Annotated in this window: 90 protein-coding genes, 6 tRNA genes, 2 pseudogenes and 1 CRISPR repeat array (2 of these 99 running past the window's edge); of the genes and pseudogenes, 51 read left to right on the plus strand and 47 right to left on the minus strand. The window is 32.6% G+C overall.

Features of this window, described 5'->3' with window-relative positions; translation table 11 throughout:
* A protein-coding gene (locus QM746_RS12580) for a DUF6994 family protein (protein WP_414984547.1) crosses the window boundary here: on the plus strand, positions 1 to 377 show its 3' portion. The gene continues 316 nt to the left of window position 1, outside the view; the window shows 377 of its 693 coding nt (coding positions 317-693); its start codon lies beyond the left edge, outside the window; its stop codon occupies positions 375 to 377.
* Between the two features lie 118 nt (positions 378 to 495).
* Here the strand turns inward: QM746_RS12580 and QM746_RS12585 are convergent, their stop codons facing one another.
* The 3 genes from QM746_RS12585 to QM746_RS12595 form a co-directional block, all read right to left on the minus strand.
* Entirely contained in the window at positions 496 to 921 is a 426-nt protein-coding gene (locus QM746_RS12585) for an SRPBCC family protein (RefSeq protein WP_414984548.1), read from the minus strand.
* A gap of 36 nt (positions 922 to 957) precedes the next feature.
* The gene (locus QM746_RS12590; RefSeq protein WP_414984549.1) at positions 958 to 1,686 is read right to left on the minus strand and encodes a nitroreductase family protein; all 729 of its coding nucleotides are present in this window, start codon (positions 1,684 to 1,686) and stop codon (positions 958 to 960) included.
* Positions 1,687 to 2,238: 552 nt separating this feature from the next.
* Positions 2,239 to 4,254, minus strand: coding sequence for a urocanate hydratase (locus QM746_RS12595; RefSeq protein WP_414984550.1), 2,016 nt, complete (start codon positions 4,252 to 4,254; stop codon positions 2,239 to 2,241).
* 250 nt (positions 4,255 to 4,504) lie between these two features.
* On the opposite strand from QM746_RS12595, the gene QM746_RS12600 reads away from it, so the two are divergent.
* Positions 4,505 to 4,891, plus strand: a complete 387-nt coding sequence (locus QM746_RS12600; RefSeq protein ID WP_374361849.1) for an acyl-CoA thioesterase — start codon at positions 4,505 to 4,507, stop codon at positions 4,889 to 4,891.
* 42 nt (positions 4,892 to 4,933) lie between these two features.
* Here QM746_RS12600 and QM746_RS12605 read toward each other — a convergent pair whose 3' ends face one another.
* Positions 4,934 to 5,215: a hypothetical protein gene (locus QM746_RS12605; protein WP_414984551.1), complete on the minus strand. Its 282-nt coding sequence runs from the start codon at positions 5,213 to 5,215 to the stop codon at positions 4,934 to 4,936.
* A gap of 94 nt (positions 5,216 to 5,309) precedes the next feature.
* On the minus strand, positions 5,310 to 5,960 hold the full coding sequence (locus QM746_RS12610) for a protein-L-isoaspartate(D-aspartate) O-methyltransferase (protein WP_414984552.1): 651 nt from the start codon (positions 5,958 to 5,960) through the stop codon (positions 5,310 to 5,312).
* 136 nt (positions 5,961 to 6,096) lie between these two features.
* On the opposite strand from QM746_RS12610, the gene QM746_RS12615 reads away from it, so the two are divergent.
* From QM746_RS12615 to QM746_RS12650, 8 genes are all read left to right on the plus strand, one after another.
* On the plus strand, positions 6,097 to 7,062 hold the full coding sequence (locus tag QM746_RS12615) for a Gfo/Idh/MocA family protein (protein WP_414984553.1): 966 nt from the start codon (positions 6,097 to 6,099) through the stop codon (positions 7,060 to 7,062).
* Positions 7,063 to 7,374: 312 nt separating this feature from the next.
* Positions 7,375 to 8,286 carry a class A beta-lactamase, subclass A2 gene (gene bla, locus QM746_RS12620; RefSeq protein ID WP_414984554.1) on the plus strand — a complete coding sequence of 304 codons (912 nt, stop codon included), beginning with the start codon at positions 7,375 to 7,377 and terminating at the stop codon, positions 8,284 to 8,286.
* A 43-nt stretch (positions 8,287 to 8,329) separates the two neighbouring features.
* Entirely contained in the window at positions 8,330 to 8,920 is a 591-nt protein-coding gene (locus QM746_RS12625) for a hypothetical protein (RefSeq protein ID WP_414984555.1), read from the plus strand.
* A gap of 85 nt (positions 8,921 to 9,005) precedes the next feature.
* On the plus strand, positions 9,006 to 9,899 hold the full coding sequence (locus tag QM746_RS12630; RefSeq protein ID WP_414984556.1) for a 3-hydroxybutyryl-CoA dehydrogenase: 894 nt from the start codon (positions 9,006 to 9,008) through the stop codon (positions 9,897 to 9,899).
* Between the two features lie 20 nt (positions 9,900 to 9,919).
* Positions 9,920 to 11,062: a hypothetical protein gene (locus QM746_RS12635; RefSeq protein WP_414984557.1), complete on the plus strand. Its 1,143-nt coding sequence runs from the start codon at positions 9,920 to 9,922 to the stop codon at positions 11,060 to 11,062.
* On the plus strand, positions 11,049 to 12,485 hold the full coding sequence (locus QM746_RS12640) for a hypothetical protein (RefSeq protein WP_414984558.1): 1,437 nt from the start codon (positions 11,049 to 11,051) through the stop codon (positions 12,483 to 12,485). The genes QM746_RS12635 and QM746_RS12640 overlap by 14 nt, the downstream gene beginning before the upstream one ends.
* 24 nt (positions 12,486 to 12,509) lie before the next feature.
* A complete protein-coding gene (locus QM746_RS12645) occupies positions 12,510 to 13,445 on the plus strand; it encodes a glycosyltransferase family 2 protein (RefSeq protein WP_414984559.1) in 936 nt (311 codons plus the stop codon).
* A gap of 153 nt (positions 13,446 to 13,598) precedes the next feature.
* Complete coding sequence (locus QM746_RS12650) at positions 13,599 to 13,841, plus strand: hypothetical protein (protein WP_374361862.1); 243 nt, start codon at positions 13,599 to 13,601, stop codon at positions 13,839 to 13,841.
* A 39-nt stretch (positions 13,842 to 13,880) separates the two neighbouring features.
* Here QM746_RS12650 and QM746_RS12655 read toward each other — a convergent pair whose 3' ends face one another.
* The 6 genes from QM746_RS12655 to QM746_RS12680 all read right to left on the minus strand — a co-directional run bounded on the left by QM746_RS12655 (position 13,881) and on the right by QM746_RS12680 (position 21,161).
* Positions 13,881 to 14,273 (minus strand): META domain-containing protein, encoded by a 393-nt coding sequence (locus tag QM746_RS12655; protein ID WP_414984560.1) that lies wholly within the window; start codon positions 14,271 to 14,273, stop codon positions 13,881 to 13,883.
* A 27-nt stretch (positions 14,274 to 14,300) separates the two neighbouring features.
* Positions 14,301 to 16,700 carry a phenylalanine--tRNA ligase subunit beta gene (pheT, locus tag QM746_RS12660; RefSeq protein ID WP_414984561.1) on the minus strand — a complete coding sequence of 800 codons (2,400 nt, stop codon included), beginning with the start codon at positions 16,698 to 16,700 and terminating at the stop codon, positions 14,301 to 14,303.
* A gap of 107 nt (positions 16,701 to 16,807) precedes the next feature.
* Entirely contained in the window at positions 16,808 to 17,263 is a 456-nt protein-coding gene (locus QM746_RS12665; RefSeq protein ID WP_414984562.1) for a hypothetical protein, read from the minus strand.
* A gap of 178 nt (positions 17,264 to 17,441) precedes the next feature.
* Entirely contained in the window at positions 17,442 to 18,572 is a 1,131-nt protein-coding gene (dnaN, locus tag QM746_RS12670) for a DNA polymerase III subunit beta (RefSeq protein ID WP_414984563.1), read from the minus strand.
* A gap of 72 nt (positions 18,573 to 18,644) precedes the next feature.
* Positions 18,645 to 19,256 carry a hypothetical protein gene (locus QM746_RS12675; protein ID WP_414984564.1) on the minus strand — a complete coding sequence of 204 codons (612 nt, stop codon included), beginning with the start codon at positions 19,254 to 19,256 and terminating at the stop codon, positions 18,645 to 18,647.
* Between the two features lie 108 nt (positions 19,257 to 19,364).
* Positions 19,365 to 21,161, minus strand: a complete 1,797-nt coding sequence (locus QM746_RS12680; protein ID WP_414984565.1) for a TonB-dependent receptor plug domain-containing protein — start codon at positions 21,159 to 21,161, stop codon at positions 19,365 to 19,367.
* A 336-nt stretch (positions 21,162 to 21,497) separates the two neighbouring features.
* Here QM746_RS12680 and uvrA point away from each other — a divergent pair, with 336 nt between their 5' ends.
* Together uvrA and QM746_RS12690 are read left to right on the plus strand one after the other, a co-directional pair.
* Positions 21,498 to 24,281: an excinuclease ABC subunit UvrA gene (uvrA, locus tag QM746_RS12685; RefSeq protein ID WP_414984566.1), complete on the plus strand. Its 2,784-nt coding sequence runs from the start codon at positions 21,498 to 21,500 to the stop codon at positions 24,279 to 24,281.
* 368 nt (positions 24,282 to 24,649) lie between these two features.
* A tRNA-Arg gene (locus tag QM746_RS12690) sits at positions 24,650 to 24,721 on the plus strand.
* A gap of 102 nt (positions 24,722 to 24,823) precedes the next feature.
* Here the strand turns inward: QM746_RS12690 and QM746_RS12695 are convergent.
* The 7 genes from QM746_RS12695 to QM746_RS12725 all read right to left on the minus strand — a co-directional run bounded on the left by QM746_RS12695 (position 24,824) and on the right by QM746_RS12725 (position 33,192).
* Complete coding sequence (locus tag QM746_RS12695) at positions 24,824 to 25,837, minus strand: M28 family metallopeptidase (RefSeq protein ID WP_414984567.1); 1,014 nt, start codon at positions 25,835 to 25,837, stop codon at positions 24,824 to 24,826.
* Positions 25,838 to 26,491: 654 nt separating this feature from the next.
* Positions 26,492 to 26,677 carry a DUF2892 domain-containing protein gene (locus QM746_RS12700; protein WP_414984568.1) on the minus strand — a complete coding sequence of 62 codons (186 nt, stop codon included), beginning with the start codon at positions 26,675 to 26,677 and terminating at the stop codon, positions 26,492 to 26,494.
* Positions 26,678 to 26,682: 5 nt separating this feature from the next.
* Positions 26,683 to 26,985: a hypothetical protein gene (locus QM746_RS12705; RefSeq protein ID WP_414984569.1), complete on the minus strand. Its 303-nt coding sequence runs from the start codon at positions 26,983 to 26,985 to the stop codon at positions 26,683 to 26,685.
* A gap of 39 nt (positions 26,986 to 27,024) precedes the next feature.
* Positions 27,025 to 30,279 carry an efflux RND transporter permease subunit gene (locus tag QM746_RS12710; protein WP_414984570.1) on the minus strand — a complete coding sequence of 1,085 codons (3,255 nt, stop codon included), beginning with the start codon at positions 30,277 to 30,279 and terminating at the stop codon, positions 27,025 to 27,027.
* Positions 30,280 to 30,367: 88 nt separating this feature from the next.
* Complete coding sequence (locus tag QM746_RS12715) at positions 30,368 to 31,450, minus strand: efflux RND transporter periplasmic adaptor subunit (protein WP_414984571.1); 1,083 nt, start codon at positions 31,448 to 31,450, stop codon at positions 30,368 to 30,370.
* A gap of 73 nt (positions 31,451 to 31,523) precedes the next feature.
* Positions 31,524 to 32,831, minus strand: coding sequence for a TolC family protein (locus tag QM746_RS12720; protein WP_414984572.1), 1,308 nt, complete (start codon positions 32,829 to 32,831; stop codon positions 31,524 to 31,526).
* A gap of 130 nt (positions 32,832 to 32,961) precedes the next feature.
* A complete protein-coding gene (locus QM746_RS12725; RefSeq protein WP_414984573.1) occupies positions 32,962 to 33,192 on the minus strand; it encodes a hypothetical protein in 231 nt (76 codons plus the stop codon).
* A 207-nt stretch (positions 33,193 to 33,399) separates the two neighbouring features.
* Here QM746_RS12725 and QM746_RS12730 point away from each other — a divergent pair, with 207 nt between their 5' ends.
* Positions 33,400 to 33,921: a GNAT family N-acetyltransferase gene (locus QM746_RS12730; protein WP_414984574.1), complete on the plus strand. Its 522-nt coding sequence runs from the start codon at positions 33,400 to 33,402 to the stop codon at positions 33,919 to 33,921.
* Between the two features lie 6 nt (positions 33,922 to 33,927).
* On the opposite strand, the gene QM746_RS12735 is transcribed toward QM746_RS12730, so the two are convergent.
* Positions 33,928 to 34,785, minus strand: coding sequence for a LysR family transcriptional regulator (locus QM746_RS12735; protein ID WP_414984575.1), 858 nt, complete (start codon positions 34,783 to 34,785; stop codon positions 33,928 to 33,930).
* Positions 34,786 to 34,855: 70 nt separating this feature from the next.
* Between QM746_RS12735 and QM746_RS12740 the strand changes: the two genes are divergently transcribed.
* Positions 34,856 to 35,737, plus strand: coding sequence for a DMT family transporter (locus QM746_RS12740; RefSeq protein WP_414984576.1), 882 nt, complete (start codon positions 34,856 to 34,858; stop codon positions 35,735 to 35,737).
* A gap of 31 nt (positions 35,738 to 35,768) precedes the next feature.
* On the opposite strand, the gene QM746_RS12745 is transcribed toward QM746_RS12740, so the two are convergent.
* On the minus strand, positions 35,769 to 36,749 hold the full coding sequence (locus tag QM746_RS12745; RefSeq protein WP_414984577.1) for an aldo/keto reductase: 981 nt from the start codon (positions 36,747 to 36,749) through the stop codon (positions 35,769 to 35,771).
* Between the two features lie 177 nt (positions 36,750 to 36,926).
* Here QM746_RS12745 and QM746_RS12750 point away from each other — a divergent pair, with 177 nt between their 5' ends.
* The 7 genes from QM746_RS12750 to QM746_RS12780 all read left to right on the plus strand — a co-directional run bounded on the left by QM746_RS12750 (position 36,927) and on the right by QM746_RS12780 (position 44,132).
* Complete coding sequence (locus QM746_RS12750) at positions 36,927 to 37,868, plus strand: helix-turn-helix domain-containing protein (protein WP_414984578.1); 942 nt, start codon at positions 36,927 to 36,929, stop codon at positions 37,866 to 37,868.
* An 84-nt stretch (positions 37,869 to 37,952) separates the two neighbouring features.
* A complete protein-coding gene (locus QM746_RS12755) occupies positions 37,953 to 38,711 on the plus strand; it encodes an SDR family NAD(P)-dependent oxidoreductase (RefSeq protein WP_414984579.1) in 759 nt (252 codons plus the stop codon).
* 241 nt (positions 38,712 to 38,952) lie between these two features.
* Positions 38,953 to 39,864: a helix-turn-helix domain-containing protein gene (locus QM746_RS12760; RefSeq protein ID WP_414984580.1), complete on the plus strand. Its 912-nt coding sequence runs from the start codon at positions 38,953 to 38,955 to the stop codon at positions 39,862 to 39,864.
* Between the two features lie 115 nt (positions 39,865 to 39,979).
* On the plus strand, positions 39,980 to 40,582 hold the full coding sequence (locus QM746_RS12765) for an NAD(P)H-dependent oxidoreductase (RefSeq protein WP_414984581.1): 603 nt from the start codon (positions 39,980 to 39,982) through the stop codon (positions 40,580 to 40,582).
* Positions 40,583 to 40,693: 111 nt separating this feature from the next.
* Positions 40,694 to 41,368, plus strand: a complete 675-nt coding sequence (locus QM746_RS12770) for a type 1 glutamine amidotransferase domain-containing protein (RefSeq protein WP_414984582.1) — start codon at positions 40,694 to 40,696, stop codon at positions 41,366 to 41,368.
* Between the two features lie 41 nt (positions 41,369 to 41,409).
* Positions 41,410 to 41,985 (plus strand): Crp/Fnr family transcriptional regulator, encoded by a 576-nt coding sequence (locus QM746_RS12775; RefSeq protein ID WP_414984583.1) that lies wholly within the window; start codon positions 41,410 to 41,412, stop codon positions 41,983 to 41,985.
* Between the two features lie 68 nt (positions 41,986 to 42,053).
* On the plus strand, positions 42,054 to 44,132 hold the full coding sequence (locus QM746_RS12780; RefSeq protein WP_414984584.1) for a TonB-dependent receptor plug domain-containing protein: 2,079 nt from the start codon (positions 42,054 to 42,056) through the stop codon (positions 44,130 to 44,132).
* A gap of 84 nt (positions 44,133 to 44,216) precedes the next feature.
* Here the strand turns inward: QM746_RS12780 and QM746_RS12785 are convergent, their stop codons facing one another.
* The 7 genes from QM746_RS12785 to QM746_RS12815 form a co-directional block, all read right to left on the minus strand.
* The gene (locus tag QM746_RS12785; RefSeq protein WP_414984585.1) at positions 44,217 to 45,056 is read right to left on the minus strand and encodes a sugar phosphate isomerase/epimerase family protein; all 840 of its coding nucleotides are present in this window, start codon (positions 45,054 to 45,056) and stop codon (positions 44,217 to 44,219) included.
* Positions 45,057 to 45,187: 131 nt separating this feature from the next.
* Positions 45,188 to 46,582, minus strand: coding sequence for a carbohydrate porin (locus QM746_RS12790; protein ID WP_414984586.1), 1,395 nt, complete (start codon positions 46,580 to 46,582; stop codon positions 45,188 to 45,190).
* A gap of 1 nt (position 46,583) precedes the next feature.
* The gene (gene fucP / locus QM746_RS12795; RefSeq protein WP_374360748.1) at positions 46,584 to 47,822 is read right to left on the minus strand and encodes an L-fucose:H+ symporter permease; all 1,239 of its coding nucleotides are present in this window, start codon (positions 47,820 to 47,822) and stop codon (positions 46,584 to 46,586) included.
* A gap of 19 nt (positions 47,823 to 47,841) precedes the next feature.
* A complete protein-coding gene (locus tag QM746_RS12800) occupies positions 47,842 to 48,756 on the minus strand; it encodes a carbohydrate kinase family protein (protein WP_414984587.1) in 915 nt (304 codons plus the stop codon).
* 36 nt (positions 48,757 to 48,792) lie between these two features.
* Positions 48,793 to 49,800 (minus strand): LacI family DNA-binding transcriptional regulator, encoded by a 1,008-nt coding sequence (locus QM746_RS12805; RefSeq protein ID WP_414984588.1) that lies wholly within the window; start codon positions 49,798 to 49,800, stop codon positions 48,793 to 48,795.
* Between the two features lie 358 nt (positions 49,801 to 50,158).
* A complete protein-coding gene (locus QM746_RS12810; RefSeq protein ID WP_414984589.1) occupies positions 50,159 to 50,452 on the minus strand; it encodes a hypothetical protein in 294 nt (97 codons plus the stop codon).
* A gap of 470 nt (positions 50,453 to 50,922) precedes the next feature.
* The gene (locus tag QM746_RS12815; RefSeq protein WP_414985155.1) at positions 50,923 to 51,753 is read right to left on the minus strand and encodes an IS982 family transposase; all 831 of its coding nucleotides are present in this window, start codon (positions 51,751 to 51,753) and stop codon (positions 50,923 to 50,925) included.
* A 591-nt stretch (positions 51,754 to 52,344) separates the two neighbouring features.
* Between QM746_RS12815 and QM746_RS12820 the strand changes: the two genes are divergently transcribed.
* The 13 genes and pseudogenes from QM746_RS12820 (at position 52,345) to QM746_RS12880 (ending at position 63,470) form a co-directional block, all read left to right on the plus strand.
* Entirely contained in the window at positions 52,345 to 53,472 is a 1,128-nt protein-coding gene (locus QM746_RS12820; protein ID WP_414984590.1) for an aldo/keto reductase, read from the plus strand.
* A 63-nt stretch (positions 53,473 to 53,535) separates the two neighbouring features.
* Positions 53,536 to 54,120 (plus strand): flavodoxin family protein, encoded by a 585-nt coding sequence (locus QM746_RS12825; protein WP_414984591.1) that lies wholly within the window; start codon positions 53,536 to 53,538, stop codon positions 54,118 to 54,120.
* A 166-nt stretch (positions 54,121 to 54,286) separates the two neighbouring features.
* Positions 54,287 to 55,120 (plus strand): aldo/keto reductase, encoded by an 834-nt coding sequence (locus QM746_RS12830; RefSeq protein ID WP_414984592.1) that lies wholly within the window; start codon positions 54,287 to 54,289, stop codon positions 55,118 to 55,120.
* A 15-nt stretch (positions 55,121 to 55,135) separates the two neighbouring features.
* Entirely contained in the window at positions 55,136 to 56,263 is a 1,128-nt protein-coding gene (locus QM746_RS12835; protein WP_414984593.1) for an aldo/keto reductase, read from the plus strand.
* Positions 56,264 to 56,282: 19 nt separating this feature from the next.
* Positions 56,283 to 57,128 (plus strand): aldo/keto reductase, encoded by an 846-nt coding sequence (locus QM746_RS12840; protein WP_414984594.1) that lies wholly within the window; start codon positions 56,283 to 56,285, stop codon positions 57,126 to 57,128.
* A gap of 11 nt (positions 57,129 to 57,139) precedes the next feature.
* A complete protein-coding gene (locus QM746_RS12845) occupies positions 57,140 to 57,316 on the plus strand; it encodes a hypothetical protein (protein WP_414984595.1) in 177 nt (58 codons plus the stop codon).
* Between the two features lie 18 nt (positions 57,317 to 57,334).
* Positions 57,335 to 57,664: pseudogene (locus QM746_RS12850) on the plus strand (nuclear transport factor 2 family protein); the annotation flags it as partial.
* Between the two features lie 9 nt (positions 57,665 to 57,673).
* Positions 57,674 to 57,874, plus strand: coding sequence for a hypothetical protein (locus tag QM746_RS12855; RefSeq protein WP_414984596.1), 201 nt, complete (start codon positions 57,674 to 57,676; stop codon positions 57,872 to 57,874).
* A 5-nt stretch (positions 57,875 to 57,879) separates the two neighbouring features.
* Positions 57,880 to 58,734, plus strand: a complete 855-nt coding sequence (locus QM746_RS12860; RefSeq protein WP_414984597.1) for a hypothetical protein — start codon at positions 57,880 to 57,882, stop codon at positions 58,732 to 58,734.
* Between the two features lies 1 nt (position 58,735).
* On the plus strand, positions 58,736 to 59,905 hold the full coding sequence (locus tag QM746_RS12865; RefSeq protein ID WP_414984598.1) for a cupin domain-containing carboxymuconolactone decarboxylase family protein: 1,170 nt from the start codon (positions 58,736 to 58,738) through the stop codon (positions 59,903 to 59,905).
* A gap of 13 nt (positions 59,906 to 59,918) precedes the next feature.
* Positions 59,919 to 60,974: pseudogene (locus QM746_RS12870) on the plus strand (NAD(P)-dependent alcohol dehydrogenase).
* 21 nt (positions 60,975 to 60,995) lie between these two features.
* Entirely contained in the window at positions 60,996 to 61,790 is a 795-nt protein-coding gene (locus tag QM746_RS12875; RefSeq protein WP_414984599.1) for an NAD(P)H-binding protein, read from the plus strand.
* A 552-nt stretch (positions 61,791 to 62,342) separates the two neighbouring features.
* Positions 62,343 to 63,470, plus strand: a complete 1,128-nt coding sequence (locus QM746_RS12880; RefSeq protein WP_414984600.1) for an NAD(P)-dependent alcohol dehydrogenase — start codon at positions 62,343 to 62,345, stop codon at positions 63,468 to 63,470.
* A gap of 1,028 nt (positions 63,471 to 64,498) precedes the next feature.
* Here the strand turns inward: QM746_RS12880 and QM746_RS12885 are convergent.
* From QM746_RS12885 to QM746_RS12950, 14 genes are all read right to left on the minus strand, one after another.
* Positions 64,499 to 65,914 carry an efflux transporter outer membrane subunit gene (locus QM746_RS12885; protein WP_414984601.1) on the minus strand — a complete coding sequence of 472 codons (1,416 nt, stop codon included), beginning with the start codon at positions 65,912 to 65,914 and terminating at the stop codon, positions 64,499 to 64,501.
* Positions 65,915 to 65,932: 18 nt separating this feature from the next.
* Positions 65,933 to 69,076, minus strand: coding sequence for an efflux RND transporter permease subunit (locus tag QM746_RS12890; protein WP_414984602.1), 3,144 nt, complete (start codon positions 69,074 to 69,076; stop codon positions 65,933 to 65,935).
* Positions 69,076 to 70,260, minus strand: a complete 1,185-nt coding sequence (locus QM746_RS12895; RefSeq protein ID WP_414984603.1) for an efflux RND transporter periplasmic adaptor subunit — start codon at positions 70,258 to 70,260, stop codon at positions 69,076 to 69,078. Before QM746_RS12895 ends, QM746_RS12890 begins: the two co-directional genes overlap by 1 nt.
* Positions 70,261 to 70,277: 17 nt before the next feature.
* Complete coding sequence (locus QM746_RS12900; RefSeq protein ID WP_414984604.1) at positions 70,278 to 70,739, minus strand: transcriptional regulator; 462 nt, start codon at positions 70,737 to 70,739, stop codon at positions 70,278 to 70,280.
* A gap of 104 nt (positions 70,740 to 70,843) precedes the next feature.
* Entirely contained in the window at positions 70,844 to 71,350 is a 507-nt protein-coding gene (locus tag QM746_RS12905; protein ID WP_414984605.1) for a GNAT family N-acetyltransferase, read from the minus strand.
* Positions 71,351 to 71,535: 185 nt separating this feature from the next.
* Positions 71,536 to 72,282 (minus strand): glycerophosphodiester phosphodiesterase family protein, encoded by a 747-nt coding sequence (locus tag QM746_RS12910; protein ID WP_414984606.1) that lies wholly within the window; start codon positions 72,280 to 72,282, stop codon positions 71,536 to 71,538.
* Positions 72,283 to 72,499: 217 nt separating this feature from the next.
* Complete coding sequence (locus QM746_RS12915) at positions 72,500 to 75,607, minus strand: carboxypeptidase regulatory-like domain-containing protein (protein WP_414984607.1); 3,108 nt, start codon at positions 75,605 to 75,607, stop codon at positions 72,500 to 72,502.
* Positions 75,608 to 75,931: 324 nt separating this feature from the next.
* Positions 75,932 to 84,524: a CRISPR direct-repeat array (repeat unit 47 nt; unit sequence GTTGTGAATTGCTTTCATTTTTCAGTATCTTTGGGATACACAACAAC).
* 146 nt (positions 84,525 to 84,670) lie between these two features.
* Positions 84,671 to 85,009 carry a CRISPR-associated endonuclease Cas2 gene (gene cas2, locus QM746_RS12920; protein WP_414984608.1) on the minus strand — a complete coding sequence of 113 codons (339 nt, stop codon included), beginning with the start codon at positions 85,007 to 85,009 and terminating at the stop codon, positions 84,671 to 84,673.
* 51 nt (positions 85,010 to 85,060) lie between these two features.
* Entirely contained in the window at positions 85,061 to 85,954 is an 894-nt protein-coding gene (gene cas1, locus QM746_RS12925) for a type II CRISPR-associated endonuclease Cas1 (RefSeq protein WP_414984609.1), read from the minus strand.
* Between the two features lie 7 nt (positions 85,955 to 85,961).
* A complete protein-coding gene (cas9, locus tag QM746_RS12930; protein ID WP_414984610.1) occupies positions 85,962 to 90,338 on the minus strand; it encodes a type II CRISPR RNA-guided endonuclease Cas9 in 4,377 nt (1,458 codons plus the stop codon).
* Positions 90,339 to 91,042: 704 nt separating this feature from the next.
* Complete coding sequence (locus tag QM746_RS12935; protein WP_414984611.1) at positions 91,043 to 91,726, minus strand: DUF6266 family protein; 684 nt, start codon at positions 91,724 to 91,726, stop codon at positions 91,043 to 91,045.
* A 437-nt stretch (positions 91,727 to 92,163) separates the two neighbouring features.
* Positions 92,164 to 92,373 carry a helix-turn-helix domain-containing protein gene (locus QM746_RS12940; protein WP_414984612.1) on the minus strand — a complete coding sequence of 70 codons (210 nt, stop codon included), beginning with the start codon at positions 92,371 to 92,373 and terminating at the stop codon, positions 92,164 to 92,166.
* A 403-nt stretch (positions 92,374 to 92,776) separates the two neighbouring features.
* Positions 92,777 to 93,844 carry a T9SS type A sorting domain-containing protein gene (locus QM746_RS12945; RefSeq protein WP_414984613.1) on the minus strand — a complete coding sequence of 356 codons (1,068 nt, stop codon included), beginning with the start codon at positions 93,842 to 93,844 and terminating at the stop codon, positions 92,777 to 92,779.
* A 583-nt stretch (positions 93,845 to 94,427) separates the two neighbouring features.
* The gene (locus QM746_RS12950) at positions 94,428 to 94,733 is read right to left on the minus strand and encodes a GIY-YIG nuclease family protein (protein WP_414984614.1); all 306 of its coding nucleotides are present in this window, start codon (positions 94,731 to 94,733) and stop codon (positions 94,428 to 94,430) included.
* A 143-nt stretch (positions 94,734 to 94,876) separates the two neighbouring features.
* Here QM746_RS12950 and ligA point away from each other — a divergent pair, with 143 nt between their 5' ends.
* The 5 genes from ligA to QM746_RS12975 all read left to right on the plus strand — a co-directional run bounded on the left by ligA (position 94,877) and on the right by QM746_RS12975 (position 99,709).
* The gene (gene ligA / locus QM746_RS12955; RefSeq protein ID WP_414984615.1) at positions 94,877 to 96,886 is read left to right on the plus strand and encodes an NAD-dependent DNA ligase LigA; all 2,010 of its coding nucleotides are present in this window, start codon (positions 94,877 to 94,879) and stop codon (positions 96,884 to 96,886) included.
* Between the two features lie 18 nt (positions 96,887 to 96,904).
* Complete coding sequence (locus QM746_RS12960; RefSeq protein WP_414984616.1) at positions 96,905 to 98,095, plus strand: hypothetical protein; 1,191 nt, start codon at positions 96,905 to 96,907, stop codon at positions 98,093 to 98,095.
* A 17-nt stretch (positions 98,096 to 98,112) separates the two neighbouring features.
* Positions 98,113 to 98,535, plus strand: a complete 423-nt coding sequence (locus tag QM746_RS12965; protein WP_414984617.1) for a Fur family transcriptional regulator — start codon at positions 98,113 to 98,115, stop codon at positions 98,533 to 98,535.
* 42 nt (positions 98,536 to 98,577) lie between these two features.
* Positions 98,578 to 99,174, plus strand: coding sequence for a methyltransferase family protein (locus QM746_RS12970; RefSeq protein WP_414984618.1), 597 nt, complete (start codon positions 98,578 to 98,580; stop codon positions 99,172 to 99,174).
* A 76-nt stretch (positions 99,175 to 99,250) separates the two neighbouring features.
* Positions 99,251 to 99,709 (plus strand): ester cyclase, encoded by a 459-nt coding sequence (locus QM746_RS12975; protein WP_414984619.1) that lies wholly within the window; start codon positions 99,251 to 99,253, stop codon positions 99,707 to 99,709.
* Positions 99,710 to 99,817: 108 nt separating this feature from the next.
* Here the strand turns inward: QM746_RS12975 and QM746_RS12980 are convergent, their stop codons facing one another.
* Together QM746_RS12980 and QM746_RS12985 are read right to left on the minus strand one after the other, a co-directional pair.
* Positions 99,818 to 100,468, minus strand: coding sequence for a DUF1349 domain-containing protein (locus QM746_RS12980; protein WP_414984620.1), 651 nt, complete (start codon positions 100,466 to 100,468; stop codon positions 99,818 to 99,820).
* Positions 100,469 to 100,495: 27 nt separating this feature from the next.
* Positions 100,496 to 101,056: a sugar O-acetyltransferase gene (locus QM746_RS12985; RefSeq protein ID WP_414984621.1), complete on the minus strand. Its 561-nt coding sequence runs from the start codon at positions 101,054 to 101,056 to the stop codon at positions 100,496 to 100,498.
* 78 nt (positions 101,057 to 101,134) lie between these two features.
* Between QM746_RS12985 and QM746_RS12990 the strand changes: the two genes are divergently transcribed.
* Positions 101,135 to 101,890: a response regulator transcription factor gene (locus QM746_RS12990; RefSeq protein WP_414984622.1), complete on the plus strand. Its 756-nt coding sequence runs from the start codon at positions 101,135 to 101,137 to the stop codon at positions 101,888 to 101,890.
* 47 nt (positions 101,891 to 101,937) lie between these two features.
* On the opposite strand, the gene QM746_RS12995 is transcribed toward QM746_RS12990, so the two are convergent.
* Complete coding sequence (locus tag QM746_RS12995; protein ID WP_414984623.1) at positions 101,938 to 102,360, minus strand: hypothetical protein; 423 nt, start codon at positions 102,358 to 102,360, stop codon at positions 101,938 to 101,940.
* Positions 102,361 to 102,566: 206 nt separating this feature from the next.
* On the opposite strand from QM746_RS12995, the gene QM746_RS13000 reads away from it, so the two are divergent.
* On the plus strand, positions 102,567 to 104,090 hold the full coding sequence (locus QM746_RS13000; protein ID WP_414984624.1) for a SulP family inorganic anion transporter: 1,524 nt from the start codon (positions 102,567 to 102,569) through the stop codon (positions 104,088 to 104,090).
* A 74-nt stretch (positions 104,091 to 104,164) separates the two neighbouring features.
* Here QM746_RS13000 and QM746_RS13005 read toward each other — a convergent pair whose 3' ends face one another.
* Positions 104,165 to 104,632, minus strand: a complete 468-nt coding sequence (locus tag QM746_RS13005) for a hypothetical protein (RefSeq protein ID WP_414984625.1) — start codon at positions 104,630 to 104,632, stop codon at positions 104,165 to 104,167.
* A gap of 152 nt (positions 104,633 to 104,784) precedes the next feature.
* On the opposite strand from QM746_RS13005, the gene QM746_RS13010 reads away from it, so the two are divergent.
* The gene (locus QM746_RS13010) at positions 104,785 to 106,923 is read left to right on the plus strand and encodes a S46 family peptidase (protein WP_414984626.1); all 2,139 of its coding nucleotides are present in this window, start codon (positions 104,785 to 104,787) and stop codon (positions 106,921 to 106,923) included.
* 674 nt (positions 106,924 to 107,597) lie between these two features.
* Here the strand turns inward: QM746_RS13010 and QM746_RS13015 are convergent.
* The gene (locus tag QM746_RS13015) at positions 107,598 to 110,474 is read right to left on the minus strand and encodes a M16 family metallopeptidase (RefSeq protein WP_414984627.1); all 2,877 of its coding nucleotides are present in this window, start codon (positions 110,472 to 110,474) and stop codon (positions 107,598 to 107,600) included.
* Between the two features lie 77 nt (positions 110,475 to 110,551).
* On the minus strand, positions 110,552 to 111,559 hold the full coding sequence (locus tag QM746_RS13020) for an N-acetylmuramoyl-L-alanine amidase (RefSeq protein WP_414984628.1): 1,008 nt from the start codon (positions 111,557 to 111,559) through the stop codon (positions 110,552 to 110,554).
* A 132-nt stretch (positions 111,560 to 111,691) separates the two neighbouring features.
* Here QM746_RS13020 and QM746_RS13025 point away from each other — a divergent pair.
* The 9 genes from QM746_RS13025 to QM746_RS13065 form a co-directional block, all read left to right on the plus strand.
* Positions 111,692 to 111,776, plus strand: a tRNA-Ser gene (locus QM746_RS13025).
* 10 nt (positions 111,777 to 111,786) lie between these two features.
* Positions 111,787 to 111,861, plus strand: a tRNA-Pro gene (locus tag QM746_RS13030).
* Between the two features lie 21 nt (positions 111,862 to 111,882).
* A tRNA-Arg gene (locus QM746_RS13035) sits at positions 111,883 to 111,956 on the plus strand.
* Positions 111,957 to 112,035: 79 nt separating this feature from the next.
* Positions 112,036 to 112,110, plus strand: a tRNA-Pro gene (locus tag QM746_RS13040).
* A gap of 40 nt (positions 112,111 to 112,150) precedes the next feature.
* Positions 112,151 to 112,224, plus strand: a tRNA-Arg gene (locus tag QM746_RS13045).
* Between the two features lie 47 nt (positions 112,225 to 112,271).
* Positions 112,272 to 112,526, plus strand: coding sequence for a GIY-YIG nuclease family protein (locus QM746_RS13050; RefSeq protein ID WP_414984629.1), 255 nt, complete (start codon positions 112,272 to 112,274; stop codon positions 112,524 to 112,526).
* Positions 112,527 to 112,650: 124 nt separating this feature from the next.
* Complete coding sequence (locus tag QM746_RS13055; RefSeq protein WP_414984630.1) at positions 112,651 to 113,871, plus strand: glycosyltransferase; 1,221 nt, start codon at positions 112,651 to 112,653, stop codon at positions 113,869 to 113,871.
* Between the two features lie 73 nt (positions 113,872 to 113,944).
* Complete coding sequence (locus tag QM746_RS13060; protein ID WP_414984631.1) at positions 113,945 to 115,105, plus strand: THUMP domain-containing class I SAM-dependent RNA methyltransferase; 1,161 nt, start codon at positions 113,945 to 113,947, stop codon at positions 115,103 to 115,105.
* A gap of 113 nt (positions 115,106 to 115,218) precedes the next feature.
* Positions 115,219 to 115,343: the 5' portion of a DUF1599 domain-containing protein gene (locus tag QM746_RS13065; RefSeq protein ID WP_414984632.1), read on the plus strand. Its footprint extends 421 nt past the window's final position; 125 of the gene's 546 nt are visible here — the first part of the coding sequence; it begins with the start codon at positions 115,219 to 115,221; its stop codon lies off the right edge, out of view.

Below are 115,343 nucleotides of genomic sequence, written 5' to 3' on the forward strand. Positions count from 1 at the left end.
TTCTCTTCCCTGCTCATAAGAAAAATGGATTCACAATTAATCAAGCAAGAGAAATTTGCGATAGATTTGACTTAACTTTAGAATGCATTCGCAGGTTTTATCTTAATGAAACAAGTCCGCTCTATGATACACTTTTAAATTATGAGGATTTTTTTAAACTTTTTGTAGATTTTAAAAATTATATAGATTTTTTTATACTACAAGACTTTGTAAACGAAAAATATGAAATTCAATTTTCAATTCCATTTGACAATTTTGTCCGTTCACCTCTACCACAAAATATTAACGAATATAAACAATACAAAAATCACACAATTGAATTAATGAATAAAAGAAACAAAAGAATTGCGGAATATTACAAAATGTACTGCACATAATAACTAAGTTTTCGTCTTATCCAAAGGGCATGAGCAAGATGCTTGCGCCAGCATAGAACAATATAGCTTTTAATCATTTATCTCAAAAAAAACTTCTCACTTTTAAGAAGTTTAACATCTATTTTTCGGAAATTTCTTTTACTTTTTCTAAAGCTTTTGGGAAAGTATTCACAAAATAGCTCATGTATTCTTCTGGAGCATTTAAAGTTACTGAGAGTTCTGTTTTCCCGTCTTTTTCGGCTAAATCATATTGTTCTATTGCATTTTCGCCAAATGTTCCTTCTTGCTTTTCGCCGTTTAGAATTTCTCCTTGATGCAGAAAATACATTTTCTCAAAAAGAACCATTTTCTGTATTACGGCAAACATTCCGCTCTTTTCTGGTCCTAGAAAAAGTATTTCGCTACCTTCAGCCAAATCGGATTCATAATAAGAACCTTCATGAAAAACCGAAGTCCAATTTCTATAATTTTCATCTATCCAAAGTGCATCCCAAACGTTTTCTTTAGAAGCATTAATCTCGATGGTAAATTCTAATTTTTTCATATTTTTATAAGCTATTAGAATTCCAAATGTAAACAATTAAATTCTTTTATAAACTTCCTCAAAAGGAACTCTATAACGGTCGCCCCAAATACCTTCGTTGCCTTTTCTTTTTCCGCAAGAAATCACCATATTAATTTCTGCACCACTCGGCAAATTCAAAATATTTTTCACTCTTTTGCTGTCAAATCCTTCCATAGGACAAGTGTCGTATTCTTCGTTTGCCATTGCAACCATAAAGGTTTGAGCAGCCAAACCGCAACTTTTGTGCGCCACAATTCTGGCATCATTTTCAGAAACTTGCAATACCATGGGTCTGAAAAAACTCACCGGAACAGCAATTAATTTTCTTACAAAACCTAAAACTCCAAAAAATCTGGCATACAAAAACGGAATAATCTTTCCGTAATACATTTCGCGGTCTTTGATGCGTTTTTCTTGTCTTTCTGCAGGGCTATTTCTGCGTATATTTTCTCTTTCGAAACTTAGAACTTCTTGAGAACGTTTTTTGTACAAATCTTGTCTCACCACAAAAACCACCAATTCCTGAGCTGTAGAAGCTGCCGTTTGGTCTAGACAAGCCACCGAAAGTTTTTTCAACGTTTCGGGATTTGTAATATGGTAAAATTCGTAGAGTTGCATATTAGACGAACTAGGCGCTAAAGTAGAAAGTGCCAAGCATTTTTTCACCACTTCTGTATCTATTTTCTGAGCCTCGTCATACACTCTTACCGAACGACGAAATTCTAAAACTTCTTGTAAATTCATAGGTTTATTTTTTCTAAAGACGAATGAGTGGGAGTTTTACTTTAAAGGTTTTTTAAATATTAATATCATCAAATTTAAAGACAAGAAACAGAAAAGAAAGTCTTGAATGAAATTTAAATATTTAAATTCTTGAATAAAAAATTCAACACAAATTGGTTCTCCAAAAGGTTTTTTTGTTAAATAAAAATATCTTGGAAAACCATAAGTTTTTACAATCCAATCATTTGAATGAGATAATTCAGAATAAAATAATCCCAAAAAAGTAAAAATAAAAGCCAATAAAATCAATTTCCAATTGAACAATTCTCTCCAACTTCTTTTTTTGAATTTAAAAATCAACAGATTCACAACCAAAAGAATGACTGTAAAAACAATAAAATAATTAAAGCTAAATTGGTTATGAATATTCATTTTCACGTTGCATTCCTACGGAACGCCTATTTTTTATGGTTATATTATTCTACACACCTATCGTTCCTACGGAACGAAAAATCTGTTTAATAAGTAAAATCAGCGAGAGAAAATTTTCCACTTTCAATTTTCAATTTTCACTTAAAAAAGACTCTCATCCACAAAATTCGGCAACGTCACTTTCAAATTCGGTTCTGCTTGCATTGCACGTTTTATCGCAAAAATTGCACCTTCGTTTCTTGCCCAGCTTCTGCGGGAAATTCCGTTGTTTACGTCCCAAAAAAGCATAGATTTTAATCTTCTGTCTGCATCTTCAGAACCATCCAAAAGCATCCCGAAACCTCCGTTAATTACTTCTCCCCAACCAACGCCACCTCCATTGTGAATAGAAACCCAAGTTGCCCCTCGGAAACTGTCACCAATTACATTTTGAATCGCCATATCTGCGGTAAAACGGCTTCCGTCGTAGATATTAGAAGTCTCACGATACGGAGAATCTGTTCCCGAAACATCGTGATGGTCTCGTCCTAAAACTACCGCTTCAATTTCTCCATTTTTAATGGCTTGGTTGAATTTTTCTGCAATTTTCATTCTTCCTTCGGCATCGGCGTAGAGAATTCTAGCTTGTGAACCCACCACCAAATTATTTTCCTGCGCGCCTTTAATCCAAGTAATGTTATCTTGCATTTGTTGTTGGATTTCCACTGGAGAATTCTTCATGATTTCTTCTAAAACTTCGCAAGCGATTTCATCGGTTTTTTGTAAATCTTCTGGTTTTCCTGAAGTACAAACCCAACGAAACGGCCCAAAACCATAATCAAAACACATCGGTCCCATAATATCTTGAACATAAGACGGATAGGCGAATGTTTCGCCACCCATTTTTGACAAACTTACTGCACAAAAATTTCCGTTTTTATCAAGATGAACATTGGCTCCAGCTCTGGAACATTCGAGGAGAAAAGCATTTCCATAATCGAAGAAATATGTTCCTTTTTGGGTATGTTTGTTAATTGCAGCAGCGTGTCTTCTTAAACTTTCCTGTACTTTTTCTTTAAATAATTCAGGGTTTTCTGCCATCATTTTATTAGATTCTTCAAAAGAAATTCCGACAGGATAATAGCCGCCAGCCCAAGGATTGTGAAGTGAAGTTTGGTCGCTTCCTATATCAATTTTTAAATTTTCTTCATCAAATTTTTCCCAAACTTCTACCACATTTCCGAGATAAGCCAAAGAAACAGTTTCGTTATTTTCTTGTGCTTTTCTTACTCTTATAACCAATTCATCTAAATCTTCGTGAATTTCATCTACCCATTTTTGTTCGTGACGAATTTTGGTAATTTTAGGATTTACCTCTGCAATTATTGTAACACAACCTGCAATATTTCCAGCTTTTGGTTGAGCTCCAGACATTCCACCAAGTCCAGAAGTTACAAATAAACCTCCTTTTGGTTCTTTATTTATTTTTCTGAAAGCATTCAGAACCGTAATTGTAGTTCCGTGCACAATTCCTTGTGGCCCGATGTACATATAACTTCCCGCCGTCATTTGTCCGTACTGCGAAACTCCCAAAGCATTAAATTTTTCCCAATCATCTGGTTTTGAGTAATTCGGAATCACCATTCCGTTCGTCACCACTACTCTTGGAGCATATTTATGACTTGGAAACAATCCCATTGGATGCCCAGAATACATTACCAACGTTTGTTCGTTTGTCATTTCAGACAAATATTTCATCGTCAATAAATATTGCGCCCAATTTTGAAAAACAGCACCATTTCCACCATAGGTAATCAATTCGTGAGGATGTTGCGCCACAGCATTACTCAAATTATTTTGAATCATTAATTGAATCGCTTTTGCTTGAAGCGAATTTCCTGGATATTCTGAAATCGGTCTTGCAAAGATTTCGTAATCTGGACGAAATCTGTACATATAAATTCTGCCATATTGCTCTAATTCTTCTTTAAATTCCTGCAATAATTCTGCATGAAATTTTTGTTCAAAATAACGCAAAGCATTCTTTAGCGCTAACTTTTTCTCTTCTTCGTTGAGGATTTCTTTGCGTTTTGGCGCATGATTAATTTTTGTGTCGTATGATTTTGTTTGCGGAAGTTCTGTAGGAATTCCTTGTTGGATTTGTTGTTGGAAGGTCATTTCTTAATTTGAAGTTTGAAATTCGAGATTTGAAATAATTTAAAGTTTTAAAGATATTCAAAATTGTAAAATAGATTGTTATGAAATGTAATAAAATTCCTTCCTCTGGAAAGAAGGCGAAAATTCGAAGGGATTTTTTAGGGTAATTTAACCTCATTTTCTCCAATGAATTAGAACTTGGGCGGTGATAATTTTACAAATTCAAAAAATCCTTGATATGGCGTATATTTGCAAACTCAAAATTAGTAGAATGAATTACGAAGAAAAAATTAAAGCCTCAGAAACCCATGTTTTTAAAGTAGTTTTCCCGAATATTACCAATCACCACAAAACAATGTTTGGTGGTACTGTGATGGAAATGATGGACGAAGTAGCTTTTATGACGGCAACGAGATTTGCCAGAAAATCTTTTGTAACGGTAAGTTGCGACAGAATAGATTTCAAAAAACCAATTCCAGCAGATACTTTGGTAGAACTTATCGGAAAAGTAAAATATGTAGGAAATTCTAGTTTAAAAATTAATATTGAGGTTTTTGTAGAAGAAATGTATGCTGAAATAAGAGAAAAAGCCGTTTCTGGCGATTTTACCATGGTTGCCATAGACGAAGAGAAAAAACCTGTAAAAATTTTCGAGTAAATAAAAAAGGCTTTCTCCGTTTTGAGAAAGCCTTTTTTTGTATTAAATATCTTCGCTTTGTTCTAAATCTTCGTGGTTTTCGCCACCCAAACTCCAATAATTATTTTCTTCGTCTTCGGAGCCTATTTTTTCTTCGGAGTTGTCTAATTCTGAACCTGGAACATCCAAATTCATTTCCATATCGTCATCAATATTAGAATTTTCAATGTTTCCATCTATATCAAGACTTAATTTATCATCCTGATTATAAATATCTTCAGACGAATTATAATTCATCTGTTCTAGTTTTTGGTTTTGTTCTTTTAAATTATCTTCAGGTATCATAATTGTAATATTTTGTGTCTCAAATTTATAACAAAACTTGCAGTTACATTCACAAATATTAAAATTATATAAAAATCTTTAAAATTGAAGCAAACTATTTATTGGTTCTGCCGAGCATTGGCACAAATTTATAGATTCCAAATTCTTCTTTTTCAAATTCGGTTTCGGAGATTTTGGTAAAACGGTAGAGAATTTGTTCGTCTGTTTTCCCCATTGGAATTACCATTTTACCACCAATTTTCAGTTGTTTTAATAATTCTGTTGGCAGAGATTCTGCGCCACAGGTTACAATAATTTTGTCAAAAGGAGCAAAAGTAGGCAAGCCCGCAAAACCATCTCCAAAACTTTGAAATTTCGGACGAAGATGCAGTTCTCTTAATTTTTTTTGGGAAAAATCGAACAAATCTTTTTGTCTTTCTACGGTATAAACCCAAGCATTCATTGCCACTAAAACGGCAGCCTGATAACCGCTTCCTGTGCCAATTTCGAGAATTTTTTCTTTCTCGTTTACTTCCAGAAGTTCTGTTTGCTCTGCAACGGTTGAAGGATGAGAAATGGTTTGATTTGCTGCAATAGGAAAAGCGCGGTCTTCATAAGCAAAATCTTCAAAAATACTTTCTATAAATAGATGACGCGGAACTTCGTTTATGGCTTTTAACACTTTTTCGTCTGAAATTCCGGTTTTCGTTCTAAGATAATCTACTAATATTTTACGTTTCCCCTTATGTACAAATGAATCCTGCATTTCACAAAAATAGTAATTTTTTGGTTCATAGTTATTGGTTGTTGGTTTTTAGATTAAAAAAAATCTGATAAAATTCAATAAATCATCAATCTACAACCAACAACAATTTCTTATCTTTACAGAAACAAAAAATTCTATGTTAAAAGCAGGTTTGGTAGGTGCTGGTCACCTTGGAAAAATACACTTAAGACTTCTAAATCAATCAGATAAATACGAATTAATAGGCTTTCATGATAAAGATGTAGAAAACGGTAAAAAGCTAGAAGCTGAATTTGGTTACAAATATTTTGAAAATTTCGACGATTTATTAAATGAAATAGAAATGTTAGATATTGTAACACCTACCATTTATCATTACGATTACGCAATGAAGGCCATAGAAAAAGGGCTTCATTTTTTCATCGAAAAACCCGTAACTAAAACCCTTCAAGAAGCTGAAGAAATACTTTATAAATGCCGAGAAAATGGCATAAAAGCACAAGTAGGACATGTAGAAAGATACAATCCTGCGTTTATTGCATCTAAAGATTTCATCAAAAATCCTATGTTTATAGAAATTCACCGTTTGGCAGAATTTAACCCAAGAGGAACAGATGTTTCGGTGGTTTTGGATTTGATGATTCACGATTTGGATATTTTACTTTCTATTGTAAAATCTAAAGTGAAAGAAATTCACGCAAGTGGAGTTTGTGTAGTTTCTAAAACGCCAGACATTTGCAATGCCAGAATAGAATTTGAAAACGGATGTGTAGCGAATTTAACAACTTCTAGAATTTCTATGAAAGCGATGAGAAAATCTAGATTTTTCCAACAAGACGCTTACATTTCGGTAGATTTTTTAGAGAAAAAAGCAGAAGTAATCAGAATGAAAGATGCGCCAGAACATCCTACCGATTTCGACATGATTATTGAAAATGCAGACGGAGAAAAATCTCAAATTTTGTTTGAATATCCAAACATTCAGGCGAATAATGCTATTTTAGACGAATTGAATTCTTTTGCTGATTCTATTACCGAAAACAAACACGTAGAAGTTTCTCTAGAAGATGGAACAGAAGCTTTGAAAGTAGCATTAGAAATTATGAAACTGATTTCTAAGTAACCTAAAACCTTTATTGGCAAGCATCTCCAGCGATTTGAAGAAATTTTTTAAAATTTATTTATAATCTCATTTTGAGACAATGAAATTATTTATATATTTACAAAAAAATCAAAATGAAAAAAATCGCTATTTCTTCAATGGTTTCAAATGCATTGAAAACAATAAACAATTTTTAATAATCAAAATTTTTTATTAAAAATAGCAGTTTAATTTAGAATATTTTGAGATAAAATAAAGTTGTTTTTCATATATTTGGATTTATCCAAACCTCATAGGTTTTCACTTATGGGGTTCTATTTTAAATAACTGATTATGAAATACTTAAAAATTATATTACTTCTCATTCCTGCACTTATTTTTAGTCAAAAAGGCAACCTTAATCAAGAAATTAGTAAAATTACAAATGGTAAAAATGCAACCGTTGGCGTTTCTGTTCTAGGAATTGATTTCCCTTTTAGTTACAACAATGCCAATGCCGACAAAAAATTGCCCATGCAAAGTGTATTCAAATTCCATATTGCAATGGCAGTTTTGGATTTGGTAGATAAAGGAAAATTGAGTTTAGACCAAAAAGTATTCATCAAAAAATCTGAACTTTTACCCGAAACTTGGAGTCCAATTAGAGAAAAAAATCCCGAAGGAAATTTTGAAATGCCTATTTCTGAATTAATTCAATATACTGTTGCACAGAGCGATAATGTAGGCTGTGATATTTTGCTAAGATTAATTGGCGGCACGCAAGTAGTACAAAAATTTATGGATTCTAAAGGTGCAAGAAATTTCAAAATTGTTTACAACGAAGAAACCATGCAAAGTGCTTGGAAAAACCAATATGAAAATTACCTTACCATGAAATCTTCAAGTAAAATTTTGAAAAATTTTTATCTTGGTAAATACTTATCAAAAGAATCTACCAAATTTCTAATGGATGTGCTCTACTCTACTTCTACAGGAACAAATAAATTGGTAGAACAATTGCCAAAAACTGCAAAAATTGCACACAAAACAGGTACATCTGGCAAAAATAAAGACGGACTAACAGGTGCCGAAAATGACATTGCCATTATTACATTGCCCAACGGAAAACATTACGCCATTTCGGTTTTTGTAAGCGATTCTATGGAATCTAGTGTGGTAAATTGTAAAATGATTTCGGATATTTCTAAAGTGGTTTATAATGAATTGAGCAACCCAAAATCTGGGTTCTTTTTCTATATGAAGTAAATTTAAAGCATCTTTGTCATTCAGTAGGAATCTAAATCAAGAAATGAAACATTTAATAAAATATTTAACAATTATTTCACTTTTTTTATCATTCATTCAATGTAAAAAAAACACTGAAAAAGATGAATATGAAATTGCAAATCTAATTTTAAAGAGAAATATTACTGCTTTTGGTATAAAAATTTTTCCTCCAAAAAAAATTGTATTTGGCTCAATAGAACATAAAAAATTTAATGATAGTTTAGTTAATAATTTAAAACTAACTTATTATCTATATCCAAACTTTTACAAATTAGATACTTTAAAATATTACAAAAGTAAAAAAGCATTAGACGATTCAGAAAATTTTTTAAATGAAAAGTTAGACGAAATAGATTTTAGTAAAATTAAAAATTTAAAAATAAAAAGAATTAATTCTATTCCTTACAAAGACGAAATTTTTGGTAAAAAATATGACAATTTAACTGGTCTTTATACTATTTCTGATATTATTTTCAATGAAAAAATGACAATAGCATATTGTGAAATAAACATCTCATGTGGTGGAAAATGTGGTAAAGGAATAAAATATGAATTAAAAAAAATTAATGGTATTTGGAAAATAATTAAAGAAGAACTACTGTGGATTTCTTAAATATTAAATAATTGATTTTCCTTCGAAAGCACAACTAAAAAGTGCAAAACTTGAAATTTTCTAACTTGAAAAAAAAATATATATAATGAAAAACATCGTCGTAATAGGAGCTGGAACTATGGGCAACGGAATTGCTCATACTTTTGCACAAACTGGCTTTAAAGTCAATTTGGTAGATGTTTCGGAAGAAGCTTTACAAAAAGGCATTTCCACTATTTCTAAAAATCTAGACCGAATTATTTCCAAAGGAAACCTTACCGAAGAACAAAAGGCAGAAACCATCGGAAATATTACTACTTATACTCAACTTTCTGATGCTTGTTCAGAAGCGCAACTTATTGTAGAAGCTGCTACTGAAAATTTAGATTTAAAACTCAAAATCTTCAAACAAATGGATGAATTGGCACCAGAAAATTGCATTTTGGCTACCAATACTTCGTCTATTTCTATTACAAAAATTGCTTCGGTAACCCAAAGACCCGAAAAAGTTATCGGAATGCACTTTATGAATCCAGTCCCGATGATGAGATTGGTAGAAATCATCAAAGGTTATTCTACTTCCAAAGAGACTTTTGATGCAATTTTTGAAATGTCTAAAACTCTAGGAAAAACCCCAGTAGAAGTGAATGATTATCCTGGTTTTGTAGCCAATAGAATTCTAATGCCAATGATAAATGAAGCGATAGAAACACTTTACAACGGAGTTGCTGGTGTAGAAGAAATAGACACGGTAATGAAACTGGGAATGGCACATCCAATGGGACCACTTCAGTTGGCAGATTTCATAGGTTTAGACGTTTGTTTAGCCATTCTGAATGTGATGTATGATGGCTTTAAGAATCCTAAATACGCTCCCAATCCTCTGTTAGTAAATATGGTTACCGCTGGAAAACTTGGCGTAAAATCTGGTGAAGGTTTTTATGATTATTCGGAGTCTAAAAAAGCAGAAAAAGTGGCGGAAAGGTTTATTAAATTTTAATTTGGAAAATTCAAAAAATAATGATTAATACTATAATTAATAAAATTAAAATATGGCATTGTATTGCAATCATAATAATAGGAATCTTAATAAGATTATTTTTATTTCCTTATAAAGTTGGAGATTATATATATTATTTTGAGCCTTGGTTTGTATTCATTAAATCACATGGAAGTTTTCAATCTTTAAAATATAATTTTTATAATTATAGCCCTGCTTACATTTACTTTTGCACACTAATAGTTAAATTAAACTTAAATTCTTTATTTGCTATAAAAGCTTTATCTGTTATATTTGAGTTATTTGCAGCTTACTATGTAGCTTTATTAGTAAATTTAAAATATAACAATAAGAAAATTATTTGGCTTGTTATTGCTATTTTTTCCATTATGCCTACATTTATCATAAATAGTAGCTATTGGTCTCAATCTGATTCTATATATTCTGCTTTTACAATTGCATCGGTTTATTATGCTATTAAAAAAAAATATTTTGCCGCTATTATTTTCTTTAGTATTGCTTTTTCATTCAAAATGCAAGCAATATTTATTAGCCCTTTCTTTTTTTTATTATTTCTTAAGAACAAAATAAAATGGTATTACTTTATAATGATTCCATTAATGTACATTATTACAATTATACCAACTTGGATAGCCGGAAGACCATTTTTAGATTTAATTACTATTTTTGTTAAACAAAGTACTTATTATGAATCACTAACTATGAATTTCCCTAACTATTATATCTTTATTAATAATAATTATTATGAACCTGTAAAATATATAGGAATTATAACCACTTTTCTATTTGTTTTATTTACAACACTTTTACTTAAAAGTAATAAATGGAAATTCAATAATGAAAATTGGATAAAATTTGCATATATCTCAGTAGTTATTACCCCATTTTTACTACCTGGTATGCACGAAAGATATTTGTATCTTGCAGATGTCTTAGGAATTGTCTTTTTATTATATTTCCCTCAAAAATGGTATATACCAATTACCTTAATTACAGTTTCCACATATTCTTATATCAGATGTTCTAGACTTAATGAAATTTTACCTCAAGAACCTGCCTTTATACTATTTCTATTAATGATTATTTTTTTAATTTCAGACTTTTACAAAAACATAAAACCAACTACTCTTGAAAAACTCTAAAAATATTTCTATATTAATATATGGAATTTTAATTGCTATTTATCTCATTTTAGGCTTAATAAGTTTAAATTTTGTTTACTTTGGTGATAATATTATGCAAATTTCAAAATCTGCACATTGGTATTATTTAAATGATTTTCAATATTTCCTAACGCCTAAAGTATCCTCAGGTTCCGACTTGGCTGGAACTGGATATCACCCACCTATTTTAGGCCTTATAGTAGCTTTTTTATGGAAAATAATTGGTTACCATCTTTGGATCTACCATTCTTTGGCAATTATTTGTTTTTTTTTACTAATCTATAATTTAAAATTATTTTTAAAGAATTTTTTTAAAGAAGAGTATATCCCTTGGATAGTTGCAATAATAATGCTAGAACCTACAGTAATGGCTCAATTTGCAGTAGCATCACCAGATTTTATACTTTATACTGCATTTTTTATTTGCCTAAGAGCCATATTTGATAAGAAAAAACTACTTTTTTCTTGTGCATTTTTTTTCTTGTGCGCTATTAGCATGCGAGGTATTTTTGCTGGTATATCACTATTTATAGTTCATTTTCTTTATGTTAAGATAAAACAATTAAATAATAATCAATATATTATAAGATGGAGTTTAGCTTATTTACCAACTTTCATTTTGCTTTCTTTATATTTTATTATTTACTTTATGAATAGAGGTTGGTTTTTTAATGACTCAATTTACACTGAACATTACCAACAACCAAAAGATTTTCGTTTCATAATAAAGCATTTTTTTTCTTTTGTACTTAGAGCTATAGAAAATGGCAGATTTTTTATTTGGACTCTTTTCTTGGTATTTTTACCAAAAATTTGGAAAGAAAGGATTTATTTTTTCAATAAAATTGGCTTTATAATATTATTATTTTTAGAATTATATTCAATATATTTCATTTTTATATTTATATCTCAAATGCCTTTTTCAAGCAGATATTTTTTGCCTCAATATAGCTTATTAACAATACTGATTGCATTTATTTTATATAAATATTTACCTTTAAAAAAACTAAAAATAATATTTATAATTACATTATTACTAGAACTTACAGGGATTTTTTGGATTTATCCTGAAAAAATATCAGTTGCTTGGGACGGTACACTAGCGCATTTACCATTTTATAACCTTAGAAAAGAATGTTTTAATTATATTGATTCACAAAAAATTAATTACAATGAGATTAATGCAGGTTTTTGCTTATATGGAAAAAGAAAGTATATTGAAATGATAAATTCGCCTAAATCAATAGAAGGAAATACAAATGGAAAATATTACATTTATTCAAACATTTCTAATGAATCTGACGAATTAATAGAAGAATTGAATAATAAAAATATATGGAAAAAAGTAAAACAATTTCAACAATGGCCAGTCCATATTATTATATATAAAAAAATTAATTAAAAGACTATTATACAAAATTAATTAATGATGACGCATAAATCAATTACTATAATTATACCTTGTTATAACGAACAAGAAATATTAAAAGAGACTTATAATAGGATAAAAAAAGTTGTAAGCGAGCTAAAACTAGATACATGCATGCTCTTTATAAATGATGGAAGCACAGATAATACAAAAAAAATACTTACAGAAATAAAAAAAGACTCAGCCGTTAAGGTAATTAACTTCTCTCGTAACTTCGGTCATCAAGCAGCAGTTACTGCTGGTATTAATAATTGTAAAAGTGATTTAGCTGTTATATTAGATGCTGATTTACAAGACCCTCCAGAGTTAATCCCTGAAATGATAGAAACATTGAAAAATAACAATGCTAATGTAGTTTATGCTGTAAGAAAACTTAGAAAAGGAGAGAATTATATAAAAAAAGCATCTGCTAAATTATTTTATCGCATACTTAATCGTTTTTCTGAAATTCCCATACCTGTTGACACAGGAGATTTTCGTCTTATAGATAAAAATGTAATTTCAGAATTCAATCTACTCAAAGAAAGAGAAAAATATGTACGTGGTTTAGTTTTTTGGGTAGGATTTAAACAAGTTCCTTTTTATTATGAACGTGAAGCTAGAAGTTCTGGAACAACAAAATATCCATTTAATAAAATGGTAAAATTGGCTACAACCTCAATTTTATATTTTTCTTCAAAACCTTTAAAAATGTCTTTATCTTTAGGATTTTTTTCCGTTATACTTGCAATAGCTTTGGGAATATGGTCTATTTTGGGAAAATTACTAGGATATACACATGCTGATTCTGGATGGACTTCCATTTTTGTACTAATCATTTTTTTTGGTGGTGTTCAGCTTATAACAATTGGCATCGTTGGCTTATACTTAGGTAACCTATTTGATGAAATAAAAAAAAGGCCAGAGTATATTATTGACAATCAAGAATTTTAAAAAAGCAATCACATTTTTTTACTTTTAAAGAAAAAAAAAACAATTTTCATAATATATATCATATCAGAAAAAAAGATGAAAATCAATAAAAATAATTATCGGTAATTTTATTTTACTAAATTTGTAGCGAGAAATTATTTAAAACTTAAAAATATGAAACTCCCAAAATTTTTAATGGCAGACAATTCAGAATTTCCTGAGGATCTGTTTGTAGTTCACACCGAATATCCAAGGTTTATTTTAAACGTAGAAGAAGAAGAAGTAGAATGGCTAGACGATTTAGAAGGTGACGACGAAGAAACCCTTGCTAATGAAGCTACTAAAGTGGTAGAAGAAGCCTTCAAATGGTGCGATGAAGAGTTAGCAAAATATGATGACGAAGAAGACGAAGAATAAAAGAAAAAACCTCGATTAAATCGAGGTTTTTTTTGTTTTCTATTTTTTGAATCTCAGTAACAAGAGATTATCTTTATACAATTCTAGAAAGCCATCTTTTACGGCATATTTATTTGCTTGTTCTAAAAGATTGAAAAAATTCTGCTCAGTTTTAAGGTCATTACAAGCCATTCTTGTAGCCCCCACATTTCCAATTACAAAAGTACCATTGCTTGCATTTACCATTGCTTCTGCAAAGTAATTATTACAACTTCCGTTACCAGAAATTCTTTTTGTTTCTATATTTAAAGTAGGAACTTTGCTGCCAGAAACATTATCTGCCAAAATCCACTTTGTATTGGTTACCACTTCTTGTTTAGAAGAAAATCCTGCTTTAGAACCACACGAAACCAATGTAATTACTGCAAAAAGTGCTAAGATTATATTTTTCATAATTAATATTTTGATTAATGATTATCACTAACGAAGCTCTGCATTGAACTCTTTTTTGAAATTCTTAATTAAAGAATCCATCACAGAAGTAATTTCTTTTTCTTCTAAAGTTTTCTCTTCGTTTAAAAGTTCAAAACTTAGTGCATAAGATTTTTTACCTTCAGGTAGATTTTTGCCTTCATACACATCAAATAAATTAATGTTTTTTAGATATTTAGAAGGATTTTTCTTCGCCAATTGGTAAAGCGCTGCATACGTAACGTTTTTATCTACTAATAACGCTAAATCTCTTCTAATCTTATTGAATTTTGGTATATCTACAAATTTAAAGTTGTCTTTACTTCTTAATTGTTGAGCCGTTTCTAATTCTATTTCTGCATAGAAACATTCTTGCTCTATATCGAAATCTTTCAATAGTTTTGGAGAAACTTTTCCTAATCTCGCAATTGTTTTTCCTGCCGAAACAATTTCTAAAGCATCTGAAAATCTTTCGTCTTCTAGAGAAACTTCTTCGGTTTCAAGATTAAGTTTACCCAATAAAATATTTACAAAACTTTTTAAAGTATAAAAATCTGTAGAAGATTTTGGCATCAACCAATTCTCAGAATAATTTCTTCCGCTTGTTAAAATCGCCAATTGTTTTCTTTCTTCGTATTTTGATTTTTTGTGGTAAATTTTACCCAATTCGAAGAACTTAATATCTTGATTTTTTCTATTGATATTGTAAATTGCATTTTCTAGCAAACCTTCTAAAAGAGATTTTCTCATAAAAGAAAGCTCTGTACTAAGCGGATTGAGTAGTTTTACTGCGTGGGTTTCGTCTTTTACAGAAGTAAGAGAATTGTTCATTACCTCATTAAAACCATTGCTTTGTAAAGTTCTAGCCCAAGAATTTTCTAGTGCATCTTGGTCTTCTAAACTCAATTTAACTGGTGTAAAAGATATTTTTTGAGGTGCATCTACTTTGTTATAACCATAGATTCTAAGTACTTCTTCTATTACATCTATTTCTCTGGTTACATCTGCTCTGTACGGAGGAACCGCCAATTCTAAGCCATCTGGAATATCGTTAAGGGAAACAATATCTAAAGATTTTAAAATTTCTTTTACTTTTTCTCTATGAATTTTAACGCCTAAAATCTGGTCTAATTTTGAATATCTGAAAATTACTTTTGCATCTTCAAACTTTTGAGGATAATGTTCTAATAAATTCCCTACTTTTTTACCACCTGTAACTTCTTCAATCAATTTAATAGCATGAGTAATAGAAGTTCTGGTATTATTAGGATCTACACCACGTTCGAAACGGAAAGAAGCATCTGTGTTTAAACCATGCGCTTTGGCTGCTTTTCTAATTGCAACAGGATTAAAATAAGCACTTTCTAAGAAAATAGTTTTGGTTTCATTAGAAACTCCACTTTCGCTACCTCCGAAAACACCTGCAATACACATTGGCTTGTTATCACCATCTTTTATCATGATTTCAGAACCATTTAAAGTTCTTTCTACCGCATCAAGAGTTGTGAATTTTGTACCCGCATCATTAACCCCAACTTTTACTTTTTTCCCAGAAATTTTATCTGCGTCAAAAGCGTGAAGTGGCTGACCAAGACCGTGTAAAATGTAATTGGTAATATCTACCACGTTATTAATAGGAGAAAGACCAATTGCCTTCAATCTATCTTGAAGCCAAATTGGTGATGGAGCTACCGTTACGTTTTCTATAATAGCGCCAATATATCTAGGACACAATTCTGAATCTTCTACTTCCAATTCAAAACCATGTTCGCCTTCTGTATTTACAATTCCCAGAGCTGCTTTTTCAAATTCAGATTTCAGTGCATTATTAGATAAAAAAACATGTAAATCTCTTGCAACACCATAGTGAGACATTGCGTCTGTACGATTTGGCGTTAAACCAATTTCGTAAACCTCATCATTGGTTAAGCTAAAATATTTAGCAAAAGGCTCTCCTACTTTGTAGATTTCTTCATCCAAAACCATAATACCACCGTGGTCATCAGAAAGTCCTAATTCGTCTTCGGCACAAATCATTCCTTCGGAAACTTCTCCTCTAATTTTAGCTTTTGCAATTTCGAAAAAGTTACCATTTTTATCATAGATTTTTGTACCTACTACAGCTACAGGAACTGTTTGATTAGCCGCTACGTTTGGCGCACCACAAACAATATTTAGAATATTACCATCACCAACATCAACAGTAGTTTTTTTCAATTTGTCTGCATTAGGATGTTGTTCGCAAGTAAGAACTTTACCTACAACAATACCTTCTAAGCTACCTTTTACAGACTCATATTTTTCTATTCCTTCTACTTCCAGACCAATATCTGTAAGGAAAGCTCCAATTTTTTCTGAGCTTAAATCTGTTTGGATATAGTCTTTTAACCAATTATTTGAGATTTTCATTTTAAAATTAATTTGAAAATTTGATGATTCGAAAATTTAAAAATTTTCTAAAAATCTTATTATTTAATAGTTTGCAAATATCGTGATTTTTTGAGAGATAAGGAAATTTAATCATTATCTTCTGTAGAATTATTTGTTCTTTTAATACTTTTGATTAAGCCATTTTTTATCTCAATACGCAAAGTTATTCTTCTATTAAGAAATAAAAACTTTACTTTCTTTCCACAAACTAGAATCAATTCATATTTTAAATTAGTTTGAGGCACAAAAATCACATCAAAACTTAATTCATTATCTGTATCTTTTTCAAATGCATTTAAATTTGAAAAAATGTAACTATTTATTCGAGACAAATAATTTCTAAAATTTAAAAGAAAATTATTAAAAACATCTACTTGATTTTGAAGCATTTCATCATCAAACTCTTGTATATAAACATCACAAGAACCTCCAAAATCTACAAACTCTTTAGTTAAAGTATCAGTATAGCTTCCTTTATTTTCAATGAAAGAAATGGCTTTTGTCAGATGAAATTCTTCTTTAATCTTTTGAATAGTATACATACGTTTTTATTTTAAATATCGTGATTTTTTGAGAGATAAGGAGATTTAAAAACCGTAATTTAGATTTTGGCTAAAGCCAAATTTCAATTTAACAAAAAAGTCGGGCTAAAGCCCGACTCTATTGATATATTTTATTAAGATTGCTCGTTCCTCACAATGACCAATCGAAGCACTTAAATTACATTCCTATTACAGGCATAGAAAGCATTAGAATAAGCTCATTTTCGTCTAACCCATCTACTGGTTCTACAATGCCTGGTCTGTTTGGTTGAGACATTTTCAATGTAATATCATCAGCTCCTAAAACAGAAAGCATTTCGGTTAAAAATTTAGAACTGAAACCAATATTAATATCTTCACCATTATAGTTACAAGGTATTTGCATATCTGCTTTGTTTGCAAATTCTGTATCTTCTGCGTGAAGATGCAAAACATTACCCGAAAGTTTAAATCTTACTTGATTGGTAGATTTATTAGAGAAAATAGATGCTCTTCTAATAGAACTTAGCAATAAATTCCTATTGATAGTTAACACATTAGGATTTTCTTTAGGAATAACCGCAGAATAGTTAGGATATTTACCATCAATTAATCTACAAATCCAAACGTTTTCACCGAAAGTAAATTTCGCCATATTTTCGTTGAATTCAATCAAAACATCGTCATTAGAGCTAGACAAAATATTTTTGAAAATAGACAATGGTTTTTTCGGCATAATAAATTCTACAGGCTCATCGCTAGTAACGTCTGTTCTTTTGTAAACCACCAATCTGTGAGAATCTGTAGATACAAAATTGGTTTCTTTATCCGAAAATTGAAAAAGAACACCCGTCATAACAGGTCTTAGCGAATCGTTACTTGTTGCGAAAAGCGTATTGCTTAATGCATCTGCCAAAACTCCTGAAGAGATGGTAACTTTTTGAGCAGCATCAAATTCTGGTAATTCTGGATAATCTTCAGCATTATCAAGCGCTACAAAATAATTATCTTTTTCGTCTAGAATTTCTAACAAACCACCTTCTCCACTTTCAGATTCTTTTACAGAAAATGTAAGCGGCTGATCTCCGAAAGATTTAATAACATCTTGAAACATCTTTGCCGGAACAGCAATTTTACCACTATCATCAGATTTTACAGCCAGAGAAGTTAAAAGAGTAGTTTCTCCGTCTGAAGCAGTAATTTTTAATATTTCGCTATCTAATTCAAAAAGAAAATTTTCTAATATAGGTCTTGATTGCGAACTAGAAATTACTCCACTTACAATTTGTAGAGCCTTTTGTAATTCACCACTTGCAACAATAAATTTCATAAATTAAAATTATATTTAGTACACAAATATACGATTTTGGATATAATAGACAAATTTGAAAATCATTAATTTTTATTCAGTTTTCAACATTGATAAAATATTGATTTTTCTATATTCATTAATTCTATAATCAAAGATATCTGCAGAGTAATAACTAACATTTACTTTCCTACCAATCAATTCGTTATATTTTTTCTCCAATTCTATATTAGAGTTAACATTAGAAATCCAATATATTTTGGTAAGAATATTATTATCTCCTTTCATATAAAAGACTAAAAAATTTTCTTTTTCAATCTTGGTTATTTCTCCATTCATAAGCTCTTCACTAGAATCTACTTCAACACTCTTTTCTTCTTGTTCATCTGGAACAAATGTAGAGAAAACATCAGGACATTCTTGAGCCATTAATAAGCCAATTTCTGTACCCAATTTGTACATATCATCCTTCTTAGAAAAATCCGTAATATCAATTCCATATTCTTTATTAATTTCTGTTTTATAAGGCTTAGCCACCTTAAACAGGCAAACTCCAAATTGAAATTCTATTTGTTTTTTAGTTAATTTTTCTTTATTAATATCGTTCACACATTTACAAGTATTCTGTGCAATTATTTTTTTAAAATCTTGAGAAAACCCCAAAATAATATTTAAAACAAAAAATAAAATTAAAATTCTTTTCATTGGTTATAATTTTTTAAAAGTTATGTAAATGTAGAATTTTTATCTTTTTTTTCAAAATAAATCAATTAATTTAAAAAAAAAAGCCAAATCATAAGATTCGGCTTTTATTTATTTCAATTTGATATTATACGTAAATCCTGCATGAAACCACCTTCCTGGCATTGGCACCAAAGATGTTTCTACATATTCTGAATTCGTAATGTTATTTACCAAAACATACACATTAAAATTCTTGAATTGATAACTTATTTTATCATCTAAAAGATTATAACTCCCAAGATTCACTCTTTCATTGTATCTATAAATCAATTCATTAACTAATCCTTTGTAATTATTTTTAAGTTTTGCTACAAATTGATGTCTTAGATTATCTAAAGAATATCTGGAAGCAATTTTATCATCCAAATGTTGATTTTCGAGATATGTATATCCAAAAGAATACCCTAACCAATTGTTAACTTGATGATTAGCTTCCACTTCAAAACCTTTAGTTTCCAGAGTTCCTACATTTTGCGCAGTCCAAGGCGAAGTAGAAGTTGCTTTTTGCCAATCAATTGCATTGGTAGTTTTTCTCCAAAACATACTGTATTTTAAGAAATTTTGCCCATCTTGATATTGATAACCAAACTCTCCAGACCAAGCAGTTTCAGCTTTCAAATCAGGATTTCCTTGTTCTGTAAGACTCGTGTAATACAAATCTGTATAAGTAGGAATTCTGTTTACTTTAGCAAAATTTGCATAAAATTTATTATTATCCTCGTTGTAACTTACATCAATTCCTGGCAAGAAATAATCTTTCCCGTCACTGAATTTAGTCCAAGAAATTCCTGGTGAAATATTTAAACTTTCATTAAATAAAGAAAAATGATGTTCTAAAAACGCCTGAGAAACAAATCTTTCTCTACTTCCTAATCTGCTGCTCGCCAAAAACTCTTTTCTTACATCTGCACCAACTCCTGTAATCCCTAATTTTGATTTAAAATTAGCACTTACATCTAGTCCAATATTATTTCCGATGTGCATATTTCTGTAATAAGACGGATTATTTCTTAGGAACAAATACATGTCCTGAGCTCTTCTCCAGTAAGTTTTTGCATTGAAATTAATATTTTCCGAAAGTTTCTTTTCCAAAATTGCCGAAACCAAAGAAACTTGCACTTCTTCATACTGGTCTTTAGCCGCTGGCGAAGCATAGAAACCGTTTGCTCCAAATTTTTTCTCTTGAATTCCCGCCATTAATTTTAAATTTCCGTCTTTAATGGCAAGGTTATTTTGATACCAAATATTTTTAATTTTATAATCTGTATTATATCTATAACCATCAGATTCAGAATTATTTACTTGGATAAAATTTCTAAACTTTTCAGTTCCGAAATTAGAAGCAGCTCCGTAAGCGTAACTATTAAAATCGCCACCTTCGCCTCTTACAATAATGTTATCTGTATTATTTGGTTTCGTAATTATATTTACAACACCAGCATACGCACCATTACCAAAACCTCTGGCAGCAGTACCTTTCAGAATTTCTATTTTTTCTACAGAAGCCAAGTCAAAAGGAAGATTCATCGCATTGTGACCCGTTTGAGAATCCGCCATTCTTACTCCATTTACTAAGAGCAAAACTTGTTCGAAACTACTTCCTCTAATCGACAAATCTGTTTGCACACCATTTGCACCACGTTTTCTAATATCCATTCCGGTGTAATATGCCAAAACTTCTTCTAAACTTTGTGCTGCAGAATTTTGAATTTGAGCTTTATCTATAATCGTAACATTTACACTGCTTTTTTTAAGTGGCAAATCCATCAATTTACCTGTAATTGTCACTTCTTCAATGCCTTTTTCTTGCGCTTTAAATGCCGAAACTGTAGTCAATAAGGCTATACTTACAATCAGTTTTTTCATATTTTATTTTTAATAAAAAATCGGGCAAATTTATGCGAATTTTTCAGAAAGCAAAAAAAACTTTCATTCTTAAAAACAAAAAAAAGGAACAACAATCTGTTGAACCTTTCCTTTTTTCTCGATAATTAAAGATAATTATCTCATTTTCATCAAATGTGCAATCAAATGATTAATGAATTTTTTCATAACGATTTAAATTACAATTTGAACTACAAAGATTGTTATTTATTTTTAAAAATCCAAATGTCTGTTTAATATTTTTATCACAATTTTAGCAACAATCTGCCCTCCTTTTCCGAAAAAAATTCTGTATTTTTGTAAGTCTTTTTTTACACTATGGCTACAACACAAGATATTGATATTAAAAAATATATTTTCGTTAAAAACGCACATCTCAACAATCTGAAACACATAGATGTGCTGATTCCGAAGAATAAATTAATCGTAATAACCGGCGTTTCGGGAAGCGGAAAATCTTCGCTTGCTTTTGATACTATTTATGCCGAAGGACAACGCAGATATGTAGAAAGTTTGAGTTCTTACGCCCGTCAGTTCTTAGGGAAATTAGAAAAACCAAAAATAGATGACATTAAAGGTTTAGCACCTTCTATCGCCATTCAGCAGAAAGTTATTTCTAGCAATCCTCGTTCTACGGTTGGTACTTCTACAGAAATTTACGATTACATAAAACTTTTTTTTGCAAGAGTTGGCAGAACCTTCTCTCCCATTTCCGGAGACGAAGTAAAAAAAGATTCGGTGACAGATGTTATAGATTATATCGCAAAAAACGAAGGTAAAACATTTTTACTAAGAGCTCCGCTTCAATTTATTCCTAAAAAATTTAAAGAACAACTTAAAACCCTCAAACTTTCTGGTTTTACAAGATTAGAAGTTTCTGGAAATTTAGCCACTATTGAAGATTTAGAAAGTTTCGGTTTTGTACCTGAAGAAAACATGGAAATTAATCTTGCAATAGATAGATTTTCTTACGAAAATGATGAAAATTTTCTTCAAAGATTGGCAGATTCTGTTCAAATGGCATTTTACGAAGGAATGGGAACTTGTTCTCTAAAAGAAACAGAAAGCGGAAATGTAAAAGAATTTTCGAATAAATTTGAACTCGATGGAATCACCTTCAACGAACCGAATGTACATTTTTTCAGTTTTAACAATCCTTACGGAGCTTGTCCGGAGTGTGAAGGCTACGGAAAAGTAATCGGAATTGATGAAGATTTGGTAATCCCTAACAAAAATTTATCCGTTTTCGAAGATGCTGTAGCTTGTTGGCGAGGCGAAACCATGAGCGAATGGAAAAAAGACTTCATTAAAAAAGCTAAAGATTTCCCTATTCATAAGCCTTATCATCAATTGACCAAAGAACAAAAAAATTACCTTTGGAGAGGCGAAAAAAATAAAAATTTCCCAAATATTGACAATTTCTTTAAAATGTTGGAAGAAAATCTCTATAAAATTCAATATAGAGTAATGCTTTCGAGATACCGAGGAAAAACAACTTGCCCTACTTGCGAAGGAAAACGTCTTCGCCCTGAAACGGAATATGTAAAAATAGACGGACATAACATTCAAGACCTAATAGAATTGCCTTTAGACGAACTTTTGCCTTTGGTAAAATCTTTAATACTGAATAAACACGATGCCGAAATCGCAAAAAGATTAACCTATGAAATTACTTCGAGATTAGAATTTTTAAATAAAGTTGGCTTAGGATATTTAACCTTAAACAGAACATCTAATACGCTTTCTGGTGGAGAATCACAAAGAATAAACTTGGCAACTTCGCTCGGAAGTTCTTTGGTGGGAAGTATTTATATTCTAGACGAGCCAAGTATTGGTTTGCACTCCAGAGACACCGAAAATTTAATTGAAGTGCTGAAAAATCTTCGAGATTTAGGAAATACGGTGATTGTGGTAGAACACGATGAAGACGTGATGCGCGCCGCAGATTATATCATTGATATTGGCCCTGAAGCAGGATTTTTGGGAGGCGAATTGGTTTTTGCAGGAAATTTCGAGGAATTGAAAAATGCAGACACTTTAACTTCTAAATATTTAACCGGAAGATTAGAAATTGAAGTCCCTAAAACCAGAAGAAAACCAAAAGAATTCATTAAAATAAAAGGAGCAAGACAGAATAATCTTAAAAATATTGATGTAGATGTTCCGTTGGAAGTTCTCACTGTTATTTCGGGAGTTTCGGGAAGTGGAAAATCTACTTTAATGAAAGAAATTCTGACCAATGCTGTTCAGATAGAATTAGAAATGGGCGGTAAAAAAGCAGATTACGATTCGGTGGAATTTTCTAAAAAAGTAATTCAAAATATTGAACTTATAGACCAAAACCCAATCGGAAAATCGTCTCGTTCTAATCCTGTAACGTATTTGAAGGCTTATGACGATATTAGAGACCTTTTTTCGAAACAAAAATCGGCAAAAGTTCAAGGTTTAAAACCAAAACATTTCTCCTTCAACGTAGATGGCGGAAGGTGCGACGAATGCAAAGGCGAAGGCGTAATTACCGTTTCTATGCAATTTATGGCAGACATTGAATTAGAATGCGAACATTGCCACGGAACTCGTTTTAAAGACGAAATTCTAGAAGTAAAATACGACGAAAAGAACATTTCGGACATATTACACATGACCGTAGATGAAGCGCTAGAATTTTTCTCTGAAAACCACGAAGAAAAAATTGTTACCAAACTGAAACCGCTTCAAGACGTTGGTTTGGGATATTTACAACTCGGGCAAAGCTCTTCTACTCTTTCTGGCGGTGAAGCGCAACGTGTAAAATTGGCTTCGTTTTTAGTGAAAGGTGCTACAACCGAAAAAACGCTTTTTGTATTTGACGAACCAAGTACAGGATTGCACTTTCACGATATTGATAAATTATTAAAATCTCTGCAAGCTTTAATTGGTTTGGGACATTCTGTAATTGTGATAGAACACCAACCAGACATTATAAAATCTGCCGATTACATTATAGACATTGGTCCAGATGCAGGGAAACACGGTGGCGAAGTAGTTTTTGCAGGAACTCCCGAAGATTTAGCAAAAGATAAAACCTCTAGAACAGCTAAGTTTGTGAAAGAGAAATTATAATCTGACGATGAAGTTTTAGAATTTAATTGCAACAATCCACAAAAAAAATTGTGAACAAAATGTGAATATTAACATTCAGTTAATACACTGATTCAAAATAAATTGTAATTTTAGTACAGAAAATTAAGGTTATGAAATTTTCTTTACCAAACACAACAGAAATCACAATTAAATTTGAGATAAAAATTTAAGGGAAGCATCGTCGGCTTCCCTTTTCTTTTTGGTGTAATTAAAAAAAATGAGATGTCTTTATCTACTGAAACGCTTTCTAAAGAAGCGTTTCTTTTATTTTTATTGTTGATTAAAGTCATAAAAAAATCAGACATAATGCCTGATTTTAACTTTATAATTCTTTAATTTTGTGCCTCGGCCTCATAGTTCAATGGATAGAATAGAAGTTTCCTAAACTTTAGATCCAAGTTCGATTCTTGGTGGGGCTACTATCTGAGTGGGAGAATGAGAGAATGGTTGAGTGATAGAGTTGTAGAGTTAATTTATTTTTTTTAAGAATTTTTATTTTCTCTAATTCTACAATTCTATAACTACTTTTTATCTACCACAATTCTATCATTACGATTCGCCAATTCCCAAGCAGTAGCGAAAACCAATTGTGCACGTTTTTGCAATAACGGATAATCTATTTTCTCTGGGTCGTCTGTTGGCTGATGATAATCTGCATGAATTCCGTCAAAGAAAAATGCAACCGGAACGCCATGTTTTGCAAAATTATAATGGTCGCTTCTATAATACAAACGTTGAGTATCATTAGGGTCGTCGTATTTATAATTGAGTTCTAAATTGTGTGTAATTTTATTAGCCGCTTCGTTTATCACCTTTAACTGAGACGAAAGCATTTCAGAACCGATAACATACACATAATCTTTCCCTTCATTTTCTTTATCACTTCTTCCAATCATGTCAATATTAAGGTCAACTACCGTATTTTTCATATCAAAAACAGGATTATCCGAATAATATTTAGAACCCAACAAACCATGTTCTTCTCCCGTCACATGAAGAAACAAAATAGAACGTTTTGGTCCTTTTCCTGCTTTTTTAGCTTCTTGAAAAGCTTCTGCAATTTCCATTACAGCCACAGTTCCGCTGCCATCGTCGTCTGCTCCGTTATAAACTACACCATCCTTGGTTCCTACGTGGTCGTAATGAGCAGAAACCACAATAATTTCTTCGGGTTTTTCTGTACCTTCTATAAAAGCTAAGATATTCTCAGATTCTGGCAAATCTCCTCTTCTTGTTTTGAGTGCTTCCTTAGGAACGATTTGATAATAACTTCCCAACGCTTTAGGATAAGAAACTCCTAGATTTTTGTAAAAATTAATCATGTATTTTCCAGCAGCTTTTTGTCCTTCGGAGCCGGTATCTCTACCTTGCATCTCGTCTGAAGCAATCACCATAAGATTTTTCTTTAATTCGTCTGCTTTTATACTTGCATAAGCATTTTTGAAGGCTTTCCCTTCGTAAGAAAGATTGTTAGAAGCGCAACTGAACATTACCAAAGACGCCACTAATGAAACAAATAACATAGATAATTTCATTTTTCATTAAATTTAATAGGGTAAAAGTAGTGTTTTTGATGAAAAAATAAAAATCAGCACCAAAAATAAACCAACCTCATCCAATATTGTGGTTAAATTGATAAAAATTGAGATGAATTTAAATCCCGAATAATTTCATTCTAAGTAAATATTTTTGGGAAAACTTAATCCAAAGTAATTTCTCCTCGTCCCAAGTTGGGAAAGTCTAAACCAACTCTAGTTCTTATTGTCGGGAGTTCCGACGGGGCAAACCAACTTCAGTTCTCATCGGCGGGAGTTCCGACGGAGCAAACCAACTCTAGTTCTCTTCGTCGGGAGTTCCGACGGGGCAAACCAACTTTAAATTACCCTAGAATTGCCAATATTCTTTCTCTATTAAATTTAATTCTGACAATCCTGAAATCATCTTTGTAAATACTAAATTTAATAAAGTATATCAAATGACTCAACTCATTTTCTTGATTTTTATTTAAATAATTATTTACATTAGATTCTGCCAATAAATTTAGAGAATATAATTAAAAGTATGACTCGAAAGATTTAAGAAATAAACAAACCCTTTCTGCATTACCATTGTTGTAAATAGAATGCAAAAAGGGTAAAAAAAGCTGCAAGAACTATCTCTTACAGCTTTCATTTATAATGGAGAAACCATTAATCTTCTATCCCGAATTTCTTTAATATTTTTTCGAGTAAGCACCAGTTGGTAAATGCAGATTGAAATAAATTTAAACCTACAAAACCTGTTAAATAGAACCAGTTTCCGCTTATTTTTAAGCCTAAAATAAGGCTCAAGAGTACCAAAAAACCAGCTACTGCGTGTATAATTCTTGTCTTCATATTCTTTAAATTGATTTTTCTATTTCTAGAGTTGCGATGTGTATTTTAGATTGAAACTCTTGCTTGGTATTGAATGTGCTCACCTTTGCATAGATGTGATCTATCCTATCTTCTTCTACAAATGCCATAAACATAAGCGAATTGCTTTCGGTAATTTCTGCGGCAAACCAATTGTCAACAGTTGCTTTTTGGTCTGCTTTGTAACCTTTTACTGCGGTGTAAGAAAATACACTAACGCCAGAATTTACCAAAAGATTTTTTACATTCTTCTCAAATTCTTTGATGGTGGTAATTAATAGTAGTTTCATAATGATGGTTGTTGGTTGATGGTTGATGGTTGATGAGATTTAGAGTTCGTTGGATTTAATTTCTGAATCATTTTCATTAAATTCTAAATCATTTTCGGCTTGAATTTTTTCCCATTTTTTCTTTTCAGACATATAATAAATCAATGGTACTACAATTAAAGTTAACAGTGTAGAAACTATTGCTCCGAACACCAAAGAAATTGCCAATCCTTGGAAAATAGGGTCGAATAGAATAATTATTGCTCCTATCACTACCGCACCTGTAGTTAACAAAATTGGGGTGGTTCTTACCGCTCCGGCATCTATAATTGCTTGTTTTATAGGGATGCCTTCATTCAATCTAATTTCTATAAAATCGATTAACAACACCGAATTTCTAACCATTACTCCCGCTAAAGCAATCATCCCAATAAAAGATGTAGCAGTGAAAAACGCTCCTAACAACCAATGTCCTAAAACAATACCCACCAAAGAAAGCGGAATGGCGACCATCATGACCATTGGTGTTTTAAAATTCTGAAACCAACCTACTATCAACATATAAATAATGATAATTACCACCGCAAAGGCAGCTCCTAAATCACGGAAAACCTCTAAGGTAATTTGCCATTCTCCGTCCCATTTTACCGTGAAATCGCTTTCGTCGTCTGGTTGTTTCATGTAGAGTTCGTTCAGTTTGTAGCCTGCAGGTAATTTGATATTTTTCAGTTTGTCTTCCATTCCTAAGATGGCATACGCTGGACTTTCTAAACCTCCTGCCATATCTGCTAAAACATAGGCTACTCTTTTTTGGTCTTTTCTGTAAATGGTTTTTGCCAAAGAATCTTTTTCTACTTTTACCAAATCTGCCACAGGAACCATATTACCTTGTTGACCTTTTACTTTTAAACTGGTAATATCCTGAAGGTTGGTTTTATCAGCATCACTTAATTTCATGACGATGTCAACGGGTTGATAAGATTTTTCGTCATAGAGATAAGATACAGGATGCTCGCCCAAAAGATAAGTTACGTTTCCAACAATTTGAGCTGGTGCAATGCCATTCAACATACTTTTCTCTTTATCTGCCACCAATTTGAATTCCGTTTGAGACGCTTCAGCCATCCAATCTACATCTACCACATCATCGGTATTTTGAAGAATTTTCTGTACTTGGTCGGCAACTTTTAATTGGTCTTCGTAATTAGGACCATAAATTTCCGCAACTATGGTTGACAAAACTGGCGGACCAGGCGGAACTTCAACAATCTTGATATTAGCACCGTACTTTTTACCAATTTTTTGAATTTCGGGTCTTATTTTTTTGGCAACATCGTGGCTTTGTTCGCTGCGGTCTTCTTTATGTAACAGATTCACCTGAATATCTGCTGTGTTACTGCCACCTCTCAAATCGTAATGTCTTACCAATCCATTAAAAGTAATAGGCGCAGAAGAACCAACATAGGATTGATAATTTATCATTTCTGGAACCGTTTTCAGGTATTGAGCTACTTCTTTTGCTACGGCATTGGTTCTTTCTAATGTAGTTCCTTCCGGCATATCTATTACCACTTGTACTTCATTTTTATTATCAAAAGGAAGCATCTTTACGGCAACCCATTTGGTAAAAAACGCCATTACCGAAATCATTAATAAAACTACCGTAATCCCCAACATTGTCCATCTTCTTTTGCTGTTATCTAAAAGCGGTTGTTCTACTTTTTTGTAGAATTTATAAATCCAACCGGTTTCTAAACCTTGTTCTTCTTTATGTTCGTGCTCTTCTTTTAATCTTAATAAATGAAAACCTAAATATGGTGTAATGGTTAGTGCCACAAAAAGTGAAAGCATCATCGCAATGGAAGCTCCAATAGGCATTGGCGACATGTAAGGTCCCATCATCCCAGAAACAAAAGCCATTGGTAAAATCGCTGCAATTACTGTAAACGTTGCCAAAATTGTAGGATTCCCCACTTCATTAATTGCGAAAATAGCCGCTTGTTTGAAAGGCAATTTCTTCATGTGGAAATGCCTGTGCATGTTTTCTGCGATAATAATACTATCATCTACAACAATTCCTACTACAAAAACAAGGGCAAAAAGCGTAATTCTGTTCAGTGTATAGCCTAGCATATAATAACTAAATAAAGTTAATGCAAACGTTAAAGGAACAGAAAAAAACACCACCAAACCACCTCGCCAGCCCATTGCTAACATCACCAAAATCGTAACCGCCAAAATAGCAACACCTAAGTGCATCAATAATTCGGAAACTTTATGAGAAGCTGTTTCGCCATAGTTTCTGGTAACTTCTACGTGTACGTCATTCGGAATGATTGTTTTCTTTAGTTGCTCAACTTTTTCTAAAATTTGCTCCGAAATCTTCATCGCATCCGCTCCTTTCACTTTAGAAATAGAAATGGTAGATGCAGGATATTCGTCTTTAAATTTCTTAGCATTTTCTACATTATTGGCATATCCAAAACTCACATAGTTGCTTGGCGAAGCAGCTCCATCTTCTACTTTGGCAATTTGTTTCAGATAAACGGGCATATTTTGAGAAGTTCCTACTACCAAATTTTCTACATCTTCTTGCGAAGCCAAAAACTGCCCCGTTGTTAAAAGAAATTCTTGGTCGTTATTGCTAAAACTTCCAGATTGCGAACTTCCGTTATTGGCTTGTATCATCTGCATTACGCCTAGAGCATCCACGTTGCTTTCAGCCATTTTATCTTTATCCAAAATCACTTTGAGTTGTCTGGCTCTTCCTCCAATAACACTAGTTAATGAAACATCTTTAATTTTTTTAATTTCTGAAGTTACTTCTTCGGAAATCTGTCGAATTTGATAATCATCATATTTTTCACTCCAAAGAGTGAGTCCAAGCATTGGCACATCGTCTATAGAACGGGTTTTTACCATGGGTTCGTAAACACCTTTCGGAAAGATGTCTTTATTTTCCATCAATTCGTCGTATAATTTCACATAAGAACGTTCGGTATCTTGTCCTACATAAAATTGCACGATAATCATGGCTCTACCATTCATTGCCATAGAATGAACGTGTTCCACACCTTTAATATTCGAAATAATTTTTTCTAAAGGTTTTACCACACGATTTTCTACTTCCACTGGACTTGCGCCGGGATAACCCACCATTACATCTGCCATTGGAACGATAATCTGAGGTTCTTCTTCTCTTGGTATTAATGTAGAACTATAAACGCCAATAATCATAAGCGCAATCATCAATAAAATGGTTAATTTTGAATTGATGAAAAACTCGGCGATACGTCCTGCGAATCCTTGTTGCATAATTTTTTTAATTTAAGTTTTAATCCTTCGACTTCGCTCAGGATAACAGATTTGTATAAAAATTATAAAATCGAATTTAATTCTTCTCTTATTTTACACTAACTTTAGCTCCGTTGTATAATTTTCCTTGTGCGAAAACAATGTAGGGTTCTTTAGCATCCAAACCTGATAGAATTTCTACCTCATTACCCATTAATTTCCCTGTTTTTACCCAACGAAGAACTGCAGTATTGCTAGAACTCACGGTATAAATTCCTTTGAGTTGACCTTTTTCTACAATTGCAGATTGAGGCACAGAAACTCCTTCTTGGAAATCTGCATTCACACTGCCGCTTCTTTTGAAAGGAAATTGCACATTAACGTACATTCCTGGTAATAAATTTTTAGAATTCTGCATCGCAATTTTCACCATGTATTGTCCACCAGTATTGGCAGCAGAAAGGCTTACTTCAGAAACAATTCCATTCACTTGTTGGTTGGTATTTTTCAACAAAACTTTCACGGACATTCCTTGTTTTATAAGCGTAATATCCTGCTCTGAAACTAAGACTTGTGCCTGCAAAACCGACGGCGATTCTATGGTTAGAATAGGCATTCCCGGACTTGCCATATCTCCTTGTTCGGCAAATTTAGCGGTAATAACTCCAGAAATTGGCGCTGTAATATTGGTATATTTGTATTGCGCATTTACTTCGTTTTTCATCATTTGAGAAGCTTGTAAACCCGCTTTTGCCATTTCGTAGCGTGCTTGCATATCGTCTAATTCTTTTTGCGAAGCACTTTGGTTTTTATATAAATTTTGAAATCTTTCGTAATCTTTTTTGGCAATATTAAAATTGGCTTGTGCTTGCGCAATACCGGCAGACGCTTGTCCGCCTTTTGCCTGAATATCTGTATTGTTGATGCTCACTAAAGTTTGTCCGGCAGAAACATGTTGACCAACCTCTGCACGAAGCGATGTGATGTAGCCCATCATTCTGGTGCTTACGTTTACCGAATTTTTAGAAACCAATTTACCACTTGCTGTAGCAAAAGAAGTATTGCTAAAAGTGGTATTACTAAGCGTAACAGCAATTGGAGCGTCTTGATTTTCTATTGATTTTTCTCCTTTGGAACAACTTGCCAAAGCAATTGCTCCTAAAATTAATGTAGTGTAAATATGTTTTTTCATAATTGTTGGTTGATGATTAATGGTTGTTGGTTGATGATTGATTAACAATATACTTCTGACTTTTAACTTCTATCTAGTTTTTCAAAAATTTAAAATATTCTAATGCTGTATTGTATTCGAAAATGGCTTGGTTGTAGTCTAATTCTTTTTGAGACATCATGGTTTCTGAAACCAATAAATCTGATGATTTTTCTAAACCTTGGTCGTATCTATTTTTTCTGATTCTGTAAGCTTCTTTCGCTTGTTCTAAAGCCTGTTTGGTAAGATTTACTTTGTTATCAGCATCTTTCACTTGTCTGGAAGCTTTGTTGATTTCGAGTTGAGATTGCTGAGTATATTGTTGCAATTCGGTTTCTGCTTTTATGCGTTCGGTTTTGTATTTTTCTTGTTCAGATTTGGCTTTCAATCCATCAAAAACATTCCAAGATAATTGTAATCCGAGTAAATAACCATTAGCATCGAACTGATAAGGTTTGTTGTCATACACTTCAAAACTTCCAAAAGCATTTAATCTTGGTAAAAATTTAGATTTAGCAGATTTAATCATTAAATCGTAAGCTTCTAAAGATTTTTCGTATGCCTGAATATCTTTTCTGGAAGAATTTAATTGAGGAGATTCTTCTAACATTCCGTTTTGATATTCTAACTTTTCAGTAGGTTTTAGGATGCGATTGTTATTTTCTTCTCCCAACAAAAAACAAATATAATCTGAGGCATTTCTCACGTTAGATTTTGCAAATTGCAACTGACTTTCAATCTCCGAAACTCTCACATCCATGTACAAAACATCAGATTTCTGAATCATTCCGTTTTTGAAATAATTATCGATTACTTTTTTATTGGCAAGAGTGGTATTTTTAGCATTTTCTAAAGTTTCTACCGCTTTATACGCCAATTGAAGCTGCATATAAGCTTTCAGAATTTCGAATTTTATATAATCTGAAGTTCTCTCTGCTTTAATAGAAAGCGCCTCTGTTTTTACTTGTCCTGCTTTTTTTTGATAAACCATATCTTGGTTATAGATAGGTTGTTGCAGTTCTAATTTGGTCGCAAAATTTGAAATATTTTTAGGATTATTGAGTTTTGAAGGATCAAAATCCTGCATGGTAATTCTCTCCTGATTGAGCCTAGAACCAAACGCCATCAAAGGATTATTGGTAGTAATTGCAGTGTAAGAAGCATTTACATTGGGCAAATACATAGCTCTGGTTTGCAACAATTCTGCTTTAGCTATGGCAACTTCTTGGTTTGCCAATTTTACTTGAAGGTTTTTTTCTGCAACTTTTTGCAATAGTTCTTCCTTAGAAACCGAAACTGTTTCTTGTGCAGAGACTTTAGAAAATAGACTTAATGTAATGGTAAAAATCAGTAATCTTATCATTGATATAAAATTTTCAACAAAAGTATAAGAGTGATTTTTACCTCACAGTAACATAGGTTACAGACGTCAAAAAATAAAAAAGCGATAGATAAAATTTATCTACCGCCGCCTTTGTGATTCATGAAATATTTTAAAACTTAAACCAAGGATAAGGTTCATAAGTGAAGTTGAGAGCTCGTGGTAAATCATCACCAGGAATGTCTTTTAATGCTGTAAGAACAGACGGATTAGAAGGATCCGTTTTGCCATCAAATTTTACAATTCTGTATTTCCCACCACTTCTTATAAAAAGGTCTTTGTAGCCTTTCGTTTTAGCATTATCGATGACAACAGGATAATCTGAAACGGTAAAACTTGCCAATTTAGAACCATCATCATTCAAAATAAACTGAGTACAACCGCCAGAACCACAGAAAAAAGAACCTGTAAGCCCTACAAAAATTTCTTTTTTGCCATCATCATTAATGCCAAAAACAAATTAATTAATAAAAAAATAGCATTTTTTAGCATTAGAACTTGCTTTACATTTGCCACTGAAAACTTAAATAAAAGAAACAAACACATAAGTATGGAAATTACAATATCTCTTATAACAAATAAAGATATTCTTCAGCTTCAGGAAATTGGAAAGAAGACGTTTTCTGAAACATTTTCTGAGACTAATTCTGAAGAAAATATGACTAAATACTTAGAAGAAGGCTTTTCTAAAGAAAAACTGACTAAAGAACTAGAAGACGAAAATTCTGAATTTTATTTCGCAAAATCAAAAAACGAAGTTATTGGATATTTAAAACTAAATGTAGGAAACTCTCAAACCGAAATAAAAGAAGACAATGCTCTAGAAATTGAAAGAATATATGTATTGAAAGATTTTCACGGTAAAAAGATTGGACAAATTCTCTACGAAAAAGCTATAGAAATCGCTACGCAGAAAAAAGTAAATTACGTTTGGCTTGGCGTTTGGGAAAACAACAAAAGAGCCATTAGTTTTTATCAAAAAAATGGTTTTGTGGAGTTTGACAAGCATATTTTTAAACTCGGAGATGACGAACAAACCGATATTATGATGAAACTGAATTTAAAAAATTAAATAATTTTAAACCAATTCTAGAATATTTTTAAGAATTGGATTTGGGTCGTCTTTTCTCCACTGAAGATACAAATCTGTAACAAAAGGCAACGGAATAAAACGAATACCAATATTCTGATGAAGATGATAAGAATGTGGCAAAATAGAAATTCCCAAGCCATTTTTAATTAAAGAAATAATGGTAGAACCAAATTCGCAACGAATGTAAGAATCTAGATTAATATGATAAGTATTAATAACTTCTTGAACTAATAAATTATAACTACTGCTGTAATCTCCAGTTGTTAACAAAAATTTCTGGTCTTTCAAACTTTCTTCTGAAATATCTGATAAAGTTTTGAAGTGATGATTTTCTGGAACTACAAAAGACAAGTTTTCGTAGCCCAATTTCTTTTCATTAATTGCTGAAGAAGTATTTACATCACGAGAAAAAGCCAAATCTATTTTATAATTTTTAAGATATTCTTCTTGAGTTTCGTTGGTAAGCTGAACCAATTCTAAAGTAAGATAAGGAAAAGCATCTGAAATTTTTTTTATAAAATGAGGCAAAACAGAAGACGAAATAGAATCTGGATGCGCAATTCTTAAAGTACCAAATTCTCCTAAATGAATTTGCTTTGCCAACTGATGAAAAGCTTCCATTTGATTGAGTTCTTCGCTCCATTTTTCTTGCAAAAATTTTCCAGCAGGCGTTAGTTTTACATTTCGTTTGTCTCGATAAAATAACTGAACTCCTAATTCATTTTCCAAAGACTGAATTTGGCGACTCAATGCAGATTGTGTGATGTTCATCTTGGCAGAAGTGTTCCAAAAGTGTAACTCTTTAGACAAAGCAAGAAAATATTTTAACTGTTGTATATCCATTTAATGCAATAAAATCATTAGTTAAGCAAATTTAACAAGTAAATTGAATTAAAATTAAAAATCTAAAAAAATGAACAAAAAAAATCAATATCTTTTTCTTCTCATTCTTGGAACTGCTTTTTGGGGAATTTCTTTCCCAGTCACAAAAATGTCAATTGGAAATGTATCTCAATCTACATTCTTATTTTACAGATTCTTTTTCGCAGCCATATCTATGGGAATAATTTTTTATAAACAATTAAAAAACATCAACAAAAATTCAGTAAAAACAGGAATTGGATTAGCTTTTCCGCTTGTTTTTGGCATTCATTTTCAGACCTTAGGAATTGTAAAACACACTTCTGCATCTCAATGTGCATTTGTTGCCGGAATTTGCGTAGTAATTATCCCTATTTTGAAAATACTTTTCTATAAAATTACTATTGAACCAAAAATCTGGTTTTCTGCAATTTTAGCTTTAATTGGCTTAGGAATAATTTCTATTACCAAAAGTTTCACCATTAATATAGCTGATGCTTATGTTTTACTTGGTACATTTGGTTTTGCTTATTACATGATAAAAGTAGAACAATTCGCAAGCAAAAACAATATTATTCAAACTCTAGTCCCCATGTTTGCAATGGGTGCCATTTTAATGTTGATCATTTCATTGTTTGATAAATCTGCTAATTGGTTTCCTACAAATCATCAATTTTGGATTGGTGTTTTTTACTGTTCATTATTTTCCACTGCTTTTATGTATTCTGTTTCTAATATTGCACAAAAATACATTAGCACAGAAAAAGTAGCCATTATTTATCTTTTTGAACCTGTTTTTGCGGCTATTGCTTCATTTTTTATTTTAGATGAAAATCTTACTTGGCGTTTATTATTGGGAGGAAGCCTTATCTTAATTGCCACATTTATTACTGAGATTAAATTAGGCAAGCTCAAAAAAATAAAAACTTTTTAAAAAAGGTTGCCTCTTTTGAGACAGCCTTTTTCTATTTTCCAACTCTTGCCTGCAACGAAGCAGGATAACGCTCGCCAAGAATTTTAATTTGTCTTAGAGCTCTGTCTATTCTTTGAAGTTCGTCTTCATTAAGGTAAACATGTACTGCGCCAGTATTTTCTTCCAAACGAGAGATTTTTGTTGTTCCTGGTATTGGTGCAATGTATGGTTTTTGTGCCAATAACCAACTTAATGCAATTTGTGATGGTGTTGCATTGTTTTCGATGGCAACTGTTTTTACCAGATCTACCAATTCCTGATTTGCTTTTCTATTTTCTTCTGAAAATCTTGGAACAATATTTCTGAAATCACTTGCATCAAATTTTGTATCTGCATTAATAGCTCCTGTCAAAAATCCTTTTCCAAGCGGGCTGAATGGAACAAAACCAATATTCAACTCTTCTAGCAAAGGTAAAATTTCGTTTTCTGGTTCGCGCCAAAACATTGAATATTCACTTTGAAGCGCTGTTACTGGTAAAACTGCATGTGCTTTTCTGATGCTATCAACTCCTGCTTCACTCATCCCGAAATGTTTTACTTTTCCTTCGGTAATTAAATCTTTCACTGTACCAGCAACATCTTCCATAGGAACATTCGGATCAACTCTGTGCTGATAAAGTAAATCAATATAATCGGTATCGAGATATTTCAAAGAATTTTCTACCACAATCCTTATTCTTTCTGGTCGGCTATCAACACCTTTTGTTGCATCACCATCTAGGAAACCAAATTTTGTTGCAATTACCACTTTATCTCTAAAAGATTTTACAGCTTTTCCCAAAAGAGTTTCGTTTCCGCCTTGGCTGTAAGCTTCTGCTGTATCGAAAAATGTAATACCTAAATCGTACGCTTTTTGAATTAAATCAATTGCATTTTTCTCATCAGTTGCAGGACCATAACCAAATGTTAATCCCATACATCCTAAACCTAATTCTGACACTTCTAAACCTTGTCCTAAAATTCTTGTTTTCATATTTTTTGTATTATTTAATGTAAAAATTAAGATGTTTTTGAACCTCTTTTACAGAATACAAATTTCTAAAGAATCTAAAAAATATTTGTTATACTAATTACTGCTTTCCATACCATTTTTACAGATAAATATTTTGCAAACAATTTAAAACCCGTACATTTGATTTTTGCAAATAAAATGAGTTCAATCACCATCAAAGAGTTTTATCAGGATATTTTGGGAGATACTTGCCCAGATATTCATCAATTTCTAAATGAAAACATTCATAAAGATATTGGTCATTTCAATGTTTTTGATATTTCTGAAATCTACAGAGATTGCAAATCAAAGACCGAAATACCTTACAACAGAAGAACTTACTACAAAATAAGTCTAATTAAAGGTAAAAATAAAGTAGAATATGCCAACAAAACGATTCAGATTGAAGATTGTGCCATTCTCTTTGCTTCCCCAAAAATTCCTTACAATTATACCAATCTTTGTACAGAACAAGCTGGGCATTTTTGTGTTTTCACAAAAGATTTCTTACCAGCCACAAAAATTGGGGTAAAACTAGACCAACTTCCTGTTTTCTCTCCTCAGAGTGATTTTATTTTTAGAATTTCCACAGAACAGTTCCATCAATTTGAGGCAATTTTTCTTAAAATGCACGAAGAAATAACCTCTGACTATGTGTACAAATATGATTTATTGAGAAATTATGTAATGGAATTAATTCATTTTGGACAAAAATTAAAACCTATTTTACCTATTGAAAATAACAAAACAGCATCTTCTAGAACCACTTCACTATTTATAGAATTACTTGAAAGACAATTCCCAATAGAAAACATAAGCCAACTTTTACAACTAAAAACACCAGCTGATTTTGCAGGAATATTGGGTGTTCATGTCAATCATTTAAACAGAGTTTTGAAAGAAACTACAGGAAAAACCACTGGCGAAATTATTGGAAGTAGAATTTTTCAGGAAGCAAAATTACTGCTCACCCAAACACAATGGAATATTTCTGAAATTGCTTTTACGCTAGGTTTTGAAGAAGTAGCCCATTTTTCTAACTTTTTCAAAAAACACAGTCAACAATCTCCGCAAAATTACAGAGAAACATCAATTGTTTGATTTTCGCAAAATTTCATTTGATTTATACAAATAAGACAATCCTACTATTTCTCAACTTTGTCCCATAATTAAAACATTAAAAAAATGACAAGTAAAATAGCATTAGTAACAGGTGGAAGTAGAGGACTTGGTAAAGATTCAGCTATACAATTAGCAAAAAAAGGATTCCACATAATTCTCACCTATCAAACAAAAAGAGAATTTGCAGACGAAGTGGTAAAAGAAATTGAAAACATGGGGCAAAAAGCCTTTGCTTTGCCTTTAGATATTTCTACAACAACAGGTTTCAATCAATTTGCTAACGAAGTAAAAGATATTTTGGATACTCAATTTGATTCTGCAAAACTAGATGCTTTGGTTAATAATGCAGGAATAGGAATCAACCAAAGTTTTGAAACAACTACCGAAGAAACAGTGGACGCTATGACAAATATTCATTTCAAGGGACCATATTTCTTAACTCAAAAATTATTACCATTATTAAATGATGGAAGCAGCATTGTAAACACTTCTTCTGGTTTAGCAAGATTTTCTTTTGCAGGATATTCTGCTTATGGCGCTATGAAAGCAGCAATAGATTCTCTATCAAGATATCAAGCTTTAGAATTAGGAAGCAGAAAAATAAGAGTAAATTCTATCGCACCTGGAGCAATTGAAACCGATTTTGGAGGTGGAGTTGTTCGAGATATTTCAGATTTAAACCAGCACATTGCCTCTGAAACAGCTTTAGGAAGAGTTGGTTTGCCAGACGACATTGGAAGCGTGGTTGCATTTCTTTGTTCTGAAGATTCTAAATGGATTAATGCTCAAAGAATTGAAGTTTCTGGAGGATATAAAATTTAATTGAACTTCATAGCATAAAAAAATCTACTCTAATTGTTCTAGAGCAGATTTTTTGCAAAAGAGGAATAAAATAGAGCAATAAGAAAACGAGATAGCCTAACTTTTATTGTTTTTAGGATGATTTATTGAAACAAAAATAATACACATTACGGTTTTTCTTACCATTATTACTGATTTACTTAACTATTTAAAAATCAACCAATCATAATATGTAATTTTGCATTATAAAAACAAAAAGATAATGAACGAAACCATTTATTTTAATAGTGTGAGCGATTACAATGATTCTTGTGAACAAGAAACTTTACATCCTTTGGTAAGTATTTTAGATTTATCAAAATGCCCACCTCGTAAATGGAAAGCTGGAACTAGTGTAAAAATGAATTTCGGTGTGTATGCTATTTTTTTAAAAGATGTAGTTTGTGGAGACATCCGTTATGGTAGAAATTACTACGATTATCAAGAAGGAACATTGGTTTTTATTGGCCCTGGGCAAGCTTGGGATATAGAATACGAAACTTCTTACTATCAACCTCATGGGCATGTTTTGATTTTTCATCCAGACCTAATTCACGGTACTTCTTTAGGAAAAATTATTCAAGATTATCAATTTTTTTCGTACCAAATGAATGAAGCACTACACCTCTCCGAGAAAGAAAGACAGATTATTTTGGATTGTTTTGCTAAAATTCAGTTTGAACTACAACAGACTATTGACAAACATAGCAAAAAACTTATTGCCTCTAACATCGAGCTTTTTCTGAACTATTGCGATCGTTTTTACGATAGGCAATTCATTACCCGAGATAATGAAAACAAAGGTATATTAGAGCATTTTGAGGTTTTATTGAATGATTATTTTTCTTCTGAGAAACCACAAAGCATTGGTTTTCCATCGGTAAGTTATTGTGCAGAAAAACTAAATTTATCTCCTAATTATTTTGGTGATCTGGTAAAAAAAGAAACCGGTAAATCTGCTCAAGAATACATTCAATCAAAAATAATAGACCTTGCTAAAGAAAGGATTTTCAACCACTCTAAAACCATTAGCGAAATTGCTTACGAATTAGGATTTAAATATCCACAACATTTTACCAGACTTTTTAAGCAAAAAGTTGGCATATCTCCCTTAGAATACAGAAGTTTGAATTAACATTTCTATATATTCCCTAATCATATTCAATCAAATTCTATATAAAACTTGTGACCTAGCTCACAGGTTTTTTCTTTTTATATGAAATAATTTTGCAATATTAAATGTAAAATTCATGAAAAAAATTTTTGTAATAAACGGCGGACAACATTTTGCACACTCTGGCGGAAAATTTAATAAAACGTTAGTAGATTGGGATCAAATATTCTTTAATAAAGAAAATGGCTTCGAACTGAATATAACAGATATTAACGAGCCTTATACTGCAGACGAAGAAGTGGAAAAATTTGTAAATGCCGACATTATTATCTACCACACTCCTATTTGGTGGTTTGGGCTGCCTCATAAATTCAAAGAATATCTGGATTTAGTGCTTACCGCAGGACACCGAAAAGGAATTTATTACAGCGATGGAAGAAAATCTGAAAATCCAAATTTGAATTATGGAAAAGGAGGTTCTATGCAAGGTAAAAAATACATGTTAACCACCACTTGGAACGCTCCAGAAACCGCATTTACTTTAGAAGGAGAGTTCTTCAACCAAACGAGTGTTGATAATGGTGTAATGTTTGGTTTCCATAGAATGAATGCTTTTACAGGCATGGAAAAAATTGGAGGATTCCACTTCCACGACCTTGAGAAAAATGCAACTCAAGAAAGAATAAGCAACTATCAAAGTCTATATTTAGAACATTTAGCAAATAAAATTCAACCTTAAATTATATCAATGAAAAAAAATATTCAGACAAAAATATTAATATCATTTTTAATGATTTTGATGACATTAAATATTTTTAAAGCTCAAAATAAACAATCAAAAATAGAAAATATGAAACCAAAAATTTTATTTGTAGTTACCAGTCATGATACTAAAGGAAATACCGGAGAAAAAACAGGTTATTATTTAGGTGAAGTATCTCATCCTTGGGAAGTATTGGTAGAAGCAGGATATGAAATTGATTTCGTTAGCCCAAAAGGTGGAAATCCGCCAGTTGACGGCTTTGATTTGAAAAATGATGTAAATAAAAAATTCTGGGAAAACGAATTTTACCATCAAAAAATAACAAATACCCTAAAACCAGATGAAGTAAAACCAGAAGATTACAAAGCAATTTTCTACGCAGGCGGACATGGTGCAATGTGGGATTTGCCATACAATGAAGAAATCGCCAAAATTACCACAAAGATATATGAAAAAAATGGCGTTGTAGGCGCTGTTTGTCATGGTCCAGCTGGTTTAACAAATGTAAAACTGAGCAACGGAAAATATCTAATAGAAGGTAAAAAAGTAAACGGATTCACCAATGAAGAAGAAGAAATTGTAAAATTAACAAAAGTTGTTCCGTTTTTATTAGAAAACAAATTAAAAGAAGTTGGCGGAATTTACGAAAAATCGGCTCCTTGGCAAACACATGTTACTATAGATGAAAGACTTGTAACCGGACAAAACCCACAATCCGCAAAAAAAGTTGGAGAAGCTATTAGAGACCTTCTCAAAAAATAATCTTAAAACTTTGGCATATTCTATTTTTGTATTTTTGCATTATGGAATATGCCTCTTTTTTAAGAAAACACATCGAAGAAATTATCACTTTAAGCGACGAAGAATTTGCATTAATTCTTCCGTATTTTTCTTATAAATCTATCAAAAAAAAAGATTACCTCATCAAAACAGGTAAAAATGTAACTTCCGAATTTTTGGTTGTAGAAGGTCTGCTAAAGGCTTTTACTCATAATGAAGAAGGAAAAGAATTTATTGTTCAGTTCGCTATGGAAAATTGGTGGATTTCAGATTATCCTGCTTTTAAAAAATTAGGAAAAGGCGAAATTTGTGTGCAAGCTTTAGAAGATTGCATTGTGCTAGAACTCACTTATGAAAACAGAATAAAAATGGGACAACAAATCCCCAAAATACATCAATTTCATAGTAGCAAAGCATTTAGCGGATTTGTAGCACTTCAAAAAAGAGTACTTTCTCTGCTCAAAAACTCAGCTCAAGAAAAATACGGATTGCTCTTAGAACAATATCCAATTCTTTTTCAAAGGGTTTCTAAATCTACAATTGCTCACTATTTGGGCGTTTCCAGAGAAACACTAAGCAGACTATCTAAAAAAACTTAAACATCTTTTAATTCAAAAAAATGTAACAAAACACTAGCGAAAGTTGTCTAATAAATAAACCGATAAATATGAAGAAGACAATTTTCTCAATTTTACTACTTTGTAGCGCAATTGCATTTGCTCAAGAAAAAAAAACTGACACCTTAGAAAAGACCAAAGAAATTCAGGAAATTATTCTTAAATCTCAAAAGAAAAAACAATTTGCAGACCGTGCTGTTTACACTTTTGATAAAGAAGCTTTAGAAAAAGCACGATATGCAAAAGATTTACTTAGAACTTTACCCGAACTTCAGTTAGACCCAATTTCTAACACCTTAAAAAGTACAAAAGGAGGAACCTCTTTATTTTTAATCAACGGAATTGAAGCCAGCGATATGCAAATCCGAAGCATACAACCTGCCAACGTGGTAAAAGTTGAATACTACGACATTCCGCCAGCAAGATGGGCAAACCGAGCAGACATTGTGGTAAACGTTATTACCAGAAATCCAGAAACTGGTTATGTTTACGGTGCAGATGTAAGTTCTGCATTAAATACAGGATTTGTGAATGGTTCTGCGTATGCCAATTACACAAAAGGAAAAAACGATTTCGGGGCAGAATATTCTATCAATTTAAGAGATTATGACAACCGAACGGTAAAAAGTATTTATGACTATCAATTAAACAACTCTCATTATCGTTCCGAAGAAGATAAAAAAGACCATTTTGGTTACACCAGCCAATATATTGCGCTAAGATATACCAGATTGGTACAAGATAATTATGCTTTTCAGGCAAAATTGAATGTTGATTTATTCACGAGTTTTGTAAAAGGTAACGGACAAAGTGCTTTCTATAAAGACAATACCGTCGAAGAGCACAGCATGTTCAAAAATGGTAATTCAGATTATACCAAACCTACTTTAGACTTGTATTTTTCTAAAAATTTAGGTAAAAAAGATGAATTAAGTTTTAACATTGTAGGCTCTTATTTCACTACAAACACCTCTGAATTAGCTAAAGAATGGATTAACACCAACAATACTTCAGTTTATGATAACGACATGAATCTGAAAGCAAAACAATCTGGAATTGTAGGCGAATTAGCACACATTCATAGTTTTGAAAAAGGAAAACTTTCGTCTGGTTATCGAGTTTCTAATACTTCTATTTCTAATGATTTGCAAAATCTTTCGGGATTTTCAGAATATGAAGTAAACTATCTGGAACAATATTTCTACACCGAATATTCTGGTAAAAAAGACAAATTTTCTTACCGAATTGGCGCTGGCCTTACCAATATTCACAACAAAAGTGCTGAAAATGTAGATGACGAATGGACTTTTACACCAAAAGTTATCTTAAGTTATACTCTAAAAAACAATCAAAATCTGCGTTTTACAAGTTCTTACAAACCTCAAAGTCCTGGAAGCTCTGCCCTTAGTAGCAACGTAGTACAAATGGCTCCGAATATCGTACAAAAGGGAAATCCTTATCTTAAATCTGCTCAAAGATGGGGCAACAACCTTATCTATTCTTACAACAACAAGCATTTTGATTTTAATGCCAATTTATTTTATTGGTACACCAATAGAGCTATTAACCAATATTATGTACTGGAAAATACACTTGGAGGCTATGCTTTAACGTATGAAAATGCTAAAAATTCTCAACAATACGGCGTACAATTGTCTGGCTCTTACAAACCTTTCGAAAGCAGTTTATTGGTTTTAAAAGCGGTAATTTCTCCTGCTTCGGAAACGGTAAGAACAAGTAAAGGCGAACTTATAAAAAATGATTACATTGGCAATAATTTTGGCATTTCTTCAGAATATAAATCTTTCAGTATAGAATATCAGTTCAACATCCCTATTTATACTCTTGATGGCGCTTTTTTGAGAACCAACGAAAATGCCAACCATGTTTTTGCAAATTACAAATTAAAAAACTGGACTTTTTGCACAGGAATGTATTGGCTAGGAATGCCATCAGATTACAAAACGAAAAGTCTTTCGCAGAGCCTTGTTAATTACTCTCGTCACAACCAAATTTGGAACAACAAATCGATGTTTATTCTCGGTTTAAGTTATGATTTTTCTAAAGGTAAAAAAACAAATTTAGATAGAAAACTGAATAACAGCACAGCTCCAGCTGCTACATTCTAAACATAAAAAGGCCGTCATCAGATAATTTTGAGACAGCCTTTTCTTTTCATTTTCATTTATTAATCTAGAATTATTGTCTAGCTTCTAAATAAGATTTTGTTTGATAAAATTAAGACTTCCTAAAGCTAGTTGCTCTGCATTATAAGGAGATTTTTGCCACAAAGAAACCATTTGTTGCATGCCCAGTATTGAAGATGAAAAATTTTCTAAAACCAAATTCCCTTCAAAATTAATTTCTTTTAAAGCATCAAAAAACTGATTCCAATTTACAGTTCCTTCTCCAAGCATACCTCTGTGAGATTCTGTAACGTGAATGTGTTTCAACTTTTGATTTGCCAATAAAATAGGGTCGCGGAAATTATTCTCCTCAATATTCATGTGAAAAGTATCCAAATGAAGAAATAAATTATCTTTTCCGGTTTTTTCTATTAATTCTAAAACATTTTCTGCGGTATTGCAAACATAAGATTCATAACGATTGATAGGTTCTACAGCAATATTAACTCCTTTTTCTTTCGCATAATCTGCCACAGAAAACCACACTTCTACAATAGTATTTTTCTCGGTTTCACTCAACGGATTTCCAGAAAAAACGCCAATTCCTCCATGCAAAACACCTCCCAAAAAGTTAGTTTCTAAATCTGAAGTTTTATCAATTGCATTTTTTATCAATTTTTCTGCTTCTTTAGGATAAAAAGCAATGTGAGCATCTTTAGGTAAATTTAGAGAACAAACTACATCCAAATGATTCTCTTTCAATTGTTTTTTAATGGCTTTCGCATCAATTTCCATTGAATTAGGCAATAGAATTTCGATAAGGTCAAAGCCAGCTTTTGCTGTTTGTTCTATGGCATATTTCCCAGCTTCTGCATTCCAGTTTGGAGTAATCCAAGAGAGCAGCGAAGCTCCTATTTTAATATTCATATATTTTTGTTTTTGATTGATTTTAAGATAATTATTTTTTATTTTATAATTTTTATGTGTAAAAACCCACACAGACTTTTCAAAGATTTCTGATTAAATAAACATCTGTGCGGAAACACACAAATGATAATCTAAAAAATCCACCATTCTGCTCTCACGCCAAAATAAGTACCAATTTTCTTAGCGCCAGCTTGTTGCAAAAAGGCCGAATATAAGTTATCTGTTGCTTGTTTATTATACTTTGCTAATTCTGCTATAAATCTAATATGAGGTCTTGCCCAAACGCTTCTTTCTGCAGTTGGAACAATAGTTGGAGCCAAAGCAATTTTCCACATTGTAGCTGGAGATTGTGTACCGTCTTTTCTATTGGCATAATGCAATTCTGACAAAATATGAAACCAATTATTGAAATAATAAGTAGCTCTTACACCGGTGTTAAATTCTTCTTTTTTATTGAAAATTTCTCTTTTATAATAATCTATAGCTTTATTATTGCTATCAGAACCTCCTTTGGATTTGGTATAAACAAAATAAGGATTTACAGACCATCTTGAAGAAATGTTCCAAAGTAAATGTTCTACAAAAGTTATAGAATAAGCTCCTTTATAGGTTTTTGTAATTTCATCTGGCGCTCCGAAAGTTCTCCAAGTTTGTGTATTACCGCCATCTCCTCCATTTGCAATTCCGCTTCCATATCTTAAAGAAACTTGGTTAAAAGAGCCTGGCAATTTAGTTTTAAGTTTACTGCTTAGTTTTGCACCAATTACCCAACCGTTATCCGAAGGATAGTTCTCTACAGAATTTTCTCCAGATTTGCTAACATTATGATATTCTGCAAGAAGTTTCAATGTATTTTCTTTAAAAAACATAGAATGTTCTAATACCATCACCTCGCGTTGTCTATATACAAGATTCTTTGCCCCACTTATAATATTGGTATAAGAATAAGGAGTAGAATTAGTAGCCAAAGTATCTATAGCCGCAGGAAAAAACATAGAAAAACGTGTGTTTTTATATTTTACGCCCCATCCAGTTGCAGAATGGTCATCAAAATAAAAATAATCTGCAATGTGTATATCATCGTACCTCAACCATCTTGCTCCAGCCCAAAAATCCCATTTTGTACCCATTATATTTCTGGCTTCTACAAAAGCTTCGGGCAGAGCTACTATCATCCCATTATTAGACTTGGTATCTACATTTCCTAGAAAAGTACCTCCTGAATAGAAACTGAGTCTCGTTTGAAAATCAATTTGAGTACTGTCTTTTCCTACAACAGGAGTAAAATGTATTGTTGGTAAAAAATCTACATAATCATTTTGATCTAATCTTCCTCCTAAAGAACCTTGATTACTTAAGTTAAGTTGTTTGCCTGTATTTCCGTTAGAATTTGGCGAAAAACCAGCTCCTATTCTTCCGGTTGTCCCAAAAGAAAACTTTTTGTTCGTTATTATTATTTGAGCATTAAAACCACCGCCAATTGCTGTAAAAAGACAGCAAATAAGCATTAAATAATGCGTTTTCATATTATTTAATGGTTTTAGGCTTATAAAACTTCACTGCAAAAACAATAATTACAACGTAGCAAATTATTGGCAATAAATACGCATGAGCAATATCTGTTTCTGCTATTTTTCCCATTATTGGAGGGAAAACAGCACCTCCAAACATTGCCATCACAAGAAAAGAAGAAGCTTGTTGAGTATTTTTCCCTAATCTTTTTAATCCAAGGCTGAAAATGGTAGGATACATTACACTCAAAAATAAATTAAGCAATATCAAACTAATAAATGAAATCCAACCGAAACTTTGCGAAATGATAAGACAAAGTACAATATTACAAGCCGTAAATATGGCTAATAACTTGTTCGGAGCTATAAATTTCATTAAAAAAGTCCCTAAAAAACGTCCAATCATCATCATAGCCATACTCAACGAAAAATAATATGAAGCCTGAGTTTCTGGGATATGTACTTTTTCTACACCATAATTAATAAAAAATGCCCACGTTCCGCCTTGTGCTGCGATATTAAAAAACTGTGCTACAACAGCAAAAATAAAGTGTCTCTGTCTCCAAAGAGGCGCATTTGGATTATAATTATTTTTATCTTCAAGAGTATTTTCTTCAGGATGAACTTCATTAGCATGAGGATCTTTCAAATCTGGAACTTTAATAAAAGAAAAAACAATGGTAATGACAAGAATAATTACCCCAATCCAAGTGTACAACGTTTTTACAGAAGTTAAATCGCTTGATTCTCCAGAACCACCAAAAATAAAAAAGCCACCAATTAACGGACCAATAATAGCTCCTAAACCATTAAAAGATTGTGCGAAATTAACTCTTTGGTCGCTGGTTCTTTCGTCTCCCAAAGCTGCTACAAAAGGATGAGCCACCGTTTCTAAAGTTGCCATTCCAAGGGCTAAAATAAAAAGTGCAAATCTGAAAAAATTAAACGATGATTGGTTGGCTGCTGGAATAAATAAAAATGACCCAAGAGAAAATAAACTTAAGCCTATAATAACTCCTACTTTGTAACCATATTTTTTCATTAAAAGCCCTGCCGGAATTCCCATTATGGCATAAGCTCCAAAAATAGATAACTGTACCAAACCCGATTTTGATTTAGAAATATTCAAAACATTTTGAAAATGTTTATTCAATACATCTCCCATTGTAAGAGCAATTGCCCAAAAGAAAAACAAGGAGATTACAAAAGATAAAACCACAATGTATCTTTTTTCTGTAAATTTTGCTTTATTCATAATAAAAATAATTGATCAGTTAAACAGACTTTTTATATTGATTTTCTCTGAAAATTCTATATTCTTCGTAGTTATAATCTGGGCAAGCGCCAAATTTAGACGTGATAAAAGCTCCCAGAGAAACGGCTTGTTTCATTATTTCTTCGGGCGATTTTTCTTGAATTCTCTTGTGTAAAAAACCAGCCAAAAAAGAATCTCCACTTCCTACAGTATCTGCAATTGTGATAGGAATTGCCGAAAAAGTATAACTTTGGTTTCCTACAAAATATCTGGCCCCTTTACTTCCTTTAGTTAAAACAACTTCATTAATATTGAAATATCTTTGAATGTGTTTTACACCAGTTTCTTCGTCTATATATTCTTCGCCAAGAAATTCTATGATATTGCGCAATTCTGGTTTGTTCATTTTCACCAAGTCGCACTTGTGCAATAAAGTTTTTATAAGTTCTACATCAACAAAAGGAGGACGAAAATTCACATCAAAAATTTTGAATTTTGCCCATTCTAAAAGTTGAAACAAGGTTTTTCTAGAAGTTTCGTTTCTTGCAGCCAAACTACCAAAAACGAAGGCTTCAGCATTTTTAATAATCTCTTCGTGCTCTGGAAGAATTTCTATAAAATCCCAAGCTACATTTTGTACAATATCATAATGAGCTTCGTTATTCTCGTCGAAATTTGCAATTACAGTACCCGTAGAAAACTTCTCGTCTGTCTGAATAAGTTCTGTAGTGATTCCCCAATTTTTGATTTGATTTACTAATTTTTCGCCTAGCTCATCACTTCCTACTTTACTTAGCATTTTAATATCTGTACCCATTTTAAAGGTATTATAAGCCACATTAAAAGGTGCTCCGCCAGCTCTTTCTCCGTTTGGAAAGATGTCCCAAAGAACTTCTCCGAAGCTAACAATGTAAGGTTGAGTTGTATTTTTCATTTTAGTTAAACGTTTAAGTTGGTTGTTAAAAAAATATTATTTGATAGATTTTCCTTCAATAATTTGAGTTGAAAGAATTTTGGTTTTCTCAAGAGACTTATAATCTGTAATCAGATGATCTAAAATAGTAATTGTTTCATCTGCCATTTCTTCTAAAGGCTGTTTTATATAGGTAATTTCTGTTGGAAACAAATTATATGCTTCCGTTTCATCAAAAGCAATAACAGAAACCTCTTCCGGAACTTTTATATTATTAATTAATAGATACTTAAGACCTGCTACAGCCAATTTATTACTAGAAAAAAATAATGCAGTATTGCTAACTTTATTATCTAGTAAATTTTTAATTCCATTTTTAACTTCATCAGAAGTATTCTCTATACCTACAAGAATTTTTTCTGTTTTTACACTTTTTTCTGAATTCAAAATAGCAGAATCAAATCCTTTTTCTCTGTCCAAAAGATGAGGCATAGTTGTTTGATAACCAATGTAAACTATTGTATCAAAATCTTTATCTAATAACCTCTGAGTTGCTTCTTCAGATATTTCTTTGTTATTAATTAATACCGCAGGAATTTTTGTATTATTAATATAACGGTCTATCATTACAGCAGGGTACTCCTCTTTTATTAACTGATTAAGAGCTACTTCCGAACCAGCAACTGGAGCTATAATAAGACCATCAACCTGTTGTTGAGAAAAAAGTTCAATCAACATTTGGAATTTTTCAGCATTCTCGTCAGAACTTCCAATAATTAATGTATACCCTTTTTTTAGAGCTTTATTTTCTAATTTTCTAGCTAATGTGGAGTAAAATTCATTAGAAATGTCTGCCACTATCAATCCTAAAAGTTTCGTTTTATTCGTTTTTAAACTTTTAGCAATTTTGTTAGGTTTATAGTTTATAGATTCGGCAATTTTAAAAATCTTTTCTTTAGTTGCTTCGCTTATTTTTTGTCCTTCCTTATTATTAAGAACATAAGAAACCGTAGCAACAGAAACTTGTGCAATTTGGGCTATGTCTTTAATGGAAGTTCTTTTCATAAACTATTAATTAACAGCACAAAAGTATATTGTTATTTTTTCTAAAAAAATATTTGATTTTTTTTTGCAGTTTTCAAAAAAAATGTATTTTCGCAAAATTTTCAAAAAATCAGAATTAACACAATAAAACATTGATATTCAGATGAATATCAACTTTATAATTTATTAAAAGTTAAAGAAATATTAACGCAAAATGAAGTTTATACAATCTAGATTAACATTTTAGTTAATCGTTTAAGTAATGATTTTTTAATAAAAATGATTAAAATCAGTTAAATGAGGATATAATGTTGTTAAAATAGAAGATAGTGGATTGAAAAAATTAGATAAATTAATTCTTCTAAAAAACTGATAAGTATTAATTATATCTCAAAAATTGATAAGCATAAAATAAAATTAATGCTCCTAATCCTGTGAGAACAATAAAAATTAATATCTGCGAGATAAACAAAATGACAATATCAGTATAATTAAGTCGCAAATTCATTCTTTTATATGCAATCATTTCATCATAAGTATCTAATTGATGACTGAAATAAGACTTGTATTTACTCGTAAGATAAATTTTTGAGAATTTTTGCTTTAAAATAATTGTAAATTTAATAACAATCAGCAACATTAGAACGGCAACTACTCCTAAAAGAAAAATCATGGTTATAATTTAAATTTTTGCTAAACTTTTAACAATTGATTAAACAATATGTTGAACATCAACAGAGATTATTCTACAAACAATTTTTATGCCAAAAAACCTTATAAAATGGGCATTTCCTTGATATTTAAAAGATTTTGAAGCTAGTTATTTGAACATTAATAAATTATAATTAAGTAATTTTTTTATTTTTCTTCGTTTAAATTTTCATATTATATGATATGCAATAATGTCAGTGTTTTTTCAAAAAACTTAATTATCATTCAAAATTCACAATTTCATTCATTTCTTTACATTAATAACCACTAAAAAATATAAAAAAATCACAAAAACACTTCATTTACAAAAATAATCGTAAATTTATCCTCGAAAAAAAGTGCAGATTTCTCTTCATATATAGATTAGATATTGGCTTACATTACTCAAACAAAAAAAGGTCTAAAATCACTTTAAAAACTAGTAGTGCATTATCAAACTAGATTTATTTTTAGGTTGTTTATATTTCTATCAAAAACAAATTTATTCAGATATTGAATAGTTGTAAGCGTTGTAATTTTAGCCAAAATTCTTGTTTTAAAACCTTCAAAAGTTTTGGCGTAGTTTCTTCTAATCATAAATTGGTCAGAAAGTTGTGAAAATATGGTTTCAATTCTTTTCCGATATTTTTTGAACTGATAAAACTGTGGTTTGTAGTCTTTTTGATTTTTTCTTTTAGGAGTTTCTAATTCTATATTCACTTCATTGAATAAATCTAATTGAATGGTTTGAGATAAATAACCTTTATCTCCAAGCAGCACACAATCTGACATTTGAAGCTTAATATCTTGCAAATAATGAATATCGTGAACAGATGCAGGAGAAATATCAAAACTCTGAAAAACACCAGAAATAGAACAAACTGCATGGAATTTATATCCATAAAAATGTAGGTTCTGCGAAGCACAAAATCCTTTGTTGGGATAAGCATAGTCAACATCTTTACAAATCTTGCTTCTAGAAGAACGCGATATTTTGCATACTTCCAAAGGCATACTGTCTACTATAAAATAGTTTTCAGATTCATTAAATTTATCCACCATTTTCATTTTTATTTCTTTTAGAAAAGGAAATAGTTTTCGTTTCCTTCTGTTATAAACAATTCTTTCAATTTTTGGTTCAATTTCAAAATCTTTTATATCTCTAAAAAGTTGATGTTCTGAATCAATTGACTTAAATTCAGCCAATATAATCAAACTAATCGACTCTATATCAGATAGTTTTGGTTTTATCGGTTTAAAATAAAAATTTTCAGTTTCAGAAATTTCTCTTAAATTATTTAAAACTAATTTGTAACTTGCTTCAAGGTTGTTTATAATCGTATTTGATTGACAATCAATACAATATACTAATTTCTAGTTATTTGAGCAACCTTTTTATAATGCACTACGAGTTAATATTTAAAAAATAAGGCACATTTTCTAATTTTCGCCACCCAACATCTGGTAATAAAATTGAATCTAACAATCTATAAATTATTAGTATCATAAGATGCTCTGGAGCTTATTAATTTATTTTTCCAACAAATTTTTAATACAATAGCCTCCGTTATCACTATTAATGCAAACAACATCTTTTAAAAAATAGCATACACCAAAATTCATGTTAACTGTTGTCCCAGCTTTCCATTTCCGAGGAAAACCCTTTTACCTAAGAATGCAAAGTTTTCTATCCACATACTGTATTATAATCGCTAACACTATTACATCCATTATTCAAAATATTTAATTCAAAAAATATATTTTTTTATGCTTAAAATTAAGAATCAGTAATATTGGTAAGTAAAAAAGTAATTCGTATAAATTGTTGTTATCAAATATTTTAGAATTTTGTTTTCACAAAATAAATAATGAAAAATGGAGTATAACAATAAAAAAAACAGTTTTTCAAGAAGAGATTTCATGGCTAAATCTACTTTAGCCACCTCTGGAATATTTGCAGGGAGTTCTTTTTTGTTAAAAGCTTTTGCAGCTACCGGCAATGATGCGAAAAATAATTCACAAAAGAAAAAATTTGATAATGTTTTACCTAAACGTAAATTAGGAAACCTAGAAGTTTCTGCTGTTGGCTTAGGCTGTATGGAGATGATTAAAGTATACGCTACTCCACCGTCAAGACAAGATGCTATCAAAATTATTCGCCAAGCGTATGATAAAGGGGTAACATTTTTTGATACTGCAGAAAACTATGGTCCCTTGTTAGATGAAGAAATTGTGGGTGAAGCTTTACAGCCTTTTCGTAAAGAAGTTGTTATTGGAACCAAATTTGGGTTTAGCACTTTTGATCAACTAACAGGTAAAAATATCGGTGGTAGAAATAGTACACCAGAGAATATTCGTAAAGTAATTGAAGGTTCTTTAAGAAGACTGAGAACAGATTATGTGGATTTATTTTATCAACATAGGCTTGATCCTAATGTTCCTATTGAAGAAGTTGCTGGAACGGTAAAAGATTTAATTCAAGAGGGTAAAGTACGAAATTTCGGAATGAGCGAAGCTGATGCAGAAAATATTCGTAAAGCTCATGCTGTTCAGCCATTAGCAGCTTTACAAAGCGAATATTCTGTGCTATGGAGAGGTGTTGAAAAGGATATTATTCCAACATTAGAAGAATTAGGAATTGGTTTGGCATGTTGGGGACCTTTAGCTGCAGGATTTTTAACGGGTATCGTAACCAAAGATTATAAAACAGGTGATGTTCGTGATAGCATTCCGCGTTATGCGCCCGAAGCACGAGAAAAAAATCTAAAATTAGTAGAGCTAATTAACACTTGGGCAGAAAAGAAAAACGCAACCATTGCACAAACTTCTTTGGCATGGCTTTTAGCACAAAAACCGTGGATTGTCCCTATTCCAGGAACTTCAAAAATGAGTCACTTAGAAGAAAATATTGGCGCCGTAAATATAAAGTTTACAGATGCAGAAATTAAACAATTTAATGAAGAAGTAGCCCAAATAGAAGTGATAGGTGCCAGATGGAGGTAGGATGTAAGTTTTTGATAATGTTTATAATAAAAAAACATGAAAAAAATTTTTCAAGTAGCACTAATGCTTTTTTTCTTTTGTAGTTGTGCAAAAGCAGAAGATGCTGTAGTTGTTCCAATAGATAGTATAAATGGAAAAAAAGTATTGATTGTTTATCTTACTAGAACAGGTAATACAGAAGCTGTTGCAAAAATGATACAGCAACAGGTTGGCGGTAATTTGGTGTCTTTAGAATTGCAAACTCCTTATCCTGAAAATTATCAGGCAACAGTACAAAAAGTTTCTAACGAAAATACTTCGGGCTATTTACCTCCTCTTAAAACAGTTATAAATAACATTCAGCAATACGACATTGTCTTTATTGGTTTCCCTACTTGGGGAATGCGTTTACCTCCTCCAATGAAAACATTTTTAACGCAGTATAATTTAAAAGGAAAGACCGTAGTGCCTTTTAACACAAACGCAGGTTATGGTTTGGGAAGTTGTATTGATACAATTAATCAATTATGTCCCAACAGCAAGGTTCTTGAAGCCTTTTCTGTGCAAGGTGGAATAGAACGAGATGGAGTTATATTCGTAATACAAGGAGAGAAAGAAGTTCAAGTAAGACTATCAGTTAATCAATGGTTAAGTAGTTTAAAATTTTGATTAAGAAGTACAAAAAATGGAAAAAATTAATTCAATAAATCGACGAAATTTCTTAACAACCAGTATTTTATTAGCGGGAAACGCTTTGCTTATTGCTGCATGTGGCAGTAAAAGAGATCTTATTAGTGGAATTGACAACTTTGAGAATATTGGTGGAGAGAGCAAAGTGAACCCATTTGACTTCAATACAAAAACAGTATTGCTCAATAGTGGACATAAAATGCCAATTATTGGAATTGGTACATATACACTAAGTACAACACAAGCAGAGGAGTCTGTTTACAATGCACTTAAAGTTGGTATACGACTTATTGATACAGCAGACATTTATGGTAATGAACGTGGTGTAGGAGAAGGTATAAGACGGGCAATACAAGATTTTGAAATAAAACGTGAAGAAATATTCATTACCACAAAACTTTGGACATCAGATTTTTATCGTGCAGATGAAGAAATAGATGAACGACTTCAAAGGCTCGGACTTAATTATATAGACTTGTTATTACTTCATCACTCAGCTCCTAATGATGAACATGCTTATCAAGCAATGGAACGTGGCGTTGCAGCAGGAAAAATATGTTCAATTGGTATCTCTAACTTTTATGAATCTGACATAAATAGATTAATGAATATTGCTACAATTAAGCCTGCAATTATCCAAAATGAAACGCACCTTTATAACCAAAGTCGCTCTGTAAAATCATATGTTGCTCCTCTTGGTACAATAATGGAATCTTGGTTTCCACTTGGAGGACGTGGTAATGGGATTTCTACACTCTCGCAGAATGAAATAGTTACATCTCTTGCAACTGCCCACGGTAAATCACCATATCAAGTAATACTGAGATGGCAACTACAAGCTGGTAATATCGCAATTCCAGGATCAAGAAATTCAATTCACATACAAGAAGATTTTAACATATTTGATTTTGAATTAGCAGAATCTGAAATGCAACGACTAAACGCATTAGACCGCAGACAAAGATTCGCTTCTTATTAATATAATTAAATAAAAATGAAAGATAACATCAACCGCAGAGATTTTATTGCAAAAAGTACTCTTATAGCAGCAGGATTAGCTGTAAGTAACTCAGCATTAGCATCAGTTTTTAACGAAAATAATAAAAAAGTAATGTCAAACAAAAATAAGCAAACAAGAAAACTAGGATTATTAGAAGTTTCTGCCTTAGGTTTCGGAGCAATGGGTTTTTGTTGGTTTTATCAACCTCAGGTAAATAAAGAGGCCGCTATAAAAGTATTGCGAGAAGCATATGAACAAGGTATAACGTTTTTTGATACTGCAGAAATTTATGGTCCATTTATTTCAGAAGAATTTGTAGGGGAAGCATTGGCTCCAATCCGCGATAAAGTAGTAATCGCTACTAAGTTTGGATTTGACATTAATCCAGAATCGAAACAAATTAACGGGTTAAGTAGTAAACCTGAACACATTAGAAAAGTGGTAGAAGCCCAATTGAAACGATTGAAAACAGATAGAATTGATTTATTATACCAGCATCGTTTGGATAAAACAATTCCTATTGAGGAAGTTGCGGGAACTATGAAAGATCTAATTCAAGAAGGGAAAATTTTACATTATGGTCTTTCAGAAGTTGGTCCTAATACAATTCGTAAAGCACACGCTGTTCATCCTGTTACAGCAATTCAAAATGAATTTTCTTTCTGGACAAGAAATTCAGAATCTAAAGTAATACCTATTTGTGAAGAGCTGGGTATTGGTTTTGTACCATGGAGCCCATTAGGAATGGGATTTTTTACCGGAAGATTTAAAACAGGGAAAGAATTTGCTCCTAATGATTATCGTCCTAATCTTCCTCGTTTTACACCAGAAGCAATTAGACATAATTATGCTTTGGTAGATTTATTAGCATCTGTTGGTAAGCTTTATGACGCAACTCCTGGGCAGGTTAATCTTGCTTGGCAATTAGCTAAGAAACCATTCATTGTTCCAATTCCAGGTACTACTCTATCATCTCACCTAAAAGAAAATATTGGTGCAATTAATCTTAAACTCTCTATCGAAGATATTAAAAAGTTAGATGATGGTTATGCCACGTTTAAAGTAATGGGAGAAGATACTACTCCACAATTGAAGGCTCAAAGCGATGTCTTTAACAATTAATCCATAGAATTTAAACAAAATGCAAACATTAACATTAAACAATAATATAGAAATGCCAATTCTAGGATTTGGAGTATATCAAATCACGGATTTGGAAGAATGTGAACAAAGTGTTTTGACTGCTTTGGAAGCAGGATATAGATTAATAGACACGGCTTCAGCTTATCAAAACGAAAAAGCTGTAGGTGATGCGATTAGAAAAAGTGGAATTCCTAGAGAAGAGATTTTCATTACGACTAAACTTTGGATTCAAGATACAGGGTATGAAAAAACGTTTCAAGCATTTGAAAAATCTTTAAATAATTTACAAACAGATTATTTGGATTTATATTTAATCCATCAACCAATGGGAGATATTTTTGGTTCTTGGAGAGCAATGCAAGAATTAAATCAAAAAAAGAAAATTAGAGCTATTGGGGTTTCCAATTTTCAGCCTGACAGATTAATGGACTTAATTGTGAATAGTGGTTTTGCACCTGCGGTGAATCAAATTGAGGTGAATCCTTTTCATCAACAAATTGACACACAAGAGTTTTTAGAAGACAATAATGTTCAAGTACAATCATGGGCATCATTTGCTGAAGGACGAAATGATATATTTCATAATGAATTACTAATTTCTATTGGTGAAAAATATGGAAAATCTGTAGCTCAAGTTATCTTAAGATGGTTAATTCAAAGAGATGTAATTGTTATTCCAAAATCAGTAACTCCAGAGAGAATAATAGAAAACTTTGATGTTTTTGATTTTGAATTAAGCGCTAGTGATATGATGGCAATTATGAAACTAGACACAAGAGATAGTCAATTTTTCAACCACAATAATCCTGACATGGTAAAGAGCCTTAGCAGTTATAAATTTTAAAATAAGTAAAAATGAAACAGATAATAACAGTATTTTTTTTAACAGCATTTTCAATTGCTGGATACTCACAAAACAACAAACAAAATAAAATGGAATCAAAAATTCAAGCCATTGAAGATAAAATGGCAATAAAACAAGTTGTAGATATATTTTCTAACCTTGCAGATACCAAAGAAATAGATAAGTAGGTTTTACTTTTCACAGAAGACGGAGTTGTGCAATCTTATTCAAATGGTCAACTTTCTTCTGATTTAAAAGGTAGAAAGGAACTAAAAGAGAGATTCGCAGGATTTCTCGCAGGCTTCCACACAGTTTATCATCAAAATGGGCAACAAACTATTGATGAACTAACTGCAACTACTGCTAAAGCAACCTCATATTGTCGTGTAATTTTAGTTGGCGAACAAAACGGAAAGCAAAATAAAATTACAATGTACACCATTTACAAAGACGATTTTGTAAAAGAAAATGGTATTTGGTTAATCAAAAAGCGAATATCAAATTTTGTAAGAACAGAATCTGAAGAAGTTAAATAATTAGAAAAAATGAAAAATAAAAAGAATATCTGGCTGACAATGTTCTGCTTTATATCACTAAGCTTTAATGCACAACAATTATATCAAATAAAAACAGAGCAAAAACCTCTAGTATTAAAAGCACAAGGAAGCTTTTATGTAGGTGGGAATAAGGAAATACAAACCCGTACGGAAGTTGGAGTTTTTTTCCTGACGGAAACCTTACAGTAAACCAAATGTATGTTAATTATATGGTTCCTCAAGAACGCAAAGGTAATATATCGTTTGTTTTTATTCACGGGATGAACCTTACAGGAAAAACTTGGGAAACTACACCTGATGGAAGGATGGGCTGGAATGAATATTTTGTTCGTAAAGGTTATCCGGCTTATTGGGTTGACCAAGTAGGTGCCGGTCGCTCAGGATTCAATCAAAAATCGTATAATAACGTAAGAAGCAAATCTATAGAACCCGACCAACAGCCTGGCATCATCCGTATTTCAGACGAAAACACCGTGGTGAATTTCAGAATTGGTTTAGCGGATAACCAACCGATAGAAAATGCAAAATATCCGGTAAAGTCACTGGATGAGTTTTCTAAACAAAGTGTGCCTTTTCTTGCAGGAACAGTTCCTAATCCAAACCCAACGTATCAAAATCTTTCAACTCTTGCTAAAGATTTGAAACATACTGTATTGGTAAGCCATTCTCAATCGGGTGCTTTTCCCGTGGAAGCAGCTTTACTTGATACTGAAGGACTTGATGCTTTGATATTGGTAGAGCCAGGAGGAACCGGAGCCGGATATACAGAGGAGCAATTGAAAAAATTAATCAAAATTCCGGTTTTGGTTGTCTTTGGGGATAACCTGAAAAATGACACCGGTGTTCCCGGACATTCTTGGAACAACTATTATGAAGGCTGGAATACTTTTGTAAACAACCTTAACAAAGCAGGAGGTAAAGCAAAAATGCTACACCTTCCAGAAGTAGGCATCAAAGGAAACTCACACATGATTATGCAGGATACTAATAGTTTTGAAGTGGCAGATATTATATTGAAGTGGCTTAATGATGAAAAAAGAATATTTTAACATGAATTCATTTTCTCAGAAAGGGATACAAGCTCCAAAAGAATGGTTTACAGGAACCGTTTGGCTTAATATGGCAGTAAAACCAGATGAAGGATATAATGTGAATATAGGAACGGTAACTTTCGAGCCAAAAGCCAGAACCAATTGGCATTCTCATACTTCAGGACAGATTTTATTTGTGATTGAAGGAATAGGATATTATCAAGAAATAGGAAAACCCATCCAATTGATACAAAAAGGAGATGTTGTAAAAATTCCTAAAAATGTAAAACATTGGCACGGAGCTTCCCATAATAATTCCATGAGACATATTGCTATAATTTCTGATGTTGATAAAGATAAAACTGAATGGTATGAACCCGTAAATGATGCAGATTATAATTCGTTTAAAACTCCTGTTTATGAGGTAGAAAATAGGTTGTCCACAAAAGCAATTATGAATCACGAAGAACTTTGGCCCAATTATATTTCTAAAATTAAAGAAACAGACCCCGATTTAATAGAAATATTCGAAAATTTTGCTTTTGATGATGTAATATCTCATCATGAAATGGATGTGAAACTTAGAACAATTTTAATTTTAGCTTCAACTATTGGAAGCCAGTCTTTAACAGAGTACAGAATGTTTGCGAATGCAGCTTTAAATGTTGGTGTTTCACCAGTTGAAATTAAAGAAGTTTTATACCAAGCCGTTCCTTATGTTGGGATTTCTAAAGTAATTGATTTTATTACTGTAACCAATGAAGTTTTTCTTGAAAACAATATAAACTTGCCATTAGAAAGCCAGGCCGTCACTAATCCTAACAATCGATTAGAAAAAGGATTAGGTATTCAAAAGAATATTTTTGGAAACAGAATAGATGATATGTATAAAAATTCTCCAAAAGACCTATTGCATATTCAAGAGTTTTTATCTGCAAATTGTTTTGGAGATTATGTCACAAGAAATGGTTTAGATGCCAAAACCAGAGAAATGGTAACACTTTCTTTTCTTATTGCTTTAGGAGGAACAGAAAATCAAATAAAAGGACATATTCAAGGTAATGCCAACGTGGGTAATTCTCGTCAAGATTTAATTAATTTAATAACACAATTATTGCCTTATGTGGGCTATCCTAGAACTTTGAATGCAATTGCATGTTTAAATGAAATATTACCTTATAAAAATTAAAAAAATATACTAAATGGAAACACAAGAAGTAAAAGCATACGGAACCACGGCTGTAGAAGAGCCATTACATGAAATTACAATTACCAGAAGAACTGTTCAACCTCATGATGTGGAGTTCGAAATTTTATACTGCGGAATTTGCCATAGTGATTTACACCAAATTAAAGGTGATTTCGGAGCTTTTCCTCCTCCAATAGTTCCGGGACACGAGATTTTAGGACGTGTAACAGCTGTTGGAGCTCATGTTAAAAATTTTAAAATTGGAGATTTGGCAGGAGTTGGCTGTATTGTTGATAGCTGTGGACACTGCGAATATTGTGAAGACGGAATTGAACAATTTTGTGATGAAGGAGTAACTTTTTCTTTCAATAGTCCAGATAAAATATCTGGCGGACATACTTTCGGAGGATTTTCTAAAACATATGTTTGTAATGAAAGATATGTACTAAAAATGCCAGTTTTTGAAAATTTAGCAGCAGCAGCACCTTTGCTTTGTGCTGGAATTACGGTTTACTCTCCTTTGAAACATTGGGGAGCTAGTCCTGGCAAAAAAGTAGGAGTTTTAGGAATCGGCGGATTGGGACATATGGCGATTAAAATTGCAAAAGCAATGGGCGCTGAGGTGGTAGTTTTCACAACTTCTCCAAGTAAAGTTGAAGATGCAAAAAGATTAGGAGCAGACGAAGCTGTTTTGTCTTCTGACGCAGAAGCAATGGCAAAATATAACAGAAAATTACATTTTATCGTAGATACAGTTTCTGCAAAACACGATGTAAATGTTTATCTTAATCTGCTTCGTCACGACGGAACAGTAGTTTTGGTGGGGCTTCCTCCAGAGCCATTAGAAATTGGAGCTTTCAATGTGGTGAGCGGAAGAAGAAGTTTTGCTGGTTCTAATATTGGAGGTATTGCTGAAACTCAGGAAATGTTAGATTTTTGTTTTGAACATAACATTACAGCAGAAAGTGAAATTATTAACATTTAGGATATAAACAAAGCTTTTGAACGTTTAGAAAAAGGAGATGTAAAGTATCGTTTTGTTATTGATATGGCTTCGTTAGAAAAATAATTTAATAAAGTAGAATAAACAATGGTAATGAAAATTTTGCCATTGCTTTTCTATAGAAAAAAATCAATTTCAATTTTTAAAGTAACTGAAGAAGATAAAAGAAAAGAAAACTCTTACAGATTGACTCTGACGATTATTTCGAAAAAAATAATATTAAAAAAAAAATTTATGAAAAATAATTTAAGCTTATTGCTTTTAATGATATTTTCATTCACATTATTTTCTCAGCAAAAACAATCAAATAAAATGAAAAATGTAATTGTAATAGGTGCCAGTGGAAGTTTAGCAAAATATGTTATCGATACCTTGCAAAATGTACCAAATGTACACCTTACTTTATTAGTGAGAGATAAAACCCGCATCATCAACGATACAACAGGAAAAACCATAGTGAAAGCCGATGTGATGGACTACCCAAAACTTTCAACAGCTATAAAAGGTCAAGATATTGTATATATCAACCTTGCAGGAGATTTGGAAAAAATGACCAATAATATTGTAAAAGCAATGAAAGAGAATGGTGTAAAACGAGTAATTGCCATCAGCTCTATCGGTATTTATAAAACTCCCATAAGTAGTGTGTTGAAGCCTTACCGTGCTTTGGCGGATATTATTGAAGTATCAGGATTAGATTATACCATCATCCGTCCTGAATGGTTTACTAATGGCAATGAAATAGACTATCACATTACTCATAAACCTGAACCAGAAATAGGTGGCGCAGTTTCCCGTAAAAGTATTGCGGCATTTGTGGCTACAGTAGTACAAAATCCTGAAAATTATAGCAATGATAATGTTGGCATAAGTAAATTGTAACATTTTTTTCAGTAGAAAAAACTTGGATAAAATTTTTCCATTGAAAAAATCATTTAGAACCTAATTCTAAATGATTTTTTATTTCATAATCAGTAATAATGGTAGGTATTTCAGTAATTTATGTAGGTTGCGTTTTTTTTATTTCAAGTAAATTTGTTAAACATTTCTAAAAGAGAAAATCATATAAACAAATAAAATTTTTATTAAACAAAACTATCCTACTGTTGCTAAATTGGTATTTGCTCAAAAATTAAGAAAAGTTGGGAACTTTGGACTTTCAAGACCTACTAGAGAATTGCTGTTTGTACCAATTTAGAAGACAGATACAAAGCAAAAAACTTTATTGATACTGTCATTTATCGTGAAGGTAACCAAGTCCAAAGTTGGGTGTACACTGGTTTAACAGCTTTAGAGCTTGCTACTACAGGTATTGCTGTGCTTGCTATTCCACTTTCGGCTGTTTGGTTAGGCATTAGTGTTTGGTTAGGTAAACGACAACAGAAAATGGAATTGGATAAGTTGAACAATAAATCGTATTAAAAAAAATGAATTATGAATAAATTATTTACCGTTGTCCTTATTCTAATTGAGATGACCAGTTTCGCACAAAATAACCGCATTCCCTCAAAAGGCTTGGCGATGTTTTCTAAAGAAGTGGCATTTAAACCTTATGAGTTTTCACGTCACGCCATCGGAGATAATGATATATTAATAGAAATATTATATTCGGGTATTTGTCACAGTGATATTCACACGGCAAAAAGCGAATGGGGAAATACAGAGTATCCAATTGTTCCAGGTCACGAAATTGCAGGTCGTGTTACTAAAATTGGGAAAAATGTCACCAAATTTAAAGTAGGAGATTATGCAGGAATTGGCTGTATTGTCAACTCATGTGGCGAATGCGACCCTTGCAAAAATGGGGAAGAACAATTTTGTGAAAAAAGAATGGTAGGAACTTATGCTTCAAAAGACCAATATCACAATAACGAAATTACCCAAGGTGGATATGCAAATAATTATGTAATTTCTGCCAATCATGCCATCAAAATTCAAAAAAATGCTGATATGAAAAAAGTAGCTCCTTTATTGTGTGCTGGTATCACAACTTATTCTCCTATTCGTTTTTCTAAAGTAAAAAAAGGAGATAATGTCGCTGTTGCAGGCTTTGGTGGATTAGGACATATGGCAGTTCAGTATCTTGTAAAGATTGGAGCAAATGTTACCATTTTTGATATTAATGAAGATAAAAGAGCAGATGCTCAACGTTTAGGAGCAGTAAAATATATAAACGTGAATAATGCAGATGAATTGAAAGGATTGAATAATCAATTCAGTTTTATTATTAGCACCATTCCAACAAAATATGACCCGATGCTGTATGTAAGAATGTTGAAAAAAGATGGAGAACTCGCCATTGTTGGTGTACCTGCCTCAGAAAACCGTCCGATACTAAATGTGGTTTCATTAATAGGAGTATCTCACAGAAAGATTTATGGTTCGATGATTGGTGGTATTCCTGAAACGCAGGAAATGATAGATTATTCCGTAGCCAACAACATTTATCCCGAAGTGGAAATTATACCAGCAAATGGAAAAGCAGTGGACGAAGCTTATCAGAAAGTCATTGATGGTAAAGTAAAATTCAGGTACGTAATTGATATGAAAACATTGAACTAAACAGAGGCAAAGATGATTGAAAACGCCAACACATTTTTCAATGTATTTCCGGTGGATGCTTTTGTAGAGCAGACAGGAACGGATGTGGATTATAGGGAGAGACATTATCATAAAATAATGTTGATTTTTAAAAGAAGCCAAATTAATTTCTGACGAAATCATCGCTATAGACGACACCAAATCCAGAGCACACAACAGTAAGAAAGCCAATTTTTTTCAATTCAGATTGACCAAACTTTTTGCGGAGTCACCAACTTTTGTTACTGATCTACTTAATAAATTCAATTACAAAAATTATCTTTATAACAAAACGCGAAAAAGCCTTCCTGGAAATAATTTCCTAAAAGGCTTTTTACATATTAATCCTAAATTTTATACTTTTTTGGTAAACTTATTTCTAAGTTTAGATTTTGTTTTTAATTAAAATTGAAAACAAAACGATGATAATTACTACTACATACATTCAGCAATCATGACTTATAAAAAAAGCTTCTCAAACAGAATAAAAAATTTCCGAAGTCAACCAAACTTCACTGCTAAAATAAATGGGAAGAAAAATAATCTTCTTTATTCTGCATAAAATATTTAAGAAAAGCCTAAAAAAATCTCAAAATGATGAAAAAGCTAATACAGGCAAATAAAAAGTTGCAACAATGTTAAAATCACAAAACTTTTACAAAAATTAGAAGAACTAAATATGAGCAAAATGAGATAACAAAATTACCAAAGCAATATCTGTATCCTAAGTTCATCTAAAAAGTAAAAATTTAAAGAAATATTTACCTGATAACCTTTTCTAAAAAAATAAAAACTATTTCGTCAAAAATCACATCTCTGAGTATAAGCAATTATCCATCGTTTTTGATTTCAATAACCAATTATTGTTTATTACCCGAGGCAAAGATATGGCACTTTTTACTAAATATGCAAGTTTTTTAGAGACACACCCCCTAAAATTAACATTAAATTAATATAAAAAATAAAAATAATATCAAATACCCCATAAAAAATAAGGGTATTTATAAAATTTACCTCCAACCACCACCTAAAGCCCTATATAATTCTACCCCAGATTGTAATTTTGCATATTCTGCATTAGCAATATTAATCTCAGCGTTAAGTTGGTTAACACTAGCGTTCAATACTTCTAAATAATTTGCCATACCATAATTTACCAATTCTTGAGAAAAATCTACAGATTTTTTGTAAGCATCTACTTCTTTCTTTTTCAAAGCGATAAATTGGTCTTGAGAAGAATATGTTTTCAGAGCATCAGAAACCTCGTTTCCTGCCGTAAGAATTGTTTTTCTAAAACTAAGATAAGCTTTCTCTTTATTAGCAAGACTTACTTCATAATTAGTTCTTATTTGCCTTTTATTCAAAATTGGCTGAGTGAGACCTGCAACTACAGATGCAAAAAGAGAGTTTCCATTAAAAAGATGTTCTATATCTACAGATTGCAAACCTGCATTTCCTGTAATATTAAAAGTAGGGTAAAACTGTGCTTTTGCAGAATTAGTCAATTCTAAAGCATTCATCAAACTAAATTCAGCTTGTTTTACATCTGGTCTGTTTGCTAAAAGTGAAACTGGATACCCCAAATCTGTTTTTAAATTTAAATTTTGAGCAGCCAAAGTTGTTCTTTCAATTTGATGAGAAGGCTCTCCCATTAATAAAGAAATTGCATTTTCTACAGTTTGAATTTGAATATCAAGACTAATTAAAGAAGCTTCTGCATTGTAAACCAAAGCTTCACTTTGTTTCACCGCCACTTCTGTTACCGTTCCTGCATCTTTCAAAGCTTTTGTAGTTTCCAGATTTTTCTTTCTTACTTCAATTGTATTTTTAATAATATTCTTTTGTTCGTCCAACGAAAGCAATTGATAATAAGCCGTTGCAATAGATGCTACCAAACTGCTTTTAACTGCTTGATGAGCCGAAACAGAACCTAAATAAGATGCCAATTGAGCCTTTTTTTGACTTTTCAATTTTCCCCAAATATCAGCTTCCCAACCGAGACTCGCTGTAATATCTAGCTGATTAACATATCTTCTTTCACCAATTAATTGTCCCATTTGAGTATTAAGAGAAGAAGTACTGAATGTATAACCAGGCCCTGCAGAAAGTGTAGGCTCGTAAACAGCAGCTTTAGACTGTTTAAGATAAGCTTCCGCAGAGTTGATATTCTGCAAAGCAATTCTAATATCTAAATTATTTTCTAATGCCTTAGAAATGTGTTTTTGCAATACAGCATCTGTAAAAATTTCTTTCCAAGAAACTTGCGCCACACTCACACTATCTTTTGGCAACATATCTGTTCTGTAGAGCTTGTCTTCTACCAAATCTTTTGGTCTTTCATAATCTTGTCTTATTTTACAAGAACTCACCAAAACCGCAGTTAATAACAAGAAAACAATACGTTTATATGATGTTTTTATAATCATTTTTTTACTTTTTTAAAATTATTCTGCCAAATTAACTTCAATATGTTGCACATGTTTCACTTTTTCTTGAAGCCATTGGAAAATCACATACAAAACTGGTATTACAATTAATCCTAAGAAAGTACCAATAAATAATCCAATCGCAGCACCTGTTGCAATAGAACGGTTACCAACAGCACCAATTCCCGTTGCAAAAATTAGAGGAAGCAAACCAAAAATAAACGCAAACGAAGTCATTAAAATTGGTCTCAACCTTGCTTTTGCTGCGTTGATTGCAGACATTACAATGGTTTCGCCGTGATGACGTCTTTGTACCGCAAATTCTACAATCAAAATTGCATTTTTAGCCAATAAGCCTACCAACATAATTAATGCAATCTGGAAGTAAATGTTATTTTCTAATCCAGATAATTTTTGACCTAAATAAGCTCCCATTACCCCTAAAGGAAGAGAAATAACGACTACTAAAGGCAAAATGTAACTTTCATATTGTGCAGCTAAAATAAAATACACAAAGATTAAACTCAACATGAATATAATTAACGTCTGCGAACCAGAAGCCAATTCTTCACGAGACAATCCTGTAAATTCTACATCATAGTTTTGATTAAGCGTTTCTGCAGCAACTTCTTGCACCGCTGTTATCGCATCACCTGTACTATAACCCGCAGCATTAGAACCTGTAATTTTAACGGAAGTAAATAAATTATATCTACTTACAGATTGAGGTCCATAAGCTTTTTCTAATGTTACAAACTGAGAAATAGGCGCCATTGCTCCAGAGCTTGTTCTCACAAAAAGGCTATTGAGACTTTCCGCATTAGTTCTAGCTTCTGGCAATGCCTGAACCATCACTCTAAACTGTTTTCCATATTTGGTAAAATCTGCTGTATAAATACCTCCAATATAACCTTGCATGGTAGTAAGAATATCAGAAACCGAAACTCCAGCACTCTTCGCCACAGCAACGTTAATATCCATTTGATATTGAGGATATTTTGTATTGAAAGACGTTTGAGCAAACTCAATTTCTGGTCTTTCCATTAATTTACCAATAAATTGCTGCGTTACTTTATCTAAATCTGCATACTCTCCACCAGATTTATCCAAAAGAACAGCCTCAAAACCAGCACTACTACCAAAACCAGGAACAGAAGGCGGTTGAAAAAACACCACTTTAGCATCTGGAACTGTAGCCGCTACACCAAAAAGTTTCTTAGTAATTGTTTCAATATTTTGATCGTCGCCAGTTCTTTCTTCAAACGGCTCCAAACGTATAAACGCCAAACCATAATTACTACCAGTACCCGATAAGAAACCTCTACCTGTAGAAATGGTAACATTTTTAATTCCAGGAATCTTAAGTGCTTTATTCTGAATTTCCTTCAAAGCATTATAAGTTCTTTCCATGGAAGCTCCCGCAGGCAATTCTACATTGGTGAAAATAATACCTCGGTCTTCATTAGGAACAAAACCTTTTTTCATGGTGCCCGAACTCCACCAAAGCAAAACAATGGTAAATCCAAAAATAACTAAAGTAACCCATTTATGACGAATTAAGAACACAAACGCTCTTCCGTATCTATCTGTAGAAGCTTTAAAAGCAGCATTAAATCTATGGAAGAATTTTCCCATTGAAGATTTTTCTTCGTATTCTTTATCATGATGAGCTGGTTTTAAGAACAATGAACAAAGAACAGGACTTAAAGTCAATGCATTAATTGCAGAAATTAAAATCGATACAATTAAAGTAATCCCGAATTGCTTATAAAAAACTCCCGTTGGCCCTTGTATAAAAGTTACTGGAATAAATACAGCCGCCATTACCAAAGTAATAGAAATAATAGCACCAGTAATTTCGTGCATTGCTTCTACGGTTGCTTTTTTCACATCACTAATACCGTGTTCCATCTTGGCGTGCACCGCCTCCACGACGACTATGGCATCATCTACCACAATACCAATCGCTAAAACCAAAGCAAAAAGCGTTAATAAATTCAAAGAATATCCTAATAAATTCAAGAAGAAAAACGCTCCTACAATAGAAACTGGAACCGCAATTGCCGGAATTAATGTAGAACGGAAATCTTGCAAGAAAATATACACCACAATAAACACCAAAATAAATGCTTCGAATAGCGTGTGAACCACTTTCTCGATTGAAGCATCTAGAAATTCATTGGTATCAAAATTGAACATATAATGAACTCCATCTGGAAAATCTTTTTCCGAAGATTTCAAATAAGTTTTTATATTATTGATAATATCCTGAGCATTAGAGCCGGGCGTTTGGAAAATCCCCATACTTACCGCTGGATTATCTCCATTTTGTGCAAAACCAGTATAAGATTGCGCCGAAAGCTCCACTTTTGCTACATCTTTCAACATCAAATTCTGCCCGTTGCCGAGAGATTTTATAATGATATCATCGTATTGTTCTTTTGTATTAAATTTACCAACGTATTTAATAATATATTCGAAAGAACTACCACTATTTTGCCCTAGAGAACCCGCAGCAGCTTCACGGCTTTGCTCACTAATTGCATTGGTAACATCTGAAGGGTTAAGTCCGTAAGCAGCTAATTTTGCAGGATCTAACCATATTCTCATCGAATAATTCTTACCACCCATCACAGTAGCGTCTCCAACACCATTTATCCTTTTAATATTAGGAATAACATTGATATTCAAATAATTTTGAAGAAAAACATCATCTAATTTTTTATTTTCAGAATAAAAAGAAAGATACATCAACGCACTGGTTTGTTGCTTCTGTGTAACCACCCCAGAACGCGTAACTTCACTCGGAAGAAGCGGTGTAGCTCTGGCAACTCTATTTTGTACGTTTACCGCTGCAATATCAGGATTTACTCCTTGGTTAAAGAAAATTTGAATAGTAGCAGAACCGTCATTACCCGCAGAAGAAGTAATATAGCTCATCCCTTCTACCCCGTTTATCTGTTCTTCTAGTGGCACTACCACACTTTTCATTACCGTTTCGGCATTTGCACCAGTATAATTAGCAGTAACACTTACGGTAGGCGGTGCAATATCCGGATATTGGGTAACAGGCAAAGTAACCAACCCCAAAACACCGAGAATTACAATAATAATAGAAATTACCGTAGATAAAACCGGTCTGTGTATAAAATGTTTAATCATTAGAAAATCGGTTTTACAGCATTAACAATTTCGTCAAATTTCACAGGTTTTGAAATAACGGCAGTTCCTGGTTTTAAACCACCAATTCCTGCTGCAATAATTTTTTCACCTTTGTTAATTCCAGATTTCACTACTACCATATTGTTTACACGGTCTTGAACTTCAATTACCGAATTTTTAGCAGTATCTTTTTCTACTTTAAACAAATAAACAATCCCTTGTTGTTCGTAAGTTGCAGTTTCTGGAACTACAATAGCATCATTATAAAATTTAGGAAATCTAATAGTTCCGCTATTTCCGTTACTCAACAATTTTGTAGGATTAGAAAAACCTACTCTAAACTGAATTGTTCCTGTAGCTGCATCTATCTGACCAGTAGTTACTTCAATTTTTCCTTTTTCGGGATATAGACTTCCGTTAGCTAATTTTAATTCAACTAAAGGTAAATTTCTAATTTTTTCTGGTACCGTAGCGCCAACAGATTTTTCTAAAAAGTTTAAATATTCTTTTTCATTCATAGAAAAATAAGCATATACCGAACGAGTATCCGAAATTGTAGTAAGCGCAGTAGCATCACTTGGGCCTACCAAACTTCCTACTTTAAGTGGTAATTTCCCCACAACACCAGAAATAGGCGCTCTGATGATGGAATAATCTACGCTGGCTTTTGCAGATTTATAACTTGCACTTGCTTGTTGCTGAGAAGCCACTGCCTGAGAAAGCTGAGCCTGAGCTCTCGCTAAATTAGCAACAGCAGTCTGAAGCTGTACATTGCTAATAATATTTTTCTCTACCAAAGGTTTCAATTTATTTACCTCAACTTGCGCAGCAGAAACGGCAGCTCTTGAAGCTTGCACATTAGCTTGAGCAGCAGAAACACCAGACTTAGCCGCATCCGCAGTTTCGCTTAGCGTGTTGGTTTCTAACCTAAAAAGAGGTTGTCCTGCGGTTACATATTGCCCTTCATCTACCAAAACCTGAGTAATATACCCTTGTATTTTTGCTCTTACGTCATTGTTTACAATACCTCTAATTGCAGCAGGATATTCATCATAACCTGTCACATTTTTGGTCTCTACAGCAACTACTGGATAAGGTTTTGGACCATCTTTTTTCTCATCTCCTTTCTTACAAGACAAAACTGCAAGCGATGAAAACAAAATCATTAATAATCTATTTTTCATATCTAATTTTTTCTGATTTATAATTTATTTAAAGTATTTTCTATATTTTCTATATTTTTTTCTAAAAGGCTTCTGTAAATAGAATATCTTTCGGATAATTGAGAGCTTTCTAACTGAGATTCTCTATAGTTATTTAATTGGTCTAAAATTTTTATCTCTCGTTTCAATCTATTTACAATTTCTTCAAATCTAAATTTTACAAAATCATCATTAAAGACAAAATATCTCTTTCTTTCATCAATTTTATTAACGGTTTTTATCAAATTAGCATTCAATAAGAAATTAATACTTGCCGAAATAGAACTTTTGCTGGCACAAAAAGTCTCTACCAACTCGTCAAATGCAAGTCCGTTTTTTTCAAAATCAAAAGCCAAATAGGCATATATCTTTGCAGAAAGTGGCGTAAGAGAAAATACACCACCATAGAAATCTATTAGTTCCTGATAAATTTCGGCGTCTAAATTAAGTTTACTTTTCAAAATACTATGTTTCGAACAGCAAATTTAATAAATTAGTTCGGAACTAAGCGAACCAAAATAGATAGAATTTATCAATAATAGTTTACCCAAAAAGGAGAAAAAGTTTATGAAAGCACTTTTTCGAAGGCTTTTCTGGCGCCACCACGGAAATACACTTCGCCACAATACTGATAATTTAACTTTTCTAAAATATGAAGCATTGCTAAATTATCAAAATTAGTATCTACTTTAATACTGAAAACTTGATGTTCTTTAGCAAAATCTTCTAATACTTTGAAAAGCGAAACCGCAATTCCTTTTCCTAAAAAATCATCTGAAACTGCAACACGATGAATGACCAAAAAATCACCGTTGGTTAACCAATTTCCTTCAATTTCATCATAAGCAGGTTCGTCATTAAAAACCAAAGCCGCATAAGCTGCAATTTTACCTTCTCGTTCTAAGATATAACCTTTCCCTGAACTAATATCCATTTTTACCACTTCCAAATTTGGGTAACCATCTTGCCATTGTCTGCTGCCATCTTTTCGGCGTCTTTCGATGGCTTGTTGAAGGATATTCCAGATGATTTCAGCTTCAGAAGGCAATGCTTTTCTTAGAAAATGTTCCAATTTTATAGATTTTAAGTAGAGCAAATATAAAGAATGAGATTTAGAAACAGAAAATCTTCTCTTCAAAATAAAATAGTTGAAAAAACAAAATGTACCAAACCAGACTTTAGTTTGTCTAATTTGATACATTCTATTTCTTATCCTCAATTTGAATTTTACAATTCAAAAAAAAGCTTTTTTACCTTTTACTTTTTAGATAAAACATCCGGAATATTGGTAGTAACAAAATCTACTCCCATTTCTGAAAGTTGTTTGAAAACTTCCTCATCATTTACCGTCCAAACATTGGTAACCAAACCAAGATTTTTAGCTTCAGCAATCCAAGTAGGATTTTTAAGAAAAACACTGTAATGATAATCTAAACCATCCAAACCTTCGGCTTTTACTTGCTCTGGAGATAATTCTCCTCTTAGATACTGCACTTTGAAAGTAGGTGCTAATTTTTTAATTTCTTTACAAATATTCAAACTAAAAGAAATGAATTCGCATTGAGATTCTAGCTTCATTTCATTAATCATTTTGATGGTTTTAGCCGTTAATTCGTCTTCTTTTTCTTTGGTTTTATCTGGCTTTATTTCAACAATCAATTTTACAGATTTGTCTTTTTTGCCTTGTTTTAAATACTCTTTCAAGGTAGGGAAATTCTCACCGTTTGATAATTTCAAAGTTTCTAATTCTTTAAAATCTGTTTCAGAGATTTCCATTTTACCATGATGTTCGTCGTGGTTTATTACCAAAACGCCGTCTTTGGTCATTCTTACATCAAATTCAGAACCATATAATTTTAGTTTCTGAGCATTTTCTAAAGACTTCAAAGAGTTTTCTGTAGTAGTAGGTTGGGTTTGCCAAAAACCTCTGTGAGCAATAATTTGGGTTTGTGCATTCATTACAACTGAGCTTAAAACTGCCAACCCTAAGATAAAGTTTTTCATAATATAAATTGAATATTTAAACTTATTGTGTATTTCTTTTTTTTTAACACTAAGGTTATCAATACCTTATATTTATTTTTCCGAATACACAACAGGTTATTAAACTAAAGTTTTTCAACTTTTGTGATAAAGGTACTTATTTTATAATGAATAGTGAATGGTGAATGGTCAATTTTGAATTTTTCAAACTCACCACTCACCCTTTCACATTTTCTATTTAGAAAGAATACTTCGCTCCTATCTGAATTTGATAAGGATTGCCATTCATTGGTGCTAAACCACTGGTATTCAAACTGTATTTTAATTGATTAGTAGCAGCATCAAAACCTGTAATTCTGTACAATGCCATAGAACCGTAAGATTTATTAACGCCCCATTCTTTGTTCAGTAAATTGGCAAAATTGAAAATATCTACCGATAGTTCAAAAGCTCCTATCTTCTGCATTTTCAGTTTTTTAGCAATACGAACATCCCAAACTCCATAGAAACCATTTTTACCGGCATTTCTTTCAGCAATTTTATTGTTATAATCGTTTATATAATCTTTTAGTGCTTGTCCTACCGCAGGATTATCTATTAACGTTTGAGTAAGATTAGGGAAAATATAAGCCAAATCATTAGTATCTACAAAATCTCCGTTTACGTTACCTCCACTGGTTAAAGAGAAACGAGTACCTCCAATACCAGAATATCTAACCCCAATAGTAAACCCAGCAATGGTAGGAGAGTTACCATACAATACCACTTTGTTTCTAAACTGATTGTCCGAATAAGACATTTTCAGATTTCTTGGGTCGCTTTCTACCAAAGTAGATAAAGTTGCAGAATTCGCTACGTTACCATTGTAAGAAGTATTATCTTTAATATCAGACCAAGTATAACTTGCGGTAATTTCTCCATCTTTCCAATAACGGTAACTAGCATCTACTACAAACGAAAACTGATTTACTTTACCATCACTCACCAATTCTAATACTCTACCAAAATTCTGATTGATTCTACCGTTTTTCCAGTTCATAGTACCATTAGCAGCAATAGAAGAAGCCGGAACGTACACCCCTCTTCCACCTTCGTTATCTAATGTGAAATAAGGATTTGCTACCATATTTCTGTCATAATAGAAATAATTATTTCTTCCTAAAGCCATATAACCTGCAATCCCAGCTCTAAATTTCTCGTTAAAGAAGTGTGTATAAGAGATATTTGCTTTATATACTATTGGAATTTTTGCGTCTTTACCTGTATAGTTAATCGTTGGCAACTGATACTGAGCCAAAGTAGGAACTGTACTATAATTGTTTCTATAACTGTTAAAGTCTGGAGTTAAACCAATCTGAGAAGGATTAACATCTACCGTTGCCAAATGTTTCCCATCAAAAACCAAATTATTGATTACCATATAATTGTTAATATCCGAAGAGAAAATACCTGCTCCAAATTTTAAGAAATCTTTATTCCCTTCGTTGATGTTCCAGTCAAATTGGAATCTCGGCTGAATGATAAACGATTTAATCTGATTATCTGTTCTAATGCCCATTTCATCAAATAGTTTTTGATTAAACTCTGCTTTTGGATAACCGCCGTAATCTAATCTAATACCCGCCATCAAATCTAAACCTTTTGCAATTTTGGTTTGCATTTGTCCATACACGCCTACATTCCAGATGTTAGATTTCACAGAAGGGTCTTCCATCAATGGAACTTCTCTATAGAATCTGTATGCGATAAGGTTGTTGAAATTATACAAATTATCAGGATTAGTAGAAGCTTCTCTAAAGTGGAATCTTCCATTTACCTCACTTCCATAGATTGATTTTGCATGCGTGTACATTAAATCTGCCCCGAAAGTATATTTAATCTTATCCGTATTGTAATATAAATTATCTACAATCTGAAAAACATTATTCTTAAAGCTCTCTTGTGCAAAACGATGACCACCAATCTGAATATTGGTAGCTTTGTTCACTCCATCAATAGGCGTAAGGATATTTTCTACAATGGCTCTGGGTACGGCATGTCCCAATTCATCGTTTTGGTAACTGTCTTGATAAGTGTATAGATATTGAGCTTTCAACTCATTGGTAACATTAGGCTTAAGATTAGACCTCAACGTTAATAGCAAACTGTTATCTAAATTCTTATCATTTCCGTAAGATTCAAAGAAATTAATTGCCGTGTTATCTCCTAAGCCATTTTTATTATTATCAAACGTAAAGTTATTTCTTAAAGTCAACAAGTGCTTAGGATTAATCTGCCAGTCTAAACGCAAAAATGCAGCATCCGAATTTCTTACTTTATCGAAAGTCCCGAACTGAGGCGTATTACCAACACCGTATTTAGTTCTGGCAATATCTAAGAATTTATTTAAAGTAGCATTGTTAATATTTAATCTCAATTCGTCTGCTGGTGTTTTAACATCAGCAATAATTAATGGTCTAGAATCTAATTGATGGTCCCAAGCAGCAAAAAAGTGCAACTTATTCTTAATAATTGGCCCTCCTAATGAAAACCCAAACTGCGAAGTAGAGAAATCGTTGGTTCTTTTATTCCCTCTAATATCGTAAGGGCTAGAAAGCCAGTTGGTTCTTAAATATTCCCAAGCGCTTCCAGAGAAAGTATTGGTTCCAGACTTGGTAACCGCACTTACGGTACCTCCACCACTTCTTCCAAGCGTTACATCATATTGATTGGTGGTAATTTTAAATTCTCTTACTGCTTCTATAGAAATAGAAAAAGGCGCACCGCTTCGGCTGGTAGTAGAGCCCGCAGAAGTAGGGTTTTTTGCCGTCATCCCATCAATGGTAAAGTTGGTAGAAGAGCCCAATTGTCCAGATAAATTACCATTTTTACCACTCAGCGGAGACAATTCTGTAAGGCTGGTAAAGTTTCTACCATTCACTGGCAATATCCCGATATTTTTTGCAGTAATAGCAGTAGCAGCACCCAGATTTCCTATTTTATTTTTAAGGTTTCCGGTAATTACTACTTCCTCAATATTCTTTTCTTCAGATTTATCTAAAGACATATTTACGGTAACCTGATCCCCGAAGTTTACATTATAGCCTTGTTTTTTGTCTTCATTTACAATTACCGTATAAGGGCCACCCAAAGGAATTTCTTTAAAAATATACTCTCCTTTAGAGTTGGTTTCCGTTTCAGACCTAAACCCTGTAGATTCGTTAATGATGGTAACCTTCACCTTTTCTTGCGCCGTCTTTCCGGCACCTGTCACTTTCCCGGTAATTGAAGCCTGAGTAGTCTGCGCATACGCCAGAGTTCCTATACTCAATGCTAAAACACCTAATAGAATTTTTACTTTTTTCATGTTATCAAATTAGCTGTGCAAATGTATCTCCGGATTAAAGCCAAAGTGTTTAAGAAACTTTTAACATTTTTTCAATTAATTGAAAACCAATTGTTAATAGATTGTAAAACTTAAATTTATCAACAAGAAAATCAACACGTTAAGCATATTAACAGGTTTTAACTTTCTCATAATAATGATTACCGTTATTTTATAGTGATTTTTATAGCTTAGGATTATCATAAATAAAAAAGAACAGGTGCTTTTTATGTGGTAGCTTCGTGAACTTCGTTCGCAGACTTTCTGTCCGCGCTCAGCCACCAACAGCTCCGCTCATTCCAAACAGTTGTGAATTGCTTTCATTTTTCAGTATCTTTGGGATACACAACAACTGCATCACGAGGTAAACCGCCTTTAGCTTTGTTGTGAATTGCTTTCATTTTTCAGTATCTTTGGGATACACAACAACTACCCATCTAAATCTCCATTACATGATTTCGTTGTGAATTGCTTTCATTTTTCAGTATCTTTGGGATACACAACAACAAAATAATATCTAATCCGCCATTGGAGGCAGTTGTGAATTGCTTTCATTTTTCAGTATCTTTGGGATACACAACAACTAAGTCAATTAAAATGTGATTACCTACGCTGTTGTGAATTGCTTTCATTTTTCAGTATCTTTGGGATACACAACAACCGAATGTTCATGTAGATTTTGTTTCTAATTGTTGTGAATTGCTTTCATTTTTCAGTATCTTTGGGATACACAACAACTAAATCAATTAAATGCGTCTCACTACTACCGTTGTGAATTGCTTTCATTTTTCAGTATCTTTGGGATACACAACAACGTAGCTCAAAGTAATGGTCAATAGCTGGCAGTTGTGAATTGCTTTCATTTTTCAGTATCTTTGGGATACACAACAACCTAAAAACAAAACAACAACAACTTAACAATGTTGTGAATTGCTTTCATTTTTCAGTATCTTTGGGATACACAACAACTTATCGGGCAAACTTATTAAAGAAGATTGGGTTGTGAATTGCTTTCATTTTTCAGTATCTTTGGGATACACAACAACTCTCAATCTTTGCTATCTATGTATTTGAGCGTTGTGAATTGCTTTCATTTTTCAGTATCTTTGGGATACACAACAACTACTGCTGGCAGATTAGGCGCTGCGCTTAAGTTGTGAATTGCTTTCATTTTTCAGTATCTTTGGGATACACAACAACTAAAGCAAAGTTTTTCGCTCAATATTGGGGTTGTGAATTGCTTTCATTTTTCAGTATCTTTGGGATACACAACAACAATTGTTAAAAAATTAAACCCTCTAAAACTGTTGTGAATTGCTTTCATTTTTCAGTATCTTTGGGATACACAACAACAACCCAACACATAGTTATATCAGAAGGTAAGTTGTGAATTGCTTTCATTTTTCAGTATCTTTGGGATACACAACAACGAACTTTCAAACAAAGAACTGCTAAAGCTTGTTGTGAATTGCTTTCATTTTTCAGTATCTTTGGGATACACAACAACGACGCTGCCGATTCTTTCATTGTTCAAGGCGTTGTGAATTGCTTTCATTTTTCAGTATCTTTGGGATACACAACAACATACAGTTTATGACGCCTAGAGAGTTTGTTGTTGTGAATTGCTTTCATTTTTCAGTATCTTTGGGATACACAACAACTTATTGTTTCGGCAAATATTCGCAATTCTTGTTGTGAATTGCTTTCATTTTTCAGTATCTTTGGGATACACAACAACGTCTCCCATTTTTCATACTTCAAATATACAGTTGTGAATTGCTTTCATTTTTCAGTATCTTTGGGATACACAACAACGATATTGATTGTGTTGTTTCTATTGATTGTGTTGTGAATTGCTTTCATTTTTCAGTATCTTTGGGATACACAACAACTATAGAAAATAATCTACAGAGGAGCTTGGTGTTGTGAATTGCTTTCATTTTTCAGTATCTTTGGGATACACAACAACATTTGAATTTAACGAATCAGAATATTATACGTTGTGAATTGCTTTCATTTTTCAGTATCTTTGGGATACACAACAACATAGTTAAATTATGTTTTGATAGTGATACCGTTGTGAATTGCTTTCATTTTTCAGTATCTTTGGGATACACAACAACGAACAATAAATACATTAATAAAAAACAATGGTTGTGAATTGCTTTCATTTTTCAGTATCTTTGGGATACACAACAACTTTAGAAAAACAATTTAAAGATAATTAACAGTTGTGAATTGCTTTCATTTTTCAGTATCTTTGGGATACACAACAACACATTCTATCTCCCATTCAGTTGCTAACTTGTTGTGAATTGCTTTCATTTTTCAGTATCTTTGGGATACACAACAACGCCGAGCAATTTTCGCTTCGTTTGGACTTGGTTGTGAATTGCTTTCATTTTTCAGTATCTTTGGGATACACAACAACACTAGATATTTTTTATAATGCTTTACAACAGTTGTGAATTGCTTTCATTTTTCAGTATCTTTGGGATACACAACAACTTTACAGTAAAATTAAACTTGGTATCTTGGGTTGTGAATTGCTTTCATTTTTCAGTATCTTTGGGATACACAACAACTTGGTATTGTTTTAGATGAAAGTTCTATTTGTTGTGAATTGCTTTCATTTTTCAGTATCTTTGGGATACACAACAACTTGTCTATTGGATTAATTCAATGAAAAACAGTTGTGAATTGCTTTCATTTTTCAGTATCTTTGGGATACACAACAACGGTTTATATACGCTCTTTTCTTGGAATAGTGTTGTGAATTGCTTTCATTTTTCAGTATCTTTGGGATACACAACAACCTCCTGATGCCAATGCCGATGAGCTTATCAGTTGTGAATTGCTTTCATTTTTCAGTATCTTTGGGATACACAACAACTATTAAATTAAATTACTATATTTGAATATTGTTGTGAATTGCTTTCATTTTTCAGTATCTTTGGGATACACAACAACAAAAAAAAGAGACTATTAGAGATAAAATGTGTTGTGAATTGCTTTCATTTTTCAGTATCTTTGGGATACACAACAACTTGCGACCGTATCGGCGACACGGGCGTTTCGTTGTGAATTGCTTTCATTTTTCAGTATCTTTGGGATACACAACAACATGGCTTCATAGACATCTACGAACAAATGTGTTGTGAATTGCTTTCATTTTTCAGTATCTTTGGGATACACAACAACACGTTTTTGGTGATACTTATTTTCCAAGTGGTTGTGAATTGCTTTCATTTTTCAGTATCTTTGGGATACACAACAACGTAAGGATGGCACTCCCGTACCACATGTTTGTTGTGAATTGCTTTCATTTTTCAGTATCTTTGGGATACACAACAACTAGATTTAAGTTGGTTTGGTTTTCCAGCTAGTTGTGAATTGCTTTCATTTTTCAGTATCTTTGGGATACACAACAACATTCAAGAACATGAAGACACGTTTATTACCGTTGTGAATTGCTTTCATTTTTCAGTATCTTTGGGATACACAACAACATTCAAGAACATGAAGACACGTTTATTACCGTTGTGAATTGCTTTCATTTTTCAGTATCTTTGGGATACACAACAACTAGATTTAAGTTGGTTTGGTTTTCCAGCTAGTTGTGAATTGCTTTCATTTTTCAGTATCTTTGGGATACACAACAACAATATTTTTATATTGTATGCAGCATTATTTGTTGTGAATTGCTTTCATTTTTCAGTATCTTTGGGATACACAACAACATTTATAGAACACACCCCGTATAAATTATTGTTGTGAATTGCTTTCATTTTTCAGTATCTTTGGGATACACAACAACAATATTTTTATATTGTATGCAGCATTATTTGTTGTGAATTGCTTTCATTTTTCAGTATCTTTGGGATACACAACAACGCATTCAAGAACATGAAGACACGTTTATTAGTTGTGAATTGCTTTCATTTTTCAGTATCTTTGGGATACACAACAACTTGCGGTTGCCACTGTAATCTCACTATTCAGTTGTGAATTGCTTTCATTTTTCAGTATCTTTGGGATACACAACAACTTAATTCTGGTTATAGAACGCCAGCACATAGTTGTGAATTGCTTTCATTTTTCAGTATCTTTGGGATACACAACAACACGTTTTTGGTGATACTTATTTTCCAAGTGGTTGTGAATTGCTTTCATTTTTCAGTATCTTTGGGATACACAACAACTAGCGGTAGATTGTCCCGTTGAAGGATTGAGTTGTGAATTGCTTTCATTTTTCAGTATCTTTGGGATACACAACAACTTTTCTTTTTTTTTTGTATCGCTCCATTACGTTGTGAATTGCTTTCATTTTTCAGTATCTTTGGGATACACAACAACGATTGCGGTTGCCACCTTAATATCATTATTGTTGTGAATTGCTTTCATTTTTCAGTATCTTTGGGATACACAACAACGTAAAGATGGCACTCCCGTGCCTCTTGTTTGTTGTGAATTGCTTTCATTTTTCAGTATCTTTGGGATACACAACAACTCTAGTAATATAGTCTATAGAACCCACCAGGTTGTGAATTGCTTTCATTTTTCAGTATCTTTGGGATACACAACAACAATTGTTAAAAAATTAAACCCTCTAAAACTGTTGTGAATTGCTTTCATTTTTCAGTATCTTTGGGATACACAACAACAACCCAACACATAGTTATATCAGAAGGTAAGTTGTGAATTGCTTTCATTTTTCAGTATCTTTGGGATACACAACAACGAACTTTCAAACAAAGAACTGCTAAAGCTTGTTGTGAATTGCTTTCATTTTTCAGTATCTTTGGGATACACAACAACGACGCTGCCGATTCTTTCATTGTTCAAGGCGTTGTGAATTGCTTTCATTTTTCAGTATCTTTGGGATACACAACAACATACAGTTTATGACGCCTAGAGAGTTTGTTGTTGTGAATTGCTTTCATTTTTCAGTATCTTTGGGATACACAACAACTTATTGTTTCGGCAAATATTCGCAATTCTTGTTGTGAATTGCTTTCATTTTTCAGTATCTTTGGGATACACAACAACGTCTCCCATTTTTCATACTTCAAATATACAGTTGTGAATTGCTTTCATTTTTCAGTATCTTTGGGATACACAACAACGATATTGATTGTGTTGTTTCTATTGATTGTGTTGTGAATTGCTTTCATTTTTCAGTATCTTTGGGATACACAACAACTATAGAAAATAATCTACAGAGGAGCTTGGTGTTGTGAATTGCTTTCATTTTTCAGTATCTTTGGGATACACAACAACATTTGAATTTAACGAATCAGAATATTATACGTTGTGAATTGCTTTCATTTTTCAGTATCTTTGGGATACACAACAACATAGTTAAATTATGTTTTGATAGTGATACCGTTGTGAATTGCTTTCATTTTTCAGTATCTTTGGGATACACAACAACGAACAATAAATACATTAATAAAAAACAATGGTTGTGAATTGCTTTCATTTTTCAGTATCTTTGGGATACACAACAACTTTAGAAAAACAATTTAAAGATAATTAACAGTTGTGAATTGCTTTCATTTTTCAGTATCTTTGGGATACACAACAACACATTCTATCTCCCATTCAGTTGCTAACTTGTTGTGAATTGCTTTCATTTTTCAGTATCTTTGGGATACACAACAACTTTACAGTAAAATTAAACTTGGTATCTTGGGTTGTGAATTGCTTTCATTTTTCAGTATCTTTGGGATACACAACAACTTGGTATTGTTTTAGATGAAAGTTCTATTTGTTGTGAATTGCTTTCATTTTTCAGTATCTTTGGGATACACAACAACTTGTCTATTGGATTAATTCAATGAAAAACAGTTGTGAATTGCTTTCATTTTTCAGTATCTTTGGGATACACAACAACGGTTTATATACGCTCTTTTCTTGGAATAGTGTTGTGAATTGCTTTCATTTTTCAGTATCTTTGGGATACACAACAACCTCCTGATGCCAATGCCGATGAGCTTATCAGTTGTGAATTGCTTTCATTTTTCAGTATCTTTGGGATACACAACAACTATTAAATTAAATTACTATATTTGAATATTGTTGTGAATTGCTTTCATTTTTCAGTATCTTTGGGATACACAACAACAAAAAAAAGAGACTATTAGAGATAAAATGTGTTGTGAATTGCTTTCATTTTTCAGTATCTTTGGGATACACAACAACTTGCGACCGTATCGGCGACACGGGCGTTTCGTTGTGAATTGCTTTCATTTTTCAGTATCTTTGGGATACACAACAACATGGCTTCATAGACATCTACGAACAAATGTGTTGTGAATTGCTTTCATTTTTCAGTATCTTTGGGATACACAACAACACGTTTTTGGTGATACTTATTTTCCAAGTGGTTGTGAATTGCTTTCATTTTTCAGTATCTTTGGGATACACAACAACGTAAGGATGGCACTCCCGTACCACATGTTTGTTGTGAATTGCTTTCATTTTTCAGTATCTTTGGGATACACAACAACTAGATTTAAGTTGGTTTGGTTTTCCAGCTAGTTGTGAATTGCTTTCATTTTTCAGTATCTTTGGGATACACAACAACATTCAAGAACATGAAGACACGTTTATTACCGTTGTGAATTGCTTTCATTTTTCAGTATCTTTGGGATACACAACAACATTCAAGAACATGAAGACACGTTTATTACCGTTGTGAATTGCTTTCATTTTTCAGTATCTTTGGGATACACAACAACTAGATTTAAGTTGGTTTGGTTTTCCAGCTAGTTGTGAATTGCTTTCATTTTTCAGTATCTTTGGGATACACAACAACAATATTTTTATATTGTATGCAGCATTATTTGTTGTGAATTGCTTTCATTTTTCAGTATCTTTGGGATACACAACAACATTTATAGAACACACCCCGTATAAATTATTGTTGTGAATTGCTTTCATTTTTCAGTATCTTTGGGATACACAACAACAATATTTTTATATTGTATGCAGCATTATTTGTTGTGAATTGCTTTCATTTTTCAGTATCTTTGGGATACACAACAACGCATTCAAGAACATGAAGACACGTTTATTAGTTGTGAATTGCTTTCATTTTTCAGTATCTTTGGGATACACAACAACTTGCGGTTGCCACTGTAATCTCACTATTCAGTTGTGAATTGCTTTCATTTTTCAGTATCTTTGGGATACACAACAACTTCCGCCAAACATCCTTACTCTGGCTAGTGGTTGTGAATTGCTTTCATTTTTCAGTATCTTTGGGATACACAACAACTTAATTCTGGTTATAGAACGCCAGCACATAGTTGTGAATTGCTTTCATTTTTCAGTATCTTTGGGATACACAACAACACGTTTTTGGTGATACTTATTTTCCAAGTGGTTGTGAATTGCTTTCATTTTTCAGTATCTTTGGGATACACAACAACTAGCGGTAGATTGTCCCGTTGAAGGATTGAGTTGTGAATTGCTTTCATTTTTCAGTATCTTTGGGATACACAACAACTTTTCTTTTTTTTTTGTATCGCTCCATTACGTTGTGAATTGCTTTCATTTTTCAGTATCTTTGGGATACACAACAACGTAAAGATGGCACTCCCGTGCCTCTTGTTTGTTGTGAATTGCTTTCATTTTTCAGTATCTTTGGGATACACAACAACGATTGCGGTTGCCACCTTAATATCATTATTGTTGTGAATTGCTTTCATTTTTCAGTATCTTTGGGATACACAACAACGATTGCGGTTGCCACCTTAATATCATTATTGTTGTGAATTGCTTTCATTTTTCAGTATCTTTGGGATACACAACAACACGTTGCTAAGTTTGGTGCCGTAGCAGTTGGTTGTGAATTGCTTTCATTTTTCAGTATCTTTGGGATACACAACAACATTCATTATCACATAATAACAGATAGTTTTGTTGTGAATTGCTTTCATTTTTCAGTATCTTTGGGATACACAACAACTGCGCAAGTTTTCTAAAGCTCCTATCCATGGTTGTGAATTGCTTTCATTTTTCAGTATCTTTGGGATACACAACAACTAAAATAAAACCCACCACGTAAAAATTATTGTTGTGAATTGCTTTCATTTTTCAGTATCTTTGGGATACACAACAACTAAAAAAATCTTGCGGTATATGCAAAATGCGTTGTGAATTGCTTTCATTTTTCAGTATCTTTGGGATACACAACAACGATATTAGAGGGCATTTGGAACTGTTTTAAGTTGTGAATTGCTTTCATTTTTCAGTATCTTTGGGATACACAACAACATTGTAAATTAAGTATATAGAACCCCCACCGTTGTGAATTGCTTTCATTTTTCAGTATCTTTGGGATACACAACAACATAACGGAATATTTCCAATAAGGTACATCAGTTGTGAATTGCTTTCATTTTTCAGTATCTTTGGGATACACAACAACACCATATTACCACCCTATAAGAGCGGAATGGTTGTGAATTGCTTTCATTTTTCAGTATCTTTGGGATACACAACAACCTTTCTCAGCGCGTTTCTTCCGCTTCGCTCGTTGTGAATTGCTTTCATTTTTCAGTATCTTTGGGATACACAACAACTTTGGTACAATTATTCTTTTCAAGTCTTAAGTTGTGAATTGCTTTCATTTTTCAGTATCTTTGGGATACACAACAACTTACTGTTTTCACAGTAATTTGTTAATTGTGTTGTGAATTGCTTTCATTTTTCAGTATCTTTGGGATACACAACAACAATGCTCCTCAACAACGCTTCAAAGTCGTGGTTGTGAATTGCTTTCATTTTTCAGTATCTTTGGGATACACAACAACGTGGATGGCTCATGGGTGGTGCAATGCCAAGTTGTGAATTGCTTTCATTTTTCAGTATCTTTGGGATACACAACAACCTCAAAATTTAACCCTCTGTTTTTCAGAGGGTTTATTGTTATTTTAGAATTTACTTTTCTATTCATTTCTTAACTTGCATATTACTTTTAATGAGATTTTTATTTTCTATCGAAAAGACTGCTTCATACCTCGCAGTGACGGGTTGCTAAAAAAGTTCAAGCTGTTGAAAGGTTGGTGGTGGTTCTTCTTTATTTCGAGCGAAAAAGATTTCAATATCACCAAATTGTTTATCTGTTATGCACATAATGGCAACTTTTCCTGCTTTGGGCAGCATCATTTTTACTCTTCTAATGTGTACCTCTGCGTTCTCTCTACTTGGGCAATGCCGTACATACATAGAGAACTGAAAAAGCGTAAACCCATCATCAATAAGCCCTTTACGGAATTTATTAGCATCCCGCATATTAGTTTTGGTCTCCGTTGGAAGGTCGTATAATACTAAAACCCACATAATTCGGTAGGCATTAAACCTTTCGGCGTTCATATTTTTATTTGTAAAATGTACAACGTAAAAAATAAAATGTATTTCTTCTGACTATACTAATTCAGGATAAGAAATCAATCTTTTTTCACCCGTATAACATTTGTACAGAGAAGAAGTTGTTGTTTTTATCGCCACCATTAGAGGTCTTGTTTTTTCGTCAATTCTTACATCTTTGGTAGCAATTTGCAAAACATGAGCTTTAAACTCTTTAGTCAGCTCTTCAGAATCAGGATGCAGAATTAACCAATCCATCACCAATTGATCTACAAACGGACGATAAGGTTCCATCAAATCATCAGCAAGGCAATAAGGATTGTATTTGTTTTTATGAAAAATTCCTAGCACTGGCAACAATCCTGTTTCCACAATAGCTCTTGCTACAATACTCCTTAAGACAGCATATCCAAAATTAAAAAATTGATTGGGCGAATCTCCAAACCTTTGTCTCAGAAAATCAAGACTGATGAGATATTTCCAATAATGCTGCGCCGCAATGCCTTCCATATTGGTAATATCTCCACTTTTTACATTTTTTTGATAATCAATCATCGGTTCGTAATAATTGCCTAACCTCAACAATACTTCTTTTTGATTTTCAATCTTGCATTCTACAGTCTGTTTCCACAATTGTTTTTTTAGAGGCTCGCTGGCTTCCAATTGATCTTTTACCCTATCCGAATGCTCTGTATGACCATACAAAGGCAACATAATACCATGTGGAAGATGATGTGCATCACAACTTACCACCACTACATTGTTTCCCATCATCTTTTGAATGAGTTGATGAGAAAGGGTAATCTGAAAATGATCCAACATCAACAATCCTAAATCTTCTACAGGAATACTTCCTTTTTCTGCCTTGGTCTCGGGGCAAAGTATTTTCATCTGCTCATCTTTAAGTTTGAGATAAGCAGGATTGCCAATGTAGATGGAGCGGGTGATCATAAGAACTTCATGCTTTTGAAATGTTACCTAGACGGTCAATTTTCAGCCTAACAAAAGTATCTTTTATTGACCTCTTTTCATAGGAAGCTGTTTTAGAATCAAAAGATCCTGATAGTTTTTGTTTTTTTTCGTTCCAACTTAAATCCATTTCCTTTGGAAATATATGTTTAGCAAAAGAATTTTGGCTGAAGTATGCTGTTACTCCCGAAAAATCATTTGTATTGAACAATCTTTTAATCTGATTAGTATTTAAATTATTAAAATCTATTACCAATGAATTTTCAATTTCATCAATAGTTGGTATATATATTAAATCAAGAGGTGTTAAAGTTTCTTTTAATACAAAACCGTCAGAGTTTCTTTCCGGCACTGCAGATAATCCTTGTTTTAATCTTTCAATCACAATGTCTAATTGAATAGTTTCATACACCTTCTTTTTATTTTCATCTTCATAAATAGCAAAGTATAAATTTGGAGCTCCTTGTACATACTTTTTAACTCGATTTCCTTTCTGACCTAAAACAAATCTACCTTTTCCTTTCTCATAAATTCTAACTTTACTTATTGGATGATGATATTTTCCATCATTATATTGATTGATATTATTATTTAAATCATCTATCCCCTCTGGAGAAAATGCAACTTCTGAATTATTATCCTTAGATTCAAGATACTTAAAAAGAATTTTTTGAATTCCAGTATCCGTTATCTTACCAATTTTTTCAGATGTAAAACTTGTATCCAAAAACTTTCTCGTTGCTGTCGTTATTTCATTTTTCCCAAGTTTAACCCAAGGTAAATCAACTTTTCCAGAAACTGTTTCTTCGTGCAGAGACTTTCTTATCGCCCAATTTATGCCTGTTTGCGCTACTCTTTCTTTAGTTTTCGCACCATCCTTTTCAACATATTTCTCAAAGTAATTTGTAGCCTTATTAATAACACGTAAGTTCTGTTTAAAGCTAACCACAATATTTTCTAAACTATTTTTAGCATCAACTGTAAAGTTTGCCCATGGTTTATTGAAACTCCATTTATAGTTTTCTTTCGAGTCATCATTATATTTTTTATAGCATAAATTAGCTCTTAAATCATATCTAAGTGTTTGTTTTTCATCTTTTGACTTGCCTTTTCTTAAAGCATATTCATTATTCATATAGTTAACATGCTCTTTTGTCGCACAGGCAATCACCAAAGCATCCATAGCGTGGTGGCGATGGTCTATTCTTTTCTTAGAAAAACCTTTAGATAATTCGATTGGAACAGTTGGTAAAAACTTTTGATGATTTTCATTCCAAGCGGTGAAATCTGTTGAGTTTGTTAATTGATTCATTCTCTCAAAACGAGGCAGAATCAAATCATTCCAAACATCATTCAAGCCCCAATCTTGCTTCAAAACAGTAGTAATCTTGCCATTTCCTGGTACAATATTTTTAGAATTTACCCCCTCATCTGTACCGTCTTCAACACGCACAATATTAGAAAGCACTCCAGAGATATACTTACTGATATATCTAGTATCATTCATCTGGCGCTCAATCATTTTCTCAGGTATTTCTTCTAACAGCAATTTTGCCTTTTTACTTCTGTTTTTAGCATAATGCTTTTTTACAAACTCTTCATATTCATCAGCTTCAAAGATTTTAACTGTTTTTCCAAAACCACAATCTACAATCGTTCCGTGGAACTGCTTGACAAACGCCAATCCTATATAATTGTCTTTTAATTTATTGACAGCGGATTCGCAAATAATCTTATTACTAAAACTATCATCAAAATATCGGCTTTGTGGAATAATATGCTCTATTTCATATTCTGGAGTAAACAATTTATTTAAAGGAATAATTTGTCCTGTATAAGGCGATTTGTAGCCTTGCTCCAACCAAAGTTTGTATCTTTTCAAGTCTGTAGAACTCGGCTGAGCCGTTTTACTGATTTTCAGAATATCATCATTAATTTCAATGTCAGAATTTAACACTCCATCTTCATAGATTTTCAAAATCTCCTGTTGCATTGGTGAGTAGGGGCGCACATTTTCAACATTAGCATCATTCATCATTTCGGCTAATAAAGCTTTGATACGCAGATTGGTATTTTCGTTATCTGTAACTTGATTGGTAATTTTTTTACGGTCTTCTGCAGTATTTTTCATTTCTCTACCCAACTCAATATGAATTTCACTAAAGAAATCTTTTGCCCCTTTCCCGTATTGCACCCAAATATCTTTTACCACACGCAAGGTTTCCGTGATAACTTGCTCTACAATCGGGTTGCGTAGCGAATGTTGTTTAAACTCTTTCAAAAACAATTCTAAATCATCTGCCGAATTCCATTTACCAATGATCGAAGCTTCAGAATGTCTTCCATAGACAATATATTGAGCCAACCACAATTGCAAACCTTGAAAATGACTTTCAGTCGTCAGATTAATTGCTTTTTCTCTTACCTTATCTTTGATGTTTTCATCATATTCTCCGGTAATGATTTTATCAACCCTTGCTTTTGAATGTTCATCAATATTGTCATAGCTCCAATATTTTCCTACTCGCATCAAAGGCAAAAGTTTCTTAATCGCTTTCTCCGAAAAAGAACCATATTCATTTTTAAATGGTGGAAATTTTTTGAAAGCTTCGAAGAAAGAGATTTCATCCAAATTATTTTTTCTAGCAAATGACTTTAAAGCTTTTTCGTATTCAATTTTATCATTGACCGAATAGATGATATGCCAAATCTGCTGCTCTATTTCTCTTGTAAAAAAATCATCTGCAATATTATCTACTTTACTTAGCCTTGTAGAAATCATTGTTTTGGTTTCGTTACAAGGATATTTTTTGTCCTCTACAAAGTTCCATCTATACTTTTCTATCTCAGCCGTTAATAATTTTCCTTTAAAGTCTTTTTGTTCTAAAAGGAATTTCAGCAATGCCTTTTGTTCAATTTCTTTTCGCTCATCTAAAAACTTAAATAGATTTTCTAAATCCTCATAAGAATTAAGAAACTCTTTTGTAACGTTAGAATCATCATCTTTTCTGTAAATATTAAGATTATATATCCATTGCCAGATACGAAATTCTTGATAATATGGATTTGACTTCGGAATCGCTTTTAGATATTGTGTATGTTCAACTCCATCTTTATCTACATATTTTTTAAACTCCAATGTACAATTGGAGATAGACGATTTTTGACTTCTCAAAGGTCTTTGGTAAAAGATAATATCTTCCAGAAACAGATGTACAAAATCCTTTTTGCTTAATGTCAGTTGATGAGCTTCGTTATTTTTATACAATTCACGCACACAATCATTGTACAAATCATCGCTTTGTAACTCAGAATGAAATGCTGCCTGCTTCTCCAAAATTTGTTTCAGCTCTGCTTTATAGAATTTTCTTTCAATCGTTCTTACTAATTTACCTTTGATTTTCTGTTTAGGATTCTGTAGCAAAGTATCGTAAATATAAGTTCCTACGGTTTTATGAGAATTATCGATTTCTTGTTCTGTTTTCTTTTTTACAAGAGTCCAATCTGTTTCAGCAGGTGCACGGAAACTTCTTTTTTCACTTCCGTCTTTGTCTTTTTTTATACTACCATCATCATTCAAATCTGTGGTTACAATAAAATCTCTGGTTTTATCTTTCCAATCAAACAAAGGCGTTTTGCTTGCTCTGCGATAAATCCATCCGTTTTCTAAAGTAAGAGAATACCAAATGTCAGATTTCCCTCTTTGTGGTTCATCTGCTGTAACCTCTACAATTCTCAAAGAGTAGAATTCAACTAATTTATTAGGGTTTTCTTCCTCCTCTTCGCCTCGCAGCTGATAATACCCACGCTTCTGATTAAAATTTAAAATAAGCCAAGCCAACTCCTCTTTTTCTATTTTTTGAGATAGAGCTTTTTTACGCAGATAATAAATTGTCCAATCATAAGGAACTAATTTATCTTCGTCTTTTTCATTTTTTAAAATTTGAGGTTGATATGTTTTAAAGTCAGAAAGCATCTCTTCAAAAGAGTTTTTAAAGACAAAACCATCAGTATTATAAGCTATTTTAGGTTCATTGTCAGATTTGAATTTCCCAAAACGTTTATCAAAATCAATCTCATTGGCAAAGTGTTCTGGTAAAAACTTAATAATATTTAAAACTCTATGTAATCGCTCACGACGTAGCAAATATCTTTCTCGAAGGCGACGAACACCTCTGTATTTTGTTCTATCTGCTGTTTTTGAAATTGATGCTCCTTCAGCAAATTTGCCTTTCTCTCCTTCATCCATCGGGATAATTCTGCTTCCCATTCCGAGAATCTTTCCTTCCTTGCTTGCAAAGTCTTGATTAATCAACGCCCATCCTATAGAATTTGTTCCGAGATCTAGTCCTAAAATTGTTTTCATAAATACCAGTTTTTAAATAATTTATAAATTTAAAAAGAATATTTTTAAGAAAAATACGGAAAACCGTAAACGTATTATTTTTTTTATTTCTACCTTTGAAATCGAAAGCAATTCACAATAAGGATTATTCCGTTGTGAAAACATTTGGGTCGCCTCTTGTCCATAATCAGGAGGTTTTTTTATGTCCAAATGTTTCACGAGTTCCTTTTAAAAAAAATATAAAAAACATACGAGCTAAAACATTCAAGGTGGGGCAACTCGCCTTTTTTTTATACCTATACATCCTGTTGAACGTTTTACAAGCTCTTTAAAAAAATAAATACAAACCACTTGAATTTAAGAATTTGGTTTGCCTCTTGTCCATAATTAAGAGTATTTTGCATGTTCTGTTATTTCACAATATCCATTAAAAACAGACACGGTGGTTTCGGCTCCGCTCAACCACCGTTTTAATGCTATATCTAAACAAAACTTTAACTTCGGTAACTGAGAACAGATGCGGTGACTGAAAACAAACAGGTGGTTTCGGCTCCACTCAACCACCGTTTTAATACTGTATCTAAACAAAACTTTAACTTCGGTAACTGAAAACAGACACGGCGACTGAAAACAGATGCGGTGGCTGAGAACAGACACGGTGGTTGAGCGGAGCCGAAACCACCGCTACTCCTAAAATAAAAATCCACTCTTTCGAGTGGACCTTTTTAGAGAAGTGCAATTGCCCCCAGATAGACACTGTTACAGGCTTGGGTTTGCAATTCGTTGTTGAGATAAGCATACACCTGCGTCTCCATCCCTGCATAGGCACTAGGCAAGGTAACGCTTACGGTGGCTTCACTTCTTGCTGCTATTTCTTCGAACATTTCAAAAGTCCCTGTTTCCTCAAAATAGCATACTACACTCACTTTGTCGGTAGCCAAAGCATTGCCTTGTATGGCGTTATTCTGCCATGTAAATTTCAGTTTAGCACCTGCCTCAGCTACTGCTTCCAGCACCTGAAAACCCGTCAAGTCGCCTTTGGTAATCAGCACTTTATTATACACCACCACAGGAAGGTCATCTTCTATCTCTACCGCATTATTGATGAAATAAGAAGTAGCCAAATTCACTCTAGACTTTACGCCAACATCAGCTCCAAAAAACCGACTTTGAATATTGCGCAACGGAGTTAAAAAAGCAATTGCTGTTTTAAACTTCAATTGCTGCACCACTTGTTTATCAGTCTTCGGTCTGGAAGACGATTTGGGTGTACTGCGGATAATGTCTTTACCACGCCAATTGGCACCTACTACAGGGCCTACTTTTCCCGAAAATCCACCTAGGATTCCTTTTTTAATTTCTGCCATACTATATTTTTTTTTTAGAATGATTACCCAAAGATATAACACAACTGAATACCAAACACTTACCCTGCGTTATTTGACCAGTTTTGACCAGATTTGTCCACCTTTGACTACGCTTGTCCACTTTTGTCCATGTTTGTCCATGTTTGTCCAGATTTGACCACCTTATTTCGACTTTTCTTCGGATGTTGTTCGATAATCCTTCGGGTGCTCTTCGGATAAAAGGGTGCTTTTCCGAAGAAGACCAAAAGAAAAGTGGGAGGATGAGCGAATGGAGAATGATGAATGAGTGAATGGTGAATGAGTGAATGGTGAATAGGTGAAATGTGAATGTTGAATGGTGAATGGTGAATGAGTGAATGAGTGAATGGTGAATAGGTGAAATGTGAATGGAGATATTGGTAACTAGGCGGTACGCTTAGAAACACAGTGAAATTACCGATGGGTAACATCGGGATTTATAAAGACCTTTACTCCAATTATTACTGGTAAAGGAAACTTCGGTCTGCTAAATTTTGAAAAAACTTAATGGGATACAGATACTTATTTCCGAATTTTACAAAAGGAACTTGTCCTGAAAGACGCAAACGCTGTAAGGTTTTATCACTAATATGAAAAAGTCTTTTCATATCTGCATTATCATAAAAAAGAGGTTCAGTTTGCTTTTTGGTTGGTTTTCGTGATTGAGACATATTTAGAAACTTTTAATTATCAATAATTCAATATGGTTTTACGGTTTATAGTTATAAAAATCCGATAATCAGTTCATTGGCTTCATTAGTCATTAGTTATTGTTACAATTATAAAAAAATAATTTTGAAAAAACAAATATCCTTTTCTTTAAACCTTATAAAACCATAAAAAGCCCTATTAATGAGGTTTTATAAAGAAATGAAACAAGCAAAAATCATACTTTTTACTCTTTTTATATAAATAATAAATCACCAAAAAATCAACATAAATGCTATTTTTATGTATTATCTTTAAATTAATTTTTCAAAAAAAAGTAAATATTATTGAATGGAAGAATAAAAAAAATAGACTATCTCACATTTGAGACAGTCTATCTTTATTTAATTAATTATTTCTAAAAGTTTATTTTGCAACTACAAGTTTGCTTACGTTATTATTTACTTTCACCAAGTAAACACCATTAGCAAAAGATGAAGTATTGATGGTAAGTACAGTATCTGCAGCCTTAGTTTTGAACAAAAGTTTACCGTTCATATCAATAATAGAAACTTCAGAACCTTTTGTAAGATTATTTAGGGTAACAAAATCTTTAGCTGGATTAGGATAAAGGGCAAAAGAGTTTTGTTTTACATTAGTAGTAGAAAGCGTACTACTTAAGCCTGTAGTTTTGTAAATTCCACTATCTGAAAATTCATAATCAATATCAGATACATAAACATTACCAAAATTATCTACCGCTACTCCTGTTGGATTTCTGAATACATCTATATACGCCAATTCAACTCCACTCGAATTTAATTTTCTAAGATTTCCGTTTGGAATACCTCTATCTACCACAAATATATTCCCCGAAGAATCTACTGACAAACCAGAAATACCAGTAAATCTAGAACCATTTGATATAACTGTTAAATTACCTCCATTAGAATCCAACTTTAGAATTCTGTTAGTACCACTCTCCGCTAAATAAATATTTCCAGAAGGATCTAGAGCTATATCAAAGCCACCGATATTGCTTAAGGTAGTAATGTTTTCCCCATTAGGCCCCATTTTTTTTACTGTATTGTTATCTGTTAAATAGATATTACCTGATGAATCCAAAGCCATAGCACTAAGTGAAGTAAATCCACTTGCTAATGTCACTACATTCTTTCCTGTAGAATCCATTCTTTTAATACTTTGTTCATCTATTACATAAATATTTCCTGATGCATCTATTTCAATTCCTGAAGGAGAAACAAAATTTCCAAGACCTAAATAAACTTCATTTCTCCCATTAGAATTCATTTTCTTAATAACTCCATTTTCATCTATAGCATAAACCATTCCTAATTTATCAACTGCCACACATTGTGGGTAATTGGGGGAATAAGAATTAATCTTTGTTGTACTTTGTGCTTTCGTAGCAATAAATCCTAATAACAACATCATCATAAAAGCCAAAGGCTTCAAAAAGTTTAATTTTCTCATGTATTTAATTTTAAATTAATAATTTTCAGTATAGCACCGTTAAAACAATATTTTAGTTTTTTGTGCAAAAGTAGAACTTTCCCCATGAAAAAACCTTTATTTTCTAAGGTATTATTGCTAAAACCCCTTTATAAAAATGGTTTTCACTCATTATCAACTACATAGCGTCAAAGAAATATATAAACAATTTATTGTACGTTAGAGTATTAAAAAATTACACTTTTTCAATCATTACACTAAACAACTTGTAATGAAAAAGTTATACAACTTTCAATGTATTATTTTAGAATATATTAGAAAAACCGTAGTGCATTATCAAAATTAATTGAGATTATTCATTAAAAGTAAAAACCTGTATTATAAAAAGCTCAGTATTGTAAAAAATTTGTAAACTTCGTTCGCAGAAGTTCTGACGGTGTTCTGCCACCGTTTTAATTTTTGTATTCACTTCGGTGGCTTCGGCTCCGCTCAGCCACCGTATCTGTACTCAACCATTAGTACCGTTGAATCTAAATTAAATCAATGGCTTTGGTTTCGGTGATTTCGGTGACTGAGCGGAGTCGAAACCACCAAAACCAGAAAACTAAGTCTTATTTCTACAATGTGTTTCATTCATACATTCTGCGAGCCTTTTCAGTTCATCAGTCAAATTATCCATTAAAGCCTCTTTCTTTTTACGACTCCAGCCTTGCACTTGCTTTTCTCTATAGAAAGCTTCATCAATTCTATCAAATTCCTCAAAATAAATCAGCTTTACAGGCAGTCTCTTCTTTGTATGATTCGCGCCTTCACCATTACTGTGTTCCTGCAAACGAAGTTCCAGATTATTAGTACTTCCAGTGTAATAACTGCCATCATTACATTCCAAAATATACATCCAACCTTTCATAATATTTTTTCTTAAAAATAGTGAAATATTTTATATGTGGCTTCGGTGACTGAGCGGAGCCGAAGCCACCGAAACCACCGTTTCATCAAAAGATAAAAATTCCAACTATTTTAATTATTTTTGCTTAAATCATTTTGGAAAAGATGCCAGACAATATTCAACAAAAAATAGAAGCGCTAAGAGAAGAACTTCATCAGCATAATTACAATTATTATATCCTAGACGAACCTAGTATTTCGGATTTTGAATTCGATGCTAAGCTAAAAGAATTGCAAGAGCTAGAGACAGCGCATCCAGAATTTTACGATGCCAATTCGCCTAGTTTGCGTGTTGGTGGTGGCATAACTAAGAATTTCCCTACCATACAACATCAATTTAGAATGTATTCTTTGGACAATTCTTATGACTTTAACGACCTTGAAGATTGGGAAAACAGAATCTTAAAAACCGTAGAAAACGAAGAAGTAGAATTTGTAGCCGAACTAAAATACGACGGTGCCTCTATCTCTATTTTGTATGAAAATGGCGAACTAAAAGAAGCGGTAACCCGAGGTGATGGTTTCCAAGGAGACGAAATTACCAATAACGTGCGCACTATTTCTGATGTTCCTTTGAAACTGAAAGGCGATTTCCCAAACCGTTTTTTTATTAGGGGTGAAATTTATTTGACCAAGAAGAATTTTGAAAAAATAAACAATTCCAGAGAAGAAGAAGGCTTAGACCTCTTTATGAATCCCAGAAATACTGCTTCTGGAAGTTTGAAAATGCAAGATTCGGCGGAAGTAAGAAAACGTGGACTTTCGGCGGTGCTTTATCAATACATTGCAGAGGAATTTCCCACAACAACGCATTGGGAACTTTTGGCAAAAGCAAAAAAATGGGGTTTTAAAGTCTCGGAAGACCAAGCGAAACTTTGCAAAACATTGGATGATGTAAAGAATTTCATCAACTATTGGGACAAAGAACGCCACAATCTGCCTTTTGAAATCGATGGTATTGTACTGAAAGTAAATTCGTTGCAACAACAGAGACAATTGGGTTATACCGCGAAATCTCCTCGTTGGGCAATGGCGTATAAATTTAAAGCCGAAAAAGTAGAAACCGAACTATTGAGTGTTTCTTACCAAGTAGGAAGAACGGGAGCCATTACTCCGGTTGCGAATCTGAAACCTGTTCTATTGGCAGGAACTACCGTAAAAAGGGCGAGTTTGCACAACGAAGACATCATTAAAAAACTAGATTTACACGATGGCGATTTTGTATATGTAGAAAAAGGCGGAGAAATAATTCCGAAGATTGTAGGGGTAAATTTGGAGAAGAGAACGCTACTTCAACAACCGATTGAATACATCAAAAACTGCCCGGAATGTGGAACAGAATTGGTAAAAATAGAAGACAAAGCCATCCATTTCTGTCCGAACGATACGCATTGTCCGCCTCAAGTTGTGGGAAGAATGATTCACTACGTATCTAGAAAAGCTTTAAACATTGAAAATCTGGGAAGCGAAACCATAGAACAATTGTATAGAGAAAAACTGATAGAAAACTGTGCAGATTTTTATACACTCAACAAAGAACAATTGCTTCCATTGGAAAGAATGGCAGAAAAATCGGCTCAAAATATTATTGATGGCGTTGAAAAATCTAAACAAATACCTTTTGAAAAAGTATTGTACGGAATAGGCATAAAACACGTTGGCGAAACCGTTGCCAAGAAATTGGTAAAGAATTTCAATACGATTGAAGAACTTAAAAATGCTTCGGTAGAAGAGCTTTGTCAGGTAGAAGATATTGGCGAAAAAATTGCAATTTCTATTACTGAATTCTTCAAAAACCCTGAGAATCTATTGATGATAGAACGTCTGAAAAACTATGGCGTACAACTGGAAAAAGGCGAAAACACCAATGAAGTATTAAGCAATGCTTTGGAAGGCAAAACCTTTCTTTTCACAGGAAAACTGTCGCTTTTCACAAGAGAACAAGCGGAAGAAATGGTAGAAAAACACAACGGAAAAAATATTTCGGCGGTTTCTAAAAACCTCAACTATTTGGTTGTAGGCGAAAAAGCAGGCAGCAAACTGAAAAAAGCGCAGGACATTGGTACAATTACAATTCTAGATGAGCAACAGTTTTTGGATTTGATTAATAGTTAACCTACTCATTAATAAAAAATGAAAACAATCTTAAAAATCATTCTCTTAATATTTTTTAGTGGGACTTGCCATTCTCAGGAGAACGAGAAAAAAATCAAGACTTATGTTGATTTTTTAGAAAAACAAAATACTTCGGCAAAAGATTATATTCTTAACCTATTCAAAAATCACGATGTTGTCATCCTCACGGAAAGACATCACGGAGACATTGAACAATACAACTTGTTTCTAAGTATTATATCTGACCCTTATTTTATTAAAAATATTGGAGCAGTTTACACGGAAGTTGGAGTTACAAACAAACGGGATGATATCAATCGATTTTTAAATTCTTCCAGACTCAGTAATTCCGAGATGAAACAAAAGGTCATCGAATTATACCAATCCATCGATTATAATCATCTCTGGACTTACTACAGCTTCCCATGGCTTTTGGAACAGTTATATACTCTGAATCAGAACAACAAAAAAGACAAGGTCAACCTGTATCCTTGCGACTTAGCCTTTGATTGGAAAGATGTTAATACTATTGAGGAATACAATAGATTTGACAAAAGTGAAGAGCTAAAAAAGCGTGATTCTATAATGGCAAAAATCTTTCTGAACCAGTTTAACGAAATACAGAAAAAGAGAAACAACAAAAAGAAAGCGCTTGTTATAATGAATACAAGACACGGCTATCTAAAAGACACCCATTACTCTGAAAAGGAAATAAGAAATAATTTTGGAAGATATCTGCAAGAACAACTCGGACAAAAAGTAGCATCCGTTTATCTAATGGGAATGGGACACCCGAGCAACTGGAAAGATTATACTGTTATAAAAGACGGAACTTGGGATTATGCTTTCGAATCCACCAACAGGACCGATACCGGATTTAATCTTAAACAAACCCCCTTTGGAATGGAAACCTTTGATGCAACACCCAATGGCTGGATAACCGACAAACTTCTGTATCAAGATGTTTTTACAGGAATCGTCTTTTACAAGCCGATAGAAATGCATATCAAAAAAACAGGTTGGGAAAATGTTCTGACACCCGATTTTGTTCCGGAAATCAGAAGACGTTTGAAACTAATGGGATACAATGAACAAGAAACAGAAGAGATGGTCGATTTCTATCAAGACGTCAAAACTTCATCCTGCTATTATAACCTAGAGCAAGAAAGAAAAAGAATTGACCAATGGAAATCGGTTATGACTAAATAATAAAATTTAGTTTCCTGATGAGAAATGAGATTGAAAATAAACTGATGAACAAGAATACCAAACCGACGAGTATGCGGATTTTGGTGTATGATTTTTTGGATTCTCAGGATGTGGCTTTGTCTTTGTCGGAGATTGAAAATCAGTTTGAAAACGCCGATAGAATCACGATTTACAGAACGCTGAAAACCTTTGAAGAGAAAGGAATTGTTCATAGTATTCAAGAAAACAACACCACAAAATATCGACTTTGCGAGGACGATTGCAATGAAAATACGCACAACGACAGACACCTGCATTTCTACTGCAAAATCTGTAAACAGACGACCTGTAAAGAAAATGTAACGTTTGCTGACAACCCGAATCTCGGCTTAAGAATAGATGAAGTTCGTTTTTTTGCAAAAGGCATTTGCGAAAACTGTCTCAACGAAACTTTGCAATAGTATTGCACTTTCCACAGTTTTAATTTTGCAGAAAAATCAGCTATGGAATTATTCATCAAAATCTTTTTACCCATTTATTTTATCTTGTTTTTCGGGATTTCTTTTGTTGCAAAGACGATTATTATTGCCAGAAGAATCAAGAAAAATCCTTTGGTTTTGCCTAAAGACGAAAGCGCTTATGCATTAGTTGGAAATTACTTTAAACTATGTCTAGTTGGGATTTTCGGGTATGTTATTTTGTTTTCGTTTTTGTCAGAAAGTTGCTTTCTTCCTATTGATTTTTTTGATGCTGAATTACTAAAATTTGTTGGAGCGTCATTAATGCTATTAGCTTTGGTTTGGACGATTGTTGCTCAGAATCAAATGAAGAACTCATGGAGAATTGGCATTGACAACGATACGAAAACGGAGTTAATTACATCGGGGTTGTTCTCAATTTCCAGAAACCCTGTTTTCTTGGGAATGATTGTGAGCTTGGTAGGACTTTTCTTGGCTACACCGAATGCAGTTTCTCTATTATTTCTGATTCTTGGCTACGTTTTGATTCAGGTTCAGATAAGATTGGAAGAAGAATTTCTCTATAGACAACACAGCGAAAAATATCTGGATTATTTTGAAAAAACAAATCGATTACTATAAGTAGGATAAAATGTAACAAATATTATTACATTTAACTATCTTTGCCTGATTATTAATCATTATTAAATTTTCTACTATGAAAAAAACTATTGCAGTTGCATTATTCAGTTTACTGTTTTTCTCTACAGGACTTTCTGCTCAAAACAAAAAAGTATCACAATCTGAACTAGATTACAATAAAAAATTAGTTACAGGTTTTTACCAAAAGATATTCGGAGATAAAGATTTCACGAATATTAATCACTATCTTTTGCCTACCTACATTCAACATAACCCTGAAGTTGCAGACGGAGCAAAACCTTTTGAAGACGCTGTAAAAATATGGCTTAAAGATGCTCCAAAAACAAAAATAGACGTACAACATATCGCTGCGGAAGGCGATTTAGTTTTTCTTCATATCAAAGAAGTGTTACCTGATGGCAAATTACAATCTATAATTGATATTTTCAGAATTGAGAATAAAAAAATTGCAGAACATTGGGACGTTCACGAAATAGTTCCTGAAAAGTCTGCAAACGATCATCCTATGTTTTAAAACCAAAAAAGTGCCATTCTGAACAGAATGCAATGATGTGAAGAATCTCAATTTTATAATTTAGATTACTCGTTCCTCAGAATGACACTTTTTGAAATAATTTTGTATTTATTGATTTTTCTTCAGCCAGTCTAATCTTCGTTGGTCTGGAAGATGTTTTACTGTAAAATTCTCGAATATTGCTTTAAATCCGTTCCCATCAGGACAAGCAGCCATAAGCCCAACCTGAACCGGCGTATTATCTTGCAAATAAGCATTTCTCATCATGATATATTCTTTGTCGTCAAAAGAATAAAACACTTCTACGGCATCTAATCTTCTCACCGCTTTTATCCAAACAAAAGGAGGTGCTTTCTCTAAAGTAATTACGCTCCAATCACTGGTTTTATGAGTAACAACGGTGCTTAGATTGAATTTACCATCTACAAATTCTACTCCTGCTTTAATGTAATTCTGAGCATCAACTCTTAGCATCAATCCCATTTGGTCGAATCTGGCTTTATAATCGCCTGTTATTTTGACTTTAGTTTCAAATTCTCCACCATACGTTGAATAGTAAAATGGCGCATCATCTACCGTGAAACCATAATGCGAAATTCGCCAATAATCGCTTTGTGGCGTTACCATCATGGTGAGTTTTTTGTCTTTGATTTCCCACTGAGAAGGCTCGTTGAACCAAGTCATTTTTTCTAATGATTGAGCTTTAAAACCTTCAAGAAAAGTTAATAAAACAAGAGATGTAAATATTATTTTTTTCATTATTATTGATTTAAACAGACTATAAAACTAAATTTCCTTTACCACTTTACATGGATTTCCAAAAGCCAAAACATGAGCTGGAATATCTTTTGTAACCACACTTCCCGCTCCTATTACCGCATTATCGCCAATGGTAACTCCAGGCAAAACGCTACAACCTGCACCCAACCAAACATTATTGCCAATTGTGATTGGTTTTGCATTTTCCAGACCTTTATTTCTGGTTTCGGCATCTAAAGGATGCGCTGCGGTATAAAATCCGCAATTAGGCGCTACGAAAACATTATCTCCAAAGGTTACTTTTGCACAATCCAAAATCACGACATTGTGATTGGTATAAAAGTTTTCTCCAATCTCAATATTATAACCATAATCGCAATAAAATGGCTGTTCTATATGAAACATCTTACCTGTTTTTCCGAATAGATTTCTAATTAAGGCTTTTCTTTGTTTTATTTTTGAGGGAAGAATTTGATTATACTCGAAGCAGAGGTCTTTGCATTTTTTTCTGTCTTCCATTAAAACAGAATCTCCAGAATTGTACCACTCGCCAAGAAGCATTTTTTGTTTTTCGTTCAAATTATTCATTGTAATTTTGTATTTGAAAGAGCAAATTTAAGTGCTTAAATTTCGGAAATCAATAGTGATAAATAACCATTTTTAAGGATGAAAGACGTTCAGTATAATTTGAATGAACAATTGTTGACGCAAGACTTTATCTCTGAAAACGAAGCAGAGAATATTCAATTGGCGAAATGCAAAAGCATTGCGAAAAACTTTGTTGAACTCGAAAACGGAATTGCCATTTTAAGCGACCTCAAAAATAACAAAAGCTATATCTACGCTGGGAAAATTGCAGATGAATTGAATATCTTTCAGCACAAAAATACGTTAGAAATAGAAAGCATTTGGGAAGATGAATTGTTTGAAATCATCAATGCTGAAGACGTTTTACAAAAGCATATTCTTGAACTTCAATTCTTTCAATTTATCAAAACTATACCTTCAGAAAGGAGAAAAGATTTCTGCGTGGTAAGTCAGTTAAGATTACTCCATCATCATCATTCTTTGCTTCATAAGATGTATTATTTTTCAGACCCTTTTCACAAAAATGTAGAGTTGGCGCTTTGTCTTTATCATTTTGATTTTATGCTCAGTTCAGATTATAAAGGAATGATTATTAACACGACCAACGGAAAAGTAATTCAACAAACTACTGTAGAAAACTCTAATTTTTTGTCTTCCCGAGAAAAAGAAATATTGAGTATGATACAATCTGGAAAAAGAAGCAAAGAAATTGCTAGTTCTTTGTTTATCAGCATCAACACGGTAAACAGACACCGACAAAATATTCTTGAAAAAATGCGTGTAGGAAATATGACCGAAGCCTGCACTTTGGCTACAAAACTTAAATGGTTATAAACTGACAGAAATACAAAAAAAAGTTCAAGCAGAACTTGAACTTTTTTTTAGATAGCTACTTTTACAGCCAACTCGTAAAAATGCGAATTATTTAACTTTTTAAGTCGTTCTTTTATTCTTTCAGAATGGCGGTAATCTCCGTTAAAGATAATTACGTTTTCGGTTTTCAATGTATTTTGATTTTCATTTTCATATTGATGTTTTTCGGGATTGTACTCCATAAAAAACTCGTCGTTAGAATAAAAAACAGTATAATCTTTCGACAATTCTACATTATAAGGCATTTTATTTTCTACCAATTTTGCTTTATCAGAAAGTTCTGGTGCGCCTTTGCCGTTGTGATAGACAATCTCTGTTAATTCGCCTTTGTGCTCTCTTGCAAACTCTTCCGCCTGAGAGAAATTGATAAAACCTGTATAGATTTTAAAATTCCCTAGCATGTACTCTATTAATTTTCTTCCGTATTTCATTTTCATTAAGATTTAAATTAAGTATTAGTCTTTTGATATCACAAAATTAAAACCTCTGATAAGGTAATCTGTTACATCTTTCCCATCTATTGATACAAAATTTATTGATTATTATCATCCATATAAATCATTAATATTAAGTAAATTTGTAAAAAAATTAGAAGATGGAGTTGCATATTGATCGTACGTTTAAATATTATTGGATAATGTTCAAAAGACACGATTTAGCAGCTGGTCTGACGGTTTTTTTGGTAGCACTTCCACTTTGTTTAGGCGTTGCATTAGCCTCTGGAGCACCACTCTATTCTGGGATTTTGTCTGGCATTATTGGCGGAATTGTAGTTTCTGTAATTAGCGGTTCGCAATTGGCAGTTTCTGGTCCTGCAGCCGGACTTACCACATTGGTTTCGGCAGCAATTATCAGTTTAGGAAATTTTGAAACTTTTCTTCTGGCGGTAATGATTGCTGGTGTTTTTCAAGTTTTACTAGGCGTTCTAAGACTTGGCGTCTTTGCCAGTTATTTTCCAAGTTCGGTAATTAAAGGAATGATGGCTGCTATTGGAATTATTTTAATTTCTAAACAAATTCCTCTGGCTTTAGGATACAACCAACCCGATTTTTGGACGAGTGGTTTTGTTCAAATCTTTACCTCCGACAACTTTTTGGGGAATCTGGTTCAATTTAACTCTCACATTACCCGAGGAGCAGTTCTTATTTCTTTTATTTCTTTAGCAATTCTCATTTTCTTGAAACAACCTAAAAATAAAAAATTCAACATTCTACCTGCTTCGTTGGTGGTGGTAATTGTAGGGATTGCCATTAATTACGCTTTAACGTATTTCGGTTCTTCTTATGCTCTCAAAACAACTCAATTGGTAAAAATTCCGGACAATATTTTTGCTGAAATAAAATTCCCTAGCTTTTCTAAAATCCTCAGCAATTATGAAATTTGGAAAGATGGTATTTTGATAGGAATTTTGGCAACTTTAGAAACATTGCTCTGCGTAGAAGCAATGGATAAACTAGACAAACACAACAGAATAACTCCTGTAAACAGAGAATTAGTAGCACAAGGCGTAGGAAATTTCTTCTGCGGATTACTCGGTGCAATTCCTATTACAGCTGTGGTAGTAAGAGGTTCTGCCAACATACAAGCAGGTGCAAAAACTAAGGTTTCCGCATTTGTACATGGTGTTTTTTTATTGCTTTCGGTACTTTTGGTTCCTTTTTTAATTAATTTAATCCCGTATGCTTCTCTTTCTGCAATTCTTATTCTGACAGGTTTTGGACTAACAAAAATTAGAATTTATAAAAGTCTTTTCAAGATTGGCTGGAAACAGTTTATCCCTTTTATCGCTACCATTATCATTATTCTTGCCACCGATTTATTAATTGGAGTAAGCATCGGACTATTAATTTCGATTTACTATATCATCAAAGAAAATTTTAAAGAAAGCTACGATTTAGAAAAAACTCATCATCAGGGTTTAGACCATTTTACGTTGAAACTTCACAGCAGCGTAACTTTTTTGAATAAAGTAGAAATTAAAAATACGCTAGACCAAGTACCACCTTATTCTGAACTCACAATAGACGGAAGTACTGTCCATTTTATAGACCACGATATTCTAGAAATTATCTCAGATTTCATTACCAAAGCTCACGACAGACACATACAATTAGAATTAATAAATATAGAAATTGTAGAAACAGCTGCCAGTTCACATTAAAAAATGCCTTCAAGAATAACTCAAAGACATTTTCAATGAATTTTACTGTATAAAATGATGAAGATATAAGGTTTTTACTCTTTAATAGAAACTTTAACGCCCAATTCGTAAAGATTCCCTCCCATAAGAAATTTTATTCTTTCTCTAGTGGTAATGGTATTAATAACACCATTGTCAACAATTATAATCCTATCGCCGGCCAAATTCTGGTCAGACAAAACATCTTCTAAAAGCATTTCGTTATTTGCTTCTTTCTTTTGATATTGAAGTGTTTTTGCCAAATCCTGAAAAGTTTCATCATAAGAATAATACACATCGTAATGATGATACGGAAGCTCTACTCTAAAAGGTTTTTTGTCTAAAATAAGATTGGCTTTGCTGTTTTCTACAGGATTATCTGCACCATCTACAAAACCTACCTCTATTAATCTTCCGTCGTTATCTTTTGCATAGATTTCGGCATCTTTAAAAGTTTCGAAATTTGTAACGATTTTATAATCTTGAAATTTGTACTCCTGCAATCTTTTTTCTTTAGTTTCCATAACGATAATATTTTGTGATTTGGTTAAAACAAAGATATTTTAATGAAGAATAAATCGCATTACAGCTTTTTTTATAAACTTTATAAAATTGTGAGATGGAATATTTTGCTTAATTTTAGCATCCGAAATTCATGAACAAATAATTCTATAAAATGCTAAAGAAAACATTTATAATAGCTTCGCTATTTCAGGCTGCATCATTTTTTTCTCAACAATACGGAGGAATGTGGATTCCAACAGAAATTAACGAAAAAGAGATGAAATCTCTTGGGATGAAAATTAATGCAAACGATATCTGGAATACACAAAAACCTAGTATAAAAGATGCTGTTGTACAATTTAACAGAGGATGTACTGGTGAAATTATTTCTCCAAAAGGACTTCTTCTTACCAATCACCACTGTGGTTTCAGTGCCATCCAAAGTCATTCTACCGTAGAAAATGATTTACTTTCTAATGGTTTTTGGGCAAAAGATAACAAAAGTGAGCTTACCAATCCTGGGATGGTGGTAGATTTTGTTACCGACATAAAAGATATTACCAAAGAAATCTTAGGAAACACTTCTGGGCTTTCGGACGCTGAAATCAACAAAAAAATTGATGAAAATATTGCCAATTACAAGAAATCTCAAAAATTAGAAGATTACCAAAGTATTATTGTAAAATCTATGTTTGCAGGCAATAAATATTATGCTTTTACCGTAGAAACCTTCAAAGATATTAGATTGGTAGGTGCACCGCCACAAAGCATTGGTAAATTTGGTTCGGATACAGACAATTGGGTTTGGCCAAGACACACTGGCGATTTTTCTATCTTTAGAGTATATGCCAATAAAGATAATAAACCAGCAGAATTTTCTACGGAAAACATTCCTTACACCCCGAAATATTATTTGCCAATTTCTGTAAAAGATATTAAGGAAAATGATTTCACTTTTGTCTTCGGGTTTCCTGGTAAAACTAATGAATATTTACCGAGTATTGCCATCGAAAAAATCATCACCGACACCAATCCTGCAAGAATTGAGGTAAGAGACATTGCACTAAAAACTTTAGACGAAAAAATGCGTGCAGACGATGCTACAAGAATTAAATATGCTTCTAAATACGCTTCTGTTGCCAATTATTGGAAAAAATGGATTGGAGAAACAAAAGGCCTTAAAAAATCTAATGCTGTTGCCAAAAAACAACAATACGAAAGCTCTTTAGTTGCTAAAAACCCAGAAATTAAATCTACCCTTTCAGAATTTAATTCACTTTATAATGAGCAAGCTCCTTTTGCACTTAACAATGCTTATTATACCGAAATTTTAAGAAATGCCGAGACACTCAATTTAGCTAATCTTTTCTACGGTTTTGTTAAATCTTATGAAGCTGGCAAAGCAGATGAAAAATTGGTTAATTCTTTCAAAAATAAATTATCTGCATTCTACAATGATTACGACGGAGAGCTAGATGCAAAAGTTACCGCTAAACTACTTGCATTGTATGCTAATAAAACTCAACCAGAATTTTTACCACAAGGTTTTGAGCAATTTAAAGACGTAAACCAAAATTTTCAAGTTTTAGAAAACTGGAGCAAAAATTCTGTAATAAGCGGTAGAAATTCAGTAAATGGAGCTACAACATACAGCGATATAAACAAAGTTTTTTCTAATCTTTCTGAATTGGTGAAAACGGTAAAAGCAGACCCAATTTTCTTGACTTTAGTAAATATGAAGGAAACTTATTTTGCAAAAGCAGACAATCAATTTATGAGTTTGCAAGATAAAATAGACGCATTGCAGAAAAAGTATATTACCGAAATGATGAGCGCTGATAAAGACCGAAAGTTTTTCCCAGATGCTAATTCTACGTTGCGCGTAACCTATGGACAAGTAAAAGGTTCTAATCCTGCAGACGCTATTTCTTACCACTACGAAACTACTTTAGACGGTGTAATGGAAAAATATGTGCCTGGAGATTATGAATTTGATGTTCCACAGAAATTAATAGAATTGTACAATTCTAAAGATTACGGAACTTATAAAAATGCTGCAGGGAAAATTCCTTTGGCTTTCACTGCAACCAATCATACAACTGGAGGAAACTCAGGAAGCCCCGCATTAGATGCTAACGGAAACTTAGTAGGACTAAATTTCGATAGACAATGGGAAGGAACAATGAGCGATATAAACTACGACCCAAGATTTAGCCGAAACATTATGGTTCAAACAAAATACATCCTTTTCATTATTGATAAATTTGCAAATGCAAAATGGTTATTAAATGAAATGAAAATTGTCAAATAAATTTTTAACAAATAAAATTAATTAATAAGAACGCATCGTAAAGGTGCGTTTTTTTTATAATAAAACTATCATAAACAGTATTAAAAGTAGTAAACAGAGAATAAACAAAAACCTCAGAAAAACTCCTGAGGTTCAAAAAACACAAATGATAACTATACTACTATTTTATAGTTTTGCAAAAGTAAATATTTATTATTGCAAAGATTTACATAATTCCCATGTAGTTTTATATAATTCCCATTTTTCAAGGAAAAATTAATTACATCGTTAAAAGCATTTACTGAAGAAATTATTCGTATTAGAAAAACAAAAACCTCAGAAAGCTCCTGAGGTTCAAAAAACACAAATGATAACTATACTACTATTTTATAGTACTGCAAAAGTATATATTTATTATTGCAAACACTTACACAATTCCCATGTGGTTTTATATAATTCCCACACGATTTTACAATATTACTATATTGATCAAAAAAAACATCAGATAAAACTTGATTAGCATAGAATTTTTAAGGAGTAATCCCTAAAAAGAAAAACCTCAGAAATGAATTTCTGAGGTTCAAAAAACACAAATGATAACTATACTACTATTTATAGTTTTACAAATATAAACATTTATTATTAATTAATCGATATACTATATTATAAAAATATTATATTTTTTCACAATAAATCTAATATCCAAAAACATTCTCTAAAGTTAATTCTTGCAAATCCCCTAAACCTTTCACCGCTTCAAAATTTAGATTTTCTCTTTTCCCAATTAGCACAACACTATACTTAACAGGTTTAATTTCAGAATTATAAAATCTATCTAAATCATTTATAGTAAGGGTTTCTATTTCAGAATAAACCTCTTTTCTCACATCAGAATCAATATTCAATTTTCTTAAATTAAAATAATTAAAGAAAATATTAGTTCTTTTAATTCGGGTTGTCGCAATCTGTTTTAAAGCAGAATTTTTAGCATTTTCGAATTGCAATTCAATCTTCGGCATTTCTTGCATCAATCCATCCATAGCATCTATTGCTAAATTAATTTTATTTGCCTGCGTCCCTATATAAGTCACCACATAATTATGTTTTCCTATTTCGTTTGCATTATTATAACTTACATAAGCCGAATAAGCCAAACTTTTGCTCTCTCTAAGCTCCTGAAAAACCACAGAAGACAAACCCCTGCCAAAATATTCATTAAAAACATTTATTTTACCAAAATTAGAAACATTTACCAATCCCGCTCTTCCTACTTTGCACATTTCCACCTGAACCATATCATAATCAATAAAATATATGTTATTTTCCGTTTCTGGTTCTGGGTAATTTCTAGCTTCTGGAATTTCAAAAATAGATTCTTCAATATAATTTTCAGCAATTTTTTTAAAACCTTCAAAATCTTTTCCATAGAAGAAAATTTCATACGGAAATTTTATTAAATTCTTGATTCTATCTGTCAGTTCATCCACTTTTATTTCAGACAATCGCTCTTCAGAAATCACATCGCTAAACCTAGAGAACTCGCCAAATTTAGCATATTGAACAAGCGCAGTCATTATTTTATTTTTATCATTTTTGTTCACTTCCCTGCTTTCCAAAATCAATTGAACAACACCTTCACAAACTTCCGTTTCTGGTTTTACAGATGTTATCCAATGTTTCATCAAATCAAGACCTTTGGCAATATTTTTCTCTAAACCGCTTAATGAAACTCTAAAATTATCTGCATTGGTAATAAAATCATACAAAATGCCAATTTTATAAAACTCTTCTTTTAATTGATAAGGAAGAAATTTTTCGGTTCCTAAAAACTGCAAAACATCTATTGCCAGAGAAAGTTCCTTGTCATTATCAGTTCCCATATTGTAAATGAGATGAACCTGAGCAATATCGTTATATCTATTTTTAACAAAACTCACCTTCTTATCTTTTACTAAAAATTCTTGAATTTCTTCTTGATAATTAATAAATTCAGGTTGAATATCTGTTGATTTTTCGTTTAAAATCTCGGTCAAAAACTCAGATTGAGCTTCTCTATTAATTTTAACTGGCGTAATTCCCGGATTATCAACTCTAATAAGATTTCCATTAGTTCCTTTTGCTTTTTTTATCAAAACATAATTATCTTTGAAAAAATCTTGAGCAAATTTCACCACATCTTCTTTGGTAATTTTTTCGTATTCCGAAATTTCGTTAAGTTCTTGCTCCCAAGTTCTATTGTTAATAAAAGCGCTATATAACTCACTCGCTAAACCATCTGCCGTTTCTAAAGCTTTAAGTTTTTGAAGTTTCAAATCGTTTACAATTGCAGAAATTAACCAATCTGGAAAATCTCCTTTTTTCACCAAATCTATCTGTTCTAATAATAAATTTTTAGCTTTATCTAAACTCTGATTTTCTTTTGGAATAATCACCATTGTAAACATTCCATACTGTTTAAAACCACTTTGATAAGCTACCGCTCGCAATGCTTTTTGGTTTTGATTAACATTTAAATCCAACAAACCTGCTTCGCCAGAATTAGACAAAATTTGAGCCACCACGCTAGCCAATCTCTCTTCCTGCGTTCCATAAGAATCTGTTCTCCAAGCCAAATGCAAACGCTTTGCAGAAGGACTTTTAACTGTTTTTTCAATAATTTGAGTCAAAGGTTCTTCTACAATCTGCTCTTTTTTTGGCAACTCTTTGTATTTTAATTCACCAAAATACTTATCAACCAAGAGAATTGTTTCATCAAATTCTAAATCCCCCACCAAAACCATCGCCATGTTGTTTGGCACATAAAAATCATTAAAATATTGATGAATTGCCTTCATAGAAGGATTTTTCAAGTGTTCAGACTTTCCTAAAGTCGTTTGTTGACCATTTGGATGCTTCGGAAAAAGCTCTTCCATTAAAGCGTAATGAACCAATCTTCCATCATTATCTTGCGCTCTATTGAATTCTTCGTAAACAGATTCCAATTCCGTATGAAAAAGTCTTAAAACCAAATCAGAAAAACGATTTTGTTCTATTTTCAACCATTTTTCTAACTCGTTATTTGGAATATTATTTTTATAAACCGTTTCATCTAACCAAGTGTGAGCATTGGTTCCGGAAGCTCCAAGCGAAGAAATTGCTTTATCATATTCATTTGCAATAGCATATTTACTTGCTTCTTGAGAAATTTCATCTATTTTTCTGTAGATTTCTTTCTTTTTTTCAGGATTTTGCTCCGCTTTATGCTCTTCGTACAAATCTGAAATTTGCTCCAAAAGAACTTTTTCTTTTTGCCAATCTAAAGTTCCTAATTTAGAGGTTCCTTTAAACATCATGTGCTCAAGATAATGCGCCAAACCTGTATTATCAGAAGGATCGTTATTACTTCCCGTTTTCACAGGAATATATGTTTGAATTCTTGGAGCATCAGTATTTTGAGCTAAATAAACTTTCAATCCATTTTTTAAAGTGTAAATTCTTACTCCATTTTCATCGCCTACAACTTGCTTGTAAGAATATCCGTTTTTATCAGTATATTTTTTTGTTATATACTGATTTTCAATAATCGTTTCCATGATATTATATATTAAAAAACTTCGACAAACTTAATAAAAATAGCTTGCCGAAGTTAGATTATTTTGATAATTAATAACTATTTTGTAGAATATTTTTGATTGAGCGCTTGAAGAATTGCCCAAGTTTCCATGTCTAATTTCCCGTCGAAATTTTCTGGTCTAAAATGATATTGCAATGCTTCAATAGTAGATTGAGTTGCTTTATCCCAAACTCCAGATTCAGACAAAGAAGTATAACCAAATTTTTTCAATTCAATTTGAACTTTCATCACAAAAGCTGCATCATTAAATTTAGCTGTAAAATCTTCCGGAATAATTTGAGTAAGAAAAGCTTGTTTCGCCGCATCATCATACCACATTCCTATTCCGTATTCGTCGTACAATTTTTTCCAAGGAAAAAGAGGACCAGGATCTTGTTTTCTCGTTGGCGCAATATCCGAATGTGCCAAAACATTAGTTGGTGATATTTTATAACGATTAACCAAATCCTTCACCAATTCTGCCACTTTTTTTACCTGATAATCAGGAAAAGGATAGAATGTTTTTTTGCCTCCTTGTTCCGTAAAACCGTTGTTTACAATTTCAATTCCTATAGAAGTATCATTCAAACCTACATCTTTTCTCCATTCGCTAATTCCTGCATGATAAGCTCTTTTGTTTTCATCTACCAATTGATATATTTCAGAATCATCTAAATCGTTTACCAAATAATGAGCACTTACAGATTGCGTTGTAAGAACTCTCACAGATTTATCATGATCAATAGCTGTATAATGAAGAATTACATATTTCTGTCTGAAATTTTGCGCCACAGCAGGAAAATAATTTTTAGCAATCGTATAACCTTTAGGATTTGCACTAACAATAGAACCATAACTAATAGTGTTATCATTTTTATTAGGATCCGCTATATTTACAGTATAATACTCTCCTCCCTTTACATCATGTCTTATCGGTGGTTTTGGCGCCTCTACAGGCTTTTGAGCAACCGGTTTAGGTGAAATTTGTGTTTTTTTTATCTCTTTTTTCGCACCACAAGAAATTATCACTAAAGATAAACCGATGACATATAACGAATTACGCATTTTCCTTTATTTATGAATGTTTACAAAGTCAAATTTACAAAAAAAAATCTATCCTTTTGTTTGGTTATTTAAGAAATCCTTTATATATTTGCACTCGCAATTACGGAAGAGAAGTTCTTATAGAATTTGCAAGGAGGGTTGCCGGAGTGGTTAACGGAGCAGTTTGCTAAACTGTCGACTCGCAAGGGTCGCAAGGGTTCGAATCCCTTACCCTCCGCTAAAAAAATCGGGGTGTAGCGTAGTCCGGTCATCGCGCCTGGTTTGGGACCAGGAGGTCGCAGGTTCGAATCCTGCCACCCCGACTATTAGAAACATTAAACAATGGGTGCGTAGCTCAGCTGGATAGAGCATCTGCCTTCTAAGCAGACGGTCACAGGTTCGAATCCTGTCGCGCTCACAAAAAGAGAAATCAGCAATGGCTTCTCTTTTTTTATAGAAATTTTTAAGATTTTATATCTTTTTAAGTCGTTTTTTTTCGGGGTGTAGCGTAGTCCGGTCATCGCGCCTGGTTTGGGACCAGGAGGTCGCAGGTTCGAATCCTGCCACCCCGACACACAAAATTCCTTCGGGAATTTTTTAGTTTATAATTAAGGGTGCGTAGCTCAGCTGGATAGAGCATCTGCCTTCTAAGCAGACGGTCACAGGTTCGAATCCTGTCGCGCTCACGAAAGAGAAATCATTTCTGATTTCTCTTTTTTGTTTATATTTACTTATGTGTTATACTTATATTTTATACTCTGAAACTTTAGATAAATTCTACATCGGTCACACTTGTGAAAATATTAATGAAAGACTTAGAAAACATTTATCTGACCACAAAGGTTTTACTGCCAATATTAAAGATTGGAAAATTGTTTATTTTGAAACTCTCGAAAATAAATCTTTAGCTTACAAACGTGAGCTAGAAATAAAATCATGGAAAAGTAAAACCAAAATCAAAAAATTAATCTACAACTCTGCTAGATAGAGCATCCCGATTTTCTAAATCGGGACGGTCACAGGTTCGAATCCTGTCGCGCTCACGAAAGAGAAATCAGAAATGGTTTCTCTTTTTTGTTTTGTATCAAGAATGTTTTCAATATTTTTGAAAAATGAAAAATTTGGTAATTATTGGCAAGGTTTTCCCAGAACCTAATTCTACAGCAGCTGGTTCTAGAATGCTTCAATTGATAGATTTATTTCAAACTCAAAATTATCAAATTACATTTCTTTCCACCGCTTCAATTTCAGAAAACAGTTTTGATTTGAATTCAAAAAACGTTCAATTCCAGAATATTATACTCAATGATAATAGTTTTGATGATTTGATACAAAAACTCAATCCTGAAATTGTAATTTTTGACAGATTTACCACAGAAGAACAATTTGGATGGAGAGTTTCAGAAAATGCTTCTAATGCAATAAAAATTTTAGACACCGAAGATTTACACTTTCTAAGAAATGCCAGAGAAATCGCTTTCAAACAAAATAAAAAATTAGAACATTCGGATTTAATTAATGATGTTTTCAAAAGAGAAATAGCTTCCATTTTAAGATGTGATTTATCGCTCATCATTTCTGAATTTGAGATGAATTTACTCAAAACTGAATTTAATATTAATGCAAATATTCTGCACTATCTTCCTATGTTTGCAGAATGTGAAAAATCTGAAATTCCTTTTTCCGAAAGAAAAAATTTTGTCAGCATTGGCAATTTCTTGCACGAACCCAATTGGCAAACCGTTCTCCAACTCAAAAAAGTTTGGAAAAACATCAAAAATCAACTTCCAGAAGCCGAAATTCACATTTATGGAGCTTATGCTACGGAAAAAGTCTTCCAATTGCACAACCAAAAAGAAGGTTTCATCGTAAAAGGAAGAGCCGAAAGTGTAGAAACTGTTTTCAATAATGCTAAAGTTTTGCTTGCGCCAATTCCTTTTGGAGCAGGAATTAAAGGAAAATTGCTCGAAAGTATGCAATTTGGTTTACCCAACGTAACTTCCACAGTTGGTGCAGAGGCAATGCACGAAAGTTTCGATTGGAACGGTTTCATCACAGATAACGAAACAGAATTTGTAGAAAAAGCAATTTTACTCTATCAGGACGAAATTATTTGGGAAAAATCTCAAGAAAATGGATTTCTAATTATAGAAAAACTATTCAAAAAAGAGATTTTCGAAAGAGATTTCACAGCAAAAATAGATTGGATTTTAGAACATTTACCCGAACATACAAACACTAATTTTCTTGGGCAAATTCTTCAACATCATACTTTACAAAGCACAAAATACCTCAGCAAATGGATTGAGGAAAAGAATTCTAAAAATCAATAATTATAATTCTTCCTTTTATTTCTTTTAGTTTCCGTATTTTTACACTTTCATTAAAATTAAGGTACAAAAACCTATGGATACAGAAAATTTACAAATTCAGATAAAAACATTTTTTGGTTTAGAAGAAATTCTTGCCGAAGAAATTAAAAAATTGGGAGGAAGAAAAGTGGAGATTAAAAACCGTGCCGTAAACTGCGAAGGAGACCTTGGTTTTCTTTACAAAATTAATTATTCTGCCAGAACAGCGGTTAAAATTTTGGTTCCAATTGCGACTTTCAAAGCTTGGAACGAAAACAAATTCTACGACAAAGTTTTTGATTTTCCTTGGGAAACCGTAATGAATGTAAACCAAAGCTTTGCGATTGACGCTACTGTTTATTCTGAAACGTTCAAACATTCTCAATTTGTAGCGTTAAAAATGAAAGATGCCATTTGTGATTATTTCGTGATGAAAGAAAAACGCAGACCAGACGTTGACCCGAAAAACCCTGACATAAAACTTCACCTTCATATTGATAGAGAACTGGTAACCATTTCTTTAGATTCTTCGGGAGACCCTTTATTTAAGCGTGGTTACAGAAAAGAACAAGGCGAAGCACCAATTAATGAAGTCTTAGCTTCGGGAATGTTACAATTGGCAGGTTGGGACGGAAAAGGCAATTTTCTAGACCCAATGTGTGGAAGCGGAACACTTTTGATAGAAGCTGCAATCTTGGCGATGGATTTGCCAGCTCAGATTTTTCGAAAGAAATTTGCTTTTCAGAATTGGAAAAATTACGATGCCGAATTATTCACCAAAATAAAAGAATTCCGAATTAACAGAATTAAAGAATTTACTGGAAAAATTGTAGGTTTTGACATTGATGCAAGAATGCTAAATGCAGCCAGAATCAACATAGAATCTGCCGAAATGGAAGACGTAATAGAAGTGAGAAAACAAAATTTCTTTGATTCTGAAAAAGACATGTTCCCGCTGTTGATGGTTTTCAATCCGCCTTATGACGAGAGAATTACGATAAAAGAACCCGATTTTTACAAGAAAATTGGCGATACTTTCAAGCAAAAATATCCTAACACTTTGGCTTGGATGATTTCTTCTGATTTAGAAGGCGTGAAAAATGTAGGTTTAAGACCATCGAGAAAAATAAAACTCTTTAACGGAAAATTAGAATGCCGTTTCATGCAATACGAAATGTACGAAGGCACGAAGAAAATTCATAAATTGGAAAAGTAAAATGCTTCGATTTCGTTTGGCATAACATCTTTGAATTTGTCAGTCTGAGCGAAGTCGAAGACCAATATTTTATATAAATTCCTTATATTTACTCATCAATTCTAAAAAATTCAATGCAAAATACAGGTCAACAATTCAGTGAAATCATTCAACAGTGCAGAGATTTATTTTCTAAAAAATTACAAGATTACGGTGCAGCTTGGCGAGTTTTAAGACCCAGTTCTATTACCGACCAAAT

This window comes from Cloacibacterium sp. (assembly GCF_047601505.1).
GTDB lineage: Bacteria > Bacteroidota > Bacteroidia > Flavobacteriales > Weeksellaceae > Cloacibacterium.

Coding starts and splice junctions, on each gene's coding strand:
- QM746_RS12585 (WP_414984548.1), bottom strand. CDS start 921: ATGAAAAAATTAGAATTTACCATCGAGATTAATGCTTCTAAAGAAAAC.
- QM746_RS12590 (WP_414984549.1), bottom strand. CDS start 1,686: ATGAATTTACAAGAAGTTTTAGAATTTCGTCGTTCGGTAAGAGTGTAT.
- QM746_RS12595 (WP_414984550.1), bottom strand. CDS start 4,254: ATGACCTTCCAACAACAAATCCAACAAGGAATTCCTACAGAACTTCCG.
- QM746_RS12600 (WP_374361849.1), top strand. CDS start 4,505: ATGAATTACGAAGAAAAAATTAAAGCCTCAGAAACCCATGTTTTTAAA.
- QM746_RS12605 (WP_414984551.1), bottom strand. CDS start 5,215: ATGATACCTGAAGATAATTTAAAAGAACAAAACCAAAAACTAGAACAG.
- QM746_RS12610 (WP_414984552.1), bottom strand. CDS start 5,960: ATGCAGGATTCATTTGTACATAAGGGGAAACGTAAAATATTAGTAGAT.
- QM746_RS12615 (WP_414984553.1), top strand. CDS start 6,097: ATGTTAAAAGCAGGTTTGGTAGGTGCTGGTCACCTTGGAAAAATACAC.
- bla (WP_414984554.1), top strand. CDS start 7,375: ATGAAATACTTAAAAATTATATTACTTCTCATTCCTGCACTTATTTTT.
- QM746_RS12625 (WP_414984555.1), top strand. CDS start 8,330: ATGAAACATTTAATAAAATATTTAACAATTATTTCACTTTTTTTATCA.
- QM746_RS12630 (WP_414984556.1), top strand. CDS start 9,006: ATGAAAAACATCGTCGTAATAGGAGCTGGAACTATGGGCAACGGAATT.
- QM746_RS12635 (WP_414984557.1), top strand. CDS start 9,920: ATGATTAATACTATAATTAATAAAATTAAAATATGGCATTGTATTGCA.
- QM746_RS12645 (WP_414984559.1), top strand. CDS start 12,510: ATGATGACGCATAAATCAATTACTATAATTATACCTTGTTATAACGAA.
- QM746_RS12650 (WP_374361862.1), top strand. CDS start 13,599: ATGAAACTCCCAAAATTTTTAATGGCAGACAATTCAGAATTTCCTGAG.
- QM746_RS12655 (WP_414984560.1), bottom strand. CDS start 14,273: ATGAAAAATATAATCTTAGCACTTTTTGCAGTAATTACATTGGTTTCG.
- pheT (WP_414984561.1), bottom strand. CDS start 16,700: ATGAAAATCTCAAATAATTGGTTAAAAGACTATATCCAAACAGATTTA.
- QM746_RS12665 (WP_414984562.1), bottom strand. CDS start 17,263: ATGTATACTATTCAAAAGATTAAAGAAGAATTTCATCTGACAAAAGCC.
- dnaN (WP_414984563.1), bottom strand. CDS start 18,572: ATGAAATTTATTGTTGCAAGTGGTGAATTACAAAAGGCTCTACAAATT.
- QM746_RS12675 (WP_414984564.1), bottom strand. CDS start 19,256: ATGAAAAGAATTTTAATTTTATTTTTTGTTTTAAATATTATTTTGGGG.
- QM746_RS12680 (WP_414984565.1), bottom strand. CDS start 21,161: ATGAAAAAACTGATTGTAAGTATAGCCTTATTGACTACAGTTTCGGCA.
- uvrA (WP_414984566.1), top strand. CDS start 21,498: ATGGCTACAACACAAGATATTGATATTAAAAAATATATTTTCGTTAAA.
- QM746_RS12695 (WP_414984567.1), bottom strand. CDS start 25,837: ATGAAATTATCTATGTTATTTGTTTCATTAGTGGCGTCTTTGGTAATG.
- QM746_RS12700 (WP_414984568.1), bottom strand. CDS start 26,677: ATGAAGACAAGAATTATACACGCAGTAGCTGGTTTTTTGGTACTCTTG.
- QM746_RS12705 (WP_414984569.1), bottom strand. CDS start 26,985: ATGAAACTACTATTAATTACCACCATCAAAGAATTTGAGAAGAATGTA.
- QM746_RS12710 (WP_414984570.1), bottom strand. CDS start 30,279: ATGCAACAAGGATTCGCAGGACGTATCGCCGAGTTTTTCATCAATTCA.
- QM746_RS12715 (WP_414984571.1), bottom strand. CDS start 31,450: ATGAAAAAACATATTTACACTACATTAATTTTAGGAGCAATTGCTTTG.
- QM746_RS12720 (WP_414984572.1), bottom strand. CDS start 32,831: ATGATAAGATTACTGATTTTTACCATTACATTAAGTCTATTTTCTAAA.
- QM746_RS12730 (WP_414984574.1), top strand. CDS start 33,400: ATGGAAATTACAATATCTCTTATAACAAATAAAGATATTCTTCAGCTT.
- QM746_RS12735 (WP_414984575.1), bottom strand. CDS start 34,785: ATGGATATACAACAGTTAAAATATTTTCTTGCTTTGTCTAAAGAGTTA.
- QM746_RS12740 (WP_414984576.1), top strand. CDS start 34,856: ATGAACAAAAAAAATCAATATCTTTTTCTTCTCATTCTTGGAACTGCT.
- QM746_RS12745 (WP_414984577.1), bottom strand. CDS start 36,749: ATGAAAACAAGAATTTTAGGACAAGGTTTAGAAGTGTCAGAATTAGGT.
- QM746_RS12750 (WP_414984578.1), top strand. CDS start 36,927: ATGAGTTCAATCACCATCAAAGAGTTTTATCAGGATATTTTGGGAGAT.
- QM746_RS12755 (WP_414984579.1), top strand. CDS start 37,953: ATGACAAGTAAAATAGCATTAGTAACAGGTGGAAGTAGAGGACTTGGT.
- QM746_RS12760 (WP_414984580.1), top strand. CDS start 38,953: ATGAACGAAACCATTTATTTTAATAGTGTGAGCGATTACAATGATTCT.
- QM746_RS12765 (WP_414984581.1), top strand. CDS start 39,980: ATGAAAAAAATTTTTGTAATAAACGGCGGACAACATTTTGCACACTCT.
- QM746_RS12770 (WP_414984582.1), top strand. CDS start 40,694: ATGAAACCAAAAATTTTATTTGTAGTTACCAGTCATGATACTAAAGGA.
- QM746_RS12775 (WP_414984583.1), top strand. CDS start 41,410: ATGGAATATGCCTCTTTTTTAAGAAAACACATCGAAGAAATTATCACT.
- QM746_RS12780 (WP_414984584.1), top strand. CDS start 42,054: ATGAAGAAGACAATTTTCTCAATTTTACTACTTTGTAGCGCAATTGCA.
- QM746_RS12785 (WP_414984585.1), bottom strand. CDS start 45,056: ATGAATATTAAAATAGGAGCTTCGCTGCTCTCTTGGATTACTCCAAAC.
- QM746_RS12790 (WP_414984586.1), bottom strand. CDS start 46,582: ATGAAAACGCATTATTTAATGCTTATTTGCTGTCTTTTTACAGCAATT.
- fucP (WP_374360748.1), bottom strand. CDS start 47,822: ATGAATAAAGCAAAATTTACAGAAAAAAGATACATTGTGGTTTTATCT.
- QM746_RS12800 (WP_414984587.1), bottom strand. CDS start 48,756: ATGAAAAATACAACTCAACCTTACATTGTTAGCTTCGGAGAAGTTCTT.
- QM746_RS12805 (WP_414984588.1), bottom strand. CDS start 49,800: ATGAAAAGAACTTCCATTAAAGACATAGCCCAAATTGCACAAGTTTCT.
- QM746_RS12810 (WP_414984589.1), bottom strand. CDS start 50,452: ATGATTTTTCTTTTAGGAGTAGTTGCCGTTCTAATGTTGCTGATTGTT.
- QM746_RS12820 (WP_414984590.1), top strand. CDS start 52,345: ATGGAGTATAACAATAAAAAAAACAGTTTTTCAAGAAGAGATTTCATG.
- QM746_RS12825 (WP_414984591.1), top strand. CDS start 53,536: ATGCTTTTTTTCTTTTGTAGTTGTGCAAAAGCAGAAGATGCTGTAGTT.
- QM746_RS12835 (WP_414984593.1), top strand. CDS start 55,136: ATGAAAGATAACATCAACCGCAGAGATTTTATTGCAAAAAGTACTCTT.
- QM746_RS12840 (WP_414984594.1), top strand. CDS start 56,283: ATGCAAACATTAACATTAAACAATAATATAGAAATGCCAATTCTAGGA.
- QM746_RS12845 (WP_414984595.1), top strand. CDS start 57,140: ATGAAACAGATAATAACAGTATTTTTTTTAACAGCATTTTCAATTGCT.
- QM746_RS12855 (WP_414984596.1), top strand. CDS start 57,674: ATGAAAAATAAAAAGAATATCTGGCTGACAATGTTCTGCTTTATATCA.
- QM746_RS12860 (WP_414984597.1), top strand. CDS start 57,880: ATGTATGTTAATTATATGGTTCCTCAAGAACGCAAAGGTAATATATCG.
- QM746_RS12865 (WP_414984598.1), top strand. CDS start 58,736: ATGAATTCATTTTCTCAGAAAGGGATACAAGCTCCAAAAGAATGGTTT.
- QM746_RS12875 (WP_414984599.1), top strand. CDS start 60,996: ATGGTAATGAAAATTTTGCCATTGCTTTTCTATAGAAAAAAATCAATT.
- QM746_RS12880 (WP_414984600.1), top strand. CDS start 62,343: ATGAATAAATTATTTACCGTTGTCCTTATTCTAATTGAGATGACCAGT.
- QM746_RS12885 (WP_414984601.1), bottom strand. CDS start 65,914: ATGATTATAAAAACATCATATAAACGTATTGTTTTCTTGTTATTAACT.
- QM746_RS12890 (WP_414984602.1), bottom strand. CDS start 69,076: ATGATTAAACATTTTATACACAGACCGGTTTTATCTACGGTAATTTCT.
- QM746_RS12895 (WP_414984603.1), bottom strand. CDS start 70,260: ATGAAAAATAGATTATTAATGATTTTGTTTTCATCGCTTGCAGTTTTG.
- QM746_RS12910 (WP_414984606.1), bottom strand. CDS start 72,282: ATGAAAAACTTTATCTTAGGGTTGGCAGTTTTAAGCTCAGTTGTAATG.
- QM746_RS12915 (WP_414984607.1), bottom strand. CDS start 75,607: ATGAAAAAAGTAAAAATTCTATTAGGTGTTTTAGCATTGAGTATAGGA.
- cas2 (WP_414984608.1), bottom strand. CDS start 85,009: ATGAACGCCGAAAGGTTTAATGCCTACCGAATTATGTGGGTTTTAGTA.
- cas1 (WP_414984609.1), bottom strand. CDS start 85,954: ATGATCACCCGCTCCATCTACATTGGCAATCCTGCTTATCTCAAACTT.
- cas9 (WP_414984610.1), bottom strand. CDS start 90,338: ATGAAAACAATTTTAGGACTAGATCTCGGAACAAATTCTATAGGATGG.
- QM746_RS12940 (WP_414984612.1), bottom strand. CDS start 92,373: ATGTCTCAATCACGAAAACCAACCAAAAAGCAAACTGAACCTCTTTTT.
- QM746_RS12945 (WP_414984613.1), bottom strand. CDS start 93,844: ATGAGAAAATTAAACTTTTTGAAGCCTTTGGCTTTTATGATGATGTTG.
- QM746_RS12950 (WP_414984614.1), bottom strand. CDS start 94,733: ATGAAAGGTTGGATGTATATTTTGGAATGTAATGATGGCAGTTATTAC.
- ligA (WP_414984615.1), top strand. CDS start 94,877: ATGCCAGACAATATTCAACAAAAAATAGAAGCGCTAAGAGAAGAACTT.
- QM746_RS12960 (WP_414984616.1), top strand. CDS start 96,905: ATGAAAACAATCTTAAAAATCATTCTCTTAATATTTTTTAGTGGGACT.
- QM746_RS12965 (WP_414984617.1), top strand. CDS start 98,113: ATGAGAAATGAGATTGAAAATAAACTGATGAACAAGAATACCAAACCG.
- QM746_RS12970 (WP_414984618.1), top strand. CDS start 98,578: ATGGAATTATTCATCAAAATCTTTTTACCCATTTATTTTATCTTGTTT.
- QM746_RS12975 (WP_414984619.1), top strand. CDS start 99,251: ATGAAAAAAACTATTGCAGTTGCATTATTCAGTTTACTGTTTTTCTCT.
- QM746_RS12980 (WP_414984620.1), bottom strand. CDS start 100,468: ATGAAAAAAATAATATTTACATCTCTTGTTTTATTAACTTTTCTTGAA.
- QM746_RS12985 (WP_414984621.1), bottom strand. CDS start 101,056: ATGAATAATTTGAACGAAAAACAAAAAATGCTTCTTGGCGAGTGGTAC.
- QM746_RS12990 (WP_414984622.1), top strand. CDS start 101,135: ATGAAAGACGTTCAGTATAATTTGAATGAACAATTGTTGACGCAAGAC.
- QM746_RS12995 (WP_414984623.1), bottom strand. CDS start 102,360: ATGAAATACGGAAGAAAATTAATAGAGTACATGCTAGGGAATTTTAAA.
- QM746_RS13000 (WP_414984624.1), top strand. CDS start 102,567: ATGTTCAAAAGACACGATTTAGCAGCTGGTCTGACGGTTTTTTTGGTA.
- QM746_RS13005 (WP_414984625.1), bottom strand. CDS start 104,632: ATGGAAACTAAAGAAAAAAGATTGCAGGAGTACAAATTTCAAGATTAT.
- QM746_RS13010 (WP_414984626.1), top strand. CDS start 104,785: ATGCTAAAGAAAACATTTATAATAGCTTCGCTATTTCAGGCTGCATCA.
- QM746_RS13015 (WP_414984627.1), bottom strand. CDS start 110,474: ATGGAAACGATTATTGAAAATCAGTATATAACAAAAAAATATACTGAT.
- QM746_RS13020 (WP_414984628.1), bottom strand. CDS start 111,559: ATGCGTAATTCGTTATATGTCATCGGTTTATCTTTAGTGATAATTTCT.
- QM746_RS13050 (WP_414984629.1), top strand. CDS start 112,272: ATGTGTTATACTTATATTTTATACTCTGAAACTTTAGATAAATTCTAC.
- QM746_RS13055 (WP_414984630.1), top strand. CDS start 112,651: ATGAAAAATTTGGTAATTATTGGCAAGGTTTTCCCAGAACCTAATTCT.
- QM746_RS13060 (WP_414984631.1), top strand. CDS start 113,945: ATGGATACAGAAAATTTACAAATTCAGATAAAAACATTTTTTGGTTTA.